Origin of the sequence: Rathayibacter sp. PhB152 (genome assembly GCF_003751395.1) — a bacterium.
GTDB classification, from domain to species: Bacteria; Actinomycetota; Actinomycetes; order Actinomycetales; family Microbacteriaceae; genus Rathayibacter; species Rathayibacter festucae.
In genome coordinates, this window is record NZ_RJUT01000005.1 from 223,232 (window position 1) to 326,636 (window position 103,405).

The following is a 103,405-nucleotide window of genomic DNA, read 5'->3' on the forward strand; positions in this document are numbered from 1 at the left end:
TCGATCACGGAGCACCGGGAGGAGGCGCTCCGGCGGCTGGGCTTCCGGCCGGACTGGCGCGTGCGCGTCGTCCTCGCCCGGGGCGCGAGCGGACCGCTCTCGGATCCGCGCGGCTGGCGGGAGTGGTGCGGGCCGGAGCACCGCTGCACCGCTCCCGTGCGCTTCGGGACGGCGCACGCGGTGCTGCTGCACGGTCCCGGGACACGTCCGGGCACGCTCCCCGTGGGTGCCGAGACCGTCGCCGTCGGCGCGACGGCCTCGGCGCTCTCGCCGCGGGACTCCTACCTCTCCGCGCTGCGCACGCTGCGGCTGTGCTCGCCGGTGCTCGGTCCGCGCGCGCTCGCGTACGACGCGCTCGGCTCGCTGCGCTGCCTCGCCCGGGTCTCCCCGGCGGAGGCCGCCGGCTCCGAGCTCGTGCAGCGGATGCGGCTCCTGGTGCGGACGCCCATCGGTCTGGGCGAGATCCTCGCCCTGGACGCGTACTGCCGCCACGCGAACGTCCGCGCGGCGGCGACGGAGCTCCTGCTGCACCACAGCTCTCTGGGGCACCGGCTGAAGAACGTGGGCGCGAAGCTGGGGATCGACGTGTTCGACGCCGTGCAGCGCAACGACGCGTGGCTCGCGCTGCAGCTGCTGCGCATCGCCGAGGCGGAGCCGGACGAGGCGTGAGCGCCCTGGGCGCGGCAGGCGGTGGTCGCCGTGGACGCTGAGCTCGCCGCCGCCACCGAGCTGATGCTCCGGCCCGATCTGAACGACGTCGAGGGCACCCGGCGACTGATGGGCTCGTCGACGATGCAGCCGTCGTCCGCCGAGATGGTGTTCGGCGGGTCCGTCGCGATCGAGTCGCGCTCGGTGCGCCTCGACGGACACGACATCGGCCTCCGGCTCTATCGCCCGTCGGCGTCGGTCGGTTCCGCCCTGCTCTTCCTGCACGGCGGCGCCTTCGTCGCGGGGGACACCCTCTCCGAGAACGCCCGGTGCCTGCGCTACGCGGGGGACGCGGGCTGCCTCGTCGTCTCGGTCGACTACCGACTCGCGCCGGAGCACGCGTATCCGCACGGCCTCCGCGACTGCGGGGCGGTGCTCCGGTGGATGATCGAGCGAGCGGCCGAGCTCGGGATCGATCCCGCCCGGATCGCGGTCGCCGGCGTCAGCGCGGGCGGGGCACTGGCGGCGGGAGTGAGTATGCTCGCCCTCGACGAGGGCGAGCGGGTGCCGCGGGCGCAGCTGCTGCTGTTCCCCGTGCTGGACGACCGCCTGCACAGCACGTCGATGCGGGAGTTCGACGCCACGCCGGTCTGGGACAACCGCAACGCCGCGGTCATGTGGCGGCTCTACCTCGCCGGTGCGCCCGCCGACGAGTACGCGGCACCGGCGCGACGGGAGTCGCTGCTCGGACTGCCCGAGACCTATCTCCTGGCCGCAGAGCTCGATCCCCTGCGCGACGAGGCTCTCCGATTCGGAGCGCGGCTCCTCGAGGACCGGGTCCCCGTCGATCTGCGGCTCTGGGCCGGCACGTACCACGTCTTCGATCAGCTGGTGCCGGACGCCGCCGTGTCGCAGGCCAGCCTCGAGGATCAGGTGCGGTTCCTCCGGCGGACGCTGCGGCCCTGAGCCCGGGCGTCGGCGCGTCGGTCAGCCGGTGTCTTCGCCCGGGCGCGCGGCGTCCACTGCTCGCGCGGCCAGGCGGGCGAACGCCGCGCGGAGCTCGACCGGCTCCACATCGGTGATCGGCGCGTCGAAGCGGGCGATCGACGCGGCGACGCCGGGCCAGGACCAGGAGCCGACGCGGATCCGGCAGCGGCCGTCCGGCTCGACGCTCAGCGTGCCGTCGCCGAGGTACGGGGCGATCTGCACGGCGTCGGCGTCGAGGATCGCCGAGCCCCCGCACGGCCAGGTGTCCGCTCCGGTCGAGCCCTTGAAGCGGGCGGAGAGGAACGCCGCGGGGTCACCGCCGGGCACCGTCCGCGGAGTGAAGGCGGCGCCGGTGTGGCTGCGGAGCCGGATCCGGTCGACCCGGTAGGTGCGCCAGTCGTCGCGCTCGGGAGTCCAGCCGATCAGGTACCAGCGGCCGCCGGCGAGGACGAGGTGGTGCGGCTCGGTGGCGCGCACGGCGGGCGCGGCGTCGGTCGGTCCTGCGGGCGAGTCGTAGTCGAACCGCAGGGTCAGCGCGTCGCGGATCGCGTCGCCGATCCGCAGCAGCACCCCGGCGTCGGCGTGCGCCTCGGCCGGGCGGGTCGCGGTGCCGGCGCTCGCCGCGAGTCCGTCGATCCGGTGCGCGAGGCGGCTCGGCAGCAGTCGGCGGATCGTCCGGAGCGCCCGCTCGGCCGCCTCGTCGAGGTCGGTGCCGAGGGCGCCGGCGGTCCGCAGCGCCAGGGCGATCACGACGGCCTGCTCGTCGTCGAAGAGCAGCGGCGGCAGTTCCGTGCCGGCGGCCAGGCGGTAGCCGCCGTCGGGGCCGCGCGTGGTCTCGATCACGTAGTCCAGTTCGCGCAGCCGCTCGACGTCGCGCCGGACGGTGCGCTCGCTCACCTCGAGTCGCCCCGCCAGCACCGGTGCCGACCAGTCGCGGCGCGACTGCAGCAGCGACAGGAGGGTGAGCAGCCGCTTCGAGGTGGAGGGCGAGGAGGAGGTGGGCACGGATCGATCATCGCGCGCGAAGCGGACGTTCCCTGGCCGGTACCGACGAGATCGTGTTCTCAAGCCCCGGAGGAACGGGGAGAACCGCGGCCCCACCACCGCGCAGCGAAGGAGCACACCCATGACCGCAGCAGTCGTCGCCCACCTCAACTTCACCGGAGCGGCCCGCGCCGCCCTCGAGTACTACGCCGCCGTCTTCGGCGGCCGGGCCGTCGTCCGCACCTACGGCGACTTCGGGATGCCGGCGGGCCTGCCCGACACCGATCGCGTCGTCCACGGCCAGGTCGTCGGCGCGGGCGGCTTCACCGTGATGGCGTACGACGTCCCCTCGAGCGAGGCGGACCTGCAGGCCGGAGCCACGCGCCGCGAGAACGGCACGACGATCACCGACCGTCCCTTCTTCCTGGCGCTGCAGGCCGCGACCCTCGAGGAGGCGACCGGCCACTGGGACGCGCTCGCCGAGGGAGCGAGCGTCGTCGAGCCGCTCGCGGCGTCGGCCTGGTCGGCCGGGTTCGGCATGCTCACCGACCGCTTCGGGGTGGTCTGGGTGATCAGCGTCGTCGAGCAGCAGGGCTGAGCGCGGGGCAGGTGGCCGTGTGGCGCGGCCGCCCCTGCCCTCCGGCGCGAATTCCGGGCGACGGATGGCTTTCCGGAGCGCTCTGGGTACTATGTCCCGACGCGGTGGGAGTCCCCTCCTCCGCGCCCGCGGGTCCCAGGCCCGCCCCTCAGCTCCACACCCCAGCCCCACCAGCCCCAGCCCACAGACGAACGGGAGACGGATGCGCACGACGCGCCCTTCGACGGACCACTCCGCCGCGGACGAGTCGGCGCGCACGCCGCGACCCCACGTCCGGCACGGACGGCAGAAGCGCCACAGCCTGCCGCGGACCCTCGTCAAGGCCGCTGCGACCGTCTCGGGAGTGGGCATCGTCGCCTCGATCTCGATCGTCGCGATCGCCGCCACCCTGCTCGTCCAGTCCGCCCAGCCGTCGGTCAGCCTGCACCCGGTCGCCGCCGGGTCGGAGGTCGCGGCCGGCTCGGTCCCCGAGATCGGCGCCCTCGAGGGCGGCTTCAACGTCCTCGTCGTCGGCAGCGATTCGCGCCAGGGTCAGGGCGACGCCTACGGCGACCCGGACGAGGAGACCAGCGTCCTGAACGACGTCAACATGCTGATGCACGTCTCGGCCGACCACAGCAACGCGACCGTCGTCAGCTTCCCCCGCGACATGTACGTCGACATCCCGTCCTGCGTCAACGCGGTGACGGGGGAGACCATCCCCGCTCGCTACGACACCAAGATCAACGAGGCGATGGGCAAGGACGTCAGTCTCGGCTGCGTGGCCGGCGTCGCCGAGGAGCTGCTCGGCGTCCGGGTCGACTACGGCGCGGTCGTGCAGTTCAACGGCGTCATCGAGATGTCGAACGCGATCGGCGGAGTCGACGTCTGCGTCGCCACCGAGATCGCCGACCCGTACACCAACACCTATCTCGAGCCGGGCGTGCACTCGCTCGAGGGCATGGCCGCGCTGCAGTTCCTCCGCAGCCGGCACGGCATCGGCGACGGCAGCGACCTGACCCGGATCAGCAACCAGCAGGTCTTCCTCTCCTCGCTGGTCCGCCAGGTCAAGAGCGCAGACACGCTGCTCAACCCCGTCGCGCTCTACGGACTCGCCAAGGCCGCCCTGGGCAACATGACGCTCTCGGACGAGCTGAACAACGTGAACACCCTCGTGCAGATGGGCCTCGCGCTGAAGGACGTCGACATCGCGAACGTGGTGTTCGCCCAGTACCCGACCGGCTCGGTGTCCGGTGGCGTCGTCCCCGACCGCACCGCCGGCGACGTGCTCGCCACCGCCCTGCAGACGGACCAGCCGATCGCCCTCACCGGCGGCACCGGCGCCGGCGCGACGACCACGGGTGAGCCCGCGGCCCCTGCGGCGACCGAGGCCCCCGCCGCCGGCCCCGCCACGACCGATCCGCTCGCGACCGCTGAGGCGACTCCCGGCGCCACCGCCGCGCCCGGCACGCCCGCGGCCGGCGCACCGGTCGAGCTGCCGGAGGCCATCACCGGCCAGCCCGCCGATCAGCAGACCTGCTCGGTCGGGTTCTTCGGCTGACGCCGGAGGCGGATCCGATGACCGACCCCGTCGTCTCGCGCAGGACAGCGGCCCGTCACGGGCGGCTGCGACCGCGCAGCGGGCTCCGGTTCGCCGGGCGGATCCTCGCGGCCTGCGTCGGCGTGGGCGTGCTCAGCGCGATCTCGATCGTGGTGATCGCCCTCTCGATGATCGCGGGCAGCGCGCGGCCCTCCGTCGACCTCGGCATCGGCTCGACCGACGCCGGCTCCGCGATCCCGGAGATCGGCGCGATCGAGGGCGGCGTCAACATCCTGCTCGCGGGCAGCGACAGCGCGGAGGGCTCCGCGGCGGGCGCGTACGGCGACCGCTCCGAGAACCTCAACGACGTCACGATGCTGATGCACATCTCGGAGGACCACTCGACGGTCGAGGTGATCAGCTTCCCCCGCGACATGTACGTGCCGATCCCGTCCTGCACCGACCCGGCGACGGGCACCGTCTCGGACGCGCTCCGCTCCGCCAAGATCAACACGTCGCTCAGCTACGGCGGGCTCGCCTGCACCGTGCAGACCGTCGAGCAGCTCACCGGCCTCGACATCCCCTACGCCGCCCTCATCCAGTTCGACGGCGTGATCGAGATGTCGAACGCGGTGGGCGGGGTCGACGTCTGCGTCGCCACCCCGATCGAGGACGAGTACACCGGTCTGAACCTCACCGCCGGCACGCACACGCTCGTCGGCGCGGAGGCGCTCGCCTTCCTGCGCACCCGGCACGGCGTCGGCGACGGCAGCGACCTCACCCGCATCTCCAGCCAGCAGGTGTACCTGTCGTCGCTGGTGCGCAAGGTGAAGGACGCTTCGACGCTCTCGAACCCCGTCGCCCTCTACGGCCTCGGCAAGGCGGCCGTCTCGAACATGCAGCTCTCCACCTCGCTCGAGAACGTCAACACCCTGGTCTCGATCGGCCTCGCGGTGAAGGACGTGGACCTCGCCAGCGTCGTCTTCGTCCAGTACCCGACCTACATCGACGGCGACGGCGTCTACCCGAGCGAGGAGGCGTCGGCGACGCTGAACGCCGCCCTCCTGGCCGACCAGCCGATCGCCCTCACCGGCACCACCGGCGGCGGCTCGGAGTCGGCCGACGGGTCGACGCCCGCCGCGACCGATCCCGCGGCGACCGCGGATCCGGCGGCGACCGCCGACCCGGCCGCGACGACCGACCCGGGGACGCCGGCTCCGGGCGAGACCGCGGTCGCCCTCCCGAGCGACGTCTCCGGCCAGACCGCCGACCAGCAGACCTGCACCGTCGGCCGCACCCTCGACGAGCAGTAGCGCCGCAGCGCCGGGTGTCACGTCCGGCTCCCGGGTGCGGTTATAGTGGTCGTCGTGCGTTCGCCTGGCGAGCGCTCAGGAGACGTCGCATAGTCCGGTCGAGTGCACCACCCTGCTAAGGTGGAGAACCCTTTATTGGGTTCCGTGGGTTCAAATCCCACCGTCTCCGCAGTCCTCGAGACCCCGCTTCTCCACGGGTCGATCGCCTTCTGCTCCTCCGGTGCCTGCATCGTCGAGGGCCGTGCAGCAGTCCTCTCAGCGCACCGTTGTCGCTCGACCGGCTAGCCTGGCGGGATGTCCAGTGCGATCCTCGAGGCCCTGTCCGCAGCTCCCGCCCGGCGGGACGTCGCGTCGATCCGCGGGGCCCTCACCGAGGTCGCGATCGGCGACTCGGTGCGGGTGCTCGTCCGCTCGCCGCGCTACGGGCTCTACGGCATCGAGGGCGTCGTCCGGCAGGCGGTCGGCGGGGAGCTCGTCGTCGCCGACGTCTTCCTCAACACGGGGACCGAGATCCAGAGCATCGCGCTCGCGCCCGAGCCGGAGGCGGGCGCCGACGGCGACCGTTCGGTCGACGGCCTCGCGCACGGAGACCCGGTGCGGGTGACCTTCTCGACGCCGACGATCGGCTCCTTCACCGTGACCGGGCCGCTCACCGCCGGCGGCCGCGACCCCTACCTGCTCGTCGGCAGCTGGATCGTCGCCGAGGACGCGAGCGCCGCGCGCCACGTCGACCGGATCGAGCGGCTCAGCGACGTCGCGCTGCACATCAAGCACGTCCCCGGGCACCGCTCGGCCGCCGTCGAGGAGTAGCTCCCGCTCGACGCCGGACCGCCCTGCGTCAGGTCTGGCAGCGCGGGCACCAGTACGTCACGCGCAGCTGCAGCTCGTCGTCACCGAGCTCGCCGCGGCGGATAGCGGTGCCGCAGCGCCGGCACGGCTTGCGGTCGCGGCCGTAGACCCACAGCTGCTGCCCGGGGCGGAGGTTGCCCGTCGTCGTCCGCTCGATGCGCTCGCGGTTGACGGTGATCAGCTTCTTCGCGAGGGCGATGGTGCGGACGAGGTCGCCGCTCTCACCGACGGGACGCGTGGGCAGCACACCGCGGAGGAAGCAGAGCTCGGCCCGGTAGACGTTGCCGAGCCCGGCCATGATCCGCTGGTCGAGCAGCGCCAGTCCGATCGGCCGCTCCGGGTCGGCGGCGAGGCGCCGCAGTGCCTCGTCGGCGTCCCAGTCCGCACCGAGCAGATCGGGGCCGAGGTAGCCGACGACGTCCTCCTCGGCGGCGCGCGGCACGATCTCGAGGAGGCCGAGCTCGAAGCCGACGGCCTGCCACTCAGGAGTCTCGAGCACGATGCGCGCCTGGAAGGCGGGGCGGTGCCACTTCGGCCGGTCGCCGGTCAGCGAGTAGAGGTGCCAGCTGCCCTCCATCTTGAGGTGCGAGTGGATCACCGCGTCGCCGATGCGCATCAGCAGGTGCTTGCCGCGCGGGACGACGGAGTCGATGGTCTCGCCGGTGAGGTCGACCGTCGCGAACTTCGGCACCCGGACGTCGCAGCGGGTCAGCACCTGCCCGTCGAGGGCGTCGGCGAGATTGTGGGCGGAGCGGTAGACGGTGTCACCCTCGGGCACGGGCGCTCCTCTCGGGGCGGCCGGCGCTCACGCGCGCAGCCTCAGGCCGCGCGGGTTCGCGACGAACCCGGCGGCGGTCAGGGCGTCGCCGAAGGGCGTGCCCAGGGCGAAGACGCCGTCGATCTTCTCGACGGTGAGCTTCTCGACCCCGCGGGAGCGGACCAGCTGGGCGAGCGCTCCGGCCGCGTCCGCGAGGACGGTCTCGTCGGCGGAGAAGGTGAGCGCCGTCTTGCCGCCGCGCTCGAGGTAGACGGCCAGCTCGCCGTCGACGACGGCGACCAGGGCGCCGGCCTTGCGACCGGGCCGGTGGCCCTCGCCCTGCGGCCACGGCAGTGCCGCGCCGAACGGGTTCGCCGGGTCGGTCGCAGCCAGGGCGAAGACGGGCCGGGCGCGCTGCTGGGCCTCGTCCTGCGGCGCGAAGGTGCGGAGCCGGTCGACGCTGCCCGCCGTGCCGAACTGCGCGGCGCCGAGCTTCTCGATGAAGTAGCCGCGGCGGGCGCGGCCCTGCTGCTCGAAGCCGCTGAGCACCTTGTAGGCGAGCGCGAAGCCGCCGAGAACCCCCTCCGCCTGGACGGAGCCGCGGGTGACGATGCCGTAGCGCTCGAGCAGCGTCTCGCCGAGCGCGTGCCCGCGGATCGTCGCGTCCGACTCCGCCAGCGGCACGATCGACCAGCGGCCGCCCGCGGTCGGCGGGCCGACGCGGGTCGCCATCGTGGGCCGGGCGGTCATCCGTCCGCGGGGCGCCCTGGCGCGGGCGGGGGCGCGCGGCTGGCGGTGCGCGCCCCCGGTCGAGCCGACGAGGGTGCGCAGCGGAGCGAGCGTGTCGTTCGTGAGCAGGCCCGCCCAGACCAGCTCCCACAGCGCCTCGACCAGGGTCTTGTCGTCGGTGGAGCCGACCGCGTCGGAGAGCTGGCGGAAGAAGTAGCCGCCGCCGGAGCCGAGCACGCCGACGATCTCCTGCTGCAGCTCTCCGAGCGGCACCGCCTCCGCCGCGGGGACGGGCAGCGTGAGACCGGCGGTGTCGGCGAGGTGCAGGCTCACCCAGCCGTCGTTGCCGGGGAGGGTGCCGGCGCCGGCCCAGAGGACCTCGCCGGTCGCGGTCAGCTCGTCGAGCATGGCGGGCGAGTAGTCGCGCACCCGGGCGGGGAGGATCAGCGACTCCCAGGCCGAGGCGGGGATGGGCGCACCCGCGAGCTGGTCGATGACGGAGGCGACGCCGTCGATGCCGCGCAGCGAGCCGCCGAGGTGCTGCCAGGCAGGCAGGAAGCGGCCGTAGGCAGCGGCGTCGACCGGCTCGACCTCCTTGCGCAGCGCGGCGAGCGAGCGGCTGCGCAGGCGGCGCAGCACCTCGGAGTCGCACCACTCGGAGCCGGTGCCGTTCGGGCGGAACTCGCCCTCCGAGACGCGCCGCTCGCCGGAGAGCCGGCGGAGGGTGTCGTTGACGACCGCGACGCCGAGGCCGAGCCGGGCGGCGACGGCGACGGCGGTGAACGGGCCGTGGGTGCGGGCGTAGCGGGCGACGAGGTCGCCGAGCGGGTCGCGCACCGGGTCGATGAAGGCGACGGGGACGCCGATGGGCAGGGGCACGCCGAGGGCGTCGCGCAGGCGCGAGGCGTCCTCCATCGCGGCGTAGCGCTGCTCGCCCGCGAGGCCGACCGGCAGGACGCGCTTGGCGCGGACCAGCTCCGCGACGATCGCGTCGAGCGTCGCGCGCGCGATCGGCTCGGCCTTCGCGACGTCGGCCGACGTCACGGACTCGTCGACCAGCCGCTCGCCCAGCTCGTCGATCGTCAGGGGGCCCAGCAGGCGGAGCAGGTCGGCGGCGCCCTCGAGCCCGCGCAGGCGCCGCTCCGGCTCGACGCGCTGCAGCTCGCGCTCGATCTGCGCGAGGACGAGCGGGTCGAGCAGCTCGCGCAGCTCGGCGCGGCCCAGCAGCTCGCCGAGGAGCGTCGCATCCACCGAGAGCGCGGCGGCGCGGCGCTCCGCGAGCGGGCTGTCGCCCTCGTACATGAACGCGGCGACGTAGCCGAACAGCATCGAGCGGGCGAACGGGCTCGCCGTCGGCGTCTCGACCTCGAGGATCTGCAGCTCCCGGCCGTCGAGCCGCGCGGCGAGGCGCAGCAGCGCGGGCAGGTCGTAGACGTCCTGCAGGCACTCGCGCACCGTCTCGAGGATGATCGGGAAGGTCGGGTAGGTGCGGGCCACGTCGAGCAGCTGGGCGGCGCGCTGGCGCTGCTGCCAGAGCGGCGAGCGCTTCCCCGGGTTGTAGCGGGGGAGCAGCAGGGCCCGCGCCGCGCACTCGCGGAACCGGGCGGCGAAGAGCGCCGAGCCGCCGACCTCGCTGGTCACGAGCTGCTCGAGCTCGTCGCGGTCGAAGAGGAAGAGCTCGGCGCCGGGCGGCTCCGACTCGGTGTCGGGGATCCGGACGACGATGCCGTCGTCGCCCGCCATCGCCGCGCCGTCGACCCCGTGCCGCTCGCGGACCCGTGCGCCGATGGCGAGGGCCCAGGGGGAGTGCACCTGCATCCCGTAGGGCGAGTGCAGGACGAGCCGCCAGTCGCCGAGCTCATCGCGGAAGCGCTCGAGCACCAGCGTGCGGTCGTCCGGGATGCGGCCGGTGGCCAGGCGCTGCTCGTCGAGGAAGGAGAGCAGGTTGTTGGTCGCGTACTCGTCCAGGCCCGCGGCCGTGCAGCGCTCGCGGGCCGTCTCCACCGCCGCGCCGCCGATCTCGCGGGTGAAGGCGCCGATCGCCTCGCCGAGCTCGGCCGGCCGGCCCTGCGAGTCGCCCTTCCAGAACGGCAGGCGCCCGGGCTCGCCGAACGCGGGCGTGACGATCACGCGGTCGTAGGTGATCTCCTGGATCCGCCAGCTGGTCGCGCCGAGCGCGAAGACGTCGCCGACGCGCGACTCGTAGACCATCTCCTCGTCGAGCTCGCCGACCCGGTTGCCGGTCGAGCCGGGCTCGCCGACCATGAAGACGCCGAAGAGCCCGCGGTCCGGGATCGTCCCGCCGCTGGTCACCGCGAGGCGCTGCGCTCCGGGGCGGCCGGTGAGGGTGTTCTCGTCGCGGTCCCAGACGACGCGGGGCCGCAGCTCCGCGAACTGGTCGGAGGGGTAGCGGCCCGACAGCAGGTCGAGCGTCGCCTCGTAGGCCGAGCGCGGCAGGGCCACGAAGGGGGCGCTGCGGCGGACGGTGTCGAACCACTCGTCGACGTCGAGCGATTCCAGTGCCGTGGCGGCGACCGTCTGCTGCGCGAGGATGTCGAGCGGGTTGGCCGGCACCATGATCGCCTCGATCAGGCCGGCGCGCATCCGCTCGGTGGTGACGGCGGAGTGCAGCAGGTCGGCCCGGTGCTTCGGATAGAACGAGCCGCGCGAGACCTCGCCCACCTGGTGTCCCGCCCGGCCGACGCGCTGGAGCGCGCTGGCGACCGACGGCGGCGTCTCGACCTGCACGACGAGGTCGACGGCGCCCATGTCGATGCCGAGCTCGAGGCTCGAGGTGGCGACCACGCAGCGCAGCCGGCCCGACTTGAGGTCGTCCTCGATGATCGCCCGCTGCTCCTTGCTGACCGAGCCGTGGTGCGCGCGGGCGAGGAGCGGCTCGTCCTCGGGTGCGGCCTGGCCGGTGCCGCTGGTCGCTCCGGCGGCGCCCATGGTGGCGGCCGGAGTGCGGCGGGCGGAGGCGCCGACGACTCCCTCGAGGAGCGCGCCGACCGCGACCGGCTCCCCGGCCTCGCGGGAGCGCTCGGCCTCGGCCTCGCGCCGCTCCGCGTAGATCTCGTTGAGCCGGGCCGTCAGCCGCTCGGCCAGCCGCCGCGAGTTCGCGAAGACGATCGAGGAGGTGTGCGCGAGCACCCGGTCGACGATCGACTCCTCCACGTGCGGCCAGATCGAGCCGCTCTGCGGACCGGTGGCGCCCATGGTGGAGCCGTCCTGCGAGGCGGTGGAGCCGAGCTCCGACATGTCCTCGACGGGGACGACGACGCTGAGGTCCCACTGCTTCTCGGAGACGGGGGCGACGATCGTGACGGGGGAGCGGCCGGCCAGGAAGCGCGCGACCTCCTCGCGCGGACGGACCGTGGCCGACAGGCCAATGCGCTGCACGGGCTTCGGCAGCAGCGCGTCCAGCCGCTCGAGCGAGACCGCGAGGTGCGCGCCGCGCTTGGTGGAGGCGACCGCGTGCACCTCGTCGACGATGACCGTCTCGACCCCGCGCAGCGACTCCCGCGCCGCCGAGGTGAGCATCAGGTAGAGCGACTCGGGCGTGGTGATCAGGATGTCCGGCGGCGTCTTCTGCAGCACCCGGCGCTCGGCCGCGGGGGTGTCTCCGGAGCGGACGCCGACCGTGACCGTCGACGGCGCGCTGCCGATGCCCTCGGCGCTGAGCCGGAGCGCGGTCTGCGTGACGCCGACCAGCGGCGAGCGGAGGTTGCGCTCGACGTCGACGCCGAGCGCCTTCAGCGGTGAGACGTAGAGCACGCGGGTGCGATGCTGCGGATCCTCCGGCGGCCGGCCCTGCACGAGCCGGTCGATCGCCCAGAGGAACGCCGACAGCGTCTTGCCCGAGCCGGTGGGAGCGACGACGAGGGCGTGCGCGCCGCTCGAGATCGCCGACCACGCGCCCTCCTGGGCGGCCGTCGGCGCGGGGAAGGCGCCCTCGAACCAGGCCCGGGTGGCGGGGCTGAAGCGATCGAGGACGTGCGGCATGCGTGAATCCTCCCTGCCACCACCGACATTGCCGTGCGCAGGCCCCGCGGACGAGCCCTTGACGAGCGGCCGCGAGGTCTCGTGATCGTCGGGCGGCACCGGGATCAGGCGAAGCCCAGCCGCACGAAGGTGCCGATGTCGGCGAGCTCGGCCTGGCTCACGCCGTGGGCCACCCCCTCGTACACCCGCGCGTCGAGCGCGGTGTGCGCCGGGAACCACTCCGCCGCGGCCGCGACCAGCTCCGGCGGGATGACGGCGTCGAGCGTGCCGCGCCCCCAGAACACCGGCGGCCGCTTCTCGGCGAGGACCTCGTCGGCCGCGTCGCCCTCGGTGAGCGGCACCACGAAGCCCGAGAGGGCCACCGCGAACGCGAACCGGCCCGGGGCGCGCCGCAGCAGCTGCACGGCCAGCGCCGCGCCCTGCGAGAAGCCGAGCAGCCCGACGGGACCGTCGTGCTCGAGCGCGTCGAGCCAGTCGAGGACGCCCTGCGCCGCCGCCTCGACCGCGACCGGGTCGGCCCGGGGCTGGTCCGGGTCCAGCGGCACCCGCAGCGGCCACCAGGCGTTCGCGCCGCCGTCCAGGGCCAGCGGCGCCCGGAGCGACGCGAGCACCGGCTCCAGCGGCAGGTAGGCGCCGAGCGAGAACAGGTCGCCCTCGTGCGAGCCGTAGCCGTGCAGGAGCACCAGGAGGGGCCGCCCGGCCCGGTCCTTCGCGGAGGAGGACCACAGCACTGCGTTCGCGTCGATAGCCATCGGACCATCATCGCCGAGCCCGCCGGGTGCGAGCCGAAACCGGACTGACATGAACGTCGGGTAAGAATGGCCCTATGAGCGTGCGTACCCCTGATCCCAACTCCGGGTGGCTGTCCGACGATGAACTCGCCGAGATCCGCCGTCGGCTCCCGCTGCTGTACGTCGAGGCGGTGCCCGTCCGCGTCGACGGACTCGGCCAGGTGACCGAGGTCGGGGTGCTCCTCCGGGCGACCGCCTCGGGGCAGATCACGCGCACCATCGTCTCCGGCCGGGTGATGTACGGCGAGACCCTCCGCGACGCGCTCTTCCGCCACGTCGAGAAGGACCTCGGCCCGATGGCGTTCCCGCTGCTGCCGGCCAGCCCCCTGCCCTTCCACGTCGCCGAGTACTTCCCCATGCCCGGCATGGGCCCCTTCACCGACGACCGGCAGCACGCCGTCTCGCTCGCCTACGTCGTCCCCGTCACCGGCACCTGCGACCCCCGCCAGGACGCCCTCGAGCTGACCTGGATGACCCCCGACGAGGCCTGCTCCGACGCCGTCTCCGCCGAGATGGAGGGCGGGCGCGGCGCCTTGCTGCGCGCCGCACTCGCATCGGTGGGGAAGCTCCGGTAGCGCGCAGCGTGCCTTCTCGCGCGCCGCGGAGCGGCGCGCCGCAGTCGGCTCTCAGAGGTGGTCGGGCTCTGTAGAGCGTCCTGCGTCCGCCTGGCGGAATTCGCTGGCACGCGAATTCCGCTCACGGCTTGAAGCGCGCTCTCGCACCGGGACTCGGGGTGAGGGGCTTTGCATTCGCTGGCACGAGGCAGCCGCCTCCACTGAGTCGTCAGGTGCGCGGCGGGGCGGCGCGCGACAAGCTGGTCGAGTAGCGCGCAGCGCGTCTCGAGCGGCGAAGCCGCTTCGCGTCTCGGTGGTGAGGGAAAGGGACGCGGCTGCGCCGCGTCATGCTGGTCGAGTAGCCCCGCCAGGGGCGTATCGAGACCCGCCGTCACCAGCAGAGCGGGTCTGCAGACTCAGGTGCAGACGGTGGTGGATCTCGATACGCCCGCTGCGCGGGCTACTCGATCAGCATGGTTCTTCCATACTTGTGAGGTGATCTTTCCTAGGAGACCGGCCCAGACCTGGGCCGGTATCCTCCGCGGTTCTCTGGTCTCTGAGGTCTCGGTCCGGGTAGGGCCGCGATTTCACGCGAGCATTTCGACGAGAGGTGCGCCTCAAGCGGGCGCCGTGTACACAACTGAGGCTGGAAGGCCCTTTCTGTACGTTTTCGGGGCGGAACGGGCGATTCAGCCTTGGTTGTGCATGCCGACGCCGTCTGAGGGCGCGCTGCTCCCTTCCCGAGACGACGAAGGCCGGGAGTCCTCCCGCGACTGTGTCGCGGGAGGACTCCCGGCCTTCTTCATGTCTCTTCGTGCAGTCGTTCCGGCACGCGCATGTCGTCAGACGCTGCGCCCCCGGACCGGCCGCCCCTCACGAGGCGGAGCGGCGATTCGCGTGCCAAGCGAATCGCCGGAGCCGTTCGCAACCCGCTCTGCGGAACGCGACCGTCCACCCAGCCGACTGCGGCGCGCCGCCACGCGGCGCGCAGATCGGCTCAGCCCTGCGCGCGTCGCGCAGGGCGGCGCTCGGCGCCGGCCGGGGCGGAGCTGCCGGAGCCCGAGCCCGTGCTGTAGTACGAGCGCGAGCCGCCCGAGGTGGTCGCTGCGGCGGCGGAACGGCCGCGGCCGCCGCGCTGTCCGCCGCGAGCGGCGCCGTCGGAGCTGCCGCCGGTGCCGCGGCGGGGACGGTCGGAGCCGGCGCCGGCGGGAGCCGCCGAGCGCTCGCCGCGTCCGCCGCGAGGGGCGGTGCTGCCGTCGGTGCGCGCGGCGCGCTTGCGCTGCGCGTTGGCGCCCTGCGAGCGGCCGCCCTGCGACTGGCCGCGGACGGGCTCGACGACGGCGCTCGGAGTGACGAACGCCGCGACGTCGCCGACGAGCTTCGACACGGCGGCCGAGTCGGCGGTGACGAGCTGCGGGGTGACCTGGATGGCGGCCTTGCGCAGGAGCGTCTTCACGTCGCCGCGCTGGCTGGGCAGGACGACGGTGACGACGTCGCCCTCGCTGCCGGCGCGGGCGGTGCGGCCCGAGCGGTGCAGGTACGCCTTGTGCTCCATCGGCGGGTCGACGTGGATGACCAGCTCGACGTCGTCGACGTGCACGCCGCGGGCGGCGACGTCGGTGGCGACGAGCACCTTCACGGTGCCGGCGCCGAAGGCGGCGAGGTTGCGGTCGCGGGCGACCTGCGAGAGGTTGCCGTGCAGGTCGACGGCGGGGATGCCCTGGCCGGTGAGCTGCTTGGCGAGCTTCTTCGCGTGGTGCTTGGTGCGCATGAAGAGGATGCGGCGGCCGGTGCCGGACGCGAGGGTCTTCACGAGGGCGTTCTTGGCGTCGAGGCCGTCGACCTCGAAGACGTGGTGGGTCATCAGCGCGACGGGGGAGTTCGCCTCGTCGACGGAGTGCAGCACCTCGTTCTGCAGGTACTTCTTGACCAGCTTGTCCACGCCGTTGTCGAGCGTGGCCGAGAACAGCAGGCGCTGTCCGCCGCGGGGGGTCTTGTCGAGGATGCGCGTGACGACGGGCAGGAAGCCCAGGTCGGCCATGTGGTCGGCCTCGTCGAGCACGGTGATCTCGACGGCGTCGAGGTTGACGAAGCCCTGCTTCATCAGGTCCTCGAGGCGGCCGGGGCAGGCCACGACGATGTCGACGCCCTGCTTGAGCGCGGCGACCTGGCGCTGCTGCGAGACGCCGCCGAAGATCGTGGTGGTGACGATGCCGTAGGCGTCGGCGAGGGGCTGCATGGCCGCGGTGATCTGCGTCGCGAGCTCGCGGGTCGGCGCGAGGATCAGACCGAGCGGGCGGCCCGGGCGGCGGCGTCCGCCGGCGAGGGCGCCGCCGAGGCGGGCGACCATCGGGATGGCGAAGGCGAGGGTCTTGCCGGAGCCGGTCTTGCCGCGGCCGAGCACGTCGCGGCCGTTCAGAGTGTCGGGGAGGGTGTCCACCTGGATCGGGAACGGCTCGGTGATGCCGCTCGCGGTCAGGGCGGTGACGAGGGGTGCGGGGACGCCGAGAGCGGCGAAGGTGGGGATGGTCGACATGGATGGTGCCTTTCGGGGCATCATGCCGATCTGACAGCGCAGGCGGTGGCCGGGCGCGGGTGATCGGCGGTTCGGGCGAAGGTGACGGTGGTCACATCCGTTCGCCGTACGAAGCGGTGCGCGCGGCCGGGGGCCTCATGCACGTGCGCCAGATGGTCGGGATCCAGAGGGATCCGCAACGGAAAATGGGCGTTCTACGACGCGGGGGAGCGCAGTCGTCGCGCTCGCACCCTCCCACCCTAGTGGGTGCCGATCCATCCCCGCATGGTCGACTGCACGCGGGAGCCGTCGAGGTCGGCCAGCTTCAGGCCGACGAAGTCCCGCGCCCAGTCCGAGGTCTGCACCCGGAAGGGCGGCTCCGGGTCGCGCAGGGTCTGCAGGATCACGGCGGCGACCTCCGCCGGCTCCTGGGCGTGGCTGGAGGAGAAGGCGGAGGCCGTGCGGTCGAGGTAGGCGCCGAGCGCGCCGGCGTACGGGCCGGCCTCGGCCATCAGTGCGGAGGAGTCGATGCCGACGTTCTCGACGAAGCTGCTGCGGACGGCGCCCGGCTCGATCAGCGAGACGTGCACGCCGACGGCCGCAGCGACCGGCGCGAGCGCCTCGAAGAAGCCCTCGATCGCGAACTTCGCGGCGCAGTAGTCCTCGTTGAAGGGCTGGCCGACGGCGCCGCCGACGCTCGACACCGTCACGATCCGACCGCGCGAGGAGCGCAGCAGCGGCAGCGCGGCGCGGGTCACGGCGACCGTGCCGAAGAAGTTGACCTCCATCACGCGGCGCAGCTCCGCCGGGTCCTCGAGCTCGGTGATGCCGACGTGGCCCGCGCCGGCGTTGTTCACCAGGACGTCGAGCCCGCCGTGCACGGACTGGATCCGCTCGAGGCAGGCGGTGACGGAGTCGGCGTCGGTGATGTCGAGCTCCTGCACGTCGAGCTCCACCCCGGCCCCGCCGATCGCCTCGCGGAGTCCGTCGGCGTGCTCCACGTCGCGGACCGTCGCGACCACCTGCCAGCCCGAGCGGGCGGCCTCGATCGCTGTCGCGCGGCCGATGCCGGTCGAGGTTCCGGTGACGAGGAGGACGGGTCGGGGCATGCTGATTCCTGCTTTCCGGCGCGGGGGCGCGCCGCCCGGAGGCTATCGGCGGAGCCTCCGAGAACGGTCAGCATCGAGCACCCGTGCCGGTCGAGCAGCTGCGCAGCGGCGGCCCATGCCGGTCGAGCAGCCGCAGAGCGGCGACTCATGCTGGTCGAGCAGCCGCGGAGCGGCGTATCGAGACCCGCCGCGTCAGCCCTTGTAGCGCTCGCCCACCGGCACCTCGACCGGCAGGGTGTTGCCGGCCTGCGCGAGCGGGCAGGCCCAGGCCGGGTCGTACGCGCAGGAGGGGTTGTAGGCGAAGTTGAAGTCGAGCACGAGCGTCGACGGCGTCGCGCCGGTGCCGAGATCGGCGCCCTTCACGGTGTCGAGCAGGTAGCGGCCGCCCCCGTAGGTGCCACCCGGCGTCCCGGCCAGCGCGTCCTTGACGGGCACGAAGAGCCCGCCGCCGTAGGAGCCGAGCTTCCAGACGTCCAGCGTCCCTGCGGAGGGGACCTCGACGGTTCCGACGAGCTCGAACGGCACGACGCCGTCCGTCCCGGTCTCCACGTCCATCCGCCGCGCCTCCTCGGCCGGCGCGACCTCGAGCTCGAACCGCCAGGCCGCGTCGTACGGCGCGATCGGCAGGGAGCGGAAGTGCGCCCGGTCGGCGGGCAGCAGGGGAGTGGCGGGGTGGCGGTCGAACAGCGCGTTGCGCGCCCGGATCCACGACGCGTGCGCGGCGAGCAGGTCGACGTTCGAGAGGCGGCGGACCTCGGCGTACATCGCCTGGACGTGGCGGCGCCAGTCGGCGACCTCGATGGCGGAGGCGAGCCGGCGCCGCGGCGACACGGCGTCCTCGTCCTCGCTGCCGTCGTCCTCGCCGGAGGGCCAGCGGAAGCGCAGCAGGTCCGCGCGGGACAGCTCGACGGCCTCCTCGGCCGATCCGTCGGGGCTCACGGTGCGTCCTCCCCTCGGGGGCGGGTATCGGCGCCGACGTCGTGGCGCCAGGTCGGGGCCAGAGCGCGGATGCGGATCCCGCGCCACTGCCAGAACGCCCACATCGACGGCCAGAGCGCCGGCGAGGCGAGCCCGGCGCTGAACTCCAGCCGGTCGCGGAAGAGCGTCCGCCCGTCGGGGAGCGGGGCGACGGCCATCCGGTGGTCCCACGCGGTGATCAGCCGCAGCGCGCCGGACAGCGAAGCGCCGTTGTCGCGGAGGATCCGGACGTCGGGCATCGACGGGACACGGCGGTAGGAGAGGTCGATCTCCTGCGCTCCCATCGGCACGATCCCGAGGGCGTCCATCGCGACGTCGTGCGGCCCGAGGCCCCAGGTCGGCCGGAAGCCGCCCTCGTCCAGGGACGCGGCGGTCAGGAACGGGGACATCACCTCGCGGAACACGGCCGGACTCTGCAGGGCGCGCCAGGCGGAGTCGGGGTCGGTGTCGAGCACGTGCTTGAGCATCACCTTCACGGGGTCCATCCTCCTCCGGGTTCTCCCGGGCGGGAACCGGGTGCGCGCCGGGCCGCGGGCGTGTAGGCGGCGGCGGAGCGGTCGGTACCGTGGAGGAGTGAACGCCGCGCTCCCCGACTCCGACCGCACCGCCGCCGCCCCGGCCGCCGCCCTCGACCAGGGGTCGTACCAGATCCGCTTCGACTGGGGCGCCCGCGGCCTCCGCGCCCTCGCTCCGGCGCACATCACCGTCCTGGTCGACGCGCTCCCCGGAGGAGCGGACGACGCGATCGACTCCGACGGGATCGACGGCCACGTCGTCCGCGCCGGCCTGGCCGACCGCAGCGCCGTGGCCCGCTGGATCCTCGAGCGCCAGCACGAGAACGGCGGGCGGACCAGCGTCAACGTCGTCGCCGTCGGCGAGGTCGACGCGGCGGGCGAGCCGCGCTTCGCCGTGGAGGACCAGCTGGCCGCGGGCGCGCTGATCGACGCCCTGATCGGGCTCGGCATCGACCACGTCTCGCCCGACGCGGCCGTGGCCTCGGCCTCCTACGAGGGACTCCGCCGGGCCTGCGTGCACCTGCTGACCGCCTCCGCCACCGGACGCCTGCTCACGGCGCAGGGCCGCGGGGCCGAGATCTCCGCCGCCGCCCGCGTGGACACCGTCGACGCGGTGACGGTCCTGCGCTCCCCGCGCTGACGGACCGGGCCTGAGCGTCTCCGCAAGGGGTGCGGCCGCGCTCGACCCGCGGGGCCGGAGCGGCGTAGCGTTCCCCGGGAGCGGAGGACCGCCTCCGCCGATCGTCTCCGCGACAGGAAAGCTGGCCCGAATGAAAGCCGTCCTCAACGACGTCGTCATCGCCGACGCCCCCGACTCCGATCTCATCTCCATCGAGGGCAACTGGTACTTCCCGCCCACGAGCGTGAACAACGACTACCTGGTGCCGAGCAGCACCCAGTACACCTGCCCGTGGAAGGGCGAGGCCCAGTATTACGACGTGAAGTCCGACGACGGGATGCTCAAGGACCGCGCCTGGTCCTACCCCACGCCCTACCCGACCGCGTTCGACCGCGTCGGCAAGGACTTCTCGGGCTACCTCGCGTTCTGGAAGGACGTGAAGGTCGTCGACTAGCCCTCGCCGTGGTCCGCGCGCTCGGCGCTCCGGCGCCGGTGCGCGCGGACCTTCGCCCGGTTGCCGCAGCGCTGCATCGAGCACCAGCGCCTGGAGCCGGCCCGGGAGGTATCGAGGTAGAGGATGCGGCAGTCCTCCGCGTCGCAGCGGCGCAGCCGCCCCGGAGTGCCGCCGCCGAGCAGGTCGACCGCCTCGCGGGCGAGGGTCGAGAGCGCCTGCCGCGCCGCCGCGTGCGAGCGGCCGGCCTGGCGCGAGCCGCCGGAGAGCGACGGCGGCACGTCCGGCATCGCGGCGAAGAGGTTGACGACGTCGACGTCCGCCGGGTCGCCCACGGCACTCCGCTCGGCGGCGACTGCCAGCCGCGAGACCGCGCCGCGCAGCATCAGCGCGTCGTCGAGCCGGGCGTCGCGGGCGGTGGCGTCGACGGCATCGAAGCGCTCGGCGAGCCAGGCCGCCAGGGCCTCGTCGGAGTCGAGGCGCTCGCCGGGGATCCCGCGGAGCGGTCCGGTGCAGGCGAAGTCGAGCGCCAGGCTGCCGGAGTCGAACCACCAGCGCAGTCCGCCCGCGTCGACCAGCCACTGCCCGGTGCTCGGCACCCGGCCGCGGACCACGCGATGCGGTGCGCCCTCGCTCACGCCGAGCGCTCGCTCGCGGCCGGTCGCGCCGGCACCTCGCGGCGCCGCCACTCGATCGCGTTCGCGGCCTCGAAGCGCCGGGCGCACCTCCCGCAGGCCAGCGGCCGGCTCGGGCGGCGGTGCCGGTAGAAGAGGTGCCCGCTCGGGCAGCTGCCGACCCACGGGGCGAGCTCGTCCGCGGTCGGATTGCTGTGCGTGCGGTCACCGGTGTAGCCCAGTGCCGTCGCCGCCCGCCGCCAGGCCGGACCGTGGCCGGCCTTCGGGCCGGCGAGCGCGTGCGCGACCTCGTGCAGCAGCGTCTGGTGCACCTCCTCGTCGCTCCACCGGGCGGCGAGGTGCCGCGACACGGTGATGCGCCGGTCCTTCCAGTGGCAGGCACCGCCGCGGGTGCGGGCGTGATCGAAGGCGAAGCTCCACGAGGCGTCCAGGTGCTCGCGCAGCAGCGCGTCCGCCCAGCGGGCGACCTGGTCGAGCTCAGCCATCGGTCGGATCGGCTCCGGGGCTCAGGCCTCGTCGCCCTCGGCGCGGCGGCGGCCGCGCACGGCGCCGTCCGCCCGGGGGCCGCGGGTCGACTCGTCCTGGAACTCGGAGGCGGCGGCGAAGCCGAGGCGCGCGACCTCGAGCTCCTCCTCCTCCACGCCGACCCGCTCGCCGAGCGCGGTCGCCGCGTCGAAGTCTCGCGCCGCCTGGCTGTACTCGCCGCTCTCGAAGAGCGCGAGCCCGCGGTGCTTGAGTGCGAAGGAGTGCTCGACGTGCCACTCGTGCGTGCGCGCCTCCTCGACGCAGAGCGTCAGCTCGGAGAGCGCCTCGTCCGAGCGGTCGCGCAGCTGCATGAGGCGCGCGCGGCGGACGCGCGCGGTGAGCAGCTCGGCGCGGTCGCCGGAGAAGCGGGTGCGGCGGACGGCCTCGGTGGCGATGTCCCAGGCCTCGTCGAGGCGGCCGAGCAGGCGCAGCAGCTCGGCCTTCTCGGTGAGCGCGGCGAGGGAGCGCAGCGCGCCGATCTCCTCCAGGCGGTCCTGGGCGGCGTCGACGTCGATCTCCTCGCGGAGCGTCGCGGGGTCGTGGCGGATGATGATGCTCAGGGCGGTTCTTCCTCGTGGATGCGGATCCGGATCGGCGCACGCGGCGGCGAGAGGACGGAGGGGGCTCTGGCCCCCGTCCACTGTACGGGCAACCGGGCCGGGGCGCCCGGCCCGGGCGCGCGGGGTCGAGGTCGGCCCCGGCGACTCTCCTCAGCCCCGGCGGACCTGGAAGATGCTGCGGGCCGGCAGCGGCGAGGGCGTGGCGGTGTCGTCGGTGACGACCGAGGCGCCGCCGAGGAAGTTCTCCAGCTCGCGCCCCTGCACCAGCTTCGCGGGCGCGGGATCGGAGGCGAGCCGCCGCGGCAGCCCGTCCACCGGCAGCGGAGAGGGCGAGGCGAGCATCACCACGTTGCCGAAGCGCTTGGCCTTCAGCATCTGGGTGTCGGTCATGATCGCCGTGTGCGCGAAGACCGCCGCGAGCGTGGCGGCCTGGGCGCGGGCGAAGGCCAGCGCCCCGCCGTCGGCCACGTTGACCGCCACGACGCCGGTGGGCGCGAGCAGCGGCGCGATCTCCCGGTAGAACTCGGCACTCGTGACGTGCGCGGGCGTCCTGGCCCCGGAGAAGATGTCGACCACCACGACGTCGACCGTGCCGAGCAGCCCCGGCGGCAGCTTGCCGAGCACCTCGCGGGCGTCGCCCTGGCGGATCCGGATCTGCGCGCCGCGGGGCAGCGGGAGCGCCTCCCGCACCAGGTCGACGAGCGCCGCCTCGATCTCGACCACCTGCTGGCGCGAGCCGGGCCGGGTCGCCGCGACGTAGCGGGGGAGGGTCAGCGCGCCGGCGCCCAGGTGCAGCGCCGTCACGGCCTCGCCCTCGGGCGCGAGCAGGTCGATCGCGTGGCCGATCCGCCGCACGTACTCGAAGGAGAGGTGCGTGGGGTCGGCGAGGTCGACGTGCGACTGCGGGGTCCCGTCGACGACGAGGGTCGCCGCGTCGGAGGAGTGCCGGTCGGGCTCGATCTGCGCGAGGAATCCGCTGGCGAGCACGGCGCGGGGGTGCTCGGAGTCGTCGCCGCGTCGGCGACCGGTGCGTTCGGCCATCCGACCAGTCTGCCGTGCCGCGCAGGAGGGGAGGCGGAGCGGGAGAGGCGGAGCGGGAGAGGCGGGGAGGGAGAGACGGAGCGGGCGAGACCCTCGACCCGGCCGTATACCCGAGGCCCGTGCCGGACGCAAGCACCTGCACTTGCGCGGCGTGGCGCAGTGCATCTATAGTTGTACTTTGCGCTCCCGAGTGCCGAGTCGTCATATTGCGGTCGACCAGCCATCGGAACCCGGCATCAGATGGTGGATGCCGATGCCACACTCTAGCCCCCGCCCCGAAGGCCGCGTCAAACCGGTCGCTTCGTCGCTGCGGCCGCGTCACCGCGGTCACGGAACGGGGGGCAGGACGTGTCGGCCCGCCCGGCGGGAGCCCACTCCACACATCCCACAGATTGAGACCCGCGAGGGTCTACGGAGGTTCCTTCCTTGGCTGCTGCGCCCAACGCAACCACCACCTCACCCAAGAACGGACGCGGAGCTTCGCGTCTCTCGTTCGCCAAGATCAGCGACACCCTGACGGTTCCGGATCTGCTCGCGCTGCAGACCGAGAGCTTCGACTGGCTCGTCGGCTCGGAGGCGTGGAAGACCCGCGTCGCCGAGGCGAAGGCCGTCGGCCGGGAGGATCTCCCCGCCAACTCCGGACTCGACGAGATCTTCGAGGAGATCTCCCCGATCGAGGACCTCAGCGAGACGATGCAGCTGAGCTTCACGAACCCGTACCTCGAGCCCGAGAAGTACACGATCGAGGAGTGCAAGGAGCGCGGCAAGACCTACGCCGCTCCGCTGTACGTCGAGGCCGAGTTCATGAACCACCTCACGGGTGAGATCAAGACCCAGACGGTCTTCATGGGCGACTTCCCCCTGATGACCGAGAAGGGCACGTTCATCATCAACGGCACCGAGCGTGTCGTCGTGTCCCAGCTCGTCCGCAGCCCGGGCGTGTACTTCGAGCGCCAGCAGGAGAAGACGTCCGACAAGGACATCTACTCCGCCCGCGTCATCCCCAGCCGCGGTGCGTGGCTCGAGTTCGAGATCGACAAGCGCGACCAGGTCGGCGTCCGCATCGACCGCAAGCGCAAGCAGTCGGTCACCGTCTTCCTCAAGGCCCTGGGCCTGACGAGCGAGGAGATCCTCGAGCAGTTCGCCGGCTACGAGTCGATCGAGCTGACCCTCGAGAAGGACAACATCCTCACCAAGGAGGACGCCCTCCGCGACATCTACCGCAAGCTCCGCCCGGGCGAGCAGGTCGCCGCCGAGGCCGCCCGCGCGCTGCTGGACAACTTCTACTTCAACAGCAAGCGCTACGACCTCGCCAAGGTCGGCCGCTACAAGATCAACCGCAAGCTCGGCATCGACAAGGCACTGTCCGACTCGGTGCTCACGGTCGAGGACATCATCGCGACCATCAAGTACCTGGTCGCGCTGCACGACGGCCGCACCAACCTGCCCGGTGTGCGCGACGGCGCCGCGGTCGACCTCCGCCTCGACGTGGACGACATCGACCACTTCGGCAACCGCCGCATCCGCGCGGTCGGCGAGCTCATCCAGAACCAGGTCCGCACCGGTCTGTCCCGCATGGAGCGCGTCGTTCGCGAGCGCATGACCACGCAGGACATCGAGGCGATCACCCCGCAGACCCTGATCAACGTCCGCCCCGTGGTGGCCGCGATCAAGGAGTTCTTCGGCACCTCGCAGCTGTCGCAGTTCATGGACCAGAACAACCCGCTCGCGGGTCTGACCCACAAGCGCCGCCTGTCGGCGCTCGGCCCCGGCGGTCTCTCCCGTGAGCGCGCCGGCGTCGAGGTCCGCGACGTCCACCCGTCGCACTACGGCCGCATGTGCCCGATCGAGACCCCGGAAGGCCCGAACATCGGCCTGATCGGCTCGCTCGCGTCCTTCGCGCGCATCAACTCGTTCGGCTTCATCGAGACCCCGTACCGCAAGGTCGTCGACGGCGTCGTCACCGCGCAGATCGACTACCTCACCGCGTCCGAGGAGGACGAGTACCTGGTCGCCCAGGCGAACGCCCCCCTCACCTCCGACATGCGCTTCGCCGAGGGCAAGGTCCTGGTCCGCCCCAAGGGCGGAGAGGTCGAGCTCGTCGACGCCGAGCGCGTGCACTACATGGACGTCTCGCCGCGCCAGATGGTGTCGGTCGCGACCTCGCTGATCCCGTTCCTCGAGCACGACGACGCGAACCGCGCGCTCATGGGCGCGAACATGCAGCGTCAGGCCGTCCCGCTGCTGCGCAGCGAGTCGCCCGTCGTCGGAACCGGCATGGAGGGCTTCGCGGCCATCGACGCCGGCGACGTCATCACGGCCGACAAGGCCGGCGTGGTCCAGGAGGTCTCCGCCGACTCCGTCACCGTCCAGCTGGACGAGGGCGGCACGCAGACCTACTTCCTGCGCAAGTTCGACCGCTCGAACCAGGGCACCTCGTACAACAACCGCGTGGTCGTCTCCGCCGGTGAGCGCATCGAGGTCGGCGAGATCGTCGCCGACGGTCCCGCGACCGAGAACGGCGAGCTCGCGCTCGGCAAGAACCTGCTCGTCGCGTTCATGCCGTGGGAGGGTCACAACTTCGAGGACGCGATCATCCTCAGCCAGAACCTGGTGAAGGACGACGTCCTCTCCTCGATCCACATCGAGGAGTACGAGGTCGACGCCCGCGACACCAAGCTCGGCAAGGAGGAGATCACCCGCGACCTCCCCAACGTCAGCCCGGAGCTCCTGGCCGACCTGGACGAGCGCGGCATCATCCGCATCGGCGCCGAGGTCCGCCCCGGCGACATCCTCGTCGGCAAGGTCACGCCCAAGGGCGAGACCGAGCTCTCGGCCGAGGAGCGCCTGCTCCGCGCGATCTTCAACGAGAAGAGCCGCGAGGTCCGCGACACGTCGCTCAAGGTGCCCCACGGCGAGCAGGGCACGATCATCGGCGTCAAGGTGTTCGACGCGCAGGACGGCGACGACGAGCTCGGCTCGGGCGTCAACCAGCGCGTGGTCGTCTACATCGCCCAGAAGCGCAAGATCACCGAGGGCGACAAGCTCGCCGGCCGCCACGGCAACAAGGGCGTCATCTCGAAGATCCTGCCGGTCGAGGACATGCCGTTCCTCGCCGACGGCACCCCGGTCGACATCGTGCTCAACCCGCTCGGCGTCCCCGGCCGGATGAACTTCGGCCAGGTCCTCGAGATCCACCTCGGCTGGATCGCGAAGCAGGGCTGGAAGGTCGACGGCAAGCCCGAGTGGGCCAAGCGCCTGCCCGAGCACGCCCGCGAGGCCGCTCCCGGCACCAAGGTCGCCACCCCGGTGTTCGACGGTGCGGCGGAGGAGGAGCTCGCAGGGCTCCTCGACTCCACCACCCCGACCCGCGACGGCGAGCGCCTGATCGGCTCGTCCGGCAAGACGCAGCTGTTCGACGGCCGCTCGGGGGAGCCCTTCCCGGACCCGGTCTCGGTCGGCTACATGTACATCCTGAAGCTGCACCACCTCGTCGACGACAAGATCCACGCGCGCTCGACGGGCCCGTACTCGATGATCACCCAGCAGCCGCTCGGTGGTAAGGCGCAGTTCGGCGGCCAGCGCTTCGGCGAGATGGAGGTGTGGGCCCTCGAGGCCTACGGAGCCGCCTACGCGCTGCAGGAGCTCCTCACCATCAAGTCGGACGACATCCTCGGCCGCGTGAAGGTGTACGAGGCCATTGTCAAGGGTGAGAACATCCAGGAGCCGGGCATCCCGGAGTCCTTCAAGGTCCTCATCAAGGAGATGCAGTCCCTGTGCCTGAACGTCGAGGTCCTCTCGGCCGACGGCACCGCGGTCAGCCTGCGCGACACGGATGACGAGGTCTACCGCGCCGCGGAGGAGCTCGGCATCAACATCTCCTCCCGGTTCGAGTCGTCCTCCGTCGACGACATCTGATCCCGCGCCAGCATCTGACGACTCCCCGTCTCTGACGAGACACCCTGTTTTCCGACAAGGAGAAAACATTGCTCGACGTAACAACTTTTGACGAGCTGCGCATCGGCCTCGCGACGGCCGATGACATCCGTCGCTGGTCGCACGGTGAAGTGAAGAAGCCCGAGACCATCAACTACCGCACCCTCAAGCCCGAGAAGGACGGTCTGTTCGGCGAGCAGATCTTCGGACCCTCGCGCGACTGGGAGTGCTCCTGCGGCAAGTACAAGCGGGTCCGCTTCAAGGGCATCGTCTGCGAGCGCTGCGGCGTCGAGGTCACCAAGTCCTCGGTCCGCCGCGAGCGGATGGGCCACATCGAGCTCGCCGCCCCCGTCACCCACATCTGGTACTTCAAGGGCGTCCCCTCGCGCCTCGGATACCTGCTGGACATGGCGCCGAAGGACCTCGAGAAGGTCATCTACTTCGCCGCGTACATGATCATCGACGTGGACGACGACGGCCGTCACGCCGACATGCCCGGCCTCGAGAACGAGCTCCGGCTCGAGATCAAGACCCTCTCGGACCAGCGCGACTCCCGCATCGCGGACCGCCTGGCGCGCCTCGAGACCGACCTCGCCGCCCTGGAGGCGGAGGGCGCGAAGAGCGACCAGAAGCGCCGCACCAAGGACGGCGCCGAGAAGGAGATGGGCCAGATCCGCAAGTCCTTCGACGAGGACATCGCGCGACTGGAGAGCGTCTGGGAGCAGTTCCGCACCCTGAAGGTCGGCGACCTCAAGCCCGAGGACGCCGTCTTCAACGAGCTCGTCGACCGCTACGGCGTCTACTTCGAGGCCTACATGGGCGCCGAGGCGATCAAGAAGCGCCTCGAGCAGTTCGACCTCCAGGCCGAGGCCGAGACGCTGCACCTGCAGATCGCCGAGGGCAAGGGTCAGAAGAAGATCCGCGCCATCAAGCGCCTGCGCGTCGTCAACTCGTTCCTCGCCACCGGCAACTCGCCGGCCGCGATGGTCCTCGACGTGGTCCCGGTCATCCCGCCGGAGCTGCGCCCGATGGTCCAGCTCGACGGTGGCCGCTTCGCCACCTCCGACCTGAACGACCTGTACCGCCGCGTCATCAACCGCAACAACCGCCTCCGCCGCCTGCTCGACCTCGGTGCCCCCGAGATCATCGTGAACAACGAGAAGCGCATGCTCCAGGAGGCGGTCGACGCCCTCTTCGACAACGGCCGCCGCGGCCGTCCCGTCACCGGTACCGGCAACCGCGCCCTGAAGTCCCTGAGCGACATGCTCAAGGGAAAGCAGGGTCGCTTCCGCCAGAACCTGCTGGGCAAGCGCGTCGACTACTCGGGCCGCTCGGTCATCATCGTCGGACCGCAGCTCAAGCTGCACCAGTGCGGTCTGCCCAAGCAGATGGCGCTCGAGCTGTTCAAGCCGTTCGTCATCAAGCGCCTGATCGACCTCTCGCACGCGCAGAACATCAAGGCCGCCAAGCGCATGGTCGAGCGCTCGCGTCCGCAGGTCTGGGACGTGCTCGAGGAGATCATCCGCGAGCGCCCCGTCCTGCTCAACCGCGCGCCCACCCTGCACCGACTCGGCATCCAGGCCTTCGAGCCCCAGCTGGTCGAGGGCAAGGCGATCCAGCTGCACCCGCTCGTCTGCGCCGCGTTCAACGCGGACTTCGACGGCGACCAGATGGCCGTCCACCTGCCCCTGTCGGTCGAGGCCCAGGCCGAGGCGCGCATCCTGATGCTCGCCTCGAACAACATCCTCAAGCCCTCCGACGGCCGCCCGGTCACCCTGCCCACGCAGGACATGATCATCGGCCTGCACCACCTGACGACCATCCGCGAGGGTGGCGCCGGTGAGGGCCGCGCGTTCTCCTCCGTCTCGGAGGCGATCCTCGCGAAGGACCAGGGCTCGCTGCACCTGAACTCGAAGGTCCGCATCCGCATGTCGGACGTGTACTTCGTGCAGGGTCAGGCTCCCGAGGGCGTCGAGATCGACGACAAGGGCAAGGTCACCGCGCCCGTCCTCCTCGACACGACGCTCGGCCGCGCCCTCTTCAACGAGGCGCTGCCGGTCGACTACCCCTACTTCGAGCAGGTCGCCGACAAGACGACCATCTCCGGGATCGTCAACGACCTCGCGGAGCGCTACCCGAAGGTGGAGGTCGCCGCCTCGCTCGACCGCATCAAGGACGCCGGCTTCTACTGGGCCACCCGGTCCGGTGTCACCGTCGCCCTCTCGGACATCCTGACCCCGCCCTCGAAGCCCGTCATCATCGCGGGCTACGAGAAGAAGGCGGCCAAGGTCGAGTCCGAGTACGACAAGGGTCTGACCACCCAGGCGGAGCGCCGCCAGGAGCTAGTGAAGATCTGGACCGAGGCGACCGACGAGGTCGCCAAGGCGATGCGCGCGAACTTCCCGATCGACAACACGATCAACCGCATGGTCACCTCCGGTGCCCGTGGAAACTGGCTGCAGGTGCGCAACATCGCCGGCATGCGCGGCCTGGTGAACAACCCGAAGGGCGAGATCATCGCCCGTCCGATCATCTCCTCGTACCGCGAGGGCCTGTCGGTCGCCGAGTACTTCATCGCCACGCACGGTGCCCGCAAGGGCCTGGCCGACACCGCGCTCCGCACCGCGGACTCGGGCTACCTGACGCGTCGACTCGTCGACGTCTCGCAGGACGTCATCATCCGCGAGGACGACTGCGGCACGACCAAGGGCCTCGACCTGCCGATCATGCTCCAGGACGCCACCGGCGCCTGGATCCAGGACTCCAACGTCGAGAACTCCGTCTACGCCCGCTCGCTCGCCACCGCGGCGACGAACGAGGCCGGCGAGGTCGTGGCCGAGGCCGGCGAGGACGTCGGCGACGTCCTCATCGAGAAGCTGGTCGGCGCCGAGGTGCGTCACATCAAGGTGCGCTCGGTCCTGACCTGCGAGTCGGCCGTCGGCGTCTGCGCGGCCTGCTACGGCCGCTCGCTCGCCACCGGCAAGCTCGTCGACATCGGCGAGGCCGTCGGCATCATCGCGGCCCAGTCGATCGGCGAGCCCGGCACGCAGCTCACGATGCGCACCTTCCACACCGGTGGATCGGCCTCGGCCGACGACATCACGCAGGGTCTGCCCCGCGTGCAGGAGCTCTTCGAGGCCCGCACCCCCAAGGGTGCGTCGCCCATCGCGGAGGCCGCCGGTCGCATCACGATCGAGGACACCGACCGGGCCCGCCGGGTCATCCTCCAGCCGGACAACGGCGACGAGGCGGTCATCTACCCGGTGCTCAAGCGCTCGCAGCTCCTCGTCGAGGACGGCCAGTCGGTCGTGCTCGGTCAGCAGCTGCACGTGGGAACGGTCGACCCCAAGGAGGTCCTGCGCGTGCTGGGCGTCCGCGAGGTCCAGAAGCACCTCGTCGGCGGCGTCCAGGGCGTCTACCGCTCGCAGGGCGTCCCGATCCACGACAAGCACATCGAGGTCATCGTCCGGCAGATGCTCCGCAAGGTCACCGTCGTCGACCACGGCGACACCGACCTGCTGCCGGGTGAGCTCGTCGACCGCTCGCGCTACAGCGAGGTCAACCGTGCGGCTCTGACCGAGGGCAAGCGGACCGCGTCCGCTCGCCAGGAGGTCATGGGCATCACCAAGGCCTCGCTCGCGACCGAGTCGTGGCTGTCGGCCGCGTCCTTCCAGGAGACCACCCGCGTCCTGACGCAGGCGGCCATGGAGGGCAAGCGCGACCCGCTGATGGGCCTCAAGGAGAACGTGATCATCGGAAAGCTGATCCCGGCCGGAACGGGTCTGCCCCGCTACCGGAACGTGTCGGTCGAGGCGACGGAGGAGGCGAAGGCCGAGCGGTACCCCAACCGCATCTTCGCCGACGACGCCGCGTTCAGCGACGCGGACCTCTCGTTCGTCGACTTCGACTCGTTCTCGAGCGACGGCTACGAGCCCGGCAACTACAGCTGAGCACGGTCTGACTGACGACGAAGGGCCCCGCCGGGAGACCGGCGGGGCCCTTCGTCGTCAGCGGCACCGTGCGGGCACTGCGACGCGCGACGGGTGCCTCGCGCGGCGCGCGGTAAGGGCACCCTGACTGGGGGTCCGTCGATTCCCGACAGAGAGCCCGAACGGGGGCGTCCGGATGATTGACTTCTGGGACGTTCGTCCGGTCGATCCCCTGAACCCGCTCAGCAGGGGTCGCGGCGGTGAGGAAACGTGCGGATGAGAGTCCTGATCGCCGTGCTGGCCGCCCTTCTCGTGGTGGTCGGTGCCGTCGTCGTACCGTCGGGCACCGCGGTCGCCGCGGCCGCTGCAGCCGCCCCACCGCCGGCGACCTGCGGCATCGCCGAGCTCGCCCCGGTCCTCTCGGGCGACGACGTCGAGTCCACAGCGGCGGCCTCGCTGGTGCCGATCCTGGTGCTGCACGGCTGGCTCGGCACCGCGACGCACGACGAGTCGCGCACGGGCGCCTTCTCGCACCTGGTCGACCTGATCGCCACCAACGGCGTCGACCAGCCGGTCACCACCTCCCAGCGCTCGCTCATCGGCGCGTTCCAGGACACCGAGGGCGCCGTCGTCTACACCTTCGACTACCGCGATCTCGCGGCCCGCTGGGTGACCGATCCCGGCATCGCCGACGCCCTGGCCTCCTCGATCGCTTGCCTCACCGCCGCGACCGGCCACCGGGCCGTCGTCGTCGCCCACTCGATGGGCGGCCTCGCCGCGCGCCAGGCCCTCAGCCAGAGCGTCGACGGCGTGCCGGTGGAGTCGATGGTGCGCGAGGTCGTCACCTTCGGCACGCCCAACACGGGCTCGGACCTCGCCCTCCGCCTCGGCCAGATCATCGACTCCACCGGCACGGTCAGCCCCGCGGTGGTCGGCGGACTCGAGCCGCAGTCGCGCCTCGGCATCTCGGCCCTGCTCGCCTCCTGCGGCGCGGCGGCGTCGGAGGACGCGGGCAACGCGGGGGAGTGCACGGGCATGCCCATGATCGATGCGCTGTCCTCGCAGGCGGGGATCGCCCTGCGCACCGGCTCCACGCAGCTCGCGGCCCTGCCGCCGTGGCCGGAGAGCGTCCGCGTGGTCTCGCTCGCCGGCGACATCCGGGTGACCATCGCCTCGGTCCTGGGCTCGCGGACGGGCTCGGTGTCGCTCGGCGACATCATCGTCGCGCCGCCGTCGGCCGAGGCGGGCGTCGATGACTACGTCGTGTCGACCTGCTATTACACGCTCCTGTCGATGCCGGACGTCCCGTCGGTGCTCGCGGAGCTGAACCCCTTGGCGCGGCTGGGCGACGCGCTGCGCTTCTCCGCGATGGTGGTCGCCATCGACGCCAGCCCGTGCCACCACGCCAAGCTGATGCGCAACGTCGAGCTCGCAGGCCACGCCGAGGCGGAGGTCGCCGGTGCGGTGGCGGACGAGCTCGGCATCCCGCGCCTCGGGGCCGTGCGCGCGGGGCAGCACCTCCTGCCGCCGTCGGACGAGCCCCGCCGCCCCTTCCGCCCCTGATCGGCGGGACATGATGTCCGGAGTTTTGACGCGGCCCTGATCGAGCGCCTACGGTCGAGATCGGCCGAAGGGGCGGCCGCCTGGGGGACAGGCAGCGCGGCTCGCGCGGCTCGCACGCCGAGCGCGAGCCGCGCCCGTCCCCGCGCGTCCGGCGGCCTCTGTGACCTCCCGAGTCGCCCCTGTGCGCGACGACTGTCGGCGATCGTCTACGCTCGGGTGCACCGGGGACGCCGAAGCCGCCCCGCTCACCCGCCTCCGGAGGCACGATGGGCACCGACACCCCGCCTGAGGTCCCGCCGCGACCGGCGCGACTCAGCCGTGAGCAGGTCCGGACCCGGCTCCTCGACGCCGCCCTCGCGGTCGTCCGCGCGGAGGGCCTGCGCGTCGGCGTCTCCCACCTGCCGCTCGAGGACGTCATCCGCTCCGCCGGCGTGCCGCGCAGCACGGTCTACCGGATCTGGCCCACCCGTCAGGCGTTCTACGACGAGCTGGTCGCGGCGATCCCCGAGCGGATACTCACGGCCCGGCTCGACCCCACCTCGCTCACCGCGGGGGACGCCTACCTGCACCGCCGCCTCGCCGAGCAGCCGACTCCCGAGCAGATGCGCGAGATCCTCGTCGCCTCGCTCACCGTCGCCATCGAGGCCAACTACGACAACGTGTTCGCCTCGCAGCACTGGCGCAACTTCGTCGCCCTGATCGGCGCGGTCGACTCGCACTCCGAGTCGGCCCGCGTCGCGATCCACGAGGCCCTGCACTCCCGCCAGGTGCACTTCATCGAGAACATGGCGAAGTACTACCGGCACACCCTCGCCGAGGCGGGTCTGCGCCTGCGCTCGGGCCGGGAGGAGGAGTACGCCGTGCTCGCCTCCGCGATCTCGTCGTTCGTCGAGGGACTCTGCGTCGCCCGGATCGCCGCGCCCGAGCTGGTGACCGGACCGATCGATCCGGGCCGGCCGGACTCGCCCTCGCTCGTGGTGGCGGGCACGCTGATGCTGATCGACGGCTTCTGCGAGCCCGTGCCGTCCGCGCCCGCGCCCACCGGGTCGGCACCGGCGGAGGACGCCGCGCTCTAGCGGTCGGCGGGAGGCTCGTCCTCGGCGACCGGCTCGAGCATCCCGTCGACGATCGAGCGGATCGTCCAGGCGGTGAGGCTCCACTCGACCGGCTCGCCGTCCAGGCCGGGCGCCGTGACGACGGCGTCGAGCTCGTCGTCGAGCAGCCGCCCGCGGTGCACCAGCCCGTCCGTGACGATCGCGGTGAGGTGCGCGAGCTGGAGCGTGGTGAAGCCGGGCCGGAGTGAGGCGCTGAACTGGTCCAGGACGTCCTGGTAGTAGTCGCGCAGCCGCTGGCTGAGCATCGTCTCGAGTCGGCGGGCGGTGGCGCGCACCGCCTCGCGCGCGGGCCCCTCCTCCATCGAGAAGGTGCAGGCCAGCAGCGCGTTGTAGGAGGACCAGTCCACCGAGGCGCGGAGGGTCTCCACGCTGGAGTTCGCGCCGATGCGGATCATCTCCCAGGCCACCTGGCGGCGGCCCACCGCGGTGCCGAGGTGGGCGGAGGAGCGCTCGTAGACCTCGGTCATCGCCCGCTGGGCGTCGGGATCCGCGCCGTCCGCGAAGCGGTCCGCGACGAAGATCTCGCCGATCAGGTCGGCGACGAACTCCTCCCGCGTGCTCCAGATCCGGTAGACCGAGCTGCGCGGCACGGCGGCCAGGCGGATGTACTCCTCCATCGGCAGGTGGGCGAAGCCGACCGTGAGCCCGTGGGCCGAGATGACCTCGCGGGCGGCGCGGAGCATCCGGGTCCGCACCTGGTCGGCGGGGATCCGGGTCGAGCGGAGGGCGGTCTCGTCGGAGTCGTTCATCGACACGGAGACTAGCCCTCCTGGGCGGGGTGCGAGCAAGGAGCGGGCTCGGCTGAGATGCGCTGATCGCCGACGGGACGGAATGTCCCGTGCGTGGCTCGGCCGGTCCTCCTTTCGCTACGGTTCGATCCAGGACGGACCCGACCGTCCTTGCAAGGGGTTTCCGTGGCGGAATTCGAGAAGTTCGCTGTGACCGTGGTGAGCGGTCTGTCCATCGAGCGCGCGGCGCTCACGGCCCTCCTGGCCGACGTCCTCCCGCACCTCGGTGTCGCGGACCCGGACGCCGCCGAGGCGGACACGATCGCGGTCCTGGACCTCGACCGGGTCGCGCCCGAGGTGCTGACCAGCACGCTCGCGGCGGTCAGCGCGCGGCATCGCGGTCTGGTGGTGCTGTCCGCGTCGGACTCGCTCGAGGCCGTCCGCGCCGTGCTCCGCCTCGAGCGCACCGCCTTCGTCTGGAAGGGCGACGAGCCGGGCGAGCTCGTCGCGGCCCTGGTGTCGGTCGCGTCCGGCCGCTCCTGGATCTCGGAGGCGGCGCGGCACCGCTTCCTCGCCGCCGGCGAGCACCGCCGGCCCGTGCTCAGCCGGCAGGAGAGCCGCGTCATGCGCTCGTACGGTTCCGGCGCGGCGGTCAAGGACGTCGCCCTCGACATGCGGATCGCCGAGCACACCGTGCGCACCTACATCAAGCGGATCAAGGCCAAGTACCTCGACGCCGGCATCGCGCTGGAGTCACGGGTCGACTTCTACCGCCACCTCGACGGGCACGACGTCGCGATCCGCAACGGCCGCGACCGGGTGCGGCCCGGCCTGCAGGAGGCGGGCGGCGGCGTGCGAGGCGAGGTCGTCTCGTGAGGCGAGCAGGATCGCATTGCCGCTCCCGCGGCCCTCGGCGTAGCTGAGCGGACCGACGGCGGCGACCACCGGCAGGACGCGCTGCACCTCCCGTCGGAGCCGCCGCAGGCGCCGGTGATCGGCGTCGTCGGCGACGTTGACCGCGAGCAGGCCGCCGCCCTCCACCAGCCCGGCGAGACGGCCGAGCACCTCGGCGCGGTAGAAGGGCTCCGGGATCTCGTCGCCGTCGTAGACGTCCAGCACGACGAGGTCGGCCGGCGGCACGGCGAGGGGGCCGGCGGCGTCCGCGGTGACGCTGCGCAGCCGCGTCCCGGCGGGGAGCGGTGCGTGCGCCAGCACGAACTCGACCAGCCCGGCGGCGCGCTCGACGACCGTCTGCTCGGAGCCCGGCCGGGTCGCAGCGACATGGCGCGCCAGGGCCAGCGCCCCGGCGCCGAGGTGGAGGACCGTCACGGGGACGCCCTGCGGCGCGAGCGCATCGACCGCGGCGCCGAGCCGGGCCAGGTACTCGAGGCCGAGCTGCTCGGGCGCGCGGAGGTCGATCAGGGACTGCTCCGAGCCGTCGATCTCCAGCACCAGCGAGCCCTCGCGGATCGGGTCGGGCTCGAGCGAGACCAGCGCTCCACCGGGGAGTCGGGCGGAGGGGGTCACCCGCTCACGCTAGCGGGCGCTCCCGCCTCGCGCCGGACCGCGGCCGCGGCTACGGTTGCAGCCATGGCCGCCCTCATCCTGCTCGACGTCGACGGCGTCCTGAACCCGTCCGTCTCGAGCGACCGCGCAGCCGGCGGCCACCGGCTGATGCTCGAGCCCGAGCGCGAGGAGCTGGTGCGCCGCCTCGCCGCCGTCGGAACGATCGTCTGGGCCACCACCTGGCCGCCGAAGCTCACCTCGGTGCTCGCGGACGACCTCGGTCTGCCGGCCGGCACCGAGGCCATCGTCTTCGGCGGCGGCCTGCCGCGCGACCCGCGCTTCCCCGGGCAGACCGGCAAGCTCCAGCCGGTCGCCGTCTGGCTCGAGCAGGCACGGGAGAGGTCCGCGATCGACGCCGTCGTCTGGATCGACGACAACCTCCGCGGCGACGCCTTCGACTGGGCGCGCGAGCAGGAGACGCCGTTCCACCTGATCGTGCCCGAGGCGGCGACCGGTCTGACGGCGGACGAGGTCGCCGGAGCGGAGTCGTTCCTCGCGGGACTCGGTGCCCGCCCGGCGTCACACGGCGACATCCGGGAATAGCGGTCCCCCTCCCGCTGGTTGGGTGGAGGGTGCGGACGCGTGCGATCGATCGCCGTCCGCTCCTCCCCACCCCACCGAACCGTGCGCGGCTCCGGCCGCGATCCGGTCGTGAGACACCGCGATGCTACGAAGGAAAGACACTGTGACGCTCCTCCCCGCCCGCACCTCGCTGCGCGTCCTGCTCGGCACGACCGCGGCCGCCGCCGCCCTCGTCCTCGCCGGCTGCGCCCCCGCCTCCACCGACGACGTGGTCTCCGGTTCCAGCGGCGACAGCACCGCGTCGACCGCCTCCGGGCTGACGCTCGCCGAGGTCGAGGAGTCCGGGAAGCTGACCATCGGCACCGAGGGCACCTACTCGCCGTTCTCGTTCCACGCGGACGGCGGCACCGGCGACCTCACCGGCTACGACGTCGAGGTCATCACCGCGGTCGCCGAGAAGCTCGGCGTCGAGCCTGAGTTCGAGGAGACCCAGTGGGACGCGATGTTCGCGGGACTGGACGGCGGCCGCTTCGACGTGATCGCCAACCAGGTCTCGATCAACGACGAGCGCAGCGCGAAGTACGACTTCTCCGAGCCGTACTCGGTGAGCCCCGGCGTGGTCGTCGTGCCGGCCGACGACACCGAGATCACCTCGCTCGACTCGCTCTCCGGCAAGACGACCGCGCAGTCGCTCTCGAGCAACTGGTACACGCTCGCGCAGGACAGCGGCGCGACCGTCGAGGGCGTCGAGGGCTGGGCCCAGGCCGTCGCCCTCGTCGAGCAGGGCCGCGTGGACGCGACCCTCAACGACCGCCTCACCTGGCTGGACTGGTCCACGACCTACCCCGACCAGGCCGCGGGCCTGAAGGTCGCCGTGACGACCGACGACAGCTCTTCCAGCGCCTTCACCTTCCCGAAGGGCTCGGACGACCTCGTCGCCGCGGTCGACGGCGCCCTCGACGAGCTGCGCGCCGACGGCACCCTCGCCTCCATCTCCGAGCGCTACTTCGGCGCCGACGTCTCCCAGTAGGAGCGACATGCTGATCGAGTAGCCCGCGCAGCGGGCGTATCGAGATCCACGGTCATCGAGACGTGAGTCCGCAGACCACCGTCTCGGCCACGGTGGGTCTCGATACGCCCCTCCAGGGCAACTCGACCAGCATGGGTCGACCGACACCCCCGCTTCGCAAGGCCGAGCGGTCCCGAGAAATGCGTGCCAGCATTTCTCGGAAGCGGACCGGACACGCTCCACCCACGCATCCACCTCGAAATGCCGACCGCGGTCTTCTCCCGCCCAGGCGGGAGAAGACAATGGAACTCTTCGTCAGGTCGTTCTGGCCGATCCTGTCGGGCGGCATCGTCGGCACGATCCCGCTCGCGCTGTCGAGCTTCGTGCTCGGCCTGGCCCTCGCGCTGGCCGTCGCGCTGATGCGCCTCTCGCGGGTGAAGGTCCTGGCCTGGATCGCGCGCGCGTACATCTCCGTGATCCGCGGCACCCCGCTCCTGGTGCAGCTCTTCGTGATCTTCTACGGCCTGCCCAGCCTGGGCGTGAAGATCGACCCGTGGCCGAGCGCGATCATCGCCTTCGCGCTCAACGTCGGCGGCTACGCGGCCGAGGTCATCCGCGCCGCGATCCTCAGCGTGCCCAAGGGGCAGTGGGAGGCGGCGCACACCATCGGCATGGGCCGCGGTCTCGCCCTGAGGCGGATCATCCTGCCGCAGGCCGCGCGAGTGTCGGTGCCGCCGCTCTCCAACACGTTCATCTCGCTGGTGAAGGACACCTCGCTCGCCTCGCTGATCCTGGTGACCGAGCTCTTCCGCCAGGCGCAGAAGATCGCCACCGCCTCGAGCGAGTTCATGCTGCTGTACCTCGAGGCCGCCCTCATCTACTGGCTCATCTGCCTCGTCCTCTCCAGCGGCCAGAGCCTCCTCGAGAAGCGATTGGACCGCTATGTCGCCCGTTGACGCCCCCTCCGGCACCGCAGGCCGCCCCACGGACGGCGACCGGCCCGTCCTCCGCGCCACGGGGCTGCGCAAGTCCTTCAGCGGCGTCGAGGTCCTCCGCGGCATCGACCTCGAGATCCGCCGCGGCGAGGTGATCGCGCTGATCGGCCCGTCCGGCTCGGGCAAGACGACGGTGCTGCGCTCGCTGAACAGCCTCGAGGTCCCCGACGGCGGCCTGCTCGAGCTCGCGGACGGCTCGGTGCTCGACTTCGGCGGGCCGGTCGGCAAGCGCGCCCTCACCGCGCTGCGCGACCGCTCGGCGATGGTCTTCCAGCACTTCAACCTCTTCCCGCACCTGACCGTCCTGCAGAACGTCACCGAGGGCCCGCTGCGCGTGCAGCGCCGCCCGCCGTCCGAGGTGGTGCCGGAGGCGGAGGCGCTCCTCGAGCGCGTCGGTCTCGGCGGCCGTGGCGGCGCCTACCCGTTCGAGCTCTCCGGCGGCCAGCAGCAGCGGGTCGGCATCGTCCGGGCCCTCGCGCTCCGGCCCGACCTGCTGCTCTTCGACGAGCCGACGTCGGCGCTCGACCCCGAGCTGGTCGGCGACGTCCTCTCGCTGATGCGCGAGCTGGCGGGCGAGGGCTGGACGATGCTCGTCGTCACGCACGAGCTGGAGTTCGCCCGGCAGGTCGCCTCCGAGGTCGTCTTCATGGCGGACGGGGTGGTCGTCGAGCGCGGCGCGCCCGCGCAGATCCTCCGCGAGCCGCAGGAGCCGCGCACCCGGCAGTTCCTGCACCGCCTGCTGCACCCGCTCGAGTAGCGCGCCGGCCGGCGGCGGCGTCCCCCGTCCCGGGGTGGGCGCGGCGGTCGCTCGTCCCGCGCGGACCCGTGCCTAAGCTGTCGGAGTGACGGGGAACAGCGAAGCCGAGACCACGCGGATGCCGACGACGGGCGACGGGACCGAGCCGACCCGGGAGTACGTGTGGCCCGAGCCGGAGCCGGGCGGGCGCCGTCCCGCGACCGGCGCCACCGCCGTGCAGGAGGCGCAGCCCGCGTCGCCGTCTCCGCTCGGTTCCGTCGAGCCGGAGCCGGAGCCCGCCCGCCGGAAGGGCAACCGCCTCGCCGGCCTCGCCATCGCCCTGCTCACCACCGCGGTCTTCGCCGCCCTGTACCTCGTCGCCCTCACCGCGATCCGCGTGCTGATCGACGCCGTCGAGGGCGACCCCGTGGCGATCGCGCTCGCGCAGGGCCCCACGGCCGTCTTCCTCCTCCCGGTCGCCGCCTTCTTCGCCGGACTCGCCCTCATCGTGCTCGCGGTCAACCGCGCCGGCTGGTGGGCCTACGTCCTCGGCGGCTTCTTCGTCGCGCTGCTCGCCGGCGCCGCCGCCCTCGTCGGCGCCTGGTCCGCGGTCGGCGGCTTCGCCGTGCCGCAGGACCGCACCGCCGTGGTCGACTTCCTCCGCGACCCCGCGACCCTCCTCGCCGTCGCCGCGGCCGCCGTGCTCGCCCGGGAGGTCAGCGTCTGGGGCGGGAGCCTCATCGCCGGCCGGGCGCGCGGGGTGAAGCGCCGCAACGCCGAGCGCGACGCCGCCGCGCAGTCGTGACGGCCGCCGGCCCGGGGGAGCAGGGCCGCGGCGCGGGCCTGGCCTACGGCATCGCCCTCGCGGCGTTCGCGTCCTTCCTCTACCTCGCCCTGGTGGTCTGCGCGTTCGGCGTGCTCAGCCTGCTGCTGGACCAGGACGTCGTCCCCGAGCGCGACGCCGGCCCGATCCTCGGCCCGGTCGTGGTGGCGGTCTGCGTCCTCGCCGTCCTCGTCTCGATGATCACGCTCGCCGCCCGGCCCGGGGTCAGCCGCCTCGTCGGCCCCTCGCTGCTGACGGCGGTCGTCGTCTACGCGCTCTTCCTCCTGGTCGGCGGCGCGATCTACGGCCTGGGCCTGGGGGAGCCCGGTGCCATCCTCCGCTTGGTCGTCGACCACGCCGCGACGCCGTTCGCGATCGCCGCGGGCGTGCTGGCCGGAGCGGTGCAGATCCTCTTCCTCGCGATGCTCGCCCGTCGCGACGCAGGCGGCGGGACCCCGCACTGGGGCTGGGAGGGCGACGAGCGCGAGTGAGGCTCCGGGCGGCGTTCTCTCCCAGGGCGAACGCGGTCCGGTTGACCGCCCCCGTCACTCCCCGTAATATTCTTCGGGTGTGCGCTTTGTCGTGCGCTCGTGTCGTGCCTCCGGGCCGGCGCAGTGCCGCGCTTCGCTCCACCGGGTCCGCGAGGACCCGCGGGTTCGTCCGATCGGGCGGCCCCCACGGCATACCCCTCCTCCTCCAGGTCTCCGCTCGTCGGTGCCGAGAGGGAGTCGGGTCCAGATGAACTCGGCCGTCCCGGAGACGGGCAGGCCGAATGTCGACCATCGATCCGCTGTCACCGTGCAGCATTCAAGGAGCAAATCAGTGCCAACGATTCAGCAGTTGGTCCGAAAGGGACGCACGCCGAAGGTCACCAAGACCAAGGCGCCCGCCCTGAAGGCCAACCCCCAGCAGCGCGGCGTCTGCACGCGCGTCTACACGACCACGCCCAAGAAGCCGAACTCGGCCCTCCGCAAGGTGGCCCGCGTGAAGCTCTCCAACGGCACCGAGGTCACGGCCTACATCCCCGGTGAGGGCCACAACCTCCAGGAGCACTCGATGGTGCTCGTCCGCGGCGGTCGTGTGAAGGACCTCCCCGGTGTCCGCTACAAGATCGTTCGCGGCGCCCTGGACACCCAGGCCGTCAAGAACCGCAAGCAGGCTCGCAGCCGGTACGGCGCGAAGATGGAGAAGAAGTAATGCCTCGTAAGGGACCCGCTCCTAAGCGCCCCGTCGTCGCAGACCCCGTCTACGGCGCCCCGGTCGTCAGCCAGCTCGTGAACAAGATCCTCCTGGACGGCAAGAAGGGCCTCGCCGAGCGCATCGTCTACGGCGCGCTCGAGGGGGTCTCGACCAAGAACGGCCAGGACGCCGTCGTCACGCTCAAGAAGGCGCTCGACAACGTCCGTCCGACCCTCGAGGTCCGCAGCCGCCGCGTCGGCGGCTCGACCTACCAGGTCCCCGTCGAGGTCAAGCCGCACCGCGCCAACACCCTCGCCCTCCGCTGGCTCACCAGCTACGCGAAGGCCCGTCGCGAGAAGACGATGACCGAGCGTCTCATGAACGAGATCCTCGACGCGTCGAACGGTCTGGGCGCCGCTGTCAAGCGTCGCGAGGACACCCACAAGATGGCCGAGTCGAACAAGGCCTTCGCGCACTACCGCTGGTAGCGCACCCCGCGCCCGCCCCCGGCGAGCGCGACCCCCGGTCCCGCGGCGCGCGCCCTCGCGCGTGCGCCGCGGGACCGGACCCGGCGGCGGATCCTCGGATCCGGCGTGGACGGGCGACCGCCACCATCACGATCCCAGCCGATCGGCCATGAACCCGTTGCGCTGGCTCCATCACCTATCGGAGGAACTCCGTGGCACAAGATGTGCTCACCGACCTGAACAAGGTCCGCAACATCGGCATCATGGCCCACATCGATGCCGGCAAGACCACCACCACCGAGCGCATCCTGTTCTACACGGGTATCACGCACAAGATCGGTGAGGTCCACGACGGCGCCGCCACGATGGACTGGATGGCGCAGGAGCAGGAGCGCGGCATCACGATCACGTCCGCCGCGACGACGTGCTTCTGGAACAAGAACCAGATCAACATCATCGACACCCCCGGTCACGTCGACTTCACGGTCGAGGTCGAGCGCTCGCTGCGCGTCCTCGACGGCGCCGTCGCCGTCTTCGACGGCAAGGAGGGCGTCGAGCCCCAGTCCGAGACCGTCTGGCGTCAGGCCGACAAGTACGACGTCCCGCGCATCTGCTTCGTCAACAAGATGGACAAGCTCGGCGCCGACTTCTACTTCACCGTCGACACGATCATCAACCGCCTCGGCGCCAAGCCGCTGGTCATCCAGCTGCCCATCGGCGCGGAGTCCAGCTTCGAGGGTGTCGTCGACCTCGTCGAGATGCGCGCGCTCACGTGGCGCGGCGACTCGAAGGGTGACGTCGCGCTGGGCGCGAAGTACGAGATCGAGGAGATCCCCGCGGACCTGGCCGACAAGGCCGCCGAGTACCGCGAGAAGCTGCTCGAGACCGTCGCGGAGACCTCCGACGAGCTGCTCGAGAAGTACTTCGGCGGTGAGGAGCTCACGGTCGCGGAGATCAAGGGCGCCATCCGCAAGCTGACCGTCAACTCGGACATCTACCCCGTGCTCTGCGGCTCCGCGTTCAAGAACCGCGGCGTCCAGCCGATGCTCGACGCGGTCGTCGACTACCTCCCCTCCCCGCTCGACGTCCCCGCCATCGAGGCGCACGACGTCCGCGACGAGGAGAAGGTCATCATGCGCCACGCGGACTCGACCGAGCCCTTCTCGGCGCTCGCGTTCAAGGTCGCGGTGCACCCGTTCTTCGGTCGCCTCACCTACGTCCGCGTCTACTCGGGCAAGCTCGACTCCGGCGCCCAGGTCATCAACTCGACCAAGGGCAAGAAGGAGCGCATCGGCAAGATCTTCCAGATGCACTCCAACAAGGAGAACCCGGTCGACTCGGTCACCGCCGGCCACATCTACGCCGTCATCGGCCTCAAGGACACCACCACCGGTGACACCCTGAGCGACCCGACCGCGCAGGTCGTGCTCGAGTCGATGACCTTCCCGGAGCCCGTCATCGAGGTCGCCATCGAGCCCAAGACGAAGGCCGACCAGGAGAAGCTCGGCACCGCGATCCAGAAGCTCGCGGAGGAGGACCCCACCTTCCGCACCGAGCAGAACCAGGAGACCGGTCAGACGGTCATCAAGGGAATGGGCGAGCTGCACCTCGACATCCTGGTGGACCGCATGAAGCGCGAGTTCAACGTCGAGGCCAATGTCGGCAAGCCGCAGGTGGCCTACCGCGAGACGATCCGCCGCACGGTCGAGAAGTACGACTACACCCACAAGAAGCAGACGGGTGGCTCGGGCCAGTTCGCGAAGGTCCAGATCTCCATCGAGCCGATGGAGGTCGAGGCCGACAAGACCTACGAGTTCGTCAACGGCGTCACCGGTGGTCGCGTCCCCCGCGAGTACATCCCCTCGGTCGACGCGGGCATCCGCGACGCCATGCTGGTCGGCGTCCTCGCCGGCTACCCCATGGTGGGCATCAAGGCGACCCTGACCGACGGCGCGGCGCACGACGTCGACTCCTCGGAGATGGCGTTCAAGATCGCCGGCTCCATCGCGTTCAAGGAGGCCTCGCGCAAGGCGCAGCCGGTCCTCCTCGAGCCGCTGATGGCCGTCGAGGTCCGCACGCCCGAGGAGTACATGGGCGACGTCATCGGCGACCTCAACTCGCGTCGCGGGATGATCCAGTCGATGGAGGACGCCGCGGGCGTCAAGGTCATCAAGGCCAACGTCCCGCTGTCCGAGATGTTCGGCTACATCGGCGACCTGCGCTCGAAGACCTCGGGCCGCGCGGTCTACTCGATGACGTTCGAGACCTACGCCGAGGTCCCCAAGGCCGTGGCCGAGGAGATCGTCCAGAAGAACAAGGGCGAGTAGCACTCGTCCCACCCCCGCCGCGGTTCTGCGGAACCGCGGCGGGCCTGGTAGTGTCGTGCGGGTTTGCTGCCGCGTTCTGCGCGCCTCGGATCCTCATCGGATGGCCCGCGCGACCACTGCCGGTAACATACCTACACAAAACCCCCGCAAGTCCTCCTGTCCTCGTGCCGCCCCGTGCGGCGTCGGATGCGGATGCTTGCACCTAAGTCCTGAGGAGGACCCACAGTGGCTAAGGCCAAGTTCGAGCGGACCAAGCCGCACGTCAACATCGGAACCATCGGTCACGTCGACCACGGAAAGACCACCCTCACCGCGGCGATCTCGAAGGTTCTGGCGGACAAGTACCCGTCCGCGACCAACGTCCAGCGTGACTTCGCGTCGATCGACTCCGCTCCCGAGGAGCGCCAGCGCGGCATCACGATCAACATCTCGCACGTCGAGTACGAGACGCCGAAGCGCCACTACGCGCACGTCGACGCCCCCGGTCACGCCGACTACATCAAGAACATGATCACCGGCGCGGCTCAGATGGACGGCGCGATCCTCGTGGTCGCCGCCACCGACGGCCCGATGGCTCAGACCCGTGAGCACGTCCTCCTCGCCAAGCAGGTCGGCGTGCCCTACCTCCTCGTCGCCCTGAACAAGGCCGACATGGTGGACGACGAGGAGATCCTCGAGCTCGTCGAGCTCGAGGTCCGCGAGCTGCTGTCCTCGCAGGGCTTCCCCGGCGACGACGCCCCCGTGGTCCGCGTCTCCGGCCTCAAGGCCCTCGAGGGCGACGAGGCGTGGACCCAGTCCATCCTCGACCTCATGGACGCCGTCGACGCCTCCGTCCCGGACCCGATCCGCGACAAGGACAAGCCGTTCCTCATGCCGATCGAGGACGTCTTCACGATCACCGGTCGTGGAACCGTCGTCACCGGTCGCGCCGAGCGCGGCACCCTCTCGCTGAACTCCGAGGTCGAGATCGTCGGCATCCGCCCGACGCAGAAGACCACGGTCACCGGCATCGAGATGTTCCACAAGCAGCTCGACGAGGCCTGGGCCGGCGAGAACTGCGGTCTGCTCCTCCGCGGCACCAAGCGCGAGGACGTCGAGCGCGGCCAGGTCGTCGTCAAGCCGGGTTCGGTCACGCCGCACACGGACTTCGAGGGCACCGCGTACATCCTGTCCAAGGACGAGGGTGGGCGTCACAACCCGTTCTACGGGAACTACCGCCCCCAGTTCTACTTCCGCACCACCGACGTCACCGGCGTCATCACGCTGCCCGAGGGCACCGAGATGGTCATGCCCGGCGACACCACCGACATGACGGTCGCGCTGATCCAGCCGATCGCCATGGAGGAGGGCCTCGGCTTCGCCATCCGTGAGGGTGGCCGCACCGTGGGTGCCGGAACGGTCACCAAGATCGTCAAGTAGGTTCTCCTACTGATCTCTCGAGAGGGGTCGTCCGCTTCGGCGGGCGGCCCCTCTCGTCGTTCCCGGTGTAGGTCGGGCCCGGTCTCGATCCGCTCCGCGGAGGCTGACTAGCGTGGGAGGCATGCCCTTCGTGAAGACGAACCCGTCCGCTCCCGCGCAGTTCTTCGAGTGGGAGGCGGCGGGTCTGCGCTGTCTGGCCGAGGCCGAGGCGGCCGGGGGAGCCCGCTGTGCCGAGGTGCTGCTCGTCGAGCCCGGCCGCATCGAGCTCGAGGAGGTCCGCTCCGCCCGCCCGACGCGGGAGGCCGCCCGGCGCTTCGGCGGCGCCCTCGCGCGCACGCACGATGCGGGAGCCGCCGCCTTCGGTGCGCCGCCGGCCGGCTGGTCCGGCCCCGCCTTCATCGGGCGCCGCACGATGCCCTGCACTCCGGCGGACTCCTGGGGTCGCTTCTACGCGGACCAGCGGGTCCGGCCCTTCCTCCGCCCGGCCCTCGAGGCGGGGAACCTGTCCTCCGCCGACGCCCGCACCGTCGAGAGCGCCGTCGACCTCGTCCGGGCCGGAGCCTTCGACGACGACGACGTCCCGGCGCGCCTCCACGGTGACCTCTGGAACGGCAACGTGCTGTGGTCGGACGAGGGCACGGTGCTGATCGACCCGGCCGCGCACGCCGGCCACCGCGAGACCGACCTCGCCATGCTGGCGCTGTTCGGGCTGCCGCACCTCGACGACGTCCTCGCCGGCTACCAGGAGGTCCACCCGCTGCGCCCCGGATCCGAGGACCGCGTGCCGCTGCACCAGCTCCATCCGCTCGCGGTGCACGCCGCCGGCCACGGACCCTCCTACGGCCGGGCCCTCGCCGATGCCGCGGCCCGCGTCCTCGCTCTCTGATCTCCCCGGCGCGTCCCGCACCGTTCGTCCAGGCGGTGTCGCCACACTGAGGCTCGCGCGGCCCCCTGCCCGCACGGATCAAGGAGGAACCATGGTGGACTTCGGCAAGCTCGGACGACAGGCCGGCGAGCTGCTCAACAGCAAGAAGGTCCAGGAGACGCTCCGCAGCGAGAAGGCGGAGGGCGTCTCGGACCAGGTGCTCGAGAAGACCGGCGACATCGCGAGCCGCCTCACCAAGGGCAAGTACGACGACCGCATCGAGGACCTCAAGCGCCAGGCCGACAAGCGCCTCGGCAACGAGTAGCGCAGGGCCGGGGGCGCCCGTCAACCCGCTGACGGTGCCGGAGCCCCCGCCCTATCGTCGGGTCGATGGCCGATCCGCTCACTCAACGACTCCGCCGGACCGACTCGAGCGGTCGCGGCTACAGCCGGGTCCGTTCCGGTACCGGATTCAGCTACCGCGACCCCAAGGGCGCCACGGTCACGGACCCCGAGCTGCGGGCCCGCTTCGACCACCTCGGCATCCCGCCGGCCTGGCAGGAGGTCTGGATCGCGCCGTACCCCAACGGGCACATCCAGGCCACGGGCGTCGACGGCGCCGGCCGCCGGCAGTACATCTACCATCCGACCTGGCGCGAGCAGAAGGACCGGATCAAGTTCGACCGGGCGCTCCGGCTCGCGGAGGCCCTCCCCGGCGCCCGACGCCGGGTGACGATCGCCCTGCGCGACGAAGGGCCCACCCGCGAGCGCGCGCTGGCGACCGGCTTCCGGATGCTCGACACCGGCTCGCTGCGGGTCGGCAGCGAGCAGTACGCGAAGGAGCACGGCAGCATCGGCCTCACGACGCTGCTCTGCTCACACGCGACGACGCACGGCGACCGCGTCGCACTCGCCTTCCCGGGCAAGAGCCACCAGGCCTGGACGAGCGAGATCCTCGATCACGACCTGGCCCGCGTGGTCCGGGCGCTGAAGCGCCGCGGCCCGAACGCCCGGCTCCTGGCCTGGAAGGACGGCCGCGTCTGGCGCCCGGTCTCCGCGGCCGACATCAACGACTACGTGCGCGAGCGCGCCGGCGACGACTTCACGGCGAAGGACTTCCGCACCCTGCACGGCACCGTCGCCGCCGCGCTGAGTCTCGCGAAGGCGGGACCGCAGCCCACCCAGCGGCTGCGCACGAGGGCGATCTCGCAGGCGATGAAGGACGCGTCGGAGGTGCTCGGGAACACGCCGACCGTGGCTCGCGCGAGCTACGTCGACCCCCGGGTGCTCGATCACTTCCGGGCGGGCGAGACGATCGATCCGTCCCGGCCCGGCTCGGCCGAGACGACGTTGCGCGCTCTGCTCTTCGAGTGAGCGGCCCGCGTCGGCCGGACCCGTTGAGGCCCGGGATTCCGCGGGCGGACGTCCGCGGCCACCGACCTCCGCGCCGCGACACGCCCGGGTTGCACGGGTGCTGGATCCGTGAGAGACTCTTCTAGTTCAAAATTTCCGCCCGCGCAGCGTGCTGCGAGGGGGTGGAACACTGCCAGGCAGTGCCGAGACGGCGCCCCAGCGGCTCGACCCGAGAGGGCGGCCCCGCGAGTGCGACGTCGAGGCGGCGGGTAGCAGAACGACAACAACCGACAACTCAACGGGCTCTCCGTGCGTCGTGCGTTCTGCACGGCTCTCAGAGCGCCTCGAGCGCGGTGCTTTTGACAGAAGAACACTGGTGCACTTCCTCCGGTTCTCCGGATGTTCCTTCGCGAGCGCGTCCTATGCGACACGAGCCCGGCTCCGGCCGGGGGAGTGGCGTACGACGCAATAACAAGAGAGTGAGAGATCACACATGGCGGGACAGAAGATCCGCATCCGACTGAAGTCGTACGACCACGAGGTCATCGACACGTCGGCGCGCAAGATCGTCGACACGGTGACCCGTGCCGGTGCAACGGTCGTCGGCCCCGTGCCGCTTCCGACCGAGAAGAACGTGGTCTGCGTGATCCGTTCTCCCCACAAGTACAAGGACAGCCGCGAGCACTTCGAGATGCGCACCCACAAGCGCCTCATCGACATCATCGACCCGACGCCCAAGGCCGTCGACTCGCTGATGCGCCTCGACCTCCCGGCCGACGTCAACATCGAGATCAAGCTCTAAGGAGGAGTGCCACCATGTCTGTCACTGTTTCCCCCACGCTGAAGACCAGCAAGGGCCTCCTCGGCACGAAGCTCGGCATGACCCAGGTCTGGGACGAGAACAACAAGCTCGTCCCCGTCACGGTCATCGAGATCAGCCCCAACGTCGTGACCCAGGTCCGCACGGAGGAGAAGGACGGCTACACCGCCGTCCAGCTCGCCGCCGGTGCGATCGACCCGCGCAAGGTGAACAAGCCCGCCGCCGGTCACTTCGACGCCGCGGGCGTCACCCCCCGCCGCCACCTCACCGAGGTCCGCACCTCCGACGCCGCCGACTACTCGGCCGGCCAGGAGCTGACCGTGGACGCCGTCTTCGAAGCCGGCACCAAGGTCGACGTCGTCGGCACCTCCAAGGGCAAGGGCTTCGCCGGTGTCATGAAGCGTCACAACTTCAAGGGCGTCTCGGCTTCGCACGGTTCGCACCGCAACCACCGCAAGCCCGGCTCCATCGGCGCCTCCTCGACCCCCAGCCGTGTCTTCAAGGGCATGCGCATGGCCGGTCGCATGGGTGGCGAGCGCGTCACCGTGCTCAACCTCAAGGTGCACTCCGTCGACGCCGAGAAGGGTCTGCTGCTCGTCAAGGGCGCCGTCCCCGGTGCGCGCGGTCGCCTCGTGTTCGTTCGCAACGCCGTGAAGGGAGCGTAGTTCCATGGCTACCTCTGTCGACATCATCGACGTCCAGGGCAACAAGTCGGGCGCGTTCGAGCTCCCCGCCGAGCTCTTCGACGTCCAGACCAACATCCCCCTGATCCACCAGGTCGTCGTGGCGCAGCTCGCCGCGGCGCGCCAGGGCACCCACTCCACGAAGAACCGTGGCGAGGTCTCGGGAGCCGGCCGCAAGCCGTTCAAGCAGAAGGGAACCGGTCGCGCTCGTCAGGGCTCGATCCGCGCCCCGCACATGACCGGTGGTGGCGTGGTCCACGGACCGACCCCCCGCAGCTACGCGCAGCGCACCCCCAAGAAGATGATCGCCGCAGCCCTGCTCGGTGCTCTCTCGGACCGCGCCCGCGGCTCGCGCGTGCACGTGGTCGAGTCCCTCGCCCTCGGCGAGACCCCGAAGACGAAGGACGTCCTCGTCCTGCTCGATGCCCTCTCGGTGTCGCGCAACGTCCTCGTGGTCCTCGAGCGCGACGACTTCATCGCCGAGCTCTCGCTCCGCAACGTGCCGTTCGTGCACATCCTGCCGTCCGACCAGCTCAACGCGTACGACGTGCTCGTCTCCGACGACATCGTCTTCACGAAGGCCGCACTCGACGCGTTCGTCGCCTCGAAGTCCGGCGCCAAGAAGGAAGAGGTGAACGCATGAGCCAGTCCGCCGCGTTCAACAAGGACCCCCGCGACGTCATCATCTCGCCGGTGGTCTCGGAGAAGTCCTACGGCCTGATCGACGAGGGCAAGTACACCTTCGTCGTCGACCCGCGCTCCAACAAGACCGAGATCAAGCTCGCCATCGAGAAGATCTTCGGTGTCCAGGTCGCGTCGATCAACACGCTGAACCGTCAGGGCAAGACCCGCCGCACGAAGTTCGGGGCCGGCAAGCGCAAGGACACCAAGCGCGCGATCGTCACGCTGAAGTCCGGCTCCATCGACATCTTCACGAGCGTCGGCTGAGCCGAAGAAGCGTAGAGGAAACAGACAATGGCTATTCGTAAGTACAAGCCCACGACCCCCGGTCGCCGCGGCTCCAGCGTTGCCGACTTCGCCGAGATCACCCGATCGACGCCCGAGAAGTCGCTCCTTCGCCCGCTGTCCAAGACCGGTGGCCGCAACAACTCCGGTCGCATCACGACGCGTCACATCGGTGGTGGCCACAAGCGCCAGTACCGTCTGATCGACTTCCGTCGGAATGACAAGGACGGCATCAACGCCAAGGTCGCTCACATCGAGTACGACCCCAACCGCACCGCGCGCATCGCGCTGCTCCACTTCGTGGACGGCACCAAGCGCTACATCCTGGCTCCGAACAAGCTCTCGCAGGGCGACGTCGTGGAGTCGGGCTCGGGTGCCGACATCAAGCCCGGCAACAACCTGCCGCTGCGCAACATCCCGACCGGTACGGTCATCCACGCCATCGAGATCAAGCCGGGTGGCGGCGCCAAGCTCGCCCGCTCGGCCGGCACCTCGGTCCGCCTCGTCGCCAAGGACGGCCCCTACGCGCAGCTCCGCCTGCCGTCGGGCGAGATCCGCAACGTCGACGCGCGCTGCCGCGCCACGATCGGCGAGGTCGGCAACGCCGAGCAGTCGAACATCAACTGGGGCAAGGCCGGCCGCATGCGCTGGAAGGGCGTCCGCCCGACCGTCCGCGGTGTCGCGATGAACCCGGTCGACCACCCCCACGGTGGTGGAGAGGGCAAGACCTCCGGTGGTCGCCACCCGGTCAGCCCCTGGGGCCAGTCCGAGGGACGCACCCGTCGCCCCAACAAGGAGAGCGACAAGCTCATCGTTCGCCGCCGCACCGCCGGTAAGAAGCGCAAGTAGGAGTTGTAGAAGATGCCTCGCAGTCTCAAGAAGGGCCCCTTCGTTGACGACCACCTGCTCCGCAAGGTGTTCACCGCCAACGAAGCCGGCAACAAGAACGTCATCAAGACCTGGTCGCGCCGCTCGATGATCATCCCGGCGATGCTGGGTCACACCATCGCGGTCCACGACGGTCGCAAGCACATCCCCGTGTTCGTGACCGAGACCATGGTCGGCCACAAGCTCGGCGAGTTCGCCCCCACTCGGACCTTCCGCGGTCACGAGAAGGACGACAAGAAGGGCCGTCGCCGCTGACGCGGCGACGAGAAGGAGGAGAGAAATGGTGGAGTCGATCGCACGCGTGCGACACATCCGCGTCACCCCCCAGAAGGCTCGCCGTGTCGTGAACCTGATCCGCGGGAAGCAGGCGGAGGAGGCCCTGGCCATCCTCAAGTTCGCCCCGCAGGGTGCGTCCGAGCCCGTCTACAAGCTCGTCGCCTCGGCGATGGCCAACGCTCGCGTCAAGGCCGATGCCTCGAACGAGTACCTCGACGACCAGGACCTGTTCGTGTCCCGCGCCTTCGTCGATGAGGGAACCACCCTCAAGCGATTCCAGCCCCGTGCTCAGGGTCGTGCCTTCCGCATCAACAAGCGCACCAGCCACATCACCGTCGTGCTGGCCACTCCTGAGGAGGGGACCAAGTAATGGGTCAGAAAGTAAACCCCTACGGTTTCCGTCTGGGAATCACCACCGACCACGTGTCGCGCTGGTTCTCCGACAGCACCAAGAAGGGCCAGCGGTACAGCGACTTCCTCGCTGAGGACGTCAAGATCCGCCGGCTCCTCGCCACGCAGCTCGACCGCGCGGGCGTCGCCCGCATCGAGATCGAGCGCACCCGCGACCGCGTCCGCGTCGACATCCACACCGCCCGCCCGGGCATCGTGATCGGTCGCCGCGGCGCCGAGGCCGAGCGCATCCGCGCCGACCTCGAGAAGCTCACCGCCAAGCAGATCCAGCTGAACATCCTCGAGGTGAAGAACCCCGAGGCCGAGGCTCAGCTGGTCGCGCAGGGCATCGCCGAGCAGCTCTCCGCCCGCGTGGCCTTCCGCCGCGCGATGCGCAAGGGTCTGCAGGGCGCGCAGCGCGCCGGCGCCAAGGGCGTCCGCATCCAGGTCTCCGGCCGCCTCGGCGGCGCCGAGATGAGCCGCTCGGAGTTCTACCGCGAGGGACGCGTGCCGCTGCACACCCTCCGCGCGAACATCGACTACGGCTTCTACGAGGCGAAGACCACCTTCGGCCGCATCGGCGTGAAGGTCTGGATCTACAAGGGCGACATCACCAACAAGGAGCTCGCTCGGGAGCAGGCGAACAGCAAGTCGTCGCGCCCCGAGCGCAGCGACCGTCCGCGTCGCGCCCCCCGCCAGCAGAGCGAGGCGCCCGTCGCAGCAGGAGTTGAGGCATAACCATGTTGATTCCGCGTCGAGTCAAGCACCGCAAGCAGCACCACCCGGGCCGTTCCGGCCAGGCCACCGGTGGCACCAAGGTGTCGTTCGGTGAGTACGGCATCCAGGCCCTCACCCCGGCCTACGTGACCAACCGTCAGATCGAGTCCGCTCGTATCGCCATGACGCGCCACATCAAGCGCGGTGGAAAGGTGTGGATCAACATCTACCCCGACCGCCCGCTGACCAAGAAGCCCGCCGAGACCCGCATGGGTTCCGGAAAGGGCTCGCCGGAGTGGTGGGTCGCGAACGTCAAGCCGGGTCGCGTCCTCTTCGAGGTCGCCGGCGTCGACGAGCAGCTCGCTCGTGAGGCCATGACCCGTGCCATCCACAAGCTGCCCCTCAAGGCACGCATCATCAAGCGCGAGGAGGGAGACGCATAATGGCGATCGGATCCAAGGAGCTCGTTCCCACCGAGCTCGACACCTTCGAGGACGAGCGTCTCGTCTCGGAGCTGAAGAAGGCCAAGGAGGAGCTGTTCAACCTCCGCTTCCAGTCGGCCACCGGCCAGCTGGACACCAACGGCCGTCTGCGTGCCGTCAAGCGCGACATCGCCCGCATCTACACGGTCATCCGTGAGCGCGAGCTGGGCATCCGCGCCACCCCCGCCCCCGTCGAGGCTCCGGCCAAGGCGGAGAAGAAGCCGAAGACCAAGAAGGCCGCCAAGGCCGAGGTCGCGGCGACCGAGTCGAACGAGGAGGCCAAGTAATGGCAACCGTCACTGACAGCGCCGGCCACGAGTCGGCCGCCCACGACATCAAGGAGGCGGGCGCTCGCGGTTACCGCAAGACCCGTCGCGGCTACGTGACCAGCGACAAGATGGACAAGACCATCGTCGTCGAGGTCGAGGACCGGGTGAAGCACCCGCTGTACGGCAAGGTCATCCGCCGCACGTCCAAGGTCAAGGTCCACGACGAGCTGAACTCCGCCGGCATCGGCGACTCCGTCGTCATCAGCGAGACCCGTCCCCTCAGCGCCACCAAGCGCTGGCGCCTGGTCGAGATCCTCGAGAAGGCCAAGTAGGCCCCGGCCCGCTTGAGTTAGCAGGAGAGACACATGCTTCAGCAAGAATCCCGAGTCAAGGTCGCCGACAACACCGGCGCCAAGATGCTCCTCACCATCCGCGTGCTCGGTGGCTCCGGCCGCCGCTACGCCGGCCTCGGTGACGTCATCGTCGCGACCGTCAAGGACGCGATCCCCGGCGGAAACGTCAAGAAGGGCGATGTGGTCAAGGCCGTCATCGTCCGCACCATCAAGCAGACCCGTCGTCCCGACGGCTCGTACATCAAGTTCGACGAGAACGCCGCCGTGATCCTGAAGAACGACGGGGACCCCCGCGGCACCCGCATCTTCGGACCGGTCGGTCGCGAGCTCCGCGACAAGAAGTTCATGAAGATCGTCTCGCTGGCACCGGAGGTTATCTAGTCATGGCCAAGATCAAGAAGGGTGACCTCGTGCAGGTCATCTCGGGCGCGACCCAGGCCCGCGGCGGAGACCGCGGCAAGCAGGGCAAGGTTCTCGAGGTCCTGGTCGAGAAGAACCGCGTCGTCGTCGAGGGTGTGAACTTCGTCAAGAAGCACAACCGCGTCGGCCAGTCGCAGCGCGGCTCGAAGGAGGGCGGCATCGAGACCATCGAGGCCCCCCTCCACATCTCGAACGTCGCGGTCGTCGACCCGAAGACCAAGAAGCCGACCCGGGTCGGCCACCGCAACGTGGCCGTCACCAAGGACGGCGTGACCAAGACGGTTCGCGTTCGCTACGCGAAGGCGTCGGGTGAGGAACTGTAATGACTGACACCACCGCAGTGGCTGCGAAGGTTCAGCCGCGGCTCAAGGCCAAGTACCAGGCCGACATCATCCCCGCTCTCAAGGAGCAGTTCGGCTTCTCGAACATCCACCAGGTCCCCGGCCTGGTCAAGGTGGTCGTGAACACCGGAGTCGGCGAGGCTGCCCGCGACGGCAAGATCATCGACGGCGCCATCAAGGACCTCACCGCGATCACGGGCCAGAAGCCCCAGGTCACGAAGGCCCGCAAGTCCATCGCGCAGTTCAAGCTGCGCGAGGGCCAGGCCATCGGCGCACACGTCACCCTCCGCGGTGACCGCGCGTGGGAGTTCCTGGACCGCCTGCTCTCGGTGGCGCTGCCGCGCATCCGCGACTTCCGCGGTCTGTCGGACCGCCAGTTCGACGGCAACGGCAACTACACCTTCGGCATCACGGAGCAGTCGATCTTCCACGAGATCGACCAGGACCGCATCGACCGCGTCCGCGGCTTCGACGTGACCGTGGTCACCACCGCGAAGACCGACGACGAGGGTCGCGCGCTGCTCAAGCAGCTCGGCTTCCCGTTCAAGTCGGCGGACAACGCGTAGCACGACCCCCGAGGCCGGAGGGCGGATCACCCGCCCTCCGGCCTCGCTGTGCACCCGCCCGCCCCGCGGCGCGGAAGCACTCTCAGAGCTCAGGTCCTCTCCCGGGAGGATCGGCCGTCGGCCCTCGACCGCCGGCCTTCAGCCGTGTACCATGGCTCGTTGGCCTGCGCTCGCGCGGCCGCATGGGCGTCGACGTCGTCGGCGCCGTCCCACACCACAGGTCGTCACTCTTGTAAAGGGTGCCGAAACCAGGCGAGAAAGGCACCATCAGCCATGACCATGACTGATCCGGTCGCAGATCTGCTGACCAGAATCCGCAACGCGAACTCCGCGCACCACGACTCCATCGCCCTCCCCGGCTCGAAGCTCAAGGCGAACATCGCCGAGATCCTCAAGCGCGAGGGCTACATCTCCGACTGGAAGGTCGAGGAGGCGCGCGTCGGCACGACGCTCTCCATCTCCCTCAAGTACGGACCGAACCGCGAGCGCTCCATCGCCGGCATCAAGCGCGTCTCGAAGCCCGGCCTGCGCGTCTACGCGAAGTCGACCGAGATCCCCACCGTCCTCGGTGGCCTCGGCGTCGCCATCCTGTCCACGTCGAGCGGTCTGCTGACCGACCGTCAGGCCGAGAAGAAGGGCGTGGGTGGGGAGATCCTCGCCTACGTGTGGTAACCCCATGTCGCGAATCGGAAGACTCCCCATCGAGATCCCGGCGGGCGTCGACGTCTCCGTCGCCGGATCCCTCGTCACCGTCAAGGGCCCCAAGGGCGAGCTGACCGTCCCGGTCGCCAGCCCGATCCAGGTCGCCGTCGAAGGCGGCCAGGTCCTGGTCTCCCGCCCCGACGACGAGCGCGAGTCGCGCTCGCTCCACGGCCTCACCCGGACGCTCATCGCGAACGACATCATCGGTGTCACGCAGGGCTACTCCAAGGGCCTCGAGGTCGTCGGAACCGGTTACCGCGTGCTGGTGAAGGGCTCGGACATCGAGTTCGCCCTCGGCTTCTCGCACCCGGTCGTCGTCACCCCTCCCGCGGGCATCTCGTTCACGGTCGAGGGCAACAACAAGGTCACCGTGCACGGCATCTCCAAGCAGGCCGTCGGTGAAGTGGCCGCCAACATTCGTAAGATCCGCAAGCCCGAGCCCTACAAGGGCAAGGGCGTGCGCTACGCCGGCGAGGTCGTTCGCCGCAAGGCCGGAAAGAGCGGTAAGTGATCATGGGACTCGGAACCAGAGGAAAGAGCAAGTCCGCTGCGCGCGGTCGTCGTCACGACCGTCTGCGCAAGAAGGTCGTCGGCTCCGCCGAGCGCCCCCGTCTCGTCGTCAACCGATCGGCCCGTCACGTCTTCGTGCAGATCGTCGACGACTCGCTGGGCCGCACCCTCGCGTCCGCGTCGACCCTCGAGGCCGACCTCCGCGTGTTCGACGGTGACAAGACCGCCAAGGCCCGCCGGGTCGGCGAGCTTCTCGCCGAGCGCGCGAAGACCGCAGGAGTCGAGGCGGTCGTCTTCGACCGCGGAGGCAACAAGTACGCCGGTCGCGTCGCCGCGATCGCCGATGGAGCACGAGAGGCAGGGCTCAACCTGTGACCGCCGCAGAGAGCAAGGAACCCGAGGTCGCCGCCGTGTCGGAGGCCCCCGTCGAGACCGCTGCGTCCACGCAGCCCCAGCAGGAGGCTCGCGAGCCCCGTCGTGGCGGCCGTGACCGCAACCAGGGTGGCCGCGACCGCGGTGGCCGCGACTCCGAGAAGAGCCAGTTCCTCGAGCGCGTCGTGACCATCAACCGCGTGTCGAAGGTCGTCAAGGGCGGTCGTCGCTTCAGCTTCACCGCGCTCGTCGTCGTCGGCGACGGCAACGGACTCGTCGGAGTCGGCTACGGCAAGGCCCGCGAGGTCCCCACCGCCATCTCCAAGGGCGTCGAGGAGGCGAAGAAGAACTTCTTCCGCGTCCCGCGCGTCGGCTCGACCATTCCGCACCCCGTCCAGGGTGAGGCCGCTGCCGGTGTCGTGCTCCTGCGCCCCGCGTCGTCGGGTACCGGTGTCATCGCCGGCGGTCCCGTCCGCGCCGTGCTCGAGTGCGCCGGCATCCACGACGTCCTGAGCAAGTCGCTCGGCTCGTCGAACACCATCAACATCGTCCACGCGACGGTGACGGCCCTGCAGCAGCTCGAGGAGCCGCGCGCCGTCGCCGCTCGTCGCGGGCTCGACTTCGACCAGGTCGCGCCGCCCCGGCTCGTCCGTGCCGAGGCCGACGCCCTCGCCGCCGCGTCCAAGTCGAAGGCAGGTGCCTGATGGCCCAGCTCAAGGTGACCCAGATCAAGTCGAAGGTCAGCGAGAAGCAGTACCAGCGCGACACGCTGCGCTCGCTCGGCCTCAGGAAGATCGGTCAGAGCGTCGTCCGCGAGGACAACTCTCAGAACCGCGGATACGTGAAGACCGTCGCCCACCTGGTGAAGGTCGAGGAGATTGACTAATGGCTGAGAAGAACCAGGCCGTCGCGGAGTCCACGACTCCCGCGCAGGCCTCGACCAAGGAGCACGTGCTCAAAGTCCACCACCTCCGACCCGCAGTGGGCGCCAAGAAGGCGAAGACTCGCGTCGGCCGCGGTGAGGGATCCAAGGGAAAGACCGCCGGTCGCGGCACCAAGGGCACCAAGGCCCGCTACCAGGTGCGCGTCGGCTTCGAGGGTGGGCAGATGCCGCTGCACATGCGCACCCCGAAGCTCCGCGGGTTCAAGAACCCGTTCCGCGTCGAGTACCAGGTCGTGAACCTGTCCGCTCTCGCGGAGCTCTACCCTCAGGGCGGCGACGTCACCATCAGCGACCTGGTCGCGAAGGGTGCCGTCCGCAAGAACGAGAAGGTCAAGGTTCTCGGCGACGGGGACATTGCGGTTACGCTGAACGTCGCGGTCGACAAGGTCTCCAGCTCTGCCGAGCAGAAGATCGTCGCCGCGGGCGGATCCATCAAGTAGCACCAGCAGCTTGTCGGTCGGGCTTGCCACGACGACTCCCCACGGGCACCTCGCCCCTGGAGAGCGCGTGGCAAGCTCGACCTGTATCCCGCACCAAGAACTGAGCAGGAGACCCTAGGTAGATGTTTGGCGCCGTAGCGCGGATCTTCCGCACCCCCGACCTCCGCCGCAAGATCGGCTTCACCCTCGCGATCGTGGCGATCTTCCGGCTGGGATCCTTCATCCCCGCTCCGTTCGTCGACTTCGAGGCCGTCCAGGCCTGCCTCGCCGGCAACCAGGGCACCTCGGGTCTCTACGAGCTCGTGAACCTCTTCAGCGGTGGAGCCCTGCTCCAGCTGTCGATCTTCGCGCTCGGCATCATGCCGTACATCACGGCGTCGATCATCGTGCAGCTCCTGCGCGTGGTCATCCCGCACTTCGAGACCCTCTACAAGGAGGGCCAGTCGGGCCAGGGCCGTCTGACGCAGTACACCCGCTATCTCACGATCGCGCTGGGCGTCCTGCAGTCGACCACCCTCATCACCGTCGCCCGCTCGGGCGCGCTGTTCGGCAACTCCGGTGTCCCGGAGTGCTCGGCGCTCATCATCACCGACGAGTGGTACTCCATCCTGCTCATGGTCATCACCATGACCGCGGGCACCGGCATCATCATGTGGATGGGCGAGCTCATCACCGAGCGCGGCATCGGCAACGGCATGTCGCTCCTGATCTTCACCTCGATCGCCGCCCAGTTCCCCACCTCGCTCTGGTCGATCGCGCAGTCGCGCGGCTTCGAGACCTTCCTCCTGGTCCTCGCGGTCGGGCTCGTGCTCGTCGTCGCGGTCGTCTTCGTCGAGCAGTCGCAGCGGCGGATCCCCGTGCAGTACGCCAAGCGGATGGTCGGGCGCAGAACGTACGGCGGCAACAACACGTACATCCCGATCAAGGTCAACATGGCCGGCGTCGTGCCCGTCATCTTCGCCTCGTCGCTGCTGTACCTGCCCGCGCTCATCGCGCAGTTCAACCAGCCCGCGGCCGGCCAGGAGGCGCCGTTCTGGGTGACCTGGATCACGAACTATCTCACCAAGGGCGATCACCCGCTCTACATGGCGCTGTACTTCCTGCTGATCGTCGGCTTCACCTACTTCTACGTCGCGATCACCTTCAACCCGGACGAGGTCGCCGACAACATGAAGCGCTACGGCGGCTTCATCCCCGGCATCCGCGCCGGCCGTCCGACCGCCGAGTACCTGAACTACGTGCTGACCCGGGTGACGCTGCCCGGCTCGGTCTACCTCGGTCTGATCGCGCTCGTGCCCCTCGTGGCGCTCGCGCTCGTCGGCGCCAACCAGAACTTCCCGTTCGGCGGCACGTCCATCCTGATCATCGTCGGAGTCGGACTCGAGACGGTGAAGCAGATCGACTCCCAGCTGCAGCAGCGCCACTACGAAGGGCTCCTCCGATGACCTCGACCCCGGTCGGCTTCCGTCTGCTGCTGATCGGCCCTCCGGGCGCCGGCAAGGGGACTCAGGCCGCTCGGCTCAGCGAGGTCCTGAAGGTCCCCGCGATCTCGACCGGAGACATCTTCCGCGCCAACGTCGCCAACGAGACCGAGCTCGGCCTGCAGGCCAAGTCCTACCTCGACGCCGGCCGCTACGTGCCCGACGAGCTCACGAACGCGATCGTGCACGACCGGCTGCAGGAGGCCGACGTCTCGACGGGCTTCCTCCTCGACGGCTACCCGCGCACCACGGAGCAGGTCGACGAGCTCGACCGCATCGTCGCGGCCGACGGCAACCGGCTCGACGCGGTCGTGCAGCTGACCGCCGACCCCGACGAGGTCGTCGCGCGTCTGCTCAAGCGCTCCGCGGAGCAGGGCCGCAGCGACGACACCGAGGAGGTCATCCGGCACCGTCTCGCCCTCTACGAGGAGCAGACCGCGCCGCTGATCGACATCTACGCCGCGCGCGGGCTCGTCATCGTCGTCGACGGCCTCGGCCCGGTCGACGAGGTCACCGAGCGCATCGTCGTCGCCCTCGAGGGCCACCGCGTCGGTCGCCTCGTCGGCGACTCGCCGGCGGCCTGACCCGTGGCGCTGCGCTCCTCTCTCTACAAGACGCCTGCCCAGCTGCGATCGATGATCGCGCCCGGGCTGGCGACCGCCGCGTCTCTCGACGCTGTCCGTGCCGCCGTGCGACCCGGCGTCAGCACGCTCGAGCTCGACGCGATCGCCGAGGCTGCAATCGTCGCGCTCGGCGGGCACTCGAACTTCCAGCTCGTGCCCGGCTACCGGCACACGATCTGCGCCTCGGTGAACGAGGAGGTCGTGCACGGGATCCCCGGCGGCCGCGTCCTCGAGCCCGGCGACATCGTCTCCATCGACAGCGGCGCCGAGATCGACGGCTGGAACGGCGACTCCGCCATGACGATCGTCCTGCCCGACGTCGAGCGCCCCGACGAGGTCGCGCGCCGCGAGGCCCTGTCCCGCGTCACCGAGGGCTCGCTCTGGCGGGGCATCGCAGCTCTCGCGTCCGCCCGGCACCTCAACGAGGTGGGCGCGGCGATCGAGGAGTACATCGAGGACGAGGCGGAGGCCTCCGGCGCCGTCTACGGCATCCTCACCGACTACATCGGCCACGGCATCGGCCGGACGATGCACGAGGCGCCGCCGGTGTTCAACTACCGGGTCCGCCAGCGCGGCCCGGAGGTGAAGCCCGGCCTCGTCGTCGCCATCGAGCCGATGGTCACCGCGGGCAGCGCCGAGACGGTCGTCCGCGAGGACGAGTGGACCGTCGCCACCATCGACGGCAGCATGTCGGCGCACTGGGAGCACTCGGTCGCGGTGCACCGCGACGGCATCTGGGTGACGACGCTCGCCGACGGCGGCGCCGCCGGCCTCGCGCAGTACGGGATCGTGCCGACGCCGATCGCGTAGTAAGGACTTCGTCGCGGTGATGCGACCCATTGAGGGTCGCCGTCGCGTTGTCGAGTCTTCCGCGGTGAGGGCGGTCCACTGGACCGCCCGGCTGGCCGCCTTGGAGAGGCTGGTCAGGGTGACCGACAGCTAGCTGTCGATCACCCTGACCAGCTCCTCGATGAAGCCGCCGAAGTCCGCGGAGCGGCGGATCAGGCGCTGCACCTCCGCGCGGTCGGCGAAGACCTCGACGAACTGGTCGAAGACGGACTGGAAGCTGCTGCGGCCGGCCGAGGCGAAGGCGATCATCGCGATCACGTTCACCCGCTGCTCGCCCCACGCCATCGGCACGTCGTTGACGACGATGGCGATCGCGGTCCGACGCGCGCTCATCGCCATCGCGTGCGGGACGGCGAGGTTGTCGGTGAACGCGGTGGAGCTCATCCGCTCGCGCTCGATCGCGCCGTCGACGTAGTCCTCGTCGATGATGCCGCCGGCGATCATCCGCTCGCCGAGCAGCCGGATCATCGCGGCTTCGTCGCGGGCGTGCACGTTCCGGAAGAAGAGCGACTCGTCGAAGAACTGCAGCAGCTCGTCCTTGATCCGCGCGCGGCGCCGGTGCCGGCGCACCCGGGCGATCGCACGGCGCACGGCGTCCACGTCGTGGTCGGTGAGGAACGGCTGCACCACGACGACGTCCTCGGAGGCGGGCCGCTCGTCGATCGTGGTGATCACCAGATCCGCGGTCAGGCGGTCCCAGTCGACGTCGCTCCGGGTGATCAGCGAGCGGACCTCCACCTCGGTGCCGAGCGAGCGCTCGACCCGCAGCCGCAGCATGTGCGCGAGGTCGTAGTAGTTCGGGCAGACGATGACGCAGGAGAGCCGCTCCTCGCGCCGGGACACCCGCTCGAGGAAGGAGCCGACGTGCAGGGCGATGTAGGCGATCTCGTCCTCGTTGACGGTGATCCCGCGCAGGCGCTGCAGTCCGCTCGCGAGGAACACCGCGATCTCGTAGGTCATCGGGAAGCTGGTCTTGATCGAGCGGGTGAGCGGGTTCCGTGAGTAGCCGCCCTCGGCCGCCCGCGCGACGAGGTTCCGCACGTGCAGCGCGAGGCGGACGATGAAGCCCTCGTCGTCGAGGTCGACGAGGTACGCCTCGTTCACATCCGCGACGAGCTCGCGGACGACGGCGACGTCCTCCGGATCGAGGTAGTTCTCGACGACGGCGGCGACGGGCTCGTTCTGCCCCGGCGTCGCCACCCGCGTCGTCATCAGGATCGCCAGCTGGGCGAGCTCGGCGTCGGTGAGCCGCGTGGCGAAGTGGCGCTCGACGAGCTCGGCGAGCAGCGCGGCGAGCTCGCCGTGCACCGCGGGGGAGGGGCGCGAGCCGGCCGGGTCGCCGATGCCCCGGGAGACGCGGTCGACGGCGATCGCGATGTGCAGCAGCACGCTGTTCACGCCGTAGTCGTTGATGTAGTAGCCGCGGGTCTCGAGCTCGGCCAGCAGCTCGGTCTTGAACGCGCCGAGACCGGGGGAGGCGAACTCGCGCTGCACGTCGTCGAGCGTGAAGACGCCCTGCGCACTCTCGTCGCGGAACATCCGCGAGATCAGGCGGCGCCGGGCCTCCTCGCTGCCCTCGAGACGAACGGAAGGACCGCGGCGCACGAGCGCCAGGCCGGACTCGTCCGCCAGCGCCTTCACCCGGCGCAGATCGGCGTCGATCGTCGACTCGCTGACGGAGAGCGTCTCCGCGAGCGCCGCGACGTCGAGTCCGTCGTCGGAGTCGACCAGGCGCCGGACGATGCTGTACAGCCGGTCGCGCGGGGTGTCCGGCTCGTCGTCGCGGAGCAGCCGGGTCTCGAGGAACGCCGTGTACGCGTCGCGCGCGAGCCGGTAGCCGTTGGCCGACGACTCCACGGGCTCGAGCGGAGCCGCCTGGGCCTTCACCGCCGTCACGTAGCTGCGGACACTCCGGGTGGTGACTCCGAGCCGGTCGGCCAGCTCGTGCGCGGTCACCCAGCCGTCGGCGCGGGAGAGGTACTCCAGCAGTCGTTCGCGGTTGTCAGGCATCGGTCTTCCAGTCAACCATCTCCGCGTCGGCGCGGTCGGACCCGCGCCGAAGCCGCCGGGAGCGCTCTTCCGCCCCCGCGGAAGATTGTCTGCGGGGGGCGGACGCGCGGCCCCCGAGATGCTTGGATGAGGCAAGACCCGGACGCGAGGAGGCGAACGAGGTGCGCACGATCCTGATCGTCTGCGGTGCAGGCGCGTCGAGCACGTTCCTGGCCCACCGGCTGCGAGCGGGCGCGAAGCAGCGCGGCATCGATGCCGTGTTCCGATCCGAGACCCTTCCCGGTCTCGCGGACGCTCTGCCGCAGGCGGACGTCCTCCTGGTCGGACCGCACCTCGAGCCGCAGTTCGACGAGCTCCGCCAGCGCGCGGTGCACGTCGGCGCCGCGGCAGCCCTCCTTCCGCACGACGTCTTCGGGGCGCACGGTGCCGATGCCGTGCTCGACACCCTTCCCGTCCTCTTCGCCGCTCGCGCGGTCGTCGCAGGATCGGACGGGGACGCCTCACCTCCCGCCCCGGGCCTCGCGCCCGGCACCGGGAACCACTGACGCAGTTCCGACTGCAGGATCAAGGAGAAACGTTCATGGTCGAGCGCACCGTGCAGGTTGCATCGTCGAAGGGCCTCCACGCCCGCCCCGCCTCGCTCTTCAGCCAGGCCGCGGCGAAGTCGGGTCAGAAGGTCCTGGTGAAGAAGGGCGAGGGCACCGCGGTGAACGCGGCCTCGATCCTCGGCATCATCTCGCTCGGCATCGAGCACGGCGACTCGCTGACCCTCTCCGTCGAGGGCGACAACGAGCAGGCGATCCTCGAGGAGCTGTCCGAGTTCCTGAGCACTGACCACGACGCATAAGACCCCTCGCCCCACCGCCCTCTCACCGACGAGACGCACGACAGGAACCGGGAACCCATGACGCTGTCCACTCCTTCCACCGCCTACGCCTCCGCGAAGCTCCAGGGCACCGGAGTCGGCCGCGGCCTGGCCCTCGGGCCGGTGCTGCGCATGCCCGACCCGCTCCCCGAGCCCGAGGACACCGCCAGCACCCGCTCCGTCGCGCAGGAGGAGGAGCGCGCGGTCGCCTCGCTGTCGGCGACCGCCGCGACCATCCGCCACCGCGGTGAGCGCGCCGGCGGCTCGGCGAAGGACGTCCTCGACGCGCAGGCGCTGATGGCGGAGGACCCCTCGCTCGCGGACGACGTCAAGACCCGTCTCGCCGCGGGCAAGACCGCCGAGCGCGCGGTGCACGAGGCGTTCGCCGGCTTCCGCGACCTGCTGGTCGCGATGGGCGGCTACATGGCCGAGCGCGCGACCGACCTCGACGACGTCTCGCAGCGGGTCGTGGCCCACCTGCGCGGCGTCCCGGCGCCGGGCGTCCCGGAGTCGGACGAGCCGTTCGTGCTCGTCGCCCGCGATCTCGCGCCGGCCGACACCGCGCTGCTCGACCTCGAGAAGGTCCTCGGCCTGATCACCAGCGACGGCGGCCCGACCTCGCACACGGCGATCCTCGCCCGCGAGAAGTCGATCACCGCCATCGTCGGCACCACCGGCGCGCTCGACCTGCGCGACGGCCAGCTCGTCATCCTCGACGCCTCCTCCGGTGTCGTGACGGTGAACCCGTCCGACGTCGAGATCGGCGACGCGAAGTCCTCGATCGCGGAGCGCGCCGAGATGCTCGCCGCCCCCGTCGTCCCCGGCGCCCTCGCCGACGGTCACGCCGTGCCGCTGCTGGCGAACCTCGGCTCGGCCGACGGCGCCGAGAACGCCGTCGAGCTCGGCGCGGAGGGCGTGGGCCTGTTCCGCACCGAGTTCCTCTTCCTCGACGCGAAGGAGGCCCCGACCGTCGCCGAGCAGGCCGAGCAGTACACCCGCCTCCTCGCCGCCTTCCCCGGCCGCAAGGTCGTGGTGCGCGCGCTCGACGCCGGCGCCGACAAGCCGCTCGCCTTCCTCAACGACAACCACGAGGAGAACCCGGCGCTCGGCCTCCGCGGCCTCCGCGCCCTGCGCGCCAGCGAGCAGATCCTCCGCGACCAGCTCACCGCGCTCGCCCAGGCCGACGCCGCGACCGACGCCGACCTCTGGGTCATGGCGCCGATGGTCGCGACCGTCGACGAGACCCGCTACTTCACCTCCATGGCCAAGGAGCTCGGGATCCGCACCGCCGGCGTCATGGTGGAGGTCCCTTCCTCCGCCCTGCTCGCCGACCGGATCCTCGGAGTCGCCGACTTCGCCTCCATCGGCACCAACGACCTGACCCAGTACACCCTGGCGGCGGACCGGATGCTCGGCACCGTGTCCGCCTTCCAGGACCCGTGGCACCCCGCCGTCCTCCGCCTCGTCGGCGAGGTCGGCCGCGCGGGCGCCGCACTGGGCAAGCCCGTCGGCATCTGCGGCGAGGCCGCCGCGGATCCGCTGCTCGCCGTCGTCCTCGTGGGCCTCGGCGCGACGACCCTCTCGATGTCCCCGTCGGCTCTCGCCGACGTCCGCGCCGAGCTGGCCGAGCACACCCTCGAGGACGCGAGGCGCTACGCCGAGCTCGCCCTCGCGGCCGACAGCGCGGCGGACGCCCGGTCCGCCGTCACCGAGGCGATCGCCGCCTCCTGATCCCGGGGATCGCGCGGCCCGCATGCGCACGATCCTCCGCAGCACCACCCCGCACCACCGCACCACCGCACCATCCCGCACCACCCCTGCACCACCCCGTCTCGTCCCGCCCCGCGGGAGCCCGGACCGCCTCAGGAGCGACCGGATCTCCCACCCTCAGAATCGGAGAACACACCACATGACAACGACGTCAGCGACGTCGACGCGCGGAGGTACGCGCGTCCACGTCCAGCGATTCGGCACCTTCCTCTCGGGGATGGTCATGCCGAACATCGCGGCCTTCATCGCGTGGGGTCTCATCACCTCGCTCTTCATCGCCGCGGGCTGGCTGCCCAACGGCATCCTCGGCGGCTTCGGCGACGCCGCCCAGATCGGCTGGGAGGGTGCCCGCACCCAGCTCGCCGCCGGTGAGGACGGCGCGACCTTCCAGCAGTACGTCGGTCTCGTCGCCCCGATGATCACCTACCTGCTCCCGCTGCTCATCGCGAACACCGGTGGCCGCATGGTCTACGGCCAGCGCGGTGGCGTGGTCGCCTCGATCGCCACCATGGGCGTCATCGTCGGCGCCACCATCCCGATGTTCCTCGGCGCCATGATCATCGGCCCGCTCGCCGCGTGGCTGATGAAGAAGGTCGACTCGATCTGGGACGGCAAGATCAAGCCCGGCTTCGAGATGCTGGTCAACAACTTCTCCGCCGGAATCCTCGGCATGCTCCTCTCGCTGGGCGCGTTCTTCGGCATCGCGCCGATCATCTCGTTCCTCACCAAGATCCTCGGCGACGGCGTCGACCTCCTGGTGAACGCGGGCCTGCTGCCGCTGACCTCGATCTTCATCGAGCCGGCCAAGATCCTGTTCCTCAACAACGCCATCAACCAGGGCGTCCTCACCCCGCTCGGCACCGTCATGGCGCAGGACCAGGGCAAGTCGTACCTGTTCCTGCTCGAGGCCAACCCCGGCCCCGGCATGGGCGTGCTGCTCGCCTTCGCGATCTTCGGCGTGGGCATCGCCCGCGGCTCCGCCCCCGGCGCCGCGCTGATCCACTTCGTCGGCGGCATCCACGAGATCTACTTCCCCTACGTGCTGATGAAGCCCGCGCTCGTCGCGGCCGTCATCCTCGGCGGCATGACGGGCGTCGCGACCAACGTCGCGTTCGACTCCGGCCTCGTCGCCCCGGCGTCCCCGGGATCGATCATCGCGGTGCTCCTGCAGACCTCGCGCGACAGCTACCTCGGCGTGATCCTCTCGGTCCTGCTCTCGATGGCCGTGTCGTTCGTCGTCGCGTCGTTCATCATCCGCGGCAGCCGCAAGCGCGACCTCGACGCCATGGAGGCCGGTGACGACAAGCTCGCCGCCGCTGTCGCCGCCAACTCGTCGAACAAGGGCAAGGAGAGCGCCGTCGGCTCGCTCCTCAACGCGAGCGGCGCCTCCAACCAGGACGGCGCCTCGGCGACCGCCACCGCCACGCAGGTCCGCAACATCGTCTTCGCCTGCGACGCCGGGATGGGATCGTCCGCCATGGGCGCCTCCGTCCTGCGCAACAAGATGAAGAAGGCGGGCTTCGAGGACGTCACGGTCACCAACAAGGCGATCGCGGCCCTCGAGGACGACGTCGACCTGGTCATCACCCAGGCCGAGCTGACCGAGCGGGCGCGCCAGCGCACGCCGGGTGCGATCCACGTCTCCGTCGACAACTTCATGAACAGCCCCAAGTACGACGAGGTCGTCTCGCTCGTCGCGGAGCAGCACGGCAAGTAGTCGGGAACACCCCTGAGGGAGCCCGTAGGGTGCGACGTGGCGGAGACGCTCCGCTCGCCCCTGCGGGTTCCCTCATTCGTTCACCACCCACGGAAAGGACGCACGCCATGAGCGATGTGCTCACCATCGGACAGATCAACGCCTCCGGCACCGCCACGTCGAAGGAGACCGCCATCAAGGAGGCCGCCGACATGCTGGTCGGCGTCGGCGCCGTGACGCCCGCTTACCACGAGGCGATGCTCGCCCGCGAGGCGACCGTCTCCACCTACATGGGCAACCTGCTCGCCATCCCGCACGGCACGAACGACGCGAAGGACGAGATCCGCTCGTCGGCGCTGTCCTTCGTCCGCTACGCGCAGCCGATCGACTGGGACGGCAACGAGGTCCGCTTCGTCGTCGGCATCGCCGGCGTCAACAACGAGCACCTCGAGATCCTCTCCAAGATCGCGATCATCTTCTCCGAGGAGGACGAGGTGCAGAAGCTCCTCGACGCCCCGGACGCGCAGTCGCTCTACGCGCTGCTGGGCGAGGTCAACTCCTGATGCCCACCGCCGTCCACTTCGGCGCCGGCAACATCGGCCGCGGCTTCGTCGGGCTGATCCTGCACGGTGCCGGCTACGAGCTGGTCTTCGCCGACGTCAACGCGGCGCTGATCGATCAGCTCGCCGCCGCCGACAGCTACGAGGTGCACGAGGTGGGGGAGTCGTCCGCGACGCACGTCGTCGACGGCTTCCGCGCGATCAACTCGGCGAGCGACGAGGAGGCCCTCGTCCGCGAGATCGCCGCCGCGGACATCGTCACCACCGCGGTGGGTCCGAACATCCTGCGCTTCGTCGCCCCGGTGATCGCGAAGGGCCTCGCGGCCCGAGCGGAGTCGGCGCCCCGCCTGGCCGTGATGGCCTGCGAGAACGCGATCAACGCGACCCGGCTGCTGCAGACCGAGGTCGCCGCGAGCCTGGGCGCGGACGAGTGGGAGCGCCTGCGCACCCGCGCGGTCTTCGCCGACACCGCTGTCGACCGCATCGTGCCGAACCAGGCGGCCGGCCAGGGTCTCGACGTCACGGTCGAGAGCTTCTTCGAGTGGGTCGTCGACCGCACGCCGTTCGAGGGCTCCGAGCCCGCGATCCCCGGCGCGACCTGGGTCGACGACCTCGAGCCGTTCATCGAGCGCAAGCTCTTCACGGTGAACACCGGACACGCCACCGCGGCGTACGTCGGCTTCGCGGCCGGCGCGCACAAGCTGTCGGACGCGCTCGCGCTGCCCGAGGTGCACGACGCGGTGAAGGCCGCGCTCGAGGACACCAAGACGCTGATCGTCGAGAAGCACGGCTTCAGCGACGAGGAGCAGGAGGCCTACCTCCAGAAGACGCTGAAGCGCTTCGCGAATCCGGGTCTGACCGACACGGTGGACCGGGTCGGGCGCCAGCCGCTGCGCAAGCTCTCGCGGCACGAGCGCTTCATCGGCCCGGCGGCCGAGCTCGCGGAGCGCGGGCACGTGCCGAGCGGACTGCTGACGGCGATCGGCGCGGCCCTCCGCTTCGACGTGCCGGAGGACCCGCAGAGCGTCGAGCTGAAGGAGAAGCTGGCGGCGCTGTCGCCGGAGGAGTTCGTCGCCGAGGTGACCGGCCTCGGCGCGGACCACCCGCTGTTCGCGCAGGTCGTCGCGGTCGTCCGCGGCTGACCTCCGCGAGGCTTCGTCCGGAGGGGCGGGATCGGGTGCTCCGGCATCCGGCCCCGCCCCTCCGCGGTTCGCGCCGCGATCCGGAACGCGACCCGGGCTAGAAGAGGCGCCAGCGGGTCAGTGGCCAGGCGACGGCGAAGACGCGCCCGACCACCCGCTCGATCGGCACCGTCTTCACGCAGGAGTCGATCGGACCCGGGGCTCCGCGGCAGTCGCCGAGCGAGTCGTTGGAGTTCGAGCGGTGGTCGCCGAGGACGAAGAGCGTGTCCTCCGGCACCGTGTACTCCTGGAAGCAGCGGGTGGAGGCGGGCTGCGAGTCGCAGTCCTGGGTGCCGGGGGCGAACGGGAAGTCCTCGAAGACGTAGTCGCCCGCGAGCGGCTGCCCGTCCACGAGCACGTGTCCCTCGGCGTCGCAGCAGGAGACCGTCTGGCCGGCGGTCGCGATCACGCGCTTCACGAGGAACTCCTCGTGCGACGGGCCGATGCTCGTGACGTCGCCGAAGTACTTCACCGCCTCGGAGAGCGGGTTCCCGACCGCGTCGGTCGCGCCCCAGCGCGCGTCCCGCGAGAAGACGACGATCTGCTCCGACTCCGGCTCGCCGTGGAGCGCCGCGGTGCGGTCGACCAGGATGCGGTCGCCGAAGAAGCCGCCGCCCTGCAGGGTGTTCTCCATCGAGCCGGTCGGCACGGTGTACACCTTCACGAAGAACGTCTGCACGAGGGCGATGACGACGATCGCGACGAGCACGGTCACCAGGGGGTGCGAGTACCAGCTCCGCCGGCTCCTCGCCGTGCCGTCCGTCGTCTTCTCCGTGCGCGCCATCCGCGGTCCCTTCGACGAGGGAGAGCCTAGGCGGCGGCCGTCGTGCTCGCGCTCCGCGGCGCGCACACCGCCGTCCCCGGCGGGTGCCCGCCCCCGCCCTGAGGCGACACGCCCGGGCTGGCGGAGAAGCGGGGATTCGCGTAGTATCGACCCTTGGTGTTTGCGCGTGCTCCGGCACGCCCGCGCACCGCTCCCCAGGCTCCGCCCGGGGGGAGGATCGTCGCGGAAGCATTCGCACGACCAGTACACACACTACTTCCGAACGACAGTGAGGCTATGGCCAAAAAAGACGGTGTCATCGAAATCGAAGGTGCGGTTGTCGAGGCGCTCCCCAACGCGATGTTCCGCGTGGAGCTCACCAACGGACACAAGGTTCTCGCCCACATCTCGGGCAAGATGCGTCAGCACTACATCCGCATCCTCCCCGAGGACCGCGTGATCGTGGAGCTCAGCCCCTACGACCTGACCCGCGGCCGGATCGTCTACCGCTACAAGTAGACGTTCGCTCCGCTCAGTTCGCGACGTGCGTGTCCTGTAAGGAACGGCCCCGGCATCCGCCGGGAGCACGACGCCAGCGAAAACAAGGAACAGAACAATGAAGGTCAACCCCAGCGTCAAGCGCATCTGCGACCACTGCAAGATCATCCGCCGCCACGGCAACGTGATGGTCATCTGCAGCAGCAACCCCCGCCACAAGCAGCGCCAGGGCTAGTCCTCCGGGACTCCCGGCGCTCCTGCGAGGAGCGCGGGCGGGAAACCGCCCAGCAGCACGGCAACACACCACCCCGCAACGTCAGAAATCGCGCAGCGCCCCGGGTCTCCCGGAGTGAATGGCGAGGACACCTTCGGTCGGAGGCCGAGGCACCGACGTTGCTTCACACCTCCACTCACTCACAGGAGAAGCCACCATGGCACGTCTGGCAGGAGTAGACATCCCGCGCGAGAAGCGCGTGGAGGTCGCACTGACCTACATCTACGGAGTCGGCCGCACCAGCGCGCTGAAGACGCTGAGCGACACGGGGATCGACGGCAACATCCGCGTCAAGGACCTCACCGACGACCAGCTCGTCGCGCTCCGCGACTACATCGAGGGCAACTACAAGGTGGAGGGAGACCTCCGCCGCGAAGTCGCCGCCGACATCCGCCGCAAGGTCGAGATCGGGTCCTACGAGGGCATCCGCCACCGTCGCGGCCTCCCGGTCCGTGGACAGCGCACCAAGACGAACGCTCGCACCCGCAAGGGCCCGAAGCGCACCGTCGCCGGCAAGAAGAAGGCCGGCCGCAAGTAACGCGGGCGACACGGACCTAGAGGAGATAACAAGTGGCTACCCCCAAGTCGGCCGCGCGCAAGCCGCGCCGCAAGGAGAAGAAGAACATCGCTGTGGGCCAGGCCCACATCAAGTCGACGTTCAACAACACCATCGTGTCGATCACCGACCCCGCCGGGGCCGTCATCAGCTGGGCCTCGTCCGGTGGAGTCGGCTTCAAGGGCTCGCGCAAGTCGACGCCGTTCGCCGCCCAGCTCGCTGCCGAGTCGGCCGCGCGTCAGGCGCAGGAGCACGGCATGAAGAAGGTCGACGTCTTCGTGAAGGGCCCGGGCTCCGGTCGCGAGACCGCGATCCGCTCGCTCCAGGCCGCAGGCCTCGAGGTCGGCTCGATCAACGACGTCACCCCGCAGGCGCACAACGGCTGCCGCCCGCCGAAGCGCCGTCGCGTCTAACGCAGCACTCGCAGCCGTCGGCCGGCCGAACGAAGCGCTCTCCAGCGCGACGTGAGGCCGGCCGGCGGATCGCGCATTTCTTTCACAACTTCAGACTCGCAAACGCACGTGTCATATAGCGGACACGTGATCGAAAGGAATCAACAGTGCTTATCGCACAGCGTCCGACGCTCACCGAGGAGAACATCTCGGAGTTCCGTTCCCGCTTCGTCATCGAGCCCCTCGAGCCCGGCTTCGGCTACACGCTCGGCAACTCGCTGCGTCGCACCCTGCTGTCCTCCATCCCCGGCGCCGCTGTCACCAGCATCCGGATCGACGGAGTCCTGCACGAGTTCACGACCGTCCCGGGCGTCCGCGAGGACGTCACCGAGATCATCCTGAACATCAAGGGACTCGTCGTCTCCTCCGAGCACGACGAGCCGATCACCGCCTACCTGCGCAAGCAGGGCGCCGGCCAGGTCACCGCCGCCGACATCTCGGCTCCGGCCGGTGTCGAGATCCACAACCCGGACCTCGTCATCGCGACCCTGAACGACAAGGCGAAGTTCGAGCTCGAGCTCACCATCGAGCGCGGCCGCGGCTACGTCTCGGCGACCCAGAACCGCAGCGAGTTCTCCGAGGCCGGCCAGATCCCGGTCGACTCGATCTACTCGCCCGTGCTCAAGGTCACCTACCGCGTCGAGGCCACCCGTGCCGGCGAGCGCACCGACTTCGACCGCCTGGTCGTCGACGTCGAGTCGAAGCCGGCGATCACGCCGCGCGACGCCATCGCGTCGGCCGGTCGCACGCTGACCGAGCTGTTCGGTCTCGCCCGCGAGCTGAACAACGCGGCCGAGGGCATCGAGATCGGCCCCGCGCCGGTCGACGCCGTCCTCTCGACCGAGCTGTCCATGCCCATCGAGGACCTCGACCTCTCGGTGCGCAGCTACAACTGCCTCAAGCGCGAGGGCATCAACAACGTCAATGAGCTCGTCGCCCTCTCGGAGACGCAGCTCATGAACATCCGCAACTTCGGTCAGAAGTCGGTGGATGAGGTCAAGGAGAAGCTGACGGAGCTGGGCCTGTCGCTGAAGGACTCGGTCCCCGGGTTCGACGGCGCCCACTTCTACAGCTACGACGACGAGAGCATCTAGGTCTCCGCTCCGGCGTTCGACCTTCTGACACCCCTTTAGTACTGGAGTAAAGCCATGCCCAAGCCCACGAAGGGCCCCCGCCTCGGAGGCGGTCCCGCACACGAGCGTCTGCTGCTCGCGAACCTGGCCGCGGCCCTGTTCACGCACAAGAGCATCAAGACGACCGAGACCAAGGCCAAGCGCCTGCGTCCCCTCGCCGAGCGTCTGGTGACGTTCGCGAAGCGCGGCGACCTGCACGCCCGCCGCCGCGTCCTCGCGACCATCGGCGACAAGAGCGTCGTGCACGAGCTCTTCACCGAGATCGCGCCGCTCGTCGCCGAGCGTGAGGGCGGCTACACCCGCATCACGAAGATCGGTCCCCGCAAGGGCGACAACGCCCCGATGGCCGTCATCGAGCTCGTCCTCGAGCCCGTGACGCCGAAGGTCAAGAAGTCGCGCACCGGCGCCGCTCCCGTCTCGGCTCCGGTCGAGGACGAGACCGTCGTCGCGGACGCCCCTGCCGAGGACGCCACTGTCGAGGAGGCGCCCGTCGCCGACACGACCGAGGCCGACGCGACCGTCCAGGACGCGCCCGTCGAGGACGCCCCGGTCGAGGCGACCACCGAGACCAAGTAGTCCCGAGCGCGTCTCGAGAGCCCTCCGCCCCCTCGGGGACGGGGGGCTCTCGTCGTTCCCGGCCGCGGCACTCCTGCGTGCTCGGTGGCGCGGAACGTCGCTTACGATGGCGGGATCGTCCCGACAGAGGGTCGGAGGCGTCCGGTATCCGGGCCCCCGTCCTCGTCGGCCAGCAGGAGGAGTTCCGTGCGCGCGCACCATGCGGTCCTGCTCCTCGCCGCGACGGCCCTGCTGGCGGGCTGCTCCTCCACCGGGGTCGTCGACGTGCCGGAGGCGGCGCGCACGACGGCGCCGAGCGCCGCCTCCGAGTCCGTGCCCAGCGCGACTGCCACGGCCGTCGCGCCGGCGGCTCCCGCCCTCGACTGCTCCGCGGCCCTGCCCGCCTCGGCCGTCGAGACGGCGGTCGGTCTGCCCGCCGGGACGGCCGTGCTCGTCCAGGCGGGGGACACCTGCTCCTACGGCATCGCCGGCAACCCGTCGGCGGTCCTCGTCACCGTCGGGCCCGCGCGGCTCGCGGAGACGTTCGCCGGTGCGGGCGAGGCCGTCGGCGCCGTGCCGGCTCCGCTGGGGGAGGCCGCCTACCGGCTCGAGGGCTCGCCGACGACGCCGTCCCAGCTGGCCGTGCTGGCGGGCGGCTACGAGCTGCACGTCGAGTCCTTCGTCGGCGACCAGGACGTCCTCGCCGACTGGGCGGTGGCCGTCTTCGACTCGCTCGGCGTCCGGCTCTCGGCCGGCTGATCCGGCGACCCGGAACGGCGCGGCGGACGACCTAGACTCGTCGGGTGCTCCACCGCGTCCGCCTCGATCTGGCCTACGACGGCACCCACTTCGCGGGCTGGGCGCTCCAGCCCGGCCTCCGCACGGTGCAGGGCGTCCTCGAGGACGCGCTTGGCGTGCTGCTGCGCTCGGAGGAGCGGACGGTGGTCACCGTCGCGGGCCGCACCGACGCGGGCGTGCACGCGAGCGCTCAGGTGGCGCACCTGGACCTCACGCCCCAGCAGTGGTCGCGCCTGAACGGCAGCCCGCGGGCCGGCACCGAGAAGGTCGCGCCCGAGGTCGTGCTCCAGCGCAAGCTCCAGGGGATCCTCGGTCAGTACTCGGACCTGTCCGTGCACCGGGTGACCCGGGCGCCCGAGGGCTTCGACGCGCGCTTCTCCGCGCGCTGGCGGCGCTACGAGTACCGGCTCGCCGACCGCACCTCGCTCCGCCGGCCGCTCGAGCGCGGCTTCACGACCTGGATCAACGAGGCGGTCGACGAGGGCCTCATGGCGCGGGCGGCCGAGTCGCTGCTCGGCCTGCACGACTACGCCTCGTTCTGCCGCGCGCGCGTGGGAGCCACCACCATCCGCAGCCTCCTCGACTTCACCTGGGAGCGGGACGAGGACGGCGTGCTGCACGCCCACCTGCGCGCCGACGCCTTCTGCCACAGCATGGTGCGGGCGCTCGTCGGCTCCTGCGTGGCCGTGGGGATCGGCAAGCTGGACGCGGGAGAGCTCCCGCTGCTGCGCGACGCCGCCCGCCGCACGAACGCCTTCGCGGTCATGCCGGCGCGCGGCCTCATCCTGCGCGAGGTCGATTACCCTGAGGATTCAGAACTGGCCGAGCGGGCCGTGCTCACCCGGGTGAAGCGCACCCTGCCCGGCGGGGACGCCCAGGGGGAGGACGACGAGTGATCCGCAGGAACCACCGCGTGAGGGCGCTGGTCGCCGCGCTCGTCCTGCCGGCGGGGCTGCTGCTGGCCGGCTGCTCGTCGTCGGCGATCGACGTGCCGGACCGGGCGCCCGCCGCCGCGGTCGACTCCACCGCGCCGACCGCCGTGCCCACCGCGGCGCCGACCGCTCCCGCGGCCGAGCCGACCGCCGGTGCGACGGTCGAGGTCCTCGACTGCGCCGCGGTGCTGCCGGTGCCGGCGATCGAGGCGGCCCTCGAGCTGCCCGAGGGCTTCGTCACCGCCTCGGATCAGGGCTCCGGCTGCGCCTGGGCGATGGCGGGCAACCCCGCCGCGCTCGTCCTGCAGACGGCGACCGGCGCCACCACGGCCGACGTCGCCGCGCAGGAGTCCGAGGCCCCCGTCGGGCCGAGCGGGCTGGGCGACGCCGCCTTCTTCCGCGCCGGCGACCCGGCGGTCGACCCGGCCGCCACGGTCGTCGTGCTCGCCGGGGACCGGCTGCTCTCGCTGCGCTCCTACGTCGGCGGCCAGGCCCCGCTCGAGGAGCTGGCGATCGAGGTCCTGGCCGCTCTGGGGCAGGACGACTCCTGACCCGGACCGCCCGGGGGAGCGCGTCGGCGAACCCGTGAGCTTCCGCTCCGGTGCGGATTGCTGTACTGTCGACCCTTGGTGTTCTCGGCCGCGTGCCGGCACCCGAAGTTGAGCCCTCCACCGGATCGGTTCGGCCCCCTCGCGGGTCGAACGGCCACGGAGCGGGATTCACGAACTCCTCACTCCGATCAGAAAGCAGCACTCACGTGACTCGCACTTTTTCTCCGAAGCCGGCTGACGTCCAGCACGACTGGATCGTCATCGACGCGTCCGACGTCGTGCTCGGCCGTCTGGCCACCCACGCCGCTGCGCTCCTGCGCGGCAAGCACAAGCCGACGTTCGCGCCGCACATGGACATGGGCGACTTCGTCATCATCGTCAACGCCGAGAAGGTGGCCCTCACCGGCCAGAAGCTCCTCCAGAAGAAGGCGTACCGCCACTCCGGCTACCCGGGCGGCCTCACGGCCACCACGTACGCCGAGCTCCTCGAGAAGAACCCGATCCGCGCCGTCGAGAAGGCCATCCGCGGAATGCTCCCCAAGAACTCCCTCGGTCGTGCGCAGCTGCGCAAGCTGAAGGTCTACACGGGCACCGAGCACCCTCACGCGGCTCAGCAGCCCAAGGCGTACGCCTTCACCCAGGTCGCCCAGTAGGCTCCGGCCCTCCCCGACACCCCAGACTTCGAAGACAAAGGATCACCTACACCGTGGCGAAGATCGCAGACCAGATCGACGTGGCTCCCGAGAGCTACTCCACCGAAAGCCCGGCCACCGAGGCGTCCTCGACGCCCCGCGCCGTCCTCAACGTCTCCGGCGCAGCCGTGGGCCGTCGCAAGCAGGCCATCGCCCGCGTGCGCCTGGTCCCGGGCTCCGGCAGCCTGACCGTGAACGCCCGCGAGTTCGCGGAGTACTTTCCCAACAAGCTGCACCAGCAGCTGATCAACGACCCGTTCAAGGTCCTCGACCTCCTCGGCTCGTACGACGTCGTCGCGAAGATCACCGGCGGTGGCCCCTCCGGCCAGGCCGGTGCACTCCGCCTGGCGATCGCGCGTGCGCTGAACGAGATCGACCGCGAGAACAACCGCGCCATCCTCAAGAAGGCCGGCTTCCTCACCCGCGACGCTCGCGTCATCGAGCGCAAGAAGGCCGGTCTCAAGAAGGCCCGCAAGGCGTCCCAGTTCTCGAAGCGCTAGTCGCTGCGGCCCCCGTGGCCGCCGATCAGCAGCTTCAGAAGGGGACTGGCATCATGCCGCGCCTGTTCGGAACAGATGGCGTCCGTGGCCTCGCGAATCGCGACGTCACGGCCGACCTGGCCCTCGGCCTCGCTCAGGCGGCCGCCCGTGTACTCGGTGCGGCCGCCCGGGCGGAGGGCCGTCGGCCCCTCGCCGTCCTGGCCCGCGATCCTCGGATCTCGGGCCAGTTCATCGGTGCCGCCGTCGCGGCCGGCCTCGCGAGCGCCGGCGTCGACGTGCTGGACGCGGGAGTCATCCCGACGCCCGCCGCCGCATACCTCATCGCCGACGAGAGCGCCGACTTCGGCGTGATGATCTCGGCGTCGCACAACCCCGCCGCCGACAACGGCATCAAGTTCTTCGCGGCCGGCGGCCGCAAGCTCCCGGACGAGCTCGAGAACCGCATCGAGGCGGCTCTCGGCGTCCCGCCGCTCACGCCGCTCGGCGCCGACGTCGGCCGCATCCGCCGCTTCGCCGACGCGGAGGACCGCTACGTCCTCCACCTGCTCGGCTCGCTCGGCAGCACCCGCCTGGACGGACTGCACGTGGTCATCGACTGCGCGCACGGCGCCGCCGCGGGCATCTCGCCGGAGGTCTTCACCGACGCCGGAGCGACCGTCACCGTGATCGGCAACGATCCGGACGGCATCAACATCAACGACGGCGTGGGCTCGACCCACCTCGACCACGTCGCCGAGGCGGTCCGCGAGGCGGGCGCCGATCTCGGCATCGCGCACGACGGCGACGCGGACCGCTGCCTCGCGGTCGACGCCGAGGGGCGCGTCGTCGACGGCGACCAGATCATGGCGATCCTCGCGACGTCGATGGCGCGGCGCGGCGTCCTCCGCGACAACGTGCTCGTCGCCACGGTGATGAGCAACCTCGGTCTCAAGACCGCGATGGCCGACGCCGGCATCCGCGTGATCGAGACCGGCGTGGGCGACCGCTACGTGCTCGAGGCCATGAACGACGGCGGCTACTCGCTCGGCGGCGAGCAGTCCGGCCACGTCATCATGAGCCGCTTCGCGACGACCGGCGACGGCGTCCTCACCGGGCTGCAGCTCGCCGCCGAGGTGGCGCGGACCGGGAAGTCGCTCGCCGAGCTCGCCTCAGTGATGCGGGTGTTCCCGCAGACGCTCGTCAACGTCCGCGGCGTCGACCGCGAGGGCGTGCACGACGACGCCGTCATCGCGGCCGCCATCGCCGAGGCGGAGCGCGAGCTGGGCACCGGCGGGCGCGTGCTGCTCCGGCCCTCGGGCACCGAGCCGATGGTCCGCGTCATGGTCGAGGCCTCCACCAAGGAGACCGCCGACCGGCTGGCCGAGTCCCTCGCTGCGGTCGTGCTCGAGCAGCTGCGCGTCGCGGCCTAGCGGCTGCATCCACCGCTGACGCGGGGATCTCGATACGCCCCTGCGGGGCTGATCGACCAGCATGCTTCGATCAGCACGCTTCCGCCGCGCACTCAGATCTTGCGGAGGAGCACCGAGGAGACGGTGTGGTCGGCCTGCTTGCGCAGGACCAGGCTCGCCCGCGAGCGCGTGGGCCGCACGTTCTGCAGCAGATTCGGCTCGTTGATCGAGGACCAGATGCTGCGAGCCCGCTCGCGCGCCTCGTCGGGCGTCAGCGAGGCGTAGCGGTGGAAGTACGAGTTCGGGCTCGCGAAGGCGCCCTGCTGCAGTGCGAGGAACCGCTCCTCGTACCAGCGCGCGATGTCGCTCGTCCGCGCGTCGACGTAGACCGTGAAGTCGAAGAGGTCGCTGACCGCGAGGCCGTGCCCGGGCGCGGGCGGCTGCAGGACGTTCAGGCCCTCGACGATCAGCACGTCCGGTCGCCGCACGACGATCTCGGCGTCGCGGACGATGTCGTAGGAGAGGTGCGAGTAGAACGGAGCACGCACCTCGGCCGCCCCGCCCTTCACCTCGGAGACGAAGCGCAGCAGCGCGCGGCGGTCGTACGACTCCGGGAAGCCCTTCCGGCTCATCAGCCCGCGCCGCTCCAGCTCGCTGTTGGGCAGGAGGAAGCCGTCGGTCGTCACGAGCTCGACGCGCGGGGTGTCGTCCCAGCGGGCGAGCAGCTCGCGGAGCAGGCGGGCGATGGTCGACTTGCCGACCGCGACCGAGCCGGCGACGCCGATCACGAACGGGGTGGGCTGCGCCCGCTCACCGAGGAACGTGCTCGTCGCCCGGTGCAGCTGGCGCGCGCCGCCGGCGTAGAGGGTCAGCAGCCGGGACAGCGGGAGGTACACCTCGGCGACCTCGGTGAGGCTCAGCCGGTCGCCCAGCCCGCGCAGTTGCACGACCTCGGTCTCGCTCAGCGGCAGCTCGGTGCTGCGGGCGAGCTCGGCCCAGTCGGAGCGGACGATCTCGACGAACGGGGAGGGGTGCGCCTCGCGCCCGGGTTCGCGAGCTGACGAGGACATCTGCACGATCCTAGCGGCCGCCGCGGCTCGGCCCCGTCGCCGCAGGAGCGCCCCCGCACGCGATTAGGATCGAGCGCATGTGTGGAATCGTTGGATACGTCGGCGCGCGCGACAGCCTGGCCGTGCTGCTCGGGGGACTGAAGCGACTGGAGTACCGCGGGTACGACTCCGCCGGAGTGGCCGTGATCGACGCCGACGGCCGGATCGACAGCCGCAAGCGCTCGGGCAAGCTCAGCGTCCTCGTCGACGACCTCGAGGCGCACCCGATCGCGCAGGGCACCACCGGCATCGGGCACACCCGCTGGGCGACGCACGGCGGCCCGACCGACCGCAACGCGCACCCGCACCTCGCGGACGACGGGCGCCTCGCGGTCATCCACAACGGCATCATCGAGAACTTCCAGCCCCTCAAGGAGGAGCTGCTCGCCGAGGGCGCCGTCTTCGAGAGCGAGACCGACACCGAGGTCGCCGCGCACCTGATCGCCCGCGAGCACCGCCGCACCGGCGATCTCGTGCTCGCGTTCCAGGCCGTCGTCGCGCGGCTCGAGGGCGCCTTCACGCTGCTCGCGCTGCACCAGGACCAGCCCGGCGTCGTGGTCGGCGCGCGCCGCAACTCGCCGCTCGTGATCGGCCTCGGCGACGGCGAGAACTTCCTCGGCTCCGACGTCGCCGCGTTCGTCGAGTTCACCCGCCGCGCGGTCGCCATCGGCCAGGACCAGATCGTCACCATCACGCCCGACGCGGTGACCGTCACCGACTTCTTCGGAGACCCCGTCGAGACCGAGCCGTTCGAGATCGCCTGGGACGCCTCCGCCTCCGAGAAGGGCGGCTGGTCGAGCTTCATGGCGAAGGAGATCAGCGAGGGCCCGGAGGCCGTCGCCAAGACGCTCCTCGGCCGCATCCAGGACGGCGCGATCGTCCTGCCGGAGCTCGCGTCGCTCGACGCGATCCTCACCGACATCGACCGGATCACCGTGATCGCCTGCGGCACCGCCGCCTACTCCGGCATGGTCGCCAAGTACGCGATCGAGAAGTGGGCGCGCGTGCCGGTCGAGGTCGAGCTGAGCCACGAGTTCCGCTACCGCGACCCGGTGCTGACCCCGCGCACCCTGGTCGTCTCGATCAGCCAGTCCGGCGAGACCATGGACACGCTGATGGCCGTCAAGTACGCCCGCGAGAAGGGCGCGAAGACGCTCTCCGTCTGCAACACCCAGGGCGCGACGATCCCGCGCGAGTCCGACGCCGTGCTCTACACCCACGCCGGCCCGGAGGTCGCGGTCGCCTCGACGAAGGCGTTCGTCGCGCAGATCGCGGCGCTCTACCTCTTCGGCCTGCACCTGGCCGCGGTCCGCGGAGCGGCCACGCCGGAGCTGATCGCCTCGCAGGCCGCGCAGCTCGCCGCGATCCCCGAGAAGCTCTCGCGCGTGCTCGACGCCTCGGAGGCGATCGCCCAGCTCGCCGGCTGGATGGCGGACACCCGCGCGGTGCTCTTCCTCGGCCGCCACGTCGGCTACCCGGTGGCTCTCGAGGGCGCGCTCAAGCTCAAGGAGCTCGCCTACATCCACGCCGAGGGCTTCGCCGCGGGCGAGCTCAAGCACGGGCCGATCGCGCTGATCGAGCCCGGCCAGGTCGTCTTCGTCATCGTGCCGAGCCCGAGCGAGTCGTACGAGCTGCAGCGCAAGGTGATCTCGAACATCCAGGAGATCAAGGCTCGCGGCGCCCGGGTGATCGCGATCGCCGAGCAGGGCGACGCCGCCGCCATCCAGATCGCCGACGAGGTCGTGCCGATCCCGCTGGCCGACCCGCTGTTCGAGCCGCTGCTCGCGGTGACGCCGCTGCAGATGTTCGCGATGGAGCTCGCCTCGGCGAAGGGCCTCGACGTCGACCAGCCGCGGAACCTCGCCAAGTCGGTCACGGTCGAGTGACCCTGCCGTGATCGTCGGGATCGGCGTGGACGTGGTGGATCTCGCGCGCTTCGAGCGGGCGATCTCCCGCACGCCCCGACTCCGCGAGCGGTTGTTCGCCGAGAGCGAACGTGACCTGCCGACGGCCTCGCTGGCCGGTCGGTTCGCCGCGAAGGAGGCGCTGATCAAGGCGCTGGGCGACTCCGCCGGCGCGCGCTGGCACGACATGGTGGTCGAGCGGGACGAGCACGGGAATCCGTCCTTCGTCCTGCACGGCGCGGCGCGCGCGGCGGCGGAGTCGCGCGGGATCGCGCGGGTGCACCTCTCGATGAGCCACGACGCCGGCGTCGCCTGCGCGTTCGTGGTGGCCGAGTCGTGATCGCGCCGCTCGCCTTCCGCGAGGCGCTGATCGACCTGGACGCCGTCGCGGCGAACACGGCTCGGCTCCGGGAGCTGACCGCCGCGCCCCGGCTGATGGCGGTCGTCAAGGCGAACGCCTACGGGCACGGCGCCCTCGCGGTCGCGCAGGCGGCGCTCGCCGGCGGCGCGGACGCGCTCGGCACGGCGGATCTCGACGAGGCGGTCGCGCTGCGCGAGGCCGGGATCCTGGCGCCGGTGCTCTGCTGGCTGCACGACCCCGAGCAGGACTTCGACACTGCTCTCGAGCACGGGATCGAGGTCGCCGTGTCCTCGGTCGGGCAGCTCGACCGGCTGGCGCAGGCCGCCGAGGACCGCGGGGTGCGCGGGGCGGTGCAGCTCAAGGTGGACACCGGTCTCAGCCGGAACGGCGCTGCGGAGGCGGAGTGGGTGCCGCTCGCGCAGTCCCTCGTCCGCCATGCGGCGCGCGGCTCGCTGCAGCTCACCGGGCTGTTCTCGCACCTCTCCAACACCTCGCGCGAGGAGGACCTCGCCCAGCTCGAGCTCCTGCGCCGGGCGGAGGAGGTTCTGCGCGCGCAGGGAACGTCGGCGCCGCTGGTGCACCTCGCCGCCACGGCCGCGGCGCTCCGCCTCCCGGAGGCGCGGCTCGACCAGGTGCGCACCGGCATCGGCGTCTACGGGCTCTCGCCGTTCGACGACCAGACGTCCCTCGGACTCGGCCTCGTGCCCGCGATGACCCTGCAGGGGCGCGTCGCCGGAGTCCGCCGGGTGCCCGCGGGGACGGGCGTCAGCTACGACTACGCCTACCGCTCCGCCGGCGAGACGACGCTCGCGCTGGTGCCGTTCGGTTACGCCGACGGGATCCCGCGCGCCGCGTCCGGAGTCGCCGAGGTTTCGATCGGCGGGCGCCGGCACCGCATCGCCGGGAGGGTGGCGATGGACCAGTTCGTCGTCGACGTCGGAAACGCTCCGGTCGCGGTCGGCGAGCCGGTGACCCTGTGGGGCGACCCGACCACCGGGGTCCCGTCGGTCGACGAGTGGGCGCGCTGGTGCGGCACGATCAACTACGAGCTGGTCACGCGGATCGGGCACCGTGTTCCGCGCAGAACGGTCGGCGGCGCCGCGGGAGGCGTCCGTGCCTGAGCGCGACCGGTTCGCCGACAGCACCGTCGAGATCGGGGACCCGGAGGCGATGGAGGAGCTCGGCCGCTCCCTCGGCCGGGTGCTGCGCGCCGGCGACCTGCTGGTGCTGACCGGGCCGCTCGGCGCGGGCAAGACGACCTTCACCCGCGGCCTCGGCGAGGGGCTCGGGGTGCGCGGGCCGGTGACCAGCCCCACGTTCGTCATCGCGCGGACGCATCCTCCGCTGCACGGCGGGCCGCCGCTGGTGCACGTCGACGCCTACCGCGTCGGGTCCGCGGTGGAGCTGGACGACCTCGACCTCGACCTCGAGCACTCGGTCGTCGTGGTGGAGTGGGGCGCCGGCCTGCTCGACGGCGTCGCCGAGTCGTGGCTCGACATCGTGATCGAGCGCCCGACCGGCGGCTCCGACGCCGAGGACGGCGAGGAGCCGATCGAGCCGCGCACGGTGCGATTCCGCGGCACCGGCTGGCGCTGACCGCTCTGCTGACGACGGGTCTCGATACGCCGCTGCGCGGCTGCTCGACCAGCATGAGGGGGCGCGCGCCACGCGCTTCTGCTCGCTGCATGCTGATCGAGTAGCCCTCGGAGAGGGCGTATCCAGATCCACCGAGCATCTGCGGAGCGCCGCAGGCTCCTCGGTCGGTGCCCGTCCGCCCGCGGGTACCCTGTCAGGGTGCTGCTCGCGATCGACACCTCCTCCGGTACCTCCGTCGCCGTCGTCGGCGCCGACGGGGTGGTCCGGGCCGAGCGCACCGAGACCGACACCATGCGGCACGCCGAGGTCGTCGGCCGGCTGATCGAGGAGGCCCTCGAGGCGGCCGGCATCGGCCCCGACGCGATCGAGGCCGTCGCCGTCGGCATGGGCCCCGGCCCCTTCACCGGCCTCCGGGTCGGCATCGCCGCGGCCCGCGCCTTCGCGTTCGGCCGCGACGTGCCCACCCTCCCGGTCGTCTCGCACGACGCGGTCGCGCTCGGCGCCCTGCGCCACGGCCGTGCCGACGGCTTCCTCGTCGTCACCGACGCACGCCGCCGCGAGCTCTACTGGAGCGCCTACGCCGGCCTCGACGAGCAGGGCCTGCCCGTCCGGACCGCCGGTCCCGGCCTCGACAAGCCGCCCGCGCTGCCCTTCCCCGAGCTGCCCCGCCTCGAGGTGGAGTCGGTGTCCGCCGCCGAGCTGGGCGTCGTCGCCGCGCTCGCCCGTGCGGCCGGTCGCGCCCCCGCGGCGGACGAGCCGCTGTACCTCCGCTCGCCCGACGTCACGCTCTCGGCCGGTCCCAAGCGGGTCACCGCGTGAGCGCGGAGCTGCGCGACGCCACTGTCCACGACCTCGACGCGATCATGGCGATCGAGGAGTCCGAGTTCACCAGCGACGCCTGGTCCCGCACGATGATGCGCGAGGAGATCCGCAGCCGGCACACCCGCTACCTGGTCGCCGAGGACGCGGGCGAGCTGGTCGGCTACGCCGGGCTGCTCTGCCCGGCCGGCGCGCACGAGGGCGACGTGCAGACCATCGCGGTGCTCGCCTCCGCCCGCCGCACCGGGCTCGGTCGGCGCCTCCTTCGCGCGCTCGTCGCCACCGCCGCCGAGCGCGGTGCCCGCGAGGTCTTCCTCGAGGTCCGCGCCGACAACCCGGCCGCCCAGTCGCTCTACCGCTCGGAGGGCTTCGAGGAGATCGGGGTCCGCCCCGCCTACTACCAGCCCGACAACGTCGACGCGCTCGTGATGCGCGCGCCGATCGCCGCCCCTCGACAGGAGTCGCCATGACCGCCGGTCCGCTCGTCCTCGGCATCGAGACCAGCTGCGACGAGACCGGGATCGGCATCGTCCGCGGCACGACGCTGCTCGCCAATACCATCGCCTCGTCGATGGAGGAGCACGCCCGCTACGGCGGCGTCGTGCCCGAGGTCGCCGCCCGCGCGCACCTGGAGGCGCTCGAGCCGACGCTGCGGACCGCGCTCGCCGAGGCCGACGTCTCGCTGCAGGAGCTGGACGCGATCGCGGTCACCAGCGGTCCCGGGCTCTCCGGGGCGCTGATGGTCGGCGTGGGCGCCGCGAAGGCGCTGGCGGTGTCGCTCGGGAAGCCGCTCTACGCGGTCAACCACCTCGTCGGGCACGTCGGCGCCGACGTCCTGCGCGCCGACGGCGGCGAGGGCGGCCCGGTCGAGGTGCCCACCATCGCGCTGCTCGTCTCGGGCGGGCACACCTCGCTCCTGCACGTGCGCGATCTCGTCTCCGACGTCGAGCTGCTCGGCGAGACCATCGACGACGCGGCCGGCGAGGCGTTCGACAAGGTCGCCCGCGTGCTCGGCCTGCCCTATCCCGGCGGCCCGCAGATCGACCGGGTCGCCGCCGGCGGCGATCCGCGGGCCATCCGCTTCCCCCGCGGCCTCACCCTCCCGAAGGACAGGGAGAAGCACCGCTACGACTTCTCCTTCTCGGGGCTGAAGACCGCCGTCGCGCGCTGGGTGGAGAAGCGCCAGGACGCGGGCGAGGCGGTGCCGGTCGCCGACGTCGCCGCGAGCTTCCGCGAGGCGGTCGCCGATGTGCTGCTCACCAAGGCGATCGCGGCCTGCGTCGACCGGGACGTGCCCCGGCTGCTGCTGGGCGGGGGAGTGGTCGCCAACGCGCGGGTCCGCGAGCTCGCCGCGGAGCGCTGCGCGGCGGCGGGCATCGCGCTGCGGATCCCCCCGCTCTCGCTCTGCACCGACAACGGCGCGATGATCGCGGCGCTCGGCGCGCAGCTGATCGAGGCGGGGCACGCGCCCTCGAGCCTCTCCTTCGGCGCCGACTCCACGCTGCCCGTCACCGAGATCCAGGTGCGCTAGGCGCCCTACCGCAGTGCCGTCGCGCGTCACAAGCGCCGTCCAGGGTTTTGACAGCCCTCCGGGGACGCTGCCACGCTGAGCGCATCCACTCGTTCCTGATCAAGGGGGATCCACCATGACCGCTCCGTACACGCCCGCGTCCGATCGCTACAACATCCTGGCGATCATCGGCTTCATCGCCTCGTTCTTCGTCTCGATCGTCGGCATCGTCCTCGGCTTCATCGCCCTCTCGCAGATCAAGCGGACCGGTGAGCGCGGTCGCGGTCTCGCGATCGCCGCCGTCGTGATCGGCTTCGTCGCGATCATCATCACCATCATCTCCGCCGTCGCGCTGTTCTCCCTCGCGGGCATCGCGAGCACGACGAACTACTGATCCCCACCGCCCCGCCCCGCACGGCGGGGACGGCGGAGCGCTCGAGGAGGGCGACGTGAACGACGAGTCCACCGGCGATCCGGCACCGGGATCGGTGCCGCCCCCGCCGCCGCGGTACGCGCCGCCCTCCGGAGCACCGTCCCCCGCCTCCGCTCCGCCGGCCGCCGGTGCCGCGTCCGGCTGGACCGGGGAGGCCGTTCCCCCCGGAGCCCCGAGCGGCCCGGAGGCCTTCGACGGCTCCGCGCATCCCGGTGCTCCCGCGCCGCGCCCGCCGCTGAACGGCCTCGCCGTCGCGGCCCTGATCTGCGGCATCCTCGGGCTCGCGCCCGCCGCGATCTTCCTCGGGCACGTCGGCTTCGCGCAGGCGCGCCGCTCGGGGCAGCGCGGCCGCGGACTCGCGATCGCCGGCTTCCTCCTCGGCTACCTCGCGCTCGTGCTGCTGCTGGTCGGCGCTCTCGCCTACTCGGCCTTCGTCGGCGGACTCCGGACGGACGGCTACCTCCCGGCCTGAGCCGGTCGGCGGCCTCGTTCTAGACTTCGAGGCATGAGCGACAGCAGCCGGCCCGGGTCCGACGACCGACAGGGCCCTCCCGTCCCCCCTGCTCCCCCCGTGCCGCCGGCGCCCCCGGCCCCGCCGGTGCACTCCGGCGGCACTCCGGCGCCCCCGGCCCCGCCCGCGTACTCGGGTGGCACCCCGACGGCACCGGGACAGGGCGCCCAAGACACCCCGCCGCCCGCGTACGGGACGCCGCTCCCGCCGGCCCCGAGCGCCGCGCCGCCGCAGTACGCCTACGTCCCGGCGCCCACGACGGTGCCCAAGACCCTGAGCCTCACCGGCATGATCCTCGGCATCGTCGGCCTGGTGATCTCGATCTTCGGCTGGGGCTTCGGCTTCATCCTGTCCGCGCCCGCGATCGTGCTCGGCTTCCTCGGCCGCCGTCGCGAGCCGGGAGCACGCGGATTCGCGCTGACCGCGATCATCACCGGCATCGCCGGCGTCGTGGTCTCGCTGATCTACCTGGCCGTCACGATCGTGATCTTCGTGGTCGCCCTCGACGCGGCGACCTCCTCCTCCGGCTACTAGGCGCCGGCGCCCGGTCTCAGGAGACGCGCTCGGCGAGCAGGGCGCGGTGGCGCCCCTGGATCCTGGTGAGGATCAGGACGGCGCTGCCCCGCCCGGCCAGGCCGAGCTTCCTGCGGAAGCGCGCGGGGTCGACGTCGACGCCGCGCTTCTTGATCTCCAGGACGCCGATGCCGCGGGCGCGCAGCTCGCGCGCGAGGGTGCGCTCGTCCAGGGGCAGCTCCGCGAGCACGCGGAAGCTGCGCAGGAACGGCGACGCGGACGGCTCGTCGCCCGTGAGGTAGGCGATGCCGGGCGAGAGCATCCGCGAGCCGCTGGTGCGGGCCAGCTCGCCGAGCAGGCGCGCGCGGATGGCCGACCCGTCCGGCTCGTGCACGAACGCGCCGAGGTCGCCCACCTCCTCGTCGTCGCTGTCGGCCGGCGCGGTGAGCTCCACGGCGCCGGTCGCCGAGAGCAGGAGCGCGGACCGGCGGACGCCCGGCCGCGCCAGCGGACCGAACCACAGCCCCGTCTCGACGAGCTCGCCGTCGACCGACACCCACTGCGCCTCCGCGTCCGCGGGGATCCGCTCGCGGTCGAAGCCCGGCCCGAGCTTCACGCCCGCGGGCCGCGCCTCGGCCAGGCCGAAGGCGAAGTCGAGCGAGGGGGAGTAGTCGTCGGGATCGTCGAGGCGCCGCGTCTCGCGGTGGCCGGCGGTGCGGCGGGCCGGGTCGAGGTAGACGGCGTCGAAGCCGTCCAGGTCGAACGACTCGGCGTCGGCGTGCACGGCCTGCGCGGAGGGGAACGGGGCGAGGTTGAAACTGGCGAGGGTCGCGGTGATCTCGTCCGCGTCCACCGCGGTCACCTCGAGGTCGATGGCGGCCATCGCGAGGGCGTCGCCGCCGATGCCGCTGCCTAGGTCGGCGATGCGGGTGAGCCCGGCGGAGGAGAAGCGTCCGGCGTGCAGCGCCGCGACCCGGAGGCGGGTGGCCTGCTCGAGCCCGGCGTCGGTGAAGAGCATCGACCGGGCGAACTCGCCGAACTTCCCGGTCGCCTTCGCCCGCAGCCGCGCCTGGGTCAGCACGGTCGACACCAGGCCGGGGGAGTGGCCGGCGGAGCGGAGCGCGGCGACGGCGCGCACCAGGTCGTCCGCGCGGTAGCCGTCGAGCGAGTCGAGGAGCCGGAGGCCCTCGGGGGAGAGGAGCTCGACCAGCTCGGCGCGTTGCATCCGGCCATGCTAGGCCACGCCCTCCGCACGACGCGGCGCGCCTGCCTGGCACTCTGATTGCACGAGTGCCAGCGGAGCCTCTACAGTGGAGCTAGCACTCTCGGAGCGTGTCTGCCAACGGCGGCGCTCCGCCCCCGTCGTCGTCAAGAAAGAGGTCAACCGTGTCGGTGTCCATCAAGCCGCTCGAAGATCGCATCGTCATCAAGCAGGTCGAGGCCGAGCAGGTCACTGCTTCCGGTCTCGTCATCCCCGACACCGCCAAGGAGAAGCCCCAGGAGGGCGAAGTCGTCGCCGTCGGCCCCGGCCGCATCGACGACAACGGCAACCGCGTCCCGCTCGACGTGGCCGTCGGTGACAAGGTCATCTACTCCAAGTACGGCGGAACCGAGGTCAAGTTCGGTGGGGACGACCTGCTGGTCCTCTCCGCCCGCGACGTCCTCGCGGTCGTCGTCCGCTAGAGACGGATCCCCGAAGGGCCCGGCGACGCGAGTCGCCGGGCCCTTCGTCTTTCAGCGCGGTGGGCCCACTGGCGGGAGTCGCCGGGCCCACCGTCGTGCGCCCGGTCCTCTTCGCGACCGGTGGCCTGATCCTGACGTCCGGTGACCGTTCCGGGCGGTCCGCGGGCTCCGGCCCTGCGTAGCATCGGACGGGTGCCCGCCTCCCGCCTCCCCGCCGAACCCGCCTCGCCGACGACGGGCGACGCCGCGGCCGGCGAGGGCGTCGAGGCCCTGCCCGTGAAGGGCGCCGGCGGCGCGCTGTCGTCGACCGGCCTCTGGTTCGGCTTCGCCGCCTACCTGCTCTGGGGCGCGATGCCGCTCTACTTCATCGCGATGGCCCCCGCCTCGCCGTTCGAGATCGTCGCGCTGCGGGTGCTCTTCTCGCTGGTCTTCTGCCTGCTCCTGCTCACGGTGACGCGCAGCTGGCGCGGCTTCGCGGCGCTCTTCCGCGAGCCGCGGCTGCTCGGCGTGATGGCGATCGCCGGCGTGCTGATCTACATCAACTGGCAGGTCTACGTCATCGCGACGACCACGGGCCACGTGATCGAGGCGGCCCTCGGCTACTTCATGAACCCGCTCGTCACGGTGCTGCTCGGTGTGATCGTGCTGCGCGAGCGGCTGCGGCGGGCGCAGTGGATCGCGATGGCGATCAGCGCCGTCGCCGTCCTCGTGATCGCCGTCGGCTACGGCTCCTTCCCCTGGGTCTCGCTCGCGCTCGCCTTCTCCTTCGGCCTCTACGGCCTGGTGAAGAGCCGGGTCGGCGGCCGGATGGACGCGGTCAGCGGTCTCACGCTCGAGACGCTCTGGCTCACGCCGCTCGCGATCGTGCAGCTGCTGGTCGTCGGCGCGACGGTCGGGCTGACGCTGGCGACGGAGGGCACGGGGCACGCGCTCATCCTCGCCTCGGCCGGCATCGTCACCGCAGTGCCGCTGCTGCTGTTCGCGGGCGCCGCCCGGCGGCTGCCGCTCTCGATCGTCGGCTTCATCCAGTACCTGACGCCGGTGCTGCAGTTCGTCGTCGGCGCCTTCCTCCTGCACGAGGAGATGCCGCCGGAGCGCTGGATCGGCTTCGCGCTCGTCTGGGCGGCCCTGGCGATCTTCTCAGTCGACCTCGTCTCGGCCGAGCGCCGGAGGCGGCGCGTGACGGCCGGACCTGCGGATCGCGTCGCGGGAGAGCGCTCCGACGACGAAAAGTAACGATCAGGTCGCGAAACGCATCTGAAACACCCCCGTATTGTTCACGGCTTCTCCGAAGGTTAGGTTGGCCGAGCGGTTGCCTCCGGCACCGCTCCCACGACAGAACCTCTCAAGGAGAAACATGCGCGTTCACGCGAAGGCCGGGACGGCCCGTACGCGATCCCTCCGGGCGACCCTGAGCGGGGTCGCCTTCCTGGGCGCCAGCGCTCTCGTCCTCGCCGGTTGCGCCAGCGGCGGCGGCGGAGACGCGGGCACCGACGGCGGCGAGTCCGGCGACCTGTCCCTGAAGATCGGCACGATCCTCCCGCAGACCGGCACCCTCGCCGTCCTCGGCCCGCCCGAGATCGCGGGCGTCGACCTCGCCGTCAAGGACATCAACGACGCCGCTGCCGGCCTCACCATCGATGTCGAGCAGAAGGACTCCGGCGACACCACGACGGACATCGCGACGCAGTCGGCGACCTCGCTGATCGCCGACGGCGCGAGCGTCATCATCGGTGCGGCCTCCTCGGGTGTCTCGAAGACGTTCATCGACCAGGTGACCCAGGCGGGCGTCGTCCAGATCTCGCCGGCCAACACCTCGCCGGACTTCACCACCTACGACGACGACGGCTACTACTGGCGCACCGCCCCCTCGGACGTGCTCCAGGGCCGCATCCTCGGCAACAAGATCCTCGGCGACGGCAAGACCAACGTCTCGATCCTGTACCTGAACGACGCGTACGGCACCGGCCTCGAGTCGAACATCAAGGAGACCCTCGAGGCGGGCGGCGCGACCGTCGCGGCCGAGGAGATCTTCGAGCCGGCCTCGACCGACTTCAACTCGGCGCTGACCTCGCTGCTCGCCCCGAACCCGGACGCGCTCGTCGTCATCTCGTTCGACGAAATCACCACGATCGCGGAGCAGCTCGCGGCCAAGGGCTTCGACTTCGCGAACCTCTACGGCACGGACGGCAACTACGGCGTCATCACCGATGCGGACACGAACGTCGACATCGACGGCGCGCAGTTCACCAACCCCGGTGTGCAGGCGTCGGAGGAGTTCCAGTCGAACCTCCAGGCTCTCGTGAAGGAGCAGGGGAACGACGCGCTGACGGTGTTCAGCTACGCCCCCGAGTCGTACGACGCCACGGTGCTCGCCGCTCTCGCGGCGCTCGCGGGCGGCGCGACCGACGGTGCGACCATCCGCGACAACCTGCAGGACGTCTCGACCGGGGGCACGAAGTGCACCACGTTCGCCGACTGCGCCACGATGCTCGCCGACGGTGAGGACATCGACTACGACGGCCTCTCCGGCCCGATCTCGTGGGACGAGAACGGCGACCCGACCGAGGCGTCGGTGTCGATCTACAAGTACGGCGCCGGCAACGTCACCTCGTTCGAGGAGACCGTCGATGGCTCGCTGAACTAGCACCCCGCCTGCGGCTCCGGCCGCGACGCGAAGGGGCCCGGTCATCCGACCGGGCCCCTTCGTCGTGCCCGAGGTCTCGATACGCCGCTGCGCGGCTACTCGACCAGCATGAAGCGCCGGCTTCCCGTTCCGGTGGACCCGCGCCGATCTCGATCGGCAGGCCATCTCCATGCTGATCGAGTAGCCCTCGGAGAGGGCGTATCGAGATCCACCACCGAACGAACGTGGGTCCCCGCTCCGTCCCTCCCGGTGCCGCACGACGCAGCGAGCGCGCGCCCCCGAGGGGACGCGCGCTCGCTCAGTGCTCGGTGCGGCTCAGGAGGCGCGGAGGAGCTCCGCCTCCTGGGCCAGGCGGTAGGTCACGAACGAGCGGCTGTAGTTGCGGCGCTTGCCGCCGGTGGTCTCGGCGATGACGACCTGCGCGTAGACGCCGACGACGGACCAGCGCTCGTAGTCGCCGATCGCACCGGTGCCGAAGGTCGCGCCGAGGGCGACGGGTGCGGGGGTGTAGCTCTTCATGGGTCGGCTCCTTCGAAGACGGGGACCGCGGCGCCGGAACGGGACGCGGAAGGGGAAGGAATCGGTGCCGAGGACAGTGGGAATCCGCCCCTGATCAGGGGGAGAGGAGTCCGGCCGGGGTGTCGGCGCCGATGTTTCTTGTCACCAAAATTACGGCACGGCGGCCGCCGTCCTGGCCCTCGGGCGGGGGGTGCCAGCGCAGAGAGAGACTCGATGTCCGTGCGGCGCCGGCGCTCACTGCCAGCGGCAGGAGTCCTCGGCGATGAAGCGGTAGAGCGCCCCGCGCACGGCGTCGGAGACACCGACCGCGACGACTCCCGACGTGCCGTCGTCGAGTGTGACGGCGACCGGGAGGAACGTGCCGCGCTTGTCCTCCGAGACGGTGTGCGTGTTGCAGTTGCTCGGCAGGATCGCGAGGTCGACGCGGGAGGCGTCCGCGCCGGCGTCCACGCGCACGCCGACGGGCCAGGCGTCCGCTCCCGAGGCGGGCCGGAGCAGGATCGTCCGGCCGATCGCCGCGATCGAGACGCCCCCGTCCGCCCCCGTGGGGGTCAGGACGACCTCCAGGTGCGCGACCGGCTCTCCGCCCTCCTGCGCCACTGTGACGGCGTCTCCGGGCACGATCGACACCACGTCCGCCACGCGCTGCGCGAGGCAGTCCTCGGCATGGATGCGCGGCAGGCTGCCGAGCGGGTCGTCCGGCGCGACCACGGCCGTCCCCGACACCCCGCCCTGCGTGAAGGCGAGCCGCACGCGGGCGTCCGCGCCGGGGTCCGCGCAGTCCGGGGGAGCGAGCTGCAGCCGGAGCGCGGTCGTCGTCCCCGGGCGCACCGTCGTCGGGCCGTCGGTGGCGGCCGGGTCGGTGAAGGCGGGGGAGTCGAGCCGCGCCTCCCAGACGTCCAGGGGCTCGTCGGCGGTGTTCGTCACCAGGACCTCGAGCCGGCGGGGCCCGTAGTCGTCGCGGTTCTGCTGCACGCCGACGGAGACGCCCGCCGGCAGCTCCGAGACCGGCCCGGGTGCGCAGCCGGAGAGGAGCCCCGCCGCGAGCGCGACGACGACCACAGCGGCGCTGCGGTTCATCCGGTCCTCCTCCTCGACGACGACGGGCCCGCCCCCGCCTCTCGGCGGGTGACGGGCCCGGGGGTGCAGCGGCCTCAGCCGCCGACGGTGGGCGTGCTCGTGGTGACCTCGTTGGTCGTCGCGAGCGTGCCGAGGTAGAGCTCGATCACCTTCGGATCGTTCATCAGCTCGCGGCCGGGGCCCTCGTAGGCGTCGCGGCCCTGGTCGAGCACGTAGCCGCGGTCGCAGATCTGCAGCGCGCGGCGGGCGTTCTGCTCGACGATCATGATCGAGACGCCGGCGCGGTTGATCCGCTGGACGTTGACGAAGGTCTCGTCCTGGCGCATCGGCGAGAGACCCGCGCTCGGCTCGTCCAGCAGCAGCATCGACGGGTCCATCATCAGGGCCCGCGACATCGCGACCATCTGGCGCTCGCCGCCCGAGAGCGAGCCGGAGCGCTGCTTGAGGCGCTTGGTCAGCTCGGGGAAGAGCTCCGTCACGAACTCGAGGCGGTCCTTGAACATCTTCGGCTTCTGGTACATGCCCATCTCGAGGTTCTCCTCGATGGTGAGCGACGGGAAGACGTTGTTGTTCTGCGGCACGAAGCCGACGCCCTTGGAGACCAGCTTGTCGGCCTTGAAGCCGGTGATGTCCTCGCCGTTGAGCAGGACCGTGCCCTGGCGGATGTTCACCAGCCCGAACATCGCCTTGAGCAGCGTCGACTTGCCGGCTCCGTTCGGGCCGATGATGCCGACGAGCTCGCCCTTCTTCACGTAGACGTTCGACCCGTTCAGTATGTTGACTCCCGGCACGTACCCCGCGTGGAGGTCGTGCGTCTCGAGCGTGTTCTGGGTCACTTCTCGTCCTTTCCGAAGTCGACGGCGGGCGCGTCGGTCGTCGGCGCGATGCTCGTCGGTGCGCCGTCCGCCGGTGCGGCCGTCGCAGGGGCGTCGTCCACGGAGGAGGCCGTCGCAGCGGAGGCCGCAGGGCTCGCCGCGGCCGCGTGCTCACCGCCCGTGTGGTGCACGTCGACGCCGGCCGCCTCGGCCCGCTTCTCGACGTCCTCGCGGACCAGATCCGAGTCCATCTCCTCCGCGACCTCGAGCTGGCCCTCGATCGTGCCGAGGTCGGTGTCGTGGTGCGCGCCGAGATAGGCGTCGATGACCGCGGGGTCGTTCATCACCGTCGAGGGCGGTCCCTCGGCGACGACCTTGCCCTCGGCCATCACGATCACCCAGTCGGCGATGGTGTTGACCATGTGCATGTCGTGCTCGACGAAGAGCACGGTCATGCCCTCGTCCTTGAGGTTCACGATGTGGCCCAGCAGCGACTGCGTCAGTGCCGGGTTCACGCCCGCCATCGGCTCGTCGAGCATGACCAGCTCGGGCTCCGACATCAGGGCGCGCGCCATCTCGAGCAGCTTCTTCTGACCGCCCGAGAGGCTCGACGCGTAGTCGTCCTTCTTGGTGTCGAGCTTGAACTTCTCCAGCAGCCGGATCGCGCGGTTCTCGATCGACTCCTCCTCCTTCGACCACAGCGGCCGGATGAGCGAGGTGAGGATGTTCTCGCCCTTCTGCCCCTTGGCGCCGAGGAGCATGTTCTCGAGCACCGTCATGCCGCCGAGGGCCTTGGTGAGCTGGAACGTGCGCACCATGCCCATCCGGGACACCTTGTAGGCGGGAACGTTCGCGAGGTTCTTGCCCTTGAAGTTCCAGCGCCCGGTGTTGGGCTTGTCGAAGCCCGTCAGCAGGTTGAAGAACGTGGTCTTGCCGGCGCCGTTCGGGCCGATCAGCGCGGTGATCGAACCGCGCGGGATCTCGACGTGGGCGACGTCGACCGCGGTCAGGCCGCCGAAGCGGCGGCTGACGCCGTCGGCGACGAGGATGGGGTCCTTCTTGACGACCCCGGGGACGATTTCCTGCTCGGTGATGTCCGAGACCGGCGTTTTAGGCAAAGTGCAGATCCTTCTTCTTGCCGAAAATGCCCTGGGGTCTGAAGATCACCAGGAGCATGAGGGCCACACCCACCACGATGAACCGGATCGGTCCGGTCTGCACGGTGGTGAGCTTGATGAGGTCGTTGTTGAGGACCCCGGTGTCGATCCCGAGCGTGAGCAGTCCGTCGGTCAGACCGAGGACGACCCAGAAGATGATCGAGCCGACGACCGGCCCGAAGACCGTCGCGGCACCGCCCAGCAGCATGATCGTGTAGAGGAAGAACGTCAGCTGGGTGCCGTAGTTGTCGGGCTGCAGCGAGCGCGGCAGGATGAACAGCGCTCCGGCCAGGCCGCCCAGCACGCCGCCGAGGATCAGCGCCTGGATCTTGTAGGAGAAGACGTTCTTGCCGAGCGAGCGCACGGCGTCCTCGTCCTCGCGGATGCCCTTGATGACGCGGCCCCAGGGGCTGCGCATCAGGAGGAAGACCAGCAGGCAGGCCAGGAGCACGAGGCCCCAGCCGACGATGCGGACCCACCACTGGTCCTGGTTGTAGGTGAGGATCCCGATCCCGAAGCGCCCCTCCGGCAGCGGGTTGAGGTCGTTGAACGCCTTCGCCGCGCCGTTGATGCCCTCCGAGCCGCCGGTCACCGCCGAGAACTCGGGCGTCTTGACCGAGAGCCGGACGATCTCGGCCGCCGCGATCGTGACGATCGAGAGGTAGTCCGCCCGCAGTCTCAGCGTTGGGATGCCGAGGATGAGGGCGAAGAGGGTCGCCGCGACGATCGTCGCGAGCAGGGAGCCCCAGACGGGCCATTCGAACTTGACCGAGGTGATGGCGAAGGCGTAGCCGCCTACCGCCATGAAGCCGGCCTGGCCGAAGTTGAGGAGGCCGGTGAATCCGAAGTGGATGACCAGGCCGATGGTCGCGAGCGCGTAGGCGGCGACGGTGGGATCGACGATCTGCCCGATCGCCAGCCAGATGAAGTTGAGGTTCATGGTGTCAGCCGATCCGTTCCTTGCGACCGAGGATGCCCTGCGGTCTGACCAGCAGGATGATGATCATGAGGACGAGCGGAGCCACGTACTTGAGGTTCTCCGGGATCCAGATCGTCGAGATGTTCATCATCAGGCCGATGATGAGCGAGCCGACCAGCGCTCCGTAGGCGGAGCCGAGTCCGCCGAGCGTGATCGCCGCGAAGATCAGCAGCAGGATCGACGCTCCGGTGTCCCAGCGCAGCGACTGGTAGTAGCCGATGTAGACGCCGGCCAGTGCGGCGAGGGCTCCGGAGAGCACCCAGACCACGCGGATGACGCGCTCGACGTTGATGCCGGAGGCGGAGGCGAGGGCCCGGTTGTCGGACACCGCGCGCATCGCCTTGCCGATCTTGGTCTTCGTGAGCAGCAGGGCGACGCCGACGATGCAGACGATGCCGACGGCAGCGCCGACGAGGTCGGTGAACTTCAGGCTGATGCCGAGCGCCGGCACCGTGAAGAACGGCGCCGTGCTGTTGGGCAGCGAGAGCCGGTCCGCGCCGAAGAAGAAGACGAAGGTGTAGCGCAGCGCGAGCGACAGGCCGATCGTCACGATCATCAGCGGGATGAGCTGGATGTTCCTCTTGCGCAGCGGCTTCCAGAGCAGGCCGTCCTGCGCGAAGCCGAACGCCCCGCCGAGGATCACCGCGATCGGGATCGCCAGCAGCGCCGGCAGCCCGAAGACGCCGGAGAAGAGGTACGCCATCAGTGCGCCGAAGGTGACCAGCTCGCCGTGGGCGAAGTTGTTCAGCCCGGTGACGCCGTAGATCAGCGAGGCGCCGATGGCCGCGAGGGCGATCAGGAGTCCGAAGATCAGGCCGGTGACGACCTTGGGCCAGAAGATGATCCAGAAGGTGTTCGCCGTGACCGGCTGGTTCGCCGCGGTCGAGGTCCCGTCGGGGTTCGTCGCGTCGTTGCCCGTGGTGCCCTCGGTGGCGGGGTTCGTGGGGGCGGCGGAGTCGGTCGGGACCGGAGCGCTCGCGCCCGTGCCGATCGGGTTGGCCGTCGACACGATGAAGTTCACGATCTGGTTCTGCGAGGAGACGATCGTCACCTGCTTCGGGTTCTGCCCCGCTGCCGGGTAGCCCTTGTCGGCGGGGAGCGTCTCCTCGTCGACCGTCACGCTGAAGGTGCCGGCCTCCTCGAGCGGGAAGACGGCGCGGCCGTCGTCGCCCGTGGTGAGGGTCGCGGTGGCGTCACCGCCGAGCTCGACGGTCACCCCCACCAGGTTCTCGTTCGTGCCCTGCACGCGGACCCAGGCGATGATCGACTGGTCGGCCGTGGTCTCGGCGGTCGCGGCGGGCGCTGCGGCGGCGACGCCCGTCAGGGTCGCGGCGAGCAGGCCGAGAGCGACCAGGCCGTCGCGGAGCGTGCGGAGTGTGGGGAGCCGCCTAGGCACGGGGAGCCTCCCGGTCCGTCGGATGCAGGGTCGTCGCGCGCTTGTGGCGCGTCGAACGGCTGGCTGTGAGCAAGACGTCTACCTCTCGTCAGGGTGCACAGACGGATGGGGTCCTCGGGCGCGCCCGGATCGCCGTCGTCAAACAACGTTGGTTGACCATACGTTCCGCATGTGTCGGCGGTGTTTCCCCACCTGCACTACTGCGTGACGACATTATGCGGGGCGGAGAGCGCTCCCGTGGCCCCCGCACGGGTCGCGAGCGCGCCCGGAGCACATCCGAGGGACGTCCGGGCAGGAATACCGGGCGCGTCGCCGCGCTTAAGATTGAGCATCCGGGACACCCGTGACCGGATGCGCGACCTCCACCACCGGGCCACCCGCACGACCTGCTAAGGGGCATTGATGGACCAGCCGGATCCCTTCGGATTCCTCGGACTCACCTACGACGACGTCATGCTCCTCCCCGGGCACACCGACGTCATCCCGAGCGAGGCCGACACGGCCTCCCGGCTCACCAAGCGCATCACGGTCGCGACCCCGCTGCTCTCCGCGGCGATGGACACCGTCACCGAGTCGCGGATGGCGATCGCCATGGCCCGTCAGGGCGGGCTCGGCATCCTGCACCGCAACCTCTCGATCGCGGATCAGGCCGACCAGGTCGACCGCGTCAAGCGCAGCGAGTCGGGCATGGTGTCGAACCCCGTCACCACCACTCCCGACGCGACCGTCGCCCAGGTCGACGACCTCTGCGGCCAGTACCGGATCAGCGGCCTCCCCGTCGTCGACGCGAGCGGCGTCCTCGTCGGCATCATCACCAACCGCGACATGCGCTTCGTCTCGCCGTTCGAGAAGGCGTCCACCCTCGTCCGCGACGTGATGACGAGCGCCGGCCTGATCACCGGCCGCGTCGGCATCCCCGACAGCGAGGTGATCGCGCTCTTCGCGCAGCACAAGATCGAGAAGCTGCCCCTCGTCGACGCGCAGGGCAAGCTCGCCGGGCTCATCACGGTGAAGGACTTCGACAAGTCCGAGCAGTACCCGAACGCGACCAAGGACGAGGAGGGGCGCCTGCGCGTCGGCGCCGCCATCGGCTTCTTCGGCGACGCTTGGCAGCGCGCCACCGCGCTCCTCGACGCCGGGGTCGACGTCCTCGTCGTGGACACCGCCAACGGTGACTCCGCCGGCGTCCTCGAGATCATCCGCCGCCTCAAGGCAGACCCGGCCTTCGCCGGCGTCGACGTCATCGGCGGCAACGTCGCCACCCGCTCCGGCGCGCAGGCGCTCGTCGACGCGGGCGCCGACGCCATCAAGGTCGGAGTCGGCCCCGGTTCCATCTGCACCACCCGCGTCGTCGCCGGCGTCGGCGTGCCGCAGGTGACCGCCGTCTACGAGGCGTCGCTCGCCGCCCGCGAGTCGGGCGTCCCGGTGATCGCCGACGGCGGACTGCAGTACTCCGGCGACATCGCCAAGGCGCTCGTCGCCGGTGCCGACACCGTCATGCTCGGCTCGCTCCTCGCCGGCTGCGAGGAGAGCCCCGGCGACCTCGTCTTCCAGAACGGCAAGCAGTTCAAGACCTACCGCGGCATGGGCTCGCTCGGCGCGCTGCAGACCCGCGGCGAGCGGACCTCCTACTCGAAGGACCGCTACTTCCAGTCCGACGTGCCCACCGACGACAAGCTGATCGCGGAGGGCATCGAGGGCCAGGTGCCGTACCGCGGGCCGCTCGCGAACGTGGCGTACCAGCTGGCGGGCGGGCTGCGGCAGTCGATGTTCTACGTGGGGGCGCGGACGATCTCGGAGCTCAAGGAGCGGGGGAAGTTCGTTCGGATCACGGCGGCGGGGCTCAAGGAGTCGCATCCGCATGATGTGCAGATGGTGGTGGAGGCGCCGAACTACCGGCGCTGATTCTGCTGCGTCTCTGGGTGGGGGTCGGCGCCGGGTCGTGAGGGCGGCCCCTCTGCCCGATGGGCCTTCGGCCCATACGCCCACCACGCCGGAGGGGCCGCCCTCACGACCCGACGCCTCCCACTCGGGGCACGCGGACCTGTGGGAGACCGAGGGACGCAGCGCGAGCGGCGCTCACGCGCCGCCGCGACTGCGCCGGCTGGCGGCAGCGCGAGCGGGCTGCGCCCGCCGCGACTGCCCCACCAGACACGTGCGGCAGCAAGGTGGGAGCGCTATCCGGCGATCCGCGTGCCAGCCGGTCGCCGTGCGCTGCCCCGCCAGGCCCGTGCGGCAGCAGGGTGGGAGCGCTATCCGCTGATCCGCGTGCCAGCGGATCGGCGTGCGCGGAAGTAGGACGCTCTGCGGGACGCGACCATCTGGTCGAGCCGACTGCGAGCGACAGACGAGCGGAGTGCTGAGCGGAGCGAGGCGCGGAGCGAGGATGGAGCCACAGTAAACTCGCCCTCATGGAGATCGAGATCGGGCGCGCCAAGCGCGCCCGCCGCGCGTACGCCTTCGACGACATCGCGGTGGTCCCGAGCCGCCGGACCCGCGACCCGGAGGTGGTCTCGGTGAAGTGGGCGATCGACGCGTACCAGTTCAGCACTCCGATCCTCGCGGCGCCGATGGACTCGGTGGTGTCGCCGGCGACGGCGATCACGCTCGGCCGGCTGGGGGCGCTGGGCGTCCTCGACCTCGAGGGGCTGTGGACGCGCTACGAGGACCCGGAGCCGCTGCTCGCGGAGATCCGGGAGCTGCCGGCGGAGCGGGCGACGCAGCGCATGCAGGAGATCTACTCGGAGCCGGTGAAGCCGGAACTGGTGACGGCGCGGCTCGCGGAGATCCGCGCGGCCGGCGTGACGGTCGCGGGCGCGCTGTCGCCGCAGCGCACCGCCGAGCTGTACCAGACGGTGGTCGACGCGGGGGTCGACGTGTTCGTCATCCGCGGCACGACCGTGTCGGCCGAGCACGTCTCGCGGGACACCGAGCCGCTCAACCTGAAGAAGTTCATCTACGAGCTCGACGTGCCGGTCATCGTCGGTGGGGCCTCGACGTACACGGCCGCCCTGCACCTGATGCGCACGGGCGCCGCGGGCGTCCTCGTCGGCTTCGGTGGCGGTGCGGCGTCGACCACCCGCGCAACGCTCGGCATCCAGGCGCCGATGGCGACCGCGGTCGCCGACGTCGCCGGCGCTCGCCGCGACTACCTCGACGAGTCCGGCGGACGCTACGTGCACGTCATCGCGGACGGCGGCCTCGGCACCTCCGGCGACATCGTCAAGGCCGTCGCGGTCGGCGCCGACGCCGTGATGCTCGGCTCCGCGCTCGCCCGAGCCACCGACGCGCCCGGCGGCGGCTGGCACTGGGGTGCCGAGGCACACCACCAGCAGCTCCCGCGCGGACGCCGCGTCCAGGTCGGCACCGTCGGCACGCTCGAGCAGGTGCTCTACGGCCCCGCGACCGACGCGAACGGCACCGCCAACCTGATCGGCGCCCTCCGCCGCTCGATGGCGACCACCGGCTACTCCGACCTCAAGGAGTTCCAGCGCGTCGAGGTCGTCGTCGCCCCGTACCAGCCCAGCTAGCCGGCCGGCCGGCCGAGGCGTCCCCGAACGGTCGAGACGTCCCGCAGCAGCTGGACGCTTCGACCGTTCGAGGCCGTCTCGGTGGGGTGGACTCCCGCGCGCGCGAGGGCGGCGAGCATCGGGCGCGCGGCGTAGGCGTCCTGCCAGCGCCAGCGGACCACGCCGCTGACGAGAGCGCGGAGGCGGTCCTCCCGGCGCTTCTCGTCGAGCAGCGCCCGCTCGGGGCTGCGCCCGCGGAGGAACCGCGGATCCGTGTACTTGTGCGCCCCATCGGCCTCGCCGACGACGTCGGCGTCCTCGAAGAAGAAGTCGACCGGGCCGATCAGGCCCTCGTCGTCGTGGAACGGCCGCTGGAGCACCGGGCGGGGGAGCCCCGCCTGGTGCATCGCGACCCGGCTGATCGACTCCAAGGGCGAGTCGGCGCGCTCGTCGGCGAAGTCGATCGCCCGCGCCGCCGCCGTACGACCGCGGGCCCCGCCGGGAAGGACGGCGAGGCGCTCCCTCAGCTCCTCCGGCTCGAGAAGGTGCTCGCCGTGGCTGCCGCGCATCCGCAGGGCGTGGTCCGCCGCAGTGATGGCGCGCCGGAAGGACGAGAAGCGGCAGAGGTCGAGAACGGTCTGCGCGAGATCGGAGATCGTCAGCCCGTCGACGACCACCGCGGAATCGGATGACACGCCTCCGTGCTCCGCGACGCGGTTGCGCGTTCGGCTGCCGACCGCCGGCGACGCCGCGACGTGCACGGTCTCGTCGAGCGGCTCGACCAGGGGGAGGCCCCAGACAGCGGCGGCGGATTCACGGAGGAAGACGGGCCGGCTCCACGTCGCGGCGACCGCGTCGATGCGGGCGCGGTGGCGCGCGTCGACCGAGGCGCTCGCCCACTCCGCCGCGCGCACGTGCACCCCGCGACGGAGGCGGACGAACTCCGCCGACCTCCCGCAGGCCCCTCCCCGGAACAGCTCCACCCGTGTCATCCCGGAACCCTCCCACTCCGGGCGCCCTCATCGGCCTGCCTCTCCCCACCTCTGTGGACGGCGCGCGACACCCTGTGGAGAGCGAGGCGTCCCACTGTGGTCGAGACGTCCCGCTGCGGATGGACGTCTCGACCGTTCGGGGACGCCTCGGCGGCGGCGGCCGGCGGCCGGCGGCCGGGTCCTCCGTGGGCGAACGGGGGCAGGGGGCGGGCGGTGGCCGCCTAAACTGGGAGGATTCCCGACGTCGGAGCGCTGCGAGGCGCGGATGGAGCACGCATGGTCGAGGTCCGCAGGGTCAAGCTGCCCGGTGTCGGTGTCCTGCACACCTTCCTCACCGCCGACGGCGGCAAGGTCGGCGTCATCGCGCACCGCTCGGGCCACAGCGACCTGATCACCTTCGCCGAGGGCGACCAGGACGGCGCGAAGGTCTCGCTCCGCCTCAGCGACGACGAGGCGCACACCCTCGCCGAGCTGCTCGGCGGCACCCAGATCACCGAGTCGCTCACCGCACTCGACCAGATCCCCGGGCTCTCGATCGACTGGTTCACCGTCGACTACGACGACCACATCGCGGGCCAGCAGCTCGGCAAGCCCGCCGACCGCGGCATCGTCGGCCTCACCGTCGTCGCGGTCGTCCGCGGTGACGCGGCCAATCCCGCTCCCGCCCCCGACTTCCGGGTGTTCCCGGGCGACACGCTCGTCGTCGCCGGCAGCCCCGAGAAGGTCGCCAAGGCCTTCGCCTTCTTCCGCTCCGGCGTCTTCGCCAAGGCTCCCGAGACGCCGCCCGGAGCCTGAGGATGCACCACGGCGAAGACCTCATCGTCCTCGGTGTCCTGTTCGTCGTCGCCTACGTCCTCGGGCGGCTGGGGCGCACGATCGGCCTTCCGGCCATCCCGATCTACATGGTCGTCGGCCTGCTCGCGAGCCCGAACTTCCACCTCTTCCCGCTCGACTTCGAGTCGTCCTACATCGAGCTGACGGCGGTCTTCGGGCTGATCCTGCTGCTGTTCAACCTCGGCCTGGAGTTCGATCAGGACGAGTTCTACGGCAACGCGGCAAGGCTGATCCTCTCCGGCGGCTCCTACATCGCCGTCAACATGGCGGCAGGGCTCGCCTTCGGCTTCGTGCTGGGCTGGGGCAGCCGCGAGGCGCTGATCATCGCGGGCATCACGGCGACGAGCTCGAGCGCGATCGTGACGAAGCTGCTGATCGAGCTCAAGCGCCTCGCCAACCCGGAGACGCCGATGATCCTCGGCGTGACCGTCGTGGAGGACATCTTCATCGCGGTCTACCTGGCGATCGTGTCGGTCGTGCTCTCGGGCGAGACGGAGCCGTGGCCGGTCGTCCTGAAGCTGGTCATCGCGTTCGCGTTCCTCGTGGTGATGTTCGCGATCGCGCGCTGGGGCGGCCGGGTGGTCTCCCGGTTCTTCCGCACCCGCGACGACGAGCTGTTCACGATCCTGTTCTTCGGTCTCGCGATCCTGTTCGGCGGGATCGGCGAGGTCCTCGGCGTCACCGACGCGATCGGCGCGTTCCTGATCGGCCTGGTGATCGGCGCCACCCGGTTCCGCGCGCGGGTCGAGCGGATCGCGATCCCGCTCCGCGACGTGTTCGGTGCCTTCTTCTTCGTGAACTTCGGCCTCGGCCTCGATCCGGGAGCCTTCCCCGACGTCGTGCTGCCGGTGATCGCCGCCGCGGTGATGACGATCGTGCTCAACCTCGGAGCCGGCCAGTTCGTCGCCTGGCTGAACAAGCTCGGGCCCCGCGCCGGGCTCAACGCGGCCTTCATCCTGCACAACCGGGGCGAGTTCGCGCTGATCCTCGCGACGCTCTCGCTCTCGGCGGGGCTCGACGAGCGGATCCAGCCGTTCGCAGGTCTCTACGTGCTGATCATGGCGATCGTCGGCCCGATCCTCGCCTCGCGCTCGGAGAGCATCGGGCAGTTCCTCTCGCGGCGGCGGCACCGGCCGAAGCCGGCCACCCGCAGCGCGATGGCGGAGGAGGACTTCGCCCTGGTCGAGGCGGCGATGGCGGACGGGGCGGCGGACGAGCGTCCGGCGGCCGACCCCGCCGAGGCGCCGGTCGCCGAGCCTGCTCCCCGCCCGCGCCGGCCCGTCGAGCCGGACGAGCTGGACGACGAGTTCCCGGACCCGATGCGGCAGGCCCTCATCGACCAGGCCATGCAGCAGTCCGACGGCATCGACTCCGACCGGCCGCGGCGCCCGCGGGAGCCCGACTACTGAGCCGTCCGATCCGATCATCGGGCGGACCTTCATGCTGGTCGAGTAGCCCGCGGAGCGGGCGTATCGAGCGGCGAAGCCGCTTCGCGTCTCGGTGGTGAGGGAAAACTGCTTGTGGCTGGGCGGGTGTGGTTCGAAGATGGTGGTGTCGTGGTC

109 protein-coding genes and 1 tRNA gene (1 of these 110 only partly in view) are annotated in these 103,405 nt (G+C 71.2%); 86 read left to right on the forward strand and 24 right to left on the reverse strand.

Translation table 11 applies throughout. The features are described from left to right. Together EDF36_RS13975 and EDF36_RS13980 are read left to right on the forward strand one after the other, a co-directional pair. Positions 1 to 669: the 3' portion of a helix-turn-helix domain-containing protein gene (locus tag EDF36_RS13975; protein WP_123702047.1), read on the forward strand. Its footprint begins 423 nt before the window's first position; only the last 669 of its 1,092 coding nucleotides appear in the window; its start codon lies off the left edge, out of view; it ends in the stop codon at positions 667 to 669. 30 nt (positions 670 to 699) lie between these two features. Next, complete coding sequence (locus EDF36_RS13980) at positions 700 to 1,614, forward strand: alpha/beta hydrolase (RefSeq protein ID WP_148060051.1); 915 nt, start codon at positions 700 to 702, stop codon at positions 1,612 to 1,614. 21 nt (positions 1,615 to 1,635) lie between these two features. On the opposite strand, the gene EDF36_RS13985 is transcribed toward EDF36_RS13980, so the two are convergent. Continuing rightward, positions 1,636 to 2,640: a YafY family protein gene (locus EDF36_RS13985; protein ID WP_123733490.1), complete on the reverse strand. Its 1,005-nt coding sequence runs from the start codon at positions 2,638 to 2,640 to the stop codon at positions 1,636 to 1,638. Positions 2,641 to 2,761: 121 nt separating this feature from the next. On the opposite strand from EDF36_RS13985, the gene EDF36_RS13990 reads away from it, so the two are divergent. The 5 genes from EDF36_RS13990 to EDF36_RS14010 all read left to right on the forward strand — a co-directional run bounded on the left by EDF36_RS13990 (position 2,762) and on the right by EDF36_RS14010 (position 6,859). Then, positions 2,762 to 3,217, forward strand: coding sequence for a VOC family protein (locus EDF36_RS13990; RefSeq protein ID WP_123733491.1), 456 nt, complete (start codon positions 2,762 to 2,764; stop codon positions 3,215 to 3,217). A gap of 202 nt (positions 3,218 to 3,419) precedes the next feature. Next, the gene (locus EDF36_RS13995; protein ID WP_123733492.1) at positions 3,420 to 4,757 is read left to right on the forward strand and encodes an LCP family protein; all 1,338 of its coding nucleotides are present in this window, start codon (positions 3,420 to 3,422) and stop codon (positions 4,755 to 4,757) included. Positions 4,758 to 4,774: 17 nt separating this feature from the next. Continuing rightward, complete coding sequence (locus EDF36_RS14000; RefSeq protein ID WP_123733493.1) at positions 4,775 to 6,049, forward strand: LCP family protein; 1,275 nt, start codon at positions 4,775 to 4,777, stop codon at positions 6,047 to 6,049. Between the two features lie 78 nt (positions 6,050 to 6,127). Further along, positions 6,128 to 6,218 (forward strand) — tRNA-Ser (locus EDF36_RS14005). 125 nt (positions 6,219 to 6,343) lie between these two features. Continuing rightward, complete coding sequence (locus EDF36_RS14010) at positions 6,344 to 6,859, forward strand: hypothetical protein (protein WP_123733494.1); 516 nt, start codon at positions 6,344 to 6,346, stop codon at positions 6,857 to 6,859. 28 nt (positions 6,860 to 6,887) lie between these two features. On the opposite strand, the gene EDF36_RS14015 is transcribed toward EDF36_RS14010, so the two are convergent. The 3 genes from EDF36_RS14015 to EDF36_RS14025 all read right to left on the reverse strand — a co-directional run bounded on the left by EDF36_RS14015 (position 6,888) and on the right by EDF36_RS14025 (position 13,138). Beyond that, positions 6,888 to 7,676, reverse strand: a complete 789-nt coding sequence (locus EDF36_RS14015; RefSeq protein WP_123733495.1) for a DNA-formamidopyrimidine glycosylase family protein — start codon at positions 7,674 to 7,676, stop codon at positions 6,888 to 6,890. Between the two features lie 27 nt (positions 7,677 to 7,703). Beyond that, positions 7,704 to 12,386 carry an ATP-dependent helicase gene (locus tag EDF36_RS14020; RefSeq protein WP_123733496.1) on the reverse strand — a complete coding sequence of 1,561 codons (4,683 nt, stop codon included), beginning with the start codon at positions 12,384 to 12,386 and terminating at the stop codon, positions 7,704 to 7,706. A 104-nt stretch (positions 12,387 to 12,490) separates the two neighbouring features. Continuing rightward, positions 12,491 to 13,138, reverse strand: a complete 648-nt coding sequence (locus tag EDF36_RS14025; protein WP_123733497.1) for an alpha/beta hydrolase — start codon at positions 13,136 to 13,138, stop codon at positions 12,491 to 12,493. A 74-nt stretch (positions 13,139 to 13,212) separates the two neighbouring features. Here EDF36_RS14025 and EDF36_RS14030 point away from each other — a divergent pair, with 74 nt between their 5' ends. Next, a complete protein-coding gene (locus EDF36_RS14030; protein WP_123733498.1) occupies positions 13,213 to 13,752 on the forward strand; it encodes an NUDIX hydrolase family protein in 540 nt (179 codons plus the stop codon). Positions 13,753 to 14,728: 976 nt separating this feature from the next. Here the strand turns inward: EDF36_RS14030 and EDF36_RS14035 are convergent. The 4 genes from EDF36_RS14035 to EDF36_RS14050 form a co-directional block, all read right to left on the reverse strand. Next, entirely contained in the window at positions 14,729 to 16,267 is a 1,539-nt protein-coding gene (locus EDF36_RS14035; protein WP_123733499.1) for a DEAD/DEAH box helicase, read from the reverse strand. A gap of 239 nt (positions 16,268 to 16,506) precedes the next feature. Next, the gene (locus EDF36_RS14040) at positions 16,507 to 17,355 is read right to left on the reverse strand and encodes an SDR family oxidoreductase (RefSeq protein WP_123733500.1); all 849 of its coding nucleotides are present in this window, start codon (positions 17,353 to 17,355) and stop codon (positions 16,507 to 16,509) included. A gap of 192 nt (positions 17,356 to 17,547) precedes the next feature. After that, entirely contained in the window at positions 17,548 to 18,120 is a 573-nt protein-coding gene (locus EDF36_RS14045; protein WP_123445360.1) for a DUF1684 domain-containing protein, read from the reverse strand. Positions 18,121 to 18,290: 170 nt separating this feature from the next. After that, positions 18,291 to 18,818, reverse strand: a complete 528-nt coding sequence (locus EDF36_RS14050) for a hypothetical protein (RefSeq protein ID WP_260300723.1) — start codon at positions 18,816 to 18,818, stop codon at positions 18,291 to 18,293. A gap of 88 nt (positions 18,819 to 18,906) precedes the next feature. Here EDF36_RS14050 and EDF36_RS14055 point away from each other — a divergent pair, with 88 nt between their 5' ends. After that, positions 18,907 to 19,488 carry a 2-phosphosulfolactate phosphatase gene (locus tag EDF36_RS14055; protein ID WP_185020487.1) on the forward strand — a complete coding sequence of 194 codons (582 nt, stop codon included), beginning with the start codon at positions 18,907 to 18,909 and terminating at the stop codon, positions 19,486 to 19,488. Positions 19,489 to 19,618: 130 nt separating this feature from the next. Continuing rightward, the gene (locus EDF36_RS14060) at positions 19,619 to 19,921 is read left to right on the forward strand and encodes a DUF427 domain-containing protein (protein WP_123445021.1); all 303 of its coding nucleotides are present in this window, start codon (positions 19,619 to 19,621) and stop codon (positions 19,919 to 19,921) included. Here EDF36_RS14060 and EDF36_RS14065 read toward each other — a convergent pair. The 4 genes from EDF36_RS14065 to EDF36_RS14080 all read right to left on the reverse strand — a co-directional run bounded on the left by EDF36_RS14065 (position 19,918) and on the right by EDF36_RS14080 (position 22,679). After that, positions 19,918 to 20,556, reverse strand: coding sequence for a CGNR zinc finger domain-containing protein (locus EDF36_RS14065; RefSeq protein WP_243839818.1), 639 nt, complete (start codon positions 20,554 to 20,556; stop codon positions 19,918 to 19,920). The genes EDF36_RS14060 and EDF36_RS14065 overlap by 4 nt on opposite strands. Then, entirely contained in the window at positions 20,553 to 21,038 is a 486-nt protein-coding gene (locus EDF36_RS14070; RefSeq protein WP_123733503.1) for a SprT-like domain-containing protein, read from the reverse strand. Before EDF36_RS14070 ends, EDF36_RS14065 begins: the two co-directional genes overlap by 4 nt. A gap of 21 nt (positions 21,039 to 21,059) precedes the next feature. Then, positions 21,060 to 21,719: a hypothetical protein gene (locus EDF36_RS14075; protein WP_185019941.1), complete on the reverse strand. Its 660-nt coding sequence runs from the start codon at positions 21,717 to 21,719 to the stop codon at positions 21,060 to 21,062. 69 nt (positions 21,720 to 21,788) lie between these two features. Then, the gene (locus EDF36_RS14080) at positions 21,789 to 22,679 is read right to left on the reverse strand and encodes a spermidine synthase (RefSeq protein WP_123733504.1); all 891 of its coding nucleotides are present in this window, start codon (positions 22,677 to 22,679) and stop codon (positions 21,789 to 21,791) included. A gap of 426 nt (positions 22,680 to 23,105) precedes the next feature. Here EDF36_RS14080 and rpoB point away from each other — a divergent pair, with 426 nt between their 5' ends. The 4 genes from rpoB to EDF36_RS14100 all read left to right on the forward strand — a co-directional run bounded on the left by rpoB (position 23,106) and on the right by EDF36_RS14100 (position 33,183). Then, positions 23,106 to 26,597, forward strand: coding sequence for a DNA-directed RNA polymerase subunit beta (rpoB, locus tag EDF36_RS14085; RefSeq protein ID WP_123445024.1), 3,492 nt, complete (start codon positions 23,106 to 23,108; stop codon positions 26,595 to 26,597). A 68-nt stretch (positions 26,598 to 26,665) separates the two neighbouring features. Further along, positions 26,666 to 30,565 (forward strand): DNA-directed RNA polymerase subunit beta', encoded by a 3,900-nt coding sequence (locus EDF36_RS14090; protein ID WP_123733505.1) that lies wholly within the window; start codon positions 26,666 to 26,668, stop codon positions 30,563 to 30,565. A gap of 255 nt (positions 30,566 to 30,820) precedes the next feature. Next, positions 30,821 to 32,107, forward strand: coding sequence for a triacylglycerol lipase (locus EDF36_RS14095; RefSeq protein WP_123733506.1), 1,287 nt, complete (start codon positions 30,821 to 30,823; stop codon positions 32,105 to 32,107). 266 nt (positions 32,108 to 32,373) lie between these two features. After that, a complete protein-coding gene (locus tag EDF36_RS14100) occupies positions 32,374 to 33,183 on the forward strand; it encodes a TetR/AcrR family transcriptional regulator (RefSeq protein WP_123702083.1) in 810 nt (269 codons plus the stop codon). Here EDF36_RS14100 and EDF36_RS14105 read toward each other — a convergent pair. Next, a complete protein-coding gene (locus EDF36_RS14105; protein WP_148060052.1) occupies positions 33,180 to 33,971 on the reverse strand; it encodes a hypothetical protein in 792 nt (263 codons plus the stop codon). The genes EDF36_RS14100 and EDF36_RS14105 overlap by 4 nt on opposite strands. A 165-nt stretch (positions 33,972 to 34,136) precedes the next feature. Here EDF36_RS14105 and EDF36_RS14110 point away from each other — a divergent pair, with 165 nt between their 5' ends. From EDF36_RS14110 to map, 37 genes are all read left to right on the forward strand, one after another. Beyond that, entirely contained in the window at positions 34,137 to 34,826 is a 690-nt protein-coding gene (locus EDF36_RS14110) for a LuxR C-terminal-related transcriptional regulator (RefSeq protein WP_123733508.1), read from the forward strand. A gap of 714 nt (positions 34,827 to 35,540) precedes the next feature. After that, on the forward strand, positions 35,541 to 36,059 hold the full coding sequence (locus EDF36_RS14115; RefSeq protein WP_123702088.1) for an HAD domain-containing protein: 519 nt from the start codon (positions 35,541 to 35,543) through the stop codon (positions 36,057 to 36,059). A 142-nt stretch (positions 36,060 to 36,201) separates the two neighbouring features. Then, the gene (locus tag EDF36_RS14120) at positions 36,202 to 37,068 is read left to right on the forward strand and encodes an amino acid ABC transporter substrate-binding protein (protein ID WP_397459903.1); all 867 of its coding nucleotides are present in this window, start codon (positions 36,202 to 36,204) and stop codon (positions 37,066 to 37,068) included. A gap of 281 nt (positions 37,069 to 37,349) precedes the next feature. Further along, on the forward strand, positions 37,350 to 38,003 hold the full coding sequence (locus EDF36_RS14125) for an amino acid ABC transporter permease (protein ID WP_123702092.1): 654 nt from the start codon (positions 37,350 to 37,352) through the stop codon (positions 38,001 to 38,003). Continuing rightward, positions 37,990 to 38,799 carry an amino acid ABC transporter ATP-binding protein gene (locus EDF36_RS14130; RefSeq protein ID WP_123733509.1) on the forward strand — a complete coding sequence of 270 codons (810 nt, stop codon included), beginning with the start codon at positions 37,990 to 37,992 and terminating at the stop codon, positions 38,797 to 38,799. The genes EDF36_RS14125 and EDF36_RS14130 overlap by 14 nt, the downstream gene beginning before the upstream one ends. Before the next feature lie 85 nt (positions 38,800 to 38,884). Further along, on the forward strand, positions 38,885 to 39,583 hold the full coding sequence (locus tag EDF36_RS14135; protein ID WP_127885910.1) for a hypothetical protein: 699 nt from the start codon (positions 38,885 to 38,887) through the stop codon (positions 39,581 to 39,583). After that, positions 39,580 to 40,092, forward strand: a complete 513-nt coding sequence (locus tag EDF36_RS14140) for a DUF6121 family protein (protein WP_123733510.1) — start codon at positions 39,580 to 39,582, stop codon at positions 40,090 to 40,092. Before EDF36_RS14135 ends, EDF36_RS14140 begins: the two co-directional genes overlap by 4 nt. 331 nt (positions 40,093 to 40,423) lie before the next feature. Next, the gene (gene rpsL, locus EDF36_RS14145; RefSeq protein WP_011186743.1) at positions 40,424 to 40,798 is read left to right on the forward strand and encodes a 30S ribosomal protein S12; all 375 of its coding nucleotides are present in this window, start codon (positions 40,424 to 40,426) and stop codon (positions 40,796 to 40,798) included. Beyond that, positions 40,798 to 41,268, forward strand: coding sequence for a 30S ribosomal protein S7 (rpsG, locus tag EDF36_RS14150; RefSeq protein WP_056037355.1), 471 nt, complete (start codon positions 40,798 to 40,800; stop codon positions 41,266 to 41,268). The genes rpsL and rpsG overlap by 1 nt, the downstream gene beginning before the upstream one ends. A gap of 191 nt (positions 41,269 to 41,459) precedes the next feature. Then, positions 41,460 to 43,574 (forward strand): elongation factor G, encoded by a 2,115-nt coding sequence (gene fusA / locus EDF36_RS14155; protein WP_123445036.1) that lies wholly within the window; start codon positions 41,460 to 41,462, stop codon positions 43,572 to 43,574. Positions 43,575 to 43,799: 225 nt separating this feature from the next. After that, positions 43,800 to 44,993 (forward strand): elongation factor Tu, encoded by a 1,194-nt coding sequence (gene tuf / locus EDF36_RS14160; RefSeq protein ID WP_123445037.1) that lies wholly within the window; start codon positions 43,800 to 43,802, stop codon positions 44,991 to 44,993. Positions 44,994 to 45,114: 121 nt separating this feature from the next. Then, on the forward strand, positions 45,115 to 45,879 hold the full coding sequence (locus EDF36_RS14165) for a fructosamine kinase family protein (RefSeq protein ID WP_123733511.1): 765 nt from the start codon (positions 45,115 to 45,117) through the stop codon (positions 45,877 to 45,879). 91 nt (positions 45,880 to 45,970) lie between these two features. Then, positions 45,971 to 46,183 carry an antitoxin gene (locus EDF36_RS21315; protein WP_123735027.1) on the forward strand — a complete coding sequence of 71 codons (213 nt, stop codon included), beginning with the start codon at positions 45,971 to 45,973 and terminating at the stop codon, positions 46,181 to 46,183. A gap of 65 nt (positions 46,184 to 46,248) precedes the next feature. Continuing rightward, positions 46,249 to 47,232, forward strand: coding sequence for a DNA topoisomerase IB (locus EDF36_RS14175; protein ID WP_123733512.1), 984 nt, complete (start codon positions 46,249 to 46,251; stop codon positions 47,230 to 47,232). A gap of 472 nt (positions 47,233 to 47,704) precedes the next feature. Continuing rightward, entirely contained in the window at positions 47,705 to 48,013 is a 309-nt protein-coding gene (rpsJ, locus tag EDF36_RS14180; RefSeq protein ID WP_005050520.1) for a 30S ribosomal protein S10, read from the forward strand. 14 nt (positions 48,014 to 48,027) lie between these two features. Next, on the forward strand, positions 48,028 to 48,696 hold the full coding sequence (gene rplC, locus EDF36_RS14185; protein WP_104224566.1) for a 50S ribosomal protein L3: 669 nt from the start codon (positions 48,028 to 48,030) through the stop codon (positions 48,694 to 48,696). Between the two features lie 4 nt (positions 48,697 to 48,700). Beyond that, on the forward strand, positions 48,701 to 49,357 hold the full coding sequence (gene rplD / locus EDF36_RS14190) for a 50S ribosomal protein L4 (protein WP_123445041.1): 657 nt from the start codon (positions 48,701 to 48,703) through the stop codon (positions 49,355 to 49,357). Then, a complete protein-coding gene (rplW, locus tag EDF36_RS14195; protein ID WP_123445042.1) occupies positions 49,354 to 49,662 on the forward strand; it encodes a 50S ribosomal protein L23 in 309 nt (102 codons plus the stop codon). Before rplD ends, rplW begins: the two co-directional genes overlap by 4 nt. 27 nt (positions 49,663 to 49,689) lie before the next feature. Continuing rightward, positions 49,690 to 50,529: a 50S ribosomal protein L2 gene (gene rplB / locus EDF36_RS14200; RefSeq protein WP_123445043.1), complete on the forward strand. Its 840-nt coding sequence runs from the start codon at positions 49,690 to 49,692 to the stop codon at positions 50,527 to 50,529. A gap of 12 nt (positions 50,530 to 50,541) precedes the next feature. Then, complete coding sequence (rpsS, locus tag EDF36_RS14205; protein ID WP_055787078.1) at positions 50,542 to 50,823, forward strand: 30S ribosomal protein S19; 282 nt, start codon at positions 50,542 to 50,544, stop codon at positions 50,821 to 50,823. A 25-nt stretch (positions 50,824 to 50,848) separates the two neighbouring features. Then, the gene (gene rplV / locus EDF36_RS14210) at positions 50,849 to 51,214 is read left to right on the forward strand and encodes a 50S ribosomal protein L22 (protein WP_123445044.1); all 366 of its coding nucleotides are present in this window, start codon (positions 50,849 to 50,851) and stop codon (positions 51,212 to 51,214) included. Then, positions 51,214 to 51,972: a 30S ribosomal protein S3 gene (gene rpsC, locus EDF36_RS14215; RefSeq protein WP_056037327.1), complete on the forward strand. Its 759-nt coding sequence runs from the start codon at positions 51,214 to 51,216 to the stop codon at positions 51,970 to 51,972. Before rplV ends, rpsC begins: the two co-directional genes overlap by 1 nt. 2 nt (positions 51,973 to 51,974) lie before the next feature. Next, positions 51,975 to 52,394 (forward strand): 50S ribosomal protein L16, encoded by a 420-nt coding sequence (gene rplP, locus EDF36_RS14220; RefSeq protein WP_123445045.1) that lies wholly within the window; start codon positions 51,975 to 51,977, stop codon positions 52,392 to 52,394. Next, a complete protein-coding gene (gene rpmC, locus EDF36_RS14225; protein WP_123733513.1) occupies positions 52,394 to 52,720 on the forward strand; it encodes a 50S ribosomal protein L29 in 327 nt (108 codons plus the stop codon). Before rplP ends, rpmC begins: the two co-directional genes overlap by 1 nt. Further along, positions 52,720 to 53,034 (forward strand): 30S ribosomal protein S17, encoded by a 315-nt coding sequence (rpsQ, locus tag EDF36_RS14230; RefSeq protein WP_123445047.1) that lies wholly within the window; start codon positions 52,720 to 52,722, stop codon positions 53,032 to 53,034. Before rpmC ends, rpsQ begins: the two co-directional genes overlap by 1 nt. 33 nt (positions 53,035 to 53,067) lie before the next feature. Then, complete coding sequence (gene rplN, locus EDF36_RS14235) at positions 53,068 to 53,436, forward strand: 50S ribosomal protein L14 (RefSeq protein ID WP_123445048.1); 369 nt, start codon at positions 53,068 to 53,070, stop codon at positions 53,434 to 53,436. 2 nt (positions 53,437 to 53,438) lie between these two features. Next, positions 53,439 to 53,798: a 50S ribosomal protein L24 gene (gene rplX, locus EDF36_RS14240; protein WP_123445049.1), complete on the forward strand. Its 360-nt coding sequence runs from the start codon at positions 53,439 to 53,441 to the stop codon at positions 53,796 to 53,798. Continuing rightward, positions 53,798 to 54,382, forward strand: a complete 585-nt coding sequence (gene rplE, locus EDF36_RS14245) for a 50S ribosomal protein L5 (RefSeq protein ID WP_123445050.1) — start codon at positions 53,798 to 53,800, stop codon at positions 54,380 to 54,382. The genes rplX and rplE overlap by 1 nt, the downstream gene beginning before the upstream one ends. 273 nt (positions 54,383 to 54,655) lie before the next feature. Beyond that, complete coding sequence (rpsH, locus tag EDF36_RS14250) at positions 54,656 to 55,054, forward strand: 30S ribosomal protein S8 (RefSeq protein ID WP_123445051.1); 399 nt, start codon at positions 54,656 to 54,658, stop codon at positions 55,052 to 55,054. Between the two features lie 4 nt (positions 55,055 to 55,058). Continuing rightward, positions 55,059 to 55,595, forward strand: coding sequence for a 50S ribosomal protein L6 (gene rplF / locus EDF36_RS14255; RefSeq protein WP_123445052.1), 537 nt, complete (start codon positions 55,059 to 55,061; stop codon positions 55,593 to 55,595). A 2-nt stretch (positions 55,596 to 55,597) separates the two neighbouring features. Continuing rightward, positions 55,598 to 55,969, forward strand: coding sequence for a 50S ribosomal protein L18 (gene rplR, locus EDF36_RS14260; protein ID WP_123445053.1), 372 nt, complete (start codon positions 55,598 to 55,600; stop codon positions 55,967 to 55,969). Beyond that, positions 55,966 to 56,670, forward strand: coding sequence for a 30S ribosomal protein S5 (rpsE, locus tag EDF36_RS14265; RefSeq protein ID WP_123445054.1), 705 nt, complete (start codon positions 55,966 to 55,968; stop codon positions 56,668 to 56,670). The genes rplR and rpsE overlap by 4 nt, the downstream gene beginning before the upstream one ends. Then, the gene (gene rpmD / locus EDF36_RS14270; protein ID WP_173232138.1) at positions 56,670 to 56,852 is read left to right on the forward strand and encodes a 50S ribosomal protein L30; all 183 of its coding nucleotides are present in this window, start codon (positions 56,670 to 56,672) and stop codon (positions 56,850 to 56,852) included. Before rpsE ends, rpmD begins: the two co-directional genes overlap by 1 nt. Further along, positions 56,852 to 57,349, forward strand: a complete 498-nt coding sequence (gene rplO, locus EDF36_RS14275; RefSeq protein WP_123445055.1) for a 50S ribosomal protein L15 — start codon at positions 56,852 to 56,854, stop codon at positions 57,347 to 57,349. Before rpmD ends, rplO begins: the two co-directional genes overlap by 1 nt. 122 nt (positions 57,350 to 57,471) lie before the next feature. After that, positions 57,472 to 58,794: a preprotein translocase subunit SecY gene (secY, locus tag EDF36_RS14280; protein WP_123445056.1), complete on the forward strand. Its 1,323-nt coding sequence runs from the start codon at positions 57,472 to 57,474 to the stop codon at positions 58,792 to 58,794. Beyond that, positions 58,791 to 59,414: an adenylate kinase gene (locus EDF36_RS14285; protein ID WP_123445057.1), complete on the forward strand. Its 624-nt coding sequence runs from the start codon at positions 58,791 to 58,793 to the stop codon at positions 59,412 to 59,414. Before secY ends, EDF36_RS14285 begins: the two co-directional genes overlap by 4 nt. A gap of 3 nt (positions 59,415 to 59,417) precedes the next feature. After that, on the forward strand, positions 59,418 to 60,263 hold the full coding sequence (gene map, locus EDF36_RS14290; protein WP_123733514.1) for a type I methionyl aminopeptidase: 846 nt from the start codon (positions 59,418 to 59,420) through the stop codon (positions 60,261 to 60,263). 129 nt (positions 60,264 to 60,392) lie between these two features. On the opposite strand, the gene EDF36_RS14295 is transcribed toward map, so the two are convergent. Beyond that, positions 60,393 to 62,312, reverse strand: a complete 1,920-nt coding sequence (locus EDF36_RS14295; RefSeq protein ID WP_123733515.1) for a BglG family transcription antiterminator — start codon at positions 62,310 to 62,312, stop codon at positions 60,393 to 60,395. Positions 62,313 to 62,473: 161 nt separating this feature from the next. Here EDF36_RS14295 and EDF36_RS14300 point away from each other — a divergent pair, with 161 nt between their 5' ends. The 6 genes from EDF36_RS14300 to EDF36_RS14325 all read left to right on the forward strand — a co-directional run bounded on the left by EDF36_RS14300 (position 62,474) and on the right by EDF36_RS14325 (position 68,345). Further along, positions 62,474 to 62,857, forward strand: a complete 384-nt coding sequence (locus EDF36_RS14300) for a PTS sugar transporter subunit IIB (protein WP_185020488.1) — start codon at positions 62,474 to 62,476, stop codon at positions 62,855 to 62,857. Positions 62,858 to 62,892: 35 nt separating this feature from the next. Next, a complete protein-coding gene (locus tag EDF36_RS14305; RefSeq protein WP_123733517.1) occupies positions 62,893 to 63,159 on the forward strand; it encodes an HPr family phosphocarrier protein in 267 nt (88 codons plus the stop codon). Positions 63,160 to 63,309: 150 nt separating this feature from the next. Then, positions 63,310 to 64,908 carry a phosphoenolpyruvate--protein phosphotransferase gene (gene ptsP, locus EDF36_RS14310; protein ID WP_243587258.1) on the forward strand — a complete coding sequence of 533 codons (1,599 nt, stop codon included), beginning with the start codon at positions 63,310 to 63,312 and terminating at the stop codon, positions 64,906 to 64,908. Between the two features lie 178 nt (positions 64,909 to 65,086). Further along, positions 65,087 to 66,664, forward strand: a complete 1,578-nt coding sequence (locus EDF36_RS14315) for a PTS mannitol transporter subunit IICB (protein ID WP_123445064.1) — start codon at positions 65,087 to 65,089, stop codon at positions 66,662 to 66,664. Between the two features lie 107 nt (positions 66,665 to 66,771). After that, entirely contained in the window at positions 66,772 to 67,206 is a 435-nt protein-coding gene (locus EDF36_RS14320; protein WP_123445065.1) for a PTS sugar transporter subunit IIA, read from the forward strand. Beyond that, the gene (locus EDF36_RS14325) at positions 67,206 to 68,345 is read left to right on the forward strand and encodes a mannitol-1-phosphate 5-dehydrogenase (protein WP_123733518.1); all 1,140 of its coding nucleotides are present in this window, start codon (positions 67,206 to 67,208) and stop codon (positions 68,343 to 68,345) included. Before EDF36_RS14320 ends, EDF36_RS14325 begins: the two co-directional genes overlap by 1 nt. Positions 68,346 to 68,442: 97 nt before the next feature. Here EDF36_RS14325 and lepB read toward each other — a convergent pair whose 3' ends face one another. Then, a complete protein-coding gene (lepB, locus tag EDF36_RS14330; protein ID WP_123733519.1) occupies positions 68,443 to 69,168 on the reverse strand; it encodes a signal peptidase I in 726 nt (241 codons plus the stop codon). Between the two features lie 276 nt (positions 69,169 to 69,444). Here lepB and infA point away from each other — a divergent pair, with 276 nt between their 5' ends. From infA to glmM, 12 genes are all read left to right on the forward strand, one after another. Continuing rightward, positions 69,445 to 69,666, forward strand: a complete 222-nt coding sequence (gene infA / locus EDF36_RS14335) for a translation initiation factor IF-1 (RefSeq protein ID WP_022883252.1) — start codon at positions 69,445 to 69,447, stop codon at positions 69,664 to 69,666. Positions 69,667 to 69,763: 97 nt separating this feature from the next. Further along, positions 69,764 to 69,880: a 50S ribosomal protein L36 gene (rpmJ, locus tag EDF36_RS14340; protein WP_055787164.1), complete on the forward strand. Its 117-nt coding sequence runs from the start codon at positions 69,764 to 69,766 to the stop codon at positions 69,878 to 69,880. A 196-nt stretch (positions 69,881 to 70,076) separates the two neighbouring features. Next, positions 70,077 to 70,457, forward strand: a complete 381-nt coding sequence (rpsM, locus tag EDF36_RS14345; RefSeq protein WP_056037260.1) for a 30S ribosomal protein S13 — start codon at positions 70,077 to 70,079, stop codon at positions 70,455 to 70,457. 32 nt (positions 70,458 to 70,489) lie between these two features. After that, the gene (gene rpsK / locus EDF36_RS14350; RefSeq protein WP_056037257.1) at positions 70,490 to 70,888 is read left to right on the forward strand and encodes a 30S ribosomal protein S11; all 399 of its coding nucleotides are present in this window, start codon (positions 70,490 to 70,492) and stop codon (positions 70,886 to 70,888) included. Positions 70,889 to 71,034: 146 nt separating this feature from the next. Next, positions 71,035 to 72,021: a DNA-directed RNA polymerase subunit alpha gene (locus EDF36_RS14355; RefSeq protein ID WP_123445069.1), complete on the forward strand. Its 987-nt coding sequence runs from the start codon at positions 71,035 to 71,037 to the stop codon at positions 72,019 to 72,021. 54 nt (positions 72,022 to 72,075) lie between these two features. Beyond that, the gene (gene rplQ, locus EDF36_RS14360) at positions 72,076 to 72,636 is read left to right on the forward strand and encodes a 50S ribosomal protein L17 (RefSeq protein ID WP_123733520.1); all 561 of its coding nucleotides are present in this window, start codon (positions 72,076 to 72,078) and stop codon (positions 72,634 to 72,636) included. Positions 72,637 to 72,822: 186 nt separating this feature from the next. Further along, positions 72,823 to 73,374, forward strand: coding sequence for a hypothetical protein (locus tag EDF36_RS14365; RefSeq protein WP_123733521.1), 552 nt, complete (start codon positions 72,823 to 72,825; stop codon positions 73,372 to 73,374). Positions 73,375 to 73,418: 44 nt separating this feature from the next. Further along, positions 73,419 to 74,309 (forward strand): tRNA pseudouridine(38-40) synthase TruA, encoded by an 891-nt coding sequence (locus EDF36_RS14370; protein ID WP_123733522.1) that lies wholly within the window; start codon positions 73,419 to 73,421, stop codon positions 74,307 to 74,309. Positions 74,310 to 74,326: 17 nt separating this feature from the next. Continuing rightward, complete coding sequence (locus EDF36_RS14375) at positions 74,327 to 74,896, forward strand: hypothetical protein (RefSeq protein ID WP_221181667.1); 570 nt, start codon at positions 74,327 to 74,329, stop codon at positions 74,894 to 74,896. 206 nt (positions 74,897 to 75,102) lie between these two features. Continuing rightward, on the forward strand, positions 75,103 to 75,549 hold the full coding sequence (gene rplM / locus EDF36_RS14380; protein ID WP_123445074.1) for a 50S ribosomal protein L13: 447 nt from the start codon (positions 75,103 to 75,105) through the stop codon (positions 75,547 to 75,549). 53 nt (positions 75,550 to 75,602) lie between these two features. Further along, positions 75,603 to 76,088, forward strand: a complete 486-nt coding sequence (gene rpsI / locus EDF36_RS14385; protein ID WP_123445075.1) for a 30S ribosomal protein S9 — start codon at positions 75,603 to 75,605, stop codon at positions 76,086 to 76,088. A 53-nt stretch (positions 76,089 to 76,141) separates the two neighbouring features. After that, positions 76,142 to 77,497: a phosphoglucosamine mutase gene (gene glmM, locus EDF36_RS14390; RefSeq protein ID WP_123733553.1), complete on the forward strand. Its 1,356-nt coding sequence runs from the start codon at positions 76,142 to 76,144 to the stop codon at positions 77,495 to 77,497. Between the two features lie 92 nt (positions 77,498 to 77,589). Here glmM and coaA read toward each other — a convergent pair whose 3' ends face one another. Further along, complete coding sequence (coaA, locus tag EDF36_RS14395) at positions 77,590 to 78,546, reverse strand: type I pantothenate kinase (protein ID WP_123445076.1); 957 nt, start codon at positions 78,544 to 78,546, stop codon at positions 77,590 to 77,592. 77 nt (positions 78,547 to 78,623) lie between these two features. On the opposite strand from coaA, the gene glmS reads away from it, so the two are divergent. From glmS to EDF36_RS21320, 10 genes are all read left to right on the forward strand, one after another. Continuing rightward, on the forward strand, positions 78,624 to 80,471 hold the full coding sequence (gene glmS, locus EDF36_RS14400) for a glutamine--fructose-6-phosphate transaminase (isomerizing) (RefSeq protein WP_123733524.1): 1,848 nt from the start codon (positions 78,624 to 78,626) through the stop codon (positions 80,469 to 80,471). Between the two features lie 7 nt (positions 80,472 to 80,478). Then, positions 80,479 to 80,829 carry a holo-ACP synthase gene (locus EDF36_RS14405; RefSeq protein ID WP_123445078.1) on the forward strand — a complete coding sequence of 117 codons (351 nt, stop codon included), beginning with the start codon at positions 80,479 to 80,481 and terminating at the stop codon, positions 80,827 to 80,829. Beyond that, positions 80,826 to 81,971, forward strand: a complete 1,146-nt coding sequence (gene alr, locus EDF36_RS14410) for an alanine racemase (RefSeq protein WP_123733525.1) — start codon at positions 80,826 to 80,828, stop codon at positions 81,969 to 81,971. Before EDF36_RS14405 ends, alr begins: the two co-directional genes overlap by 4 nt. A 49-nt stretch (positions 81,972 to 82,020) precedes the next feature. Next, positions 82,021 to 82,446: a tRNA (adenosine(37)-N6)-threonylcarbamoyltransferase complex ATPase subunit type 1 TsaE gene (gene tsaE, locus EDF36_RS14415; RefSeq protein ID WP_123733554.1), complete on the forward strand. Its 426-nt coding sequence runs from the start codon at positions 82,021 to 82,023 to the stop codon at positions 82,444 to 82,446. Between the two features lie 198 nt (positions 82,447 to 82,644). After that, positions 82,645 to 83,265, forward strand: a complete 621-nt coding sequence (tsaB, locus tag EDF36_RS14420; RefSeq protein ID WP_123733526.1) for a tRNA (adenosine(37)-N6)-threonylcarbamoyltransferase complex dimerization subunit type 1 TsaB — start codon at positions 82,645 to 82,647, stop codon at positions 83,263 to 83,265. Next, entirely contained in the window at positions 83,262 to 83,735 is a 474-nt protein-coding gene (gene rimI / locus EDF36_RS14425) for a ribosomal protein S18-alanine N-acetyltransferase (RefSeq protein WP_260300725.1), read from the forward strand. Before tsaB ends, rimI begins: the two co-directional genes overlap by 4 nt. Continuing rightward, on the forward strand, positions 83,732 to 84,796 hold the full coding sequence (gene tsaD, locus EDF36_RS14430; protein WP_123733527.1) for a tRNA (adenosine(37)-N6)-threonylcarbamoyltransferase complex transferase subunit TsaD: 1,065 nt from the start codon (positions 83,732 to 83,734) through the stop codon (positions 84,794 to 84,796). Before rimI ends, tsaD begins: the two co-directional genes overlap by 4 nt. Positions 84,797 to 84,911: 115 nt before the next feature. Beyond that, positions 84,912 to 85,169: a DUF4190 domain-containing protein gene (locus EDF36_RS14435; protein ID WP_123445082.1), complete on the forward strand. Its 258-nt coding sequence runs from the start codon at positions 84,912 to 84,914 to the stop codon at positions 85,167 to 85,169. Positions 85,170 to 85,224: 55 nt separating this feature from the next. Then, the gene (locus tag EDF36_RS14440) at positions 85,225 to 85,680 is read left to right on the forward strand and encodes a DUF4190 domain-containing protein (protein ID WP_123733528.1); all 456 of its coding nucleotides are present in this window, start codon (positions 85,225 to 85,227) and stop codon (positions 85,678 to 85,680) included. A 33-nt stretch (positions 85,681 to 85,713) separates the two neighbouring features. After that, on the forward strand, positions 85,714 to 86,253 hold the full coding sequence (locus EDF36_RS21320; protein WP_185020489.1) for a DUF4190 domain-containing protein: 540 nt from the start codon (positions 85,714 to 85,716) through the stop codon (positions 86,251 to 86,253). A gap of 16 nt (positions 86,254 to 86,269) precedes the next feature. Here EDF36_RS21320 and EDF36_RS14455 read toward each other — a convergent pair whose 3' ends face one another. Next, a complete protein-coding gene (locus EDF36_RS14455) occupies positions 86,270 to 87,457 on the reverse strand; it encodes a class I SAM-dependent methyltransferase (protein WP_123733529.1) in 1,188 nt (395 codons plus the stop codon). 161 nt (positions 87,458 to 87,618) lie between these two features. Between EDF36_RS14455 and groES the strand changes: the two genes are divergently transcribed. The 3 genes from groES to EDF36_RS14470 all read left to right on the forward strand — a co-directional run bounded on the left by groES (position 87,619) and on the right by EDF36_RS14470 (position 90,562). After that, a complete protein-coding gene (gene groES / locus EDF36_RS14460) occupies positions 87,619 to 87,915 on the forward strand; it encodes a co-chaperone GroES (protein ID WP_068251574.1) in 297 nt (98 codons plus the stop codon). A gap of 270 nt (positions 87,916 to 88,185) precedes the next feature. Further along, the gene (gene rarD, locus EDF36_RS14465) at positions 88,186 to 89,151 is read left to right on the forward strand and encodes an EamA family transporter RarD (RefSeq protein WP_123733556.1); all 966 of its coding nucleotides are present in this window, start codon (positions 88,186 to 88,188) and stop codon (positions 89,149 to 89,151) included. A 121-nt stretch (positions 89,152 to 89,272) separates the two neighbouring features. After that, a complete protein-coding gene (locus EDF36_RS14470) occupies positions 89,273 to 90,562 on the forward strand; it encodes an ABC transporter substrate-binding protein (protein ID WP_123733530.1) in 1,290 nt (429 codons plus the stop codon). A gap of 315 nt (positions 90,563 to 90,877) precedes the next feature. Here EDF36_RS14470 and EDF36_RS14475 read toward each other — a convergent pair whose 3' ends face one another. The 6 genes from EDF36_RS14475 to EDF36_RS14500 form a co-directional block, all read right to left on the reverse strand. Then, on the reverse strand, positions 90,878 to 91,081 hold the full coding sequence (locus EDF36_RS14475) for a hypothetical protein (protein ID WP_123445088.1): 204 nt from the start codon (positions 91,079 to 91,081) through the stop codon (positions 90,878 to 90,880). A gap of 234 nt (positions 91,082 to 91,315) precedes the next feature. Next, positions 91,316 to 92,161, reverse strand: a complete 846-nt coding sequence (locus EDF36_RS14480; RefSeq protein WP_123733531.1) for a hypothetical protein — start codon at positions 92,159 to 92,161, stop codon at positions 91,316 to 91,318. A gap of 74 nt (positions 92,162 to 92,235) precedes the next feature. Continuing rightward, a complete protein-coding gene (locus EDF36_RS14485) occupies positions 92,236 to 92,997 on the reverse strand; it encodes an ABC transporter ATP-binding protein (RefSeq protein ID WP_123445090.1) in 762 nt (253 codons plus the stop codon). Beyond that, positions 92,994 to 94,103, reverse strand: coding sequence for an ABC transporter ATP-binding protein (locus tag EDF36_RS14490; protein WP_397459905.1), 1,110 nt, complete (start codon positions 94,101 to 94,103; stop codon positions 92,994 to 92,996). The genes EDF36_RS14485 and EDF36_RS14490 overlap by 4 nt, the downstream gene beginning before the upstream one ends. Beyond that, positions 94,087 to 95,073 carry a branched-chain amino acid ABC transporter permease gene (locus EDF36_RS14495; RefSeq protein ID WP_123445092.1) on the reverse strand — a complete coding sequence of 329 codons (987 nt, stop codon included), beginning with the start codon at positions 95,071 to 95,073 and terminating at the stop codon, positions 94,087 to 94,089. The genes EDF36_RS14490 and EDF36_RS14495 overlap by 17 nt, the downstream gene beginning before the upstream one ends. A gap of 4 nt (positions 95,074 to 95,077) precedes the next feature. After that, on the reverse strand, positions 95,078 to 96,508 hold the full coding sequence (locus EDF36_RS14500) for a branched-chain amino acid ABC transporter permease (RefSeq protein WP_243839817.1): 1,431 nt from the start codon (positions 96,506 to 96,508) through the stop codon (positions 95,078 to 95,080). 402 nt (positions 96,509 to 96,910) lie between these two features. Here EDF36_RS14500 and guaB point away from each other — a divergent pair, with 402 nt between their 5' ends. Both guaB and EDF36_RS14510 read left to right on the forward strand, forming a co-directional pair. Further along, complete coding sequence (gene guaB, locus EDF36_RS14505; RefSeq protein WP_123733533.1) at positions 96,911 to 98,413, forward strand: IMP dehydrogenase; 1,503 nt, start codon at positions 96,911 to 96,913, stop codon at positions 98,411 to 98,413. 506 nt (positions 98,414 to 98,919) lie between these two features. Then, the gene (locus tag EDF36_RS14510) at positions 98,920 to 100,038 is read left to right on the forward strand and encodes a GuaB3 family IMP dehydrogenase-related protein (protein WP_123733534.1); all 1,119 of its coding nucleotides are present in this window, start codon (positions 98,920 to 98,922) and stop codon (positions 100,036 to 100,038) included. Here EDF36_RS14510 and EDF36_RS14515 read toward each other — a convergent pair. After that, positions 100,035 to 101,009: a hypothetical protein gene (locus tag EDF36_RS14515; protein WP_148060053.1), complete on the reverse strand. Its 975-nt coding sequence runs from the start codon at positions 101,007 to 101,009 to the stop codon at positions 100,035 to 100,037. The two genes, EDF36_RS14510 and EDF36_RS14515, sit on opposite strands and share 4 nt — an antisense overlap. Positions 101,010 to 101,285: 276 nt before the next feature. Between EDF36_RS14515 and EDF36_RS14520 the strand changes: the two genes are divergently transcribed. Together EDF36_RS14520 and EDF36_RS14525 are read left to right on the forward strand one after the other, a co-directional pair. Further along, positions 101,286 to 101,804 carry a cation:proton antiporter regulatory subunit gene (locus tag EDF36_RS14520; protein ID WP_123445096.1) on the forward strand — a complete coding sequence of 173 codons (519 nt, stop codon included), beginning with the start codon at positions 101,286 to 101,288 and terminating at the stop codon, positions 101,802 to 101,804. Positions 101,805 to 101,806: 2 nt separating this feature from the next. Further along, entirely contained in the window at positions 101,807 to 103,252 is a 1,446-nt protein-coding gene (locus EDF36_RS14525; RefSeq protein ID WP_123445097.1) for a cation:proton antiporter, read from the forward strand. Positions 103,253 to 103,405: the final 153 nt, after the last annotated feature.

What these genes read in the sequence shown, in the direction of transcription:
- EDF36_RS13990 (WP_123733491.1), top strand. Translation starts at nt 2,762, where the DNA reads ATGACCGCAGCAGTCGTCGCCCACCTCAACTTCACCGGAGCGGCCCGC.
- EDF36_RS13995 (WP_123733492.1), top strand. Translation starts at nt 3,420, where the DNA reads ATGCGCACGACGCGCCCTTCGACGGACCACTCCGCCGCGGACGAGTCG.
- EDF36_RS14000 (WP_123733493.1), top strand. Translation starts at nt 4,775, where the DNA reads ATGACCGACCCCGTCGTCTCGCGCAGGACAGCGGCCCGTCACGGGCGG.
- EDF36_RS14010 (WP_123733494.1), top strand. Translation starts at nt 6,344, where the DNA reads ATGTCCAGTGCGATCCTCGAGGCCCTGTCCGCAGCTCCCGCCCGGCGG.
- EDF36_RS14020 (WP_123733496.1), bottom strand. Translation starts at nt 12,386, where the DNA reads ATGCCGCACGTCCTCGATCGCTTCAGCCCCGCCACCCGGGCCTGGTTC.
- EDF36_RS14025 (WP_123733497.1), bottom strand. Translation starts at nt 13,138, where the DNA reads ATGGCTATCGACGCGAACGCAGTGCTGTGGTCCTCCTCCGCGAAGGAC.
- EDF36_RS14030 (WP_123733498.1), top strand. Translation starts at nt 13,213, where the DNA reads ATGAGCGTGCGTACCCCTGATCCCAACTCCGGGTGGCTGTCCGACGAT.
- EDF36_RS14035 (WP_123733499.1), bottom strand. Translation starts at nt 16,267, where the DNA reads ATGTCGACCATCCCCACCTTCGCCGCTCTCGGCGTCCCCGCACCCCTC.
- EDF36_RS14040 (WP_123733500.1), bottom strand. Translation starts at nt 17,355, where the DNA reads ATGCCCCGACCCGTCCTCCTCGTCACCGGAACCTCGACCGGCATCGGC.
- EDF36_RS14045 (WP_123445360.1), bottom strand. Translation starts at nt 18,120, where the DNA reads ATGTACGCCGAGGTCCGCCGCCTCTCGAACGTCGACCTGCTCGCCGCG.
- EDF36_RS14050 (WP_260300723.1), bottom strand. Translation starts at nt 18,818, where the DNA reads ATGGACCCCGTGAAGGTGATGCTCAAGCACGTGCTCGACACCGACCCC.
- EDF36_RS14060 (WP_123445021.1), top strand. Translation starts at nt 19,619, where the DNA reads ATGAAAGCCGTCCTCAACGACGTCGTCATCGCCGACGCCCCCGACTCC.
- EDF36_RS14070 (WP_123733503.1), bottom strand. Translation starts at nt 21,038, where the DNA reads ATGGCTGAGCTCGACCAGGTCGCCCGCTGGGCGGACGCGCTGCTGCGC.
- EDF36_RS14080 (WP_123733504.1), bottom strand. Translation starts at nt 22,679, where the DNA reads ATGGCCGAACGCACCGGTCGCCGACGCGGCGACGACTCCGAGCACCCC.
- EDF36_RS14095 (WP_123733506.1), top strand. Translation starts at nt 30,821, where the DNA reads ATGAGAGTCCTGATCGCCGTGCTGGCCGCCCTTCTCGTGGTGGTCGGT.
- EDF36_RS14100 (WP_123702083.1), top strand. Translation starts at nt 32,374, where the DNA reads ATGGGCACCGACACCCCGCCTGAGGTCCCGCCGCGACCGGCGCGACTC.
- EDF36_RS14105 (WP_148060052.1), bottom strand. Translation starts at nt 33,971, where the DNA reads ATGAACGACTCCGACGAGACCGCCCTCCGCTCGACCCGGATCCCCGCC.
- EDF36_RS14115 (WP_123702088.1), top strand. Translation starts at nt 35,541, where the DNA reads ATGGCCGCCCTCATCCTGCTCGACGTCGACGGCGTCCTGAACCCGTCC.
- EDF36_RS14125 (WP_123702092.1), top strand. Translation starts at nt 37,350, where the DNA reads ATGGAACTCTTCGTCAGGTCGTTCTGGCCGATCCTGTCGGGCGGCATC.
- EDF36_RS14130 (WP_123733509.1), top strand. Translation starts at nt 37,990, where the DNA reads ATGTCGCCCGTTGACGCCCCCTCCGGCACCGCAGGCCGCCCCACGGAC.
- rpsG (WP_056037355.1), top strand. Translation starts at nt 40,798, where the DNA reads ATGCCTCGTAAGGGACCCGCTCCTAAGCGCCCCGTCGTCGCAGACCCC.
- EDF36_RS14165 (WP_123733511.1), top strand. Translation starts at nt 45,115, where the DNA reads ATGCCCTTCGTGAAGACGAACCCGTCCGCTCCCGCGCAGTTCTTCGAG.
- EDF36_RS21315 (WP_123735027.1), top strand. Translation starts at nt 45,971, where the DNA reads ATGGTGGACTTCGGCAAGCTCGGACGACAGGCCGGCGAGCTGCTCAAC.
- EDF36_RS14175 (WP_123733512.1), top strand. Translation starts at nt 46,249, where the DNA reads ATGGCCGATCCGCTCACTCAACGACTCCGCCGGACCGACTCGAGCGGT.
- rpsJ (WP_005050520.1), top strand. Translation starts at nt 47,705, where the DNA reads ATGGCGGGACAGAAGATCCGCATCCGACTGAAGTCGTACGACCACGAG.
- rplC (WP_104224566.1), top strand. Translation starts at nt 48,028, where the DNA reads ATGTCTGTCACTGTTTCCCCCACGCTGAAGACCAGCAAGGGCCTCCTC.
- rplD (WP_123445041.1), top strand. Translation starts at nt 48,701, where the DNA reads ATGGCTACCTCTGTCGACATCATCGACGTCCAGGGCAACAAGTCGGGC.
- rplW (WP_123445042.1), top strand. Translation starts at nt 49,354, where the DNA reads ATGAGCCAGTCCGCCGCGTTCAACAAGGACCCCCGCGACGTCATCATC.
- rplB (WP_123445043.1), top strand. Translation starts at nt 49,690, where the DNA reads ATGGCTATTCGTAAGTACAAGCCCACGACCCCCGGTCGCCGCGGCTCC.
- rpsS (WP_055787078.1), top strand. Translation starts at nt 50,542, where the DNA reads ATGCCTCGCAGTCTCAAGAAGGGCCCCTTCGTTGACGACCACCTGCTC.
- rplV (WP_123445044.1), top strand. Translation starts at nt 50,849, where the DNA reads ATGGTGGAGTCGATCGCACGCGTGCGACACATCCGCGTCACCCCCCAG.
- rpsC (WP_056037327.1), top strand. Translation starts at nt 51,214, where the DNA reads ATGGGTCAGAAAGTAAACCCCTACGGTTTCCGTCTGGGAATCACCACC.
- rplP (WP_123445045.1), top strand. Translation starts at nt 51,975, where the DNA reads ATGTTGATTCCGCGTCGAGTCAAGCACCGCAAGCAGCACCACCCGGGC.
- rpmC (WP_123733513.1), top strand. Translation starts at nt 52,394, where the DNA reads ATGGCGATCGGATCCAAGGAGCTCGTTCCCACCGAGCTCGACACCTTC.
- rpsQ (WP_123445047.1), top strand. Translation starts at nt 52,720, where the DNA reads ATGGCAACCGTCACTGACAGCGCCGGCCACGAGTCGGCCGCCCACGAC.
- rplN (WP_123445048.1), top strand. Translation starts at nt 53,068, where the DNA reads ATGCTTCAGCAAGAATCCCGAGTCAAGGTCGCCGACAACACCGGCGCC.
- rplX (WP_123445049.1), top strand. Translation starts at nt 53,439, where the DNA reads ATGGCCAAGATCAAGAAGGGTGACCTCGTGCAGGTCATCTCGGGCGCG.
- rplE (WP_123445050.1), top strand. Translation starts at nt 53,798, where the DNA reads ATGACTGACACCACCGCAGTGGCTGCGAAGGTTCAGCCGCGGCTCAAG.
- rpsH (WP_123445051.1), top strand. Translation starts at nt 54,656, where the DNA reads ATGACCATGACTGATCCGGTCGCAGATCTGCTGACCAGAATCCGCAAC.
- rplF (WP_123445052.1), top strand. Translation starts at nt 55,059, where the DNA reads ATGTCGCGAATCGGAAGACTCCCCATCGAGATCCCGGCGGGCGTCGAC.
- rplR (WP_123445053.1), top strand. Translation starts at nt 55,598, where the DNA reads ATGGGACTCGGAACCAGAGGAAAGAGCAAGTCCGCTGCGCGCGGTCGT.
- rpmD (WP_173232138.1), top strand. Translation starts at nt 56,670, where the DNA reads ATGGCCCAGCTCAAGGTGACCCAGATCAAGTCGAAGGTCAGCGAGAAG.
- rplO (WP_123445055.1), top strand. Translation starts at nt 56,852, where the DNA reads ATGGCTGAGAAGAACCAGGCCGTCGCGGAGTCCACGACTCCCGCGCAG.
- secY (WP_123445056.1), top strand. Translation starts at nt 57,472, where the DNA reads ATGTTTGGCGCCGTAGCGCGGATCTTCCGCACCCCCGACCTCCGCCGC.
- EDF36_RS14285 (WP_123445057.1), top strand. Translation starts at nt 58,791, where the DNA reads ATGACCTCGACCCCGGTCGGCTTCCGTCTGCTGCTGATCGGCCCTCCG.
- EDF36_RS14295 (WP_123733515.1), bottom strand. Translation starts at nt 62,312, where the DNA reads ATGCCTGACAACCGCGAACGACTGCTGGAGTACCTCTCCCGCGCCGAC.
- EDF36_RS14305 (WP_123733517.1), top strand. Translation starts at nt 62,893, where the DNA reads ATGGTCGAGCGCACCGTGCAGGTTGCATCGTCGAAGGGCCTCCACGCC.
- ptsP (WP_243587258.1), top strand. Translation starts at nt 63,310, where the DNA reads ATGCCCGACCCGCTCCCCGAGCCCGAGGACACCGCCAGCACCCGCTCC.
- EDF36_RS14315 (WP_123445064.1), top strand. Translation starts at nt 65,087, where the DNA reads ATGACAACGACGTCAGCGACGTCGACGCGCGGAGGTACGCGCGTCCAC.
- EDF36_RS14320 (WP_123445065.1), top strand. Translation starts at nt 66,772, where the DNA reads ATGAGCGATGTGCTCACCATCGGACAGATCAACGCCTCCGGCACCGCC.
- EDF36_RS14325 (WP_123733518.1), top strand. Translation starts at nt 67,206, where the DNA reads ATGCCCACCGCCGTCCACTTCGGCGCCGGCAACATCGGCCGCGGCTTC.
- lepB (WP_123733519.1), bottom strand. Translation starts at nt 69,168, where the DNA reads ATGGCGCGCACGGAGAAGACGACGGACGGCACGGCGAGGAGCCGGCGG.
- infA (WP_022883252.1), top strand. Translation starts at nt 69,445, where the DNA reads ATGGCCAAAAAAGACGGTGTCATCGAAATCGAAGGTGCGGTTGTCGAG.
- rpmJ (WP_055787164.1), top strand. Translation starts at nt 69,764, where the DNA reads ATGAAGGTCAACCCCAGCGTCAAGCGCATCTGCGACCACTGCAAGATC.
- rpsM (WP_056037260.1), top strand. Translation starts at nt 70,077, where the DNA reads ATGGCACGTCTGGCAGGAGTAGACATCCCGCGCGAGAAGCGCGTGGAG.
- rplQ (WP_123733520.1), top strand. Translation starts at nt 72,076, where the DNA reads ATGCCCAAGCCCACGAAGGGCCCCCGCCTCGGAGGCGGTCCCGCACAC.
- glmM (WP_123733553.1), top strand. Translation starts at nt 76,142, where the DNA reads ATGCCGCGCCTGTTCGGAACAGATGGCGTCCGTGGCCTCGCGAATCGC.
- coaA (WP_123445076.1), bottom strand. Translation starts at nt 78,546, where the DNA reads ATGTCCTCGTCAGCTCGCGAACCCGGGCGCGAGGCGCACCCCTCCCCG.
- glmS (WP_123733524.1), top strand. Translation starts at nt 78,624, where the DNA reads ATGTGTGGAATCGTTGGATACGTCGGCGCGCGCGACAGCCTGGCCGTG.
- tsaE (WP_123733554.1), top strand. Translation starts at nt 82,021, where the DNA reads ATGGAGGAGCTCGGCCGCTCCCTCGGCCGGGTGCTGCGCGCCGGCGAC.
- tsaD (WP_123733527.1), top strand. Translation starts at nt 83,732, where the DNA reads ATGACCGCCGGTCCGCTCGTCCTCGGCATCGAGACCAGCTGCGACGAG.
- EDF36_RS14435 (WP_123445082.1), top strand. Translation starts at nt 84,912, where the DNA reads ATGACCGCTCCGTACACGCCCGCGTCCGATCGCTACAACATCCTGGCG.
- EDF36_RS21320 (WP_185020489.1), top strand. Translation starts at nt 85,714, where the DNA reads ATGAGCGACAGCAGCCGGCCCGGGTCCGACGACCGACAGGGCCCTCCC.
- EDF36_RS14455 (WP_123733529.1), bottom strand. Translation starts at nt 87,457, where the DNA reads ATGCAACGCGCCGAGCTGGTCGAGCTCCTCTCCCCCGAGGGCCTCCGG.
- EDF36_RS14470 (WP_123733530.1), top strand. Translation starts at nt 89,273, where the DNA reads ATGCGCGTTCACGCGAAGGCCGGGACGGCCCGTACGCGATCCCTCCGG.
- EDF36_RS14475 (WP_123445088.1), bottom strand. Translation starts at nt 91,081, where the DNA reads ATGAAGAGCTACACCCCCGCACCCGTCGCCCTCGGCGCGACCTTCGGC.
- EDF36_RS14480 (WP_123733531.1), bottom strand. Translation starts at nt 92,161, where the DNA reads ATGAACCGCAGCGCCGCTGTGGTCGTCGTCGCGCTCGCGGCGGGGCTC.
- EDF36_RS14495 (WP_123445092.1), bottom strand. Translation starts at nt 95,073, where the DNA reads ATGAACCTCAACTTCATCTGGCTGGCGATCGGGCAGATCGTCGATCCC.
- guaB (WP_123733533.1), top strand. Translation starts at nt 96,911, where the DNA reads ATGGACCAGCCGGATCCCTTCGGATTCCTCGGACTCACCTACGACGAC.
- EDF36_RS14510 (WP_123733534.1), top strand. Translation starts at nt 98,920, where the DNA reads ATGGAGATCGAGATCGGGCGCGCCAAGCGCGCCCGCCGCGCGTACGCC.
- EDF36_RS14515 (WP_148060053.1), bottom strand. Translation starts at nt 101,009, where the DNA reads ATGACACGGGTGGAGCTGTTCCGGGGAGGGGCCTGCGGGAGGTCGGCG.
- EDF36_RS14520 (WP_123445096.1), top strand. Translation starts at nt 101,286, where the DNA reads ATGGTCGAGGTCCGCAGGGTCAAGCTGCCCGGTGTCGGTGTCCTGCAC.
- EDF36_RS14525 (WP_123445097.1), top strand. Translation starts at nt 101,807, where the DNA reads ATGCACCACGGCGAAGACCTCATCGTCCTCGGTGTCCTGTTCGTCGTC.